At 46.4% G+C, this 115,343-nt stretch carries 112 protein-coding genes (1 of these 112 only partly in view); 110 read left to right on the forward strand and 2 right to left on the reverse strand.

Annotated features, from left to right (window positions below):
• The first annotated feature begins 154 nt into the window (after nucleotides 1-154).
• The 8 genes from rplS to AC3RCI_RS10990 all read left to right on the forward strand — a co-directional run bounded on the left by rplS (nucleotide 155) and on the right by AC3RCI_RS10990 (nucleotide 7,291).
• Complete coding sequence (gene rplS, locus AC3RCI_RS10955) at nucleotides 155-496, forward strand: 50S ribosomal protein L19 (RefSeq protein WP_018883527.1); 342 nt, start codon at nucleotides 155-157, stop codon at nucleotides 494-496.
• A gap of 299 nt (nucleotides 497-795) precedes the next feature.
• Complete coding sequence (gene lepB / locus AC3RCI_RS10960; protein WP_095358707.1) at nucleotides 796-1,413, forward strand: signal peptidase I; 618 nt, start codon at nucleotides 796-798, stop codon at nucleotides 1,411-1,413.
• A 162-nt stretch (nucleotides 1,414-1,575) separates the two neighbouring features.
• Entirely contained in the window at nucleotides 1,576-2,439 is an 864-nt protein-coding gene (gene ylqF / locus AC3RCI_RS10965; RefSeq protein WP_154893601.1) for a ribosome biogenesis GTPase YlqF, read from the forward strand.
• Between the two features lie 548 nt (nucleotides 2,440-2,987).
• Nucleotides 2,988-3,686: a ribonuclease HII gene (gene rnhB, locus AC3RCI_RS10970; protein ID WP_154893600.1), complete on the forward strand. Its 699-nt coding sequence runs from the start codon at nucleotides 2,988-2,990 to the stop codon at nucleotides 3,684-3,686.
• A gap of 30 nt (nucleotides 3,687-3,716) precedes the next feature.
• The gene (locus AC3RCI_RS10975) at nucleotides 3,717-5,768 is read left to right on the forward strand and encodes a TP0910 N-terminal domain-containing protein (protein ID WP_492528959.1); all 2,052 of its coding nucleotides are present in this window, start codon (nucleotides 3,717-3,719) and stop codon (nucleotides 5,766-5,768) included.
• Nucleotides 5,765-6,073 carry an EscU/YscU/HrcU family type III secretion system export apparatus switch protein gene (locus tag AC3RCI_RS10980; RefSeq protein ID WP_492528961.1) on the forward strand — a complete coding sequence of 103 codons (309 nt, stop codon included), beginning with the start codon at nucleotides 5,765-5,767 and terminating at the stop codon, nucleotides 6,071-6,073. The genes AC3RCI_RS10975 and AC3RCI_RS10980 overlap by 4 nt, the downstream gene beginning before the upstream one ends.
• Nucleotides 6,067-6,474 (forward strand): YraN family protein, encoded by a 408-nt coding sequence (locus AC3RCI_RS10985; protein ID WP_127536273.1) that lies wholly within the window; start codon nucleotides 6,067-6,069, stop codon nucleotides 6,472-6,474. The genes AC3RCI_RS10980 and AC3RCI_RS10985 overlap by 7 nt, the downstream gene beginning before the upstream one ends.
• Nucleotides 6,475-6,733: 259 nt before the next feature.
• Nucleotides 6,734-7,291: a nitroreductase family protein gene (locus AC3RCI_RS10990; RefSeq protein WP_127536272.1), complete on the forward strand. Its 558-nt coding sequence runs from the start codon at nucleotides 6,734-6,736 to the stop codon at nucleotides 7,289-7,291.
• Nucleotides 7,292-7,437: 146 nt separating this feature from the next.
• Here the strand turns inward: AC3RCI_RS10990 and AC3RCI_RS10995 are convergent, their stop codons facing one another.
• Nucleotides 7,438-9,042, reverse strand: a complete 1,605-nt coding sequence (locus AC3RCI_RS10995) for a YifB family Mg chelatase-like AAA ATPase (protein WP_492528963.1) — start codon at nucleotides 9,040-9,042, stop codon at nucleotides 7,438-7,440.
• A 275-nt stretch (nucleotides 9,043-9,317) separates the two neighbouring features.
• On the reverse strand, nucleotides 9,318-9,746 hold the full coding sequence (locus AC3RCI_RS11000; protein ID WP_492528965.1) for an organic hydroperoxide resistance protein: 429 nt from the start codon (nucleotides 9,744-9,746) through the stop codon (nucleotides 9,318-9,320).
• Nucleotides 9,747-9,974: 228 nt separating this feature from the next.
• Between AC3RCI_RS11000 and AC3RCI_RS11005 the strand changes: the two genes are divergently transcribed.
• The 102 genes from AC3RCI_RS11005 to AC3RCI_RS11510 all read left to right on the forward strand — a co-directional run.
• Nucleotides 9,975-10,430 carry a MarR family winged helix-turn-helix transcriptional regulator gene (locus tag AC3RCI_RS11005; protein ID WP_095287844.1) on the forward strand — a complete coding sequence of 152 codons (456 nt, stop codon included), beginning with the start codon at nucleotides 9,975-9,977 and terminating at the stop codon, nucleotides 10,428-10,430.
• 258 nt (nucleotides 10,431-10,688) lie between these two features.
• Complete coding sequence (gene sucC / locus AC3RCI_RS11010; protein ID WP_336779622.1) at nucleotides 10,689-11,849, forward strand: ADP-forming succinate--CoA ligase subunit beta; 1,161 nt, start codon at nucleotides 10,689-10,691, stop codon at nucleotides 11,847-11,849.
• 183 nt (nucleotides 11,850-12,032) lie between these two features.
• A complete protein-coding gene (gene sucD, locus AC3RCI_RS11015) occupies nucleotides 12,033-12,962 on the forward strand; it encodes a succinate--CoA ligase subunit alpha (protein ID WP_095287842.1) in 930 nt (309 codons plus the stop codon).
• A 243-nt stretch (nucleotides 12,963-13,205) separates the two neighbouring features.
• Nucleotides 13,206-14,336, forward strand: coding sequence for a DNA-processing protein DprA (gene dprA, locus AC3RCI_RS11020; RefSeq protein WP_492528967.1), 1,131 nt, complete (start codon nucleotides 13,206-13,208; stop codon nucleotides 14,334-14,336).
• 111 nt (nucleotides 14,337-14,447) lie between these two features.
• Nucleotides 14,448-16,547, forward strand: coding sequence for a type I DNA topoisomerase (topA, locus tag AC3RCI_RS11025; RefSeq protein ID WP_492528969.1), 2,100 nt, complete (start codon nucleotides 14,448-14,450; stop codon nucleotides 16,545-16,547).
• Nucleotides 16,548-16,562: 15 nt separating this feature from the next.
• Nucleotides 16,563-17,906 carry an FADH(2)-oxidizing methylenetetrahydrofolate--tRNA-(uracil(54)-C(5))-methyltransferase TrmFO gene (trmFO, locus tag AC3RCI_RS11030; protein WP_371859911.1) on the forward strand — a complete coding sequence of 448 codons (1,344 nt, stop codon included), beginning with the start codon at nucleotides 16,563-16,565 and terminating at the stop codon, nucleotides 17,904-17,906.
• 27 nt (nucleotides 17,907-17,933) lie between these two features.
• Nucleotides 17,934-18,476: an ATP-dependent protease subunit HslV gene (gene hslV / locus AC3RCI_RS11035; protein ID WP_095287838.1), complete on the forward strand. Its 543-nt coding sequence runs from the start codon at nucleotides 17,934-17,936 to the stop codon at nucleotides 18,474-18,476.
• Between the two features lie 129 nt (nucleotides 18,477-18,605).
• A complete protein-coding gene (gene hslU / locus AC3RCI_RS11040) occupies nucleotides 18,606-20,006 on the forward strand; it encodes an ATP-dependent protease ATPase subunit HslU (RefSeq protein WP_095287837.1) in 1,401 nt (466 codons plus the stop codon).
• Nucleotides 20,007-20,992: 986 nt separating this feature from the next.
• Nucleotides 20,993-21,400: a flagellar basal body rod protein FlgB gene (gene flgB / locus AC3RCI_RS11045; protein WP_127536268.1), complete on the forward strand. Its 408-nt coding sequence runs from the start codon at nucleotides 20,993-20,995 to the stop codon at nucleotides 21,398-21,400.
• Nucleotides 21,401-21,405: 5 nt separating this feature from the next.
• Nucleotides 21,406-21,855 (forward strand): flagellar basal body rod protein FlgC, encoded by a 450-nt coding sequence (gene flgC, locus AC3RCI_RS11050; RefSeq protein WP_127536267.1) that lies wholly within the window; start codon nucleotides 21,406-21,408, stop codon nucleotides 21,853-21,855.
• A gap of 57 nt (nucleotides 21,856-21,912) precedes the next feature.
• Nucleotides 21,913-22,224 carry a flagellar hook-basal body complex protein FliE gene (fliE, locus tag AC3RCI_RS11055; protein WP_127536266.1) on the forward strand — a complete coding sequence of 104 codons (312 nt, stop codon included), beginning with the start codon at nucleotides 21,913-21,915 and terminating at the stop codon, nucleotides 22,222-22,224.
• Nucleotides 22,225-22,370: 146 nt separating this feature from the next.
• Nucleotides 22,371-23,954, forward strand: coding sequence for a flagellar basal-body MS-ring/collar protein FliF (gene fliF, locus AC3RCI_RS11060; protein WP_492528971.1), 1,584 nt, complete (start codon nucleotides 22,371-22,373; stop codon nucleotides 23,952-23,954).
• Nucleotides 23,955-23,965: 11 nt separating this feature from the next.
• Nucleotides 23,966-24,982 (forward strand): flagellar motor switch protein FliG, encoded by a 1,017-nt coding sequence (fliG, locus tag AC3RCI_RS11065; protein WP_095287832.1) that lies wholly within the window; start codon nucleotides 23,966-23,968, stop codon nucleotides 24,980-24,982.
• Nucleotides 24,975-25,829, forward strand: coding sequence for a FliH/SctL family protein (locus AC3RCI_RS11070; RefSeq protein ID WP_336779627.1), 855 nt, complete (start codon nucleotides 24,975-24,977; stop codon nucleotides 25,827-25,829). Before fliG ends, AC3RCI_RS11070 begins: the two co-directional genes overlap by 8 nt.
• On the forward strand, nucleotides 25,816-27,135 hold the full coding sequence (gene fliI / locus AC3RCI_RS11075) for a flagellar protein export ATPase FliI (protein ID WP_095287830.1): 1,320 nt from the start codon (nucleotides 25,816-25,818) through the stop codon (nucleotides 27,133-27,135). Before AC3RCI_RS11070 ends, fliI begins: the two co-directional genes overlap by 14 nt.
• A gap of 11 nt (nucleotides 27,136-27,146) precedes the next feature.
• Nucleotides 27,147-27,599, forward strand: a complete 453-nt coding sequence (gene fliJ / locus AC3RCI_RS11080) for a flagellar export protein FliJ (RefSeq protein WP_127536262.1) — start codon at nucleotides 27,147-27,149, stop codon at nucleotides 27,597-27,599.
• A 44-nt stretch (nucleotides 27,600-27,643) separates the two neighbouring features.
• The gene (locus AC3RCI_RS11085) at nucleotides 27,644-28,582 is read left to right on the forward strand and encodes a MotE family protein (protein WP_492528973.1); all 939 of its coding nucleotides are present in this window, start codon (nucleotides 27,644-27,646) and stop codon (nucleotides 28,580-28,582) included.
• Nucleotides 28,583-28,617: 35 nt separating this feature from the next.
• Entirely contained in the window at nucleotides 28,618-29,988 is a 1,371-nt protein-coding gene (locus AC3RCI_RS11090) for a flagellar hook-length control protein FliK (RefSeq protein ID WP_492528975.1), read from the forward strand.
• A gap of 20 nt (nucleotides 29,989-30,008) precedes the next feature.
• On the forward strand, nucleotides 30,009-30,551 hold the full coding sequence (locus AC3RCI_RS11095) for a flagellar hook capping FlgD N-terminal domain-containing protein (protein ID WP_492528977.1): 543 nt from the start codon (nucleotides 30,009-30,011) through the stop codon (nucleotides 30,549-30,551).
• On the forward strand, nucleotides 30,548-30,931 hold the full coding sequence (locus AC3RCI_RS11100) for a TIGR02530 family flagellar biosynthesis protein (protein WP_154893590.1): 384 nt from the start codon (nucleotides 30,548-30,550) through the stop codon (nucleotides 30,929-30,931). Before AC3RCI_RS11095 ends, AC3RCI_RS11100 begins: the two co-directional genes overlap by 4 nt.
• 81 nt (nucleotides 30,932-31,012) lie before the next feature.
• The gene (gene flgG / locus AC3RCI_RS11105; protein WP_492528979.1) at nucleotides 31,013-31,831 is read left to right on the forward strand and encodes a flagellar basal body rod protein FlgG; all 819 of its coding nucleotides are present in this window, start codon (nucleotides 31,013-31,015) and stop codon (nucleotides 31,829-31,831) included.
• A 68-nt stretch (nucleotides 31,832-31,899) separates the two neighbouring features.
• The gene (locus AC3RCI_RS11110) at nucleotides 31,900-32,121 is read left to right on the forward strand and encodes a flagellar FlbD family protein (protein ID WP_024630220.1); all 222 of its coding nucleotides are present in this window, start codon (nucleotides 31,900-31,902) and stop codon (nucleotides 32,119-32,121) included.
• On the forward strand, nucleotides 32,121-32,582 hold the full coding sequence (locus tag AC3RCI_RS11115; RefSeq protein WP_492528981.1) for a flagellar basal body-associated FliL family protein: 462 nt from the start codon (nucleotides 32,121-32,123) through the stop codon (nucleotides 32,580-32,582). The genes AC3RCI_RS11110 and AC3RCI_RS11115 overlap by 1 nt, the downstream gene beginning before the upstream one ends.
• A gap of 35 nt (nucleotides 32,583-32,617) precedes the next feature.
• On the forward strand, nucleotides 32,618-33,616 hold the full coding sequence (gene fliM / locus AC3RCI_RS11120; protein WP_183520905.1) for a flagellar motor switch protein FliM: 999 nt from the start codon (nucleotides 32,618-32,620) through the stop codon (nucleotides 33,614-33,616).
• Nucleotides 33,606-34,874 (forward strand): flagellar motor switch phosphatase FliY, encoded by a 1,269-nt coding sequence (fliY, locus tag AC3RCI_RS11125; protein ID WP_492528983.1) that lies wholly within the window; start codon nucleotides 33,606-33,608, stop codon nucleotides 34,872-34,874. The genes fliM and fliY overlap by 11 nt, the downstream gene beginning before the upstream one ends.
• A gap of 28 nt (nucleotides 34,875-34,902) precedes the next feature.
• A complete protein-coding gene (locus AC3RCI_RS11130; RefSeq protein WP_095287820.1) occupies nucleotides 34,903-35,268 on the forward strand; it encodes a response regulator in 366 nt (121 codons plus the stop codon).
• Nucleotides 35,269-35,279: 11 nt separating this feature from the next.
• Nucleotides 35,280-35,816, forward strand: coding sequence for a flagellar biosynthetic protein FliO (locus tag AC3RCI_RS11135; RefSeq protein WP_236146800.1), 537 nt, complete (start codon nucleotides 35,280-35,282; stop codon nucleotides 35,814-35,816).
• On the forward strand, nucleotides 35,813-36,568 hold the full coding sequence (gene fliP / locus AC3RCI_RS11140; RefSeq protein WP_095358618.1) for a flagellar type III secretion system pore protein FliP: 756 nt from the start codon (nucleotides 35,813-35,815) through the stop codon (nucleotides 36,566-36,568). The genes AC3RCI_RS11135 and fliP overlap by 4 nt, the downstream gene beginning before the upstream one ends.
• 25 nt (nucleotides 36,569-36,593) lie before the next feature.
• A complete protein-coding gene (gene fliQ, locus AC3RCI_RS11145; protein ID WP_024630226.1) occupies nucleotides 36,594-36,863 on the forward strand; it encodes a flagellar biosynthesis protein FliQ in 270 nt (89 codons plus the stop codon).
• A gap of 10 nt (nucleotides 36,864-36,873) precedes the next feature.
• The gene (gene fliR, locus AC3RCI_RS11150) at nucleotides 36,874-37,662 is read left to right on the forward strand and encodes a flagellar biosynthetic protein FliR (RefSeq protein WP_492528985.1); all 789 of its coding nucleotides are present in this window, start codon (nucleotides 36,874-36,876) and stop codon (nucleotides 37,660-37,662) included.
• A gap of 23 nt (nucleotides 37,663-37,685) precedes the next feature.
• Complete coding sequence (gene flhB / locus AC3RCI_RS11155; RefSeq protein ID WP_492528987.1) at nucleotides 37,686-38,768, forward strand: flagellar biosynthesis protein FlhB; 1,083 nt, start codon at nucleotides 37,686-37,688, stop codon at nucleotides 38,766-38,768.
• Between the two features lie 24 nt (nucleotides 38,769-38,792).
• Nucleotides 38,793-40,826 (forward strand): flagellar biosynthesis protein FlhA, encoded by a 2,034-nt coding sequence (gene flhA / locus AC3RCI_RS11160; RefSeq protein ID WP_336779634.1) that lies wholly within the window; start codon nucleotides 38,793-38,795, stop codon nucleotides 40,824-40,826.
• A complete protein-coding gene (gene flhF / locus AC3RCI_RS11165) occupies nucleotides 40,823-42,178 on the forward strand; it encodes a flagellar biosynthesis GTPase FlhF (protein ID WP_492528989.1) in 1,356 nt (451 codons plus the stop codon). The genes flhA and flhF overlap by 4 nt, the downstream gene beginning before the upstream one ends.
• A complete protein-coding gene (locus tag AC3RCI_RS11170; RefSeq protein WP_492528991.1) occupies nucleotides 42,175-43,062 on the forward strand; it encodes a MinD/ParA family protein in 888 nt (295 codons plus the stop codon). Before flhF ends, AC3RCI_RS11170 begins: the two co-directional genes overlap by 4 nt.
• 33 nt (nucleotides 43,063-43,095) lie before the next feature.
• Nucleotides 43,096-44,508, forward strand: a complete 1,413-nt coding sequence (locus AC3RCI_RS11175) for a protein-glutamate methylesterase/protein-glutamine glutaminase (RefSeq protein WP_492528993.1) — start codon at nucleotides 43,096-43,098, stop codon at nucleotides 44,506-44,508.
• Between the two features lie 33 nt (nucleotides 44,509-44,541).
• A complete protein-coding gene (locus tag AC3RCI_RS11180) occupies nucleotides 44,542-46,608 on the forward strand; it encodes a chemotaxis protein CheW (RefSeq protein ID WP_354485394.1) in 2,067 nt (688 codons plus the stop codon).
• A gap of 36 nt (nucleotides 46,609-46,644) precedes the next feature.
• The gene (locus AC3RCI_RS11185; RefSeq protein WP_127536247.1) at nucleotides 46,645-47,103 is read left to right on the forward strand and encodes a chemotaxis protein CheW; all 459 of its coding nucleotides are present in this window, start codon (nucleotides 46,645-46,647) and stop codon (nucleotides 47,101-47,103) included.
• A 9-nt stretch (nucleotides 47,104-47,112) separates the two neighbouring features.
• Nucleotides 47,113-47,733, forward strand: a complete 621-nt coding sequence (locus tag AC3RCI_RS11190) for a chemotaxis protein CheC (RefSeq protein ID WP_095358695.1) — start codon at nucleotides 47,113-47,115, stop codon at nucleotides 47,731-47,733.
• A complete protein-coding gene (locus AC3RCI_RS11195; RefSeq protein WP_095287809.1) occupies nucleotides 47,726-48,223 on the forward strand; it encodes a chemotaxis protein CheD in 498 nt (165 codons plus the stop codon). Before AC3RCI_RS11190 ends, AC3RCI_RS11195 begins: the two co-directional genes overlap by 8 nt.
• 4 nt (nucleotides 48,224-48,227) lie before the next feature.
• Nucleotides 48,228-48,671, forward strand: a complete 444-nt coding sequence (locus AC3RCI_RS11200) for a hypothetical protein (RefSeq protein ID WP_110822604.1) — start codon at nucleotides 48,228-48,230, stop codon at nucleotides 48,669-48,671.
• A 15-nt stretch (nucleotides 48,672-48,686) separates the two neighbouring features.
• Complete coding sequence (locus AC3RCI_RS11205; RefSeq protein ID WP_095287807.1) at nucleotides 48,687-49,475, forward strand: FliA/WhiG family RNA polymerase sigma factor; 789 nt, start codon at nucleotides 48,687-48,689, stop codon at nucleotides 49,473-49,475.
• Between the two features lie 60 nt (nucleotides 49,476-49,535).
• Nucleotides 49,536-50,945 (forward strand): flagellar assembly protein A, encoded by a 1,410-nt coding sequence (locus AC3RCI_RS11210; RefSeq protein WP_336779639.1) that lies wholly within the window; start codon nucleotides 49,536-49,538, stop codon nucleotides 50,943-50,945.
• Nucleotides 50,946-50,996: 51 nt separating this feature from the next.
• The gene (locus AC3RCI_RS11215) at nucleotides 50,997-51,311 is read left to right on the forward strand and encodes a hypothetical protein (protein ID WP_127536244.1); all 315 of its coding nucleotides are present in this window, start codon (nucleotides 50,997-50,999) and stop codon (nucleotides 51,309-51,311) included.
• A 66-nt stretch (nucleotides 51,312-51,377) separates the two neighbouring features.
• Nucleotides 51,378-51,947, forward strand: coding sequence for a hypothetical protein (locus AC3RCI_RS11220; protein ID WP_492528995.1), 570 nt, complete (start codon nucleotides 51,378-51,380; stop codon nucleotides 51,945-51,947).
• A 3-nt stretch (nucleotides 51,948-51,950) separates the two neighbouring features.
• A complete protein-coding gene (locus AC3RCI_RS11225) occupies nucleotides 51,951-52,586 on the forward strand; it encodes an endolytic transglycosylase MltG (RefSeq protein WP_492472424.1) in 636 nt (211 codons plus the stop codon).
• Nucleotides 52,587-52,859: 273 nt separating this feature from the next.
• Nucleotides 52,860-53,558: a 30S ribosomal protein S2 gene (gene rpsB / locus AC3RCI_RS11230; protein WP_047842496.1), complete on the forward strand. Its 699-nt coding sequence runs from the start codon at nucleotides 52,860-52,862 to the stop codon at nucleotides 53,556-53,558.
• A gap of 120 nt (nucleotides 53,559-53,678) precedes the next feature.
• Nucleotides 53,679-54,329, forward strand: a complete 651-nt coding sequence (gene tsf, locus AC3RCI_RS11235; RefSeq protein WP_095287802.1) for a translation elongation factor Ts — start codon at nucleotides 53,679-53,681, stop codon at nucleotides 54,327-54,329.
• Between the two features lie 228 nt (nucleotides 54,330-54,557).
• The gene (pyrH, locus tag AC3RCI_RS11240; RefSeq protein ID WP_095287801.1) at nucleotides 54,558-55,286 is read left to right on the forward strand and encodes a UMP kinase; all 729 of its coding nucleotides are present in this window, start codon (nucleotides 54,558-54,560) and stop codon (nucleotides 55,284-55,286) included.
• Nucleotides 55,286-55,840 (forward strand): ribosome recycling factor, encoded by a 555-nt coding sequence (frr, locus tag AC3RCI_RS11245; RefSeq protein ID WP_095287800.1) that lies wholly within the window; start codon nucleotides 55,286-55,288, stop codon nucleotides 55,838-55,840. Before pyrH ends, frr begins: the two co-directional genes overlap by 1 nt.
• A gap of 89 nt (nucleotides 55,841-55,929) precedes the next feature.
• Nucleotides 55,930-56,697 (forward strand): undecaprenyl pyrophosphate synthase, encoded by a 768-nt coding sequence (gene uppS, locus AC3RCI_RS11250; protein WP_095358604.1) that lies wholly within the window; start codon nucleotides 55,930-55,932, stop codon nucleotides 56,695-56,697.
• Between the two features lie 16 nt (nucleotides 56,698-56,713).
• A complete protein-coding gene (locus AC3RCI_RS11255; RefSeq protein ID WP_492528997.1) occupies nucleotides 56,714-57,508 on the forward strand; it encodes a phosphatidate cytidylyltransferase in 795 nt (264 codons plus the stop codon).
• A gap of 77 nt (nucleotides 57,509-57,585) precedes the next feature.
• Entirely contained in the window at nucleotides 57,586-58,725 is a 1,140-nt protein-coding gene (locus tag AC3RCI_RS11260) for a 1-deoxy-D-xylulose-5-phosphate reductoisomerase (RefSeq protein ID WP_336779643.1), read from the forward strand.
• Nucleotides 58,726-58,838: 113 nt separating this feature from the next.
• On the forward strand, nucleotides 58,839-60,110 hold the full coding sequence (gene rseP, locus AC3RCI_RS11265; RefSeq protein ID WP_336779644.1) for an RIP metalloprotease RseP: 1,272 nt from the start codon (nucleotides 58,839-58,841) through the stop codon (nucleotides 60,108-60,110).
• A 62-nt stretch (nucleotides 60,111-60,172) separates the two neighbouring features.
• Complete coding sequence (proS, locus tag AC3RCI_RS11270; protein ID WP_492528999.1) at nucleotides 60,173-61,627, forward strand: proline--tRNA ligase; 1,455 nt, start codon at nucleotides 60,173-60,175, stop codon at nucleotides 61,625-61,627.
• Nucleotides 61,628-61,770: 143 nt separating this feature from the next.
• Nucleotides 61,771-66,093, forward strand: a complete 4,323-nt coding sequence (locus AC3RCI_RS11275; RefSeq protein ID WP_492529001.1) for a PolC-type DNA polymerase III — start codon at nucleotides 61,771-61,773, stop codon at nucleotides 66,091-66,093.
• 256 nt (nucleotides 66,094-66,349) lie between these two features.
• Nucleotides 66,350-66,811 carry a ribosome maturation factor RimP gene (gene rimP, locus AC3RCI_RS11280; protein WP_095287724.1) on the forward strand — a complete coding sequence of 154 codons (462 nt, stop codon included), beginning with the start codon at nucleotides 66,350-66,352 and terminating at the stop codon, nucleotides 66,809-66,811.
• A gap of 123 nt (nucleotides 66,812-66,934) precedes the next feature.
• Nucleotides 66,935-68,032 (forward strand): transcription termination factor NusA, encoded by a 1,098-nt coding sequence (nusA, locus tag AC3RCI_RS11285; protein ID WP_095287723.1) that lies wholly within the window; start codon nucleotides 66,935-66,937, stop codon nucleotides 68,030-68,032.
• A 25-nt stretch (nucleotides 68,033-68,057) separates the two neighbouring features.
• The gene (gene rnpM / locus AC3RCI_RS11290; RefSeq protein ID WP_095287722.1) at nucleotides 68,058-68,366 is read left to right on the forward strand and encodes an RNase P modulator RnpM; all 309 of its coding nucleotides are present in this window, start codon (nucleotides 68,058-68,060) and stop codon (nucleotides 68,364-68,366) included.
• On the forward strand, nucleotides 68,356-68,685 hold the full coding sequence (locus AC3RCI_RS11295; protein ID WP_170948040.1) for a L7Ae/L30e/S12e/Gadd45 family ribosomal protein: 330 nt from the start codon (nucleotides 68,356-68,358) through the stop codon (nucleotides 68,683-68,685). The genes rnpM and AC3RCI_RS11295 overlap by 11 nt, the downstream gene beginning before the upstream one ends.
• Nucleotides 68,678-71,278, forward strand: coding sequence for a translation initiation factor IF-2 (gene infB, locus AC3RCI_RS11300; protein WP_492529003.1), 2,601 nt, complete (start codon nucleotides 68,678-68,680; stop codon nucleotides 71,276-71,278). The genes AC3RCI_RS11295 and infB overlap by 8 nt, the downstream gene beginning before the upstream one ends.
• 25 nt (nucleotides 71,279-71,303) lie before the next feature.
• The gene (gene rbfA / locus AC3RCI_RS11305; protein WP_095358595.1) at nucleotides 71,304-71,663 is read left to right on the forward strand and encodes a 30S ribosome-binding factor RbfA; all 360 of its coding nucleotides are present in this window, start codon (nucleotides 71,304-71,306) and stop codon (nucleotides 71,661-71,663) included.
• A gap of 19 nt (nucleotides 71,664-71,682) precedes the next feature.
• The gene (locus AC3RCI_RS11310) at nucleotides 71,683-72,660 is read left to right on the forward strand and encodes a DHH family phosphoesterase (RefSeq protein WP_492472419.1); all 978 of its coding nucleotides are present in this window, start codon (nucleotides 71,683-71,685) and stop codon (nucleotides 72,658-72,660) included.
• Complete coding sequence (gene truB, locus AC3RCI_RS11315; RefSeq protein WP_127536234.1) at nucleotides 72,654-73,577, forward strand: tRNA pseudouridine(55) synthase TruB; 924 nt, start codon at nucleotides 72,654-72,656, stop codon at nucleotides 73,575-73,577. The genes AC3RCI_RS11310 and truB overlap by 7 nt, the downstream gene beginning before the upstream one ends.
• A 70-nt stretch (nucleotides 73,578-73,647) precedes the next feature.
• Entirely contained in the window at nucleotides 73,648-74,586 is a 939-nt protein-coding gene (locus AC3RCI_RS11320) for a bifunctional riboflavin kinase/FAD synthetase (RefSeq protein ID WP_492472417.1), read from the forward strand.
• Nucleotides 74,587-74,745: 159 nt separating this feature from the next.
• Nucleotides 74,746-75,015 carry a 30S ribosomal protein S15 gene (rpsO, locus tag AC3RCI_RS11325; RefSeq protein WP_056700672.1) on the forward strand — a complete coding sequence of 90 codons (270 nt, stop codon included), beginning with the start codon at nucleotides 74,746-74,748 and terminating at the stop codon, nucleotides 75,013-75,015.
• Between the two features lie 233 nt (nucleotides 75,016-75,248).
• The gene (gene pnp / locus AC3RCI_RS11330; protein ID WP_336779650.1) at nucleotides 75,249-77,351 is read left to right on the forward strand and encodes a polyribonucleotide nucleotidyltransferase; all 2,103 of its coding nucleotides are present in this window, start codon (nucleotides 75,249-75,251) and stop codon (nucleotides 77,349-77,351) included.
• Between the two features lie 176 nt (nucleotides 77,352-77,527).
• Nucleotides 77,528-78,523, forward strand: a complete 996-nt coding sequence (locus AC3RCI_RS11335; RefSeq protein ID WP_193721903.1) for a polysaccharide deacetylase family protein — start codon at nucleotides 77,528-77,530, stop codon at nucleotides 78,521-78,523.
• Between the two features lie 94 nt (nucleotides 78,524-78,617).
• Nucleotides 78,618-79,901, forward strand: a complete 1,284-nt coding sequence (locus tag AC3RCI_RS11340) for a M16 family metallopeptidase (protein WP_492529005.1) — start codon at nucleotides 78,618-78,620, stop codon at nucleotides 79,899-79,901.
• Complete coding sequence (dut, locus tag AC3RCI_RS11345; RefSeq protein WP_170948039.1) at nucleotides 79,861-80,307, forward strand: dUTP diphosphatase; 447 nt, start codon at nucleotides 79,861-79,863, stop codon at nucleotides 80,305-80,307. Before AC3RCI_RS11340 ends, dut begins: the two co-directional genes overlap by 41 nt.
• Nucleotides 80,308-80,446: 139 nt before the next feature.
• Nucleotides 80,447-81,346, forward strand: coding sequence for a dipicolinate synthase subunit DpsA (gene dpsA, locus AC3RCI_RS11350; RefSeq protein ID WP_492529007.1), 900 nt, complete (start codon nucleotides 80,447-80,449; stop codon nucleotides 81,344-81,346).
• Nucleotides 81,343-81,939, forward strand: coding sequence for a dipicolinate synthase subunit B (locus AC3RCI_RS11355; protein ID WP_127536229.1), 597 nt, complete (start codon nucleotides 81,343-81,345; stop codon nucleotides 81,937-81,939). The genes dpsA and AC3RCI_RS11355 overlap by 4 nt, the downstream gene beginning before the upstream one ends.
• A 417-nt stretch (nucleotides 81,940-82,356) precedes the next feature.
• Nucleotides 82,357-83,574, forward strand: a complete 1,218-nt coding sequence (dapG, locus tag AC3RCI_RS11360) for an aspartate kinase (protein WP_095358586.1) — start codon at nucleotides 82,357-82,359, stop codon at nucleotides 83,572-83,574.
• 45 nt (nucleotides 83,575-83,619) lie between these two features.
• Nucleotides 83,620-84,498 (forward strand): 4-hydroxy-tetrahydrodipicolinate synthase, encoded by an 879-nt coding sequence (gene dapA / locus AC3RCI_RS11365; RefSeq protein ID WP_127536227.1) that lies wholly within the window; start codon nucleotides 83,620-83,622, stop codon nucleotides 84,496-84,498.
• Nucleotides 84,499-84,971: 473 nt separating this feature from the next.
• Complete coding sequence (locus tag AC3RCI_RS11370) at nucleotides 84,972-86,651, forward strand: ribonuclease J (RefSeq protein ID WP_095287708.1); 1,680 nt, start codon at nucleotides 84,972-84,974, stop codon at nucleotides 86,649-86,651.
• A 283-nt stretch (nucleotides 86,652-86,934) separates the two neighbouring features.
• Nucleotides 86,935-87,642, forward strand: coding sequence for a ClpP family protease (locus AC3RCI_RS11375; protein WP_492529874.1), 708 nt, complete (start codon nucleotides 86,935-86,937; stop codon nucleotides 87,640-87,642).
• Nucleotides 87,639-87,869 (forward strand): YlzJ-like family protein, encoded by a 231-nt coding sequence (locus tag AC3RCI_RS11380; protein ID WP_095287706.1) that lies wholly within the window; start codon nucleotides 87,639-87,641, stop codon nucleotides 87,867-87,869. The genes AC3RCI_RS11375 and AC3RCI_RS11380 overlap by 4 nt, the downstream gene beginning before the upstream one ends.
• Before the next feature lie 90 nt (nucleotides 87,870-87,959).
• Nucleotides 87,960-90,689, forward strand: coding sequence for an FtsK/SpoIIIE family DNA translocase (locus AC3RCI_RS11385; RefSeq protein WP_492529010.1), 2,730 nt, complete (start codon nucleotides 87,960-87,962; stop codon nucleotides 90,687-90,689).
• 189 nt (nucleotides 90,690-90,878) lie between these two features.
• Nucleotides 90,879-91,706 (forward strand): spore cortex-lytic enzyme, encoded by an 828-nt coding sequence (gene sleB / locus AC3RCI_RS11390; RefSeq protein WP_154893568.1) that lies wholly within the window; start codon nucleotides 90,879-90,881, stop codon nucleotides 91,704-91,706.
• 130 nt (nucleotides 91,707-91,836) lie between these two features.
• On the forward strand, nucleotides 91,837-93,117 hold the full coding sequence (yfmF, locus tag AC3RCI_RS11395) for an EF-P 5-aminopentanol modification-associated protein YfmF (RefSeq protein WP_492472416.1): 1,281 nt from the start codon (nucleotides 91,837-91,839) through the stop codon (nucleotides 93,115-93,117).
• Between the two features lie 3 nt (nucleotides 93,118-93,120).
• Nucleotides 93,121-94,401: an EF-P 5-aminopentanol modification-associated protein YfmH gene (yfmH, locus tag AC3RCI_RS11400; protein WP_492472415.1), complete on the forward strand. Its 1,281-nt coding sequence runs from the start codon at nucleotides 93,121-93,123 to the stop codon at nucleotides 94,399-94,401.
• A gap of 22 nt (nucleotides 94,402-94,423) precedes the next feature.
• A complete protein-coding gene (gene ymfI / locus AC3RCI_RS11405) occupies nucleotides 94,424-95,173 on the forward strand; it encodes an elongation factor P 5-aminopentanone reductase (RefSeq protein ID WP_397332215.1) in 750 nt (249 codons plus the stop codon).
• Between the two features lie 121 nt (nucleotides 95,174-95,294).
• Nucleotides 95,295-95,558 (forward strand): DUF3243 domain-containing protein, encoded by a 264-nt coding sequence (locus tag AC3RCI_RS11410; protein ID WP_095287701.1) that lies wholly within the window; start codon nucleotides 95,295-95,297, stop codon nucleotides 95,556-95,558.
• A 187-nt stretch (nucleotides 95,559-95,745) separates the two neighbouring features.
• Nucleotides 95,746-96,513 (forward strand): DUF3388 domain-containing protein, encoded by a 768-nt coding sequence (locus AC3RCI_RS11415; RefSeq protein WP_095287700.1) that lies wholly within the window; start codon nucleotides 95,746-95,748, stop codon nucleotides 96,511-96,513.
• A gap of 71 nt (nucleotides 96,514-96,584) precedes the next feature.
• Nucleotides 96,585-97,640 carry a RodZ domain-containing protein gene (locus AC3RCI_RS11420; RefSeq protein WP_492529012.1) on the forward strand — a complete coding sequence of 352 codons (1,056 nt, stop codon included), beginning with the start codon at nucleotides 96,585-96,587 and terminating at the stop codon, nucleotides 97,638-97,640.
• A 73-nt stretch (nucleotides 97,641-97,713) separates the two neighbouring features.
• Complete coding sequence (locus AC3RCI_RS11425; protein ID WP_336779659.1) at nucleotides 97,714-97,878, forward strand: hypothetical protein; 165 nt, start codon at nucleotides 97,714-97,716, stop codon at nucleotides 97,876-97,878.
• Nucleotides 97,879-98,029: 151 nt separating this feature from the next.
• On the forward strand, nucleotides 98,030-98,521 hold the full coding sequence (locus AC3RCI_RS11430) for a YajQ family cyclic di-GMP-binding protein (protein WP_153978042.1): 492 nt from the start codon (nucleotides 98,030-98,032) through the stop codon (nucleotides 98,519-98,521).
• Between the two features lie 322 nt (nucleotides 98,522-98,843).
• Nucleotides 98,844-99,431, forward strand: a complete 588-nt coding sequence (pgsA, locus tag AC3RCI_RS11435) for a CDP-diacylglycerol--glycerol-3-phosphate 3-phosphatidyltransferase (RefSeq protein ID WP_336779660.1) — start codon at nucleotides 98,844-98,846, stop codon at nucleotides 99,429-99,431.
• A 108-nt stretch (nucleotides 99,432-99,539) separates the two neighbouring features.
• Nucleotides 99,540-100,796 carry a competence/damage-inducible protein A gene (locus tag AC3RCI_RS11440; protein ID WP_492529014.1) on the forward strand — a complete coding sequence of 419 codons (1,257 nt, stop codon included), beginning with the start codon at nucleotides 99,540-99,542 and terminating at the stop codon, nucleotides 100,794-100,796.
• A 236-nt stretch (nucleotides 100,797-101,032) separates the two neighbouring features.
• Nucleotides 101,033-102,097, forward strand: coding sequence for a recombinase RecA (gene recA / locus AC3RCI_RS11445; RefSeq protein WP_095287695.1), 1,065 nt, complete (start codon nucleotides 101,033-101,035; stop codon nucleotides 102,095-102,097).
• 289 nt (nucleotides 102,098-102,386) lie between these two features.
• Nucleotides 102,387-103,124, forward strand: a complete 738-nt coding sequence (locus AC3RCI_RS11450) for a regulatory protein RecX (protein ID WP_492529017.1) — start codon at nucleotides 102,387-102,389, stop codon at nucleotides 103,122-103,124.
• 306 nt (nucleotides 103,125-103,430) lie between these two features.
• Entirely contained in the window at nucleotides 103,431-104,972 is a 1,542-nt protein-coding gene (gene rny, locus AC3RCI_RS11455; protein WP_127536218.1) for a ribonuclease Y, read from the forward strand.
• 156 nt (nucleotides 104,973-105,128) lie between these two features.
• Nucleotides 105,129-105,923 carry a TIGR00282 family metallophosphoesterase gene (locus AC3RCI_RS11460; protein ID WP_492472412.1) on the forward strand — a complete coding sequence of 265 codons (795 nt, stop codon included), beginning with the start codon at nucleotides 105,129-105,131 and terminating at the stop codon, nucleotides 105,921-105,923.
• 117 nt (nucleotides 105,924-106,040) lie between these two features.
• The gene (locus tag AC3RCI_RS11465) at nucleotides 106,041-106,301 is read left to right on the forward strand and encodes a stage V sporulation protein S (RefSeq protein ID WP_019005392.1); all 261 of its coding nucleotides are present in this window, start codon (nucleotides 106,041-106,043) and stop codon (nucleotides 106,299-106,301) included.
• Nucleotides 106,302-106,401: 100 nt separating this feature from the next.
• On the forward strand, nucleotides 106,402-107,367 hold the full coding sequence (locus tag AC3RCI_RS11470) for a dipeptidase (RefSeq protein WP_492529019.1): 966 nt from the start codon (nucleotides 106,402-106,404) through the stop codon (nucleotides 107,365-107,367).
• Between the two features lie 200 nt (nucleotides 107,368-107,567).
• A complete protein-coding gene (gene pduL / locus AC3RCI_RS11475) occupies nucleotides 107,568-108,140 on the forward strand; it encodes a phosphate propanoyltransferase (RefSeq protein WP_017689107.1) in 573 nt (190 codons plus the stop codon).
• Between the two features lie 409 nt (nucleotides 108,141-108,549).
• On the forward strand, nucleotides 108,550-110,106 hold the full coding sequence (miaB, locus tag AC3RCI_RS11480; RefSeq protein ID WP_154893560.1) for a tRNA (N6-isopentenyl adenosine(37)-C2)-methylthiotransferase MiaB: 1,557 nt from the start codon (nucleotides 108,550-108,552) through the stop codon (nucleotides 110,104-110,106).
• A gap of 315 nt (nucleotides 110,107-110,421) precedes the next feature.
• Nucleotides 110,422-110,835, forward strand: a complete 414-nt coding sequence (locus AC3RCI_RS11485) for a YlbF/YmcA family competence regulator (protein ID WP_095287792.1) — start codon at nucleotides 110,422-110,424, stop codon at nucleotides 110,833-110,835.
• 299 nt (nucleotides 110,836-111,134) lie between these two features.
• Complete coding sequence (locus AC3RCI_RS11490; protein WP_336779664.1) at nucleotides 111,135-111,560, forward strand: PaaI family thioesterase; 426 nt, start codon at nucleotides 111,135-111,137, stop codon at nucleotides 111,558-111,560.
• A 58-nt stretch (nucleotides 111,561-111,618) separates the two neighbouring features.
• Nucleotides 111,619-112,422, forward strand: coding sequence for an NUDIX hydrolase (locus AC3RCI_RS11495; RefSeq protein ID WP_095287688.1), 804 nt, complete (start codon nucleotides 111,619-111,621; stop codon nucleotides 112,420-112,422).
• Nucleotides 112,423-112,491: 69 nt separating this feature from the next.
• Entirely contained in the window at nucleotides 112,492-113,055 is a 564-nt protein-coding gene (locus AC3RCI_RS11500) for a cysteine hydrolase family protein (RefSeq protein WP_127536215.1), read from the forward strand.
• 163 nt (nucleotides 113,056-113,218) lie between these two features.
• Nucleotides 113,219-114,673: a nicotinate phosphoribosyltransferase gene (locus AC3RCI_RS11505; RefSeq protein ID WP_127536214.1), complete on the forward strand. Its 1,455-nt coding sequence runs from the start codon at nucleotides 113,219-113,221 to the stop codon at nucleotides 114,671-114,673.
• 382 nt (nucleotides 114,674-115,055) lie between these two features.
• Nucleotides 115,056-115,343, forward strand: the start of a protein-coding gene (locus AC3RCI_RS11510) for a hypothetical protein (RefSeq protein ID WP_492472410.1). Its footprint extends 366 nt past the window's final position; only the first 288 of its 654 coding nucleotides appear in the window; the start codon lies at nucleotides 115,056-115,058; the stop codon falls past the right edge of the window.

The raw sequence follows: 115,343 nt of genomic DNA on the forward strand, positions 1-115,343 counted from the left end.
TGTGTTATTATGTTTATTTCTCCTTGTGTTTTAATATATGGCATGGTACAATAATTCTGTTGTGTGGAATACGGCGGTCCTCTATGGATAATGAAGGAGACAGGGTGTTCTCCGGAAGAAGTATGAACGCCTGTACGGAAGGAGGGAGTCATAGATGAATATCGTTCAAGCGATTACTCAAGAACAACTTCGCAAAGATATTCCGAGTTTTCGTCCTGGTGACACTTTGAAAGTGCACGTTAAGGTTATCGAGGGAACTCGTGAGCGTATCCAATTGTTCGAAGGTGTTGTGATCAAGCGCCGTGGTGGTGGAATCAGTGAGACTTTTACAGTTCGTAAAATTTCTTACGGTGTAGGTGTGGAAAGAACTTTCCCGCTTCATTCCCCTAAAATCGATAAAATCGATGTGGCTCGCCGTGGTAAAGTGCGTCGTGCGAAGCTTTATTATCTTCGTGAACTACGCGGTAAAGCAGCGAGAATTAAAGAAATTCGTTAATATAACGGATACCGGAGAGGGCTTGGAGACAAGCCCTTTTCGTTTTTGTCCGGGAAAAGTTGAACCGGAGGTACACTTCCGAGTAAAATGGTATGGCGGCACACGCGTGAGAGTCCGGGAGGCTTGTGTAATCAGTTAGAGCATATGTAATATGCGGATCATTTGTACTAAAATGAAATGCTCGTGTAGAAGTACATAACTGATATGAGAATTTTGCATGAATTCAATGAAATGAATGATGTGAAAAGCTGGATGTGTAAACTGCTATAACATGTACCGTGAAGAGAGGAAGATCAATAATGGAACAGGAAGTTCAACACCAGGACAATTCTGCCGAAGAGAAGGGCAGTCGATCCAAAAAAGCCAAAAATGAGATTGTCGAATGGCTCAAAGCGATTGTGATCGCATTGGTGCTCGTTATTTTAATTCGATGGTTATTATTCAAACCGTTTGTCGTGGACGGACCTTCCATGCAGCCGAATTTCCATACAGGTGAACGTGTCATCGTGAATGAAATCCTGTACGATATCCGGGAACCACAGCGCGGAGAGGTTATCGTATTCCATGTTCCTTCTGAGGGACGTGATTTCATCAAACGTGTCATTGCTGTAGCGGGTGATACTGTGCAGGTGAGTGGGGATACGGTTATGGTAAACGGGGAGAAAGTGAATGAGACATACATTCAGGGAGCGATTGACGCAGCCGAAGCGAATGGCGGAACCTATAATGTGAAGGACTTCCCGAATGAGCAATTCCCGGATGGCAAGGTACCGGAAGGCCATGTATTTGTAATGGGTGATAATCGTCCGAACAGTACGGATAGCCGAATGATTGGATACGTGTCTCTAGAAGATATCGTAGGACGTGCAGATGTTATTTTCTGGCCGATCGGTGATATCAAGTGGATTAACCACTAATCAAGTTCAGGATATATAAGCTAAATATATCGTTTACTCCATACCAGAGAGGGCAAAATAAGAATGGGGATACCCGTGACCGGAAACGTGTTTTGCCAATGAAGGGACCAAGTGAATTGTAGCTTTAGCTTATATATCATTAAATAATGAGGTGAAGACAAGGTGACGATACAATGGTTTCCAGGTCACATGACCCGGGCCAGACGCCAGATTCAGGATAAGTTAAAGCTGATTGACGTGGTCATCGAACTGCTGGATGCCCGTCTGCCTGTCTCCAGCCGAAATCCGATGATTGATGAAATTTTACAGGGTAAGCCTCGCATGATTTTGTTAAACAAGTCTGATCTTGCGGATGCCAAGGTGACACAGGAATGGATTGCCCATTTCAAAAATGAAGGAATTACTGCGTTCCCTGTGGATGCATCCACAGGTACCAATGTAAAAGACATTCCGGCACAGGCCCGGTTGCTGCTCAAAGAGAAAATTGACCGTCAGCTGGCAAAGGGTATTAACCCGCGTGCCGTTCGTGCACTCATTGTAGGTATTCCCAACGTTGGGAAATCCACATTGATTAACCGGCTTGCTGGACGAAATATTGCAGCGACGGGAGATCGTCCTGGTGTAACGAAGGGTCAGCAATGGATTAAAGTAGGCAAAGAGATGGAACTGCTCGATACGCCAGGTATTTTGTGGCCCAAATTCGAGGACCAGAACGTAGGTTATCGTCTTGCGGTCACAGGAGCCATCAAGGAGGAAATCCTCAATGCCGAGGATATCGCCTTCTTTGCAATTAGCTACCTGATGCGTTACTACTGGGATGCTCTGGAGGAACGATACGAGCTTCATGAGTTCTCCAAGGATGCAGATGATTCGGATAGCGTTATAGCCATCATGGAACAGGTTGGTCGTAAACGGGGCTGTATTGTTAGCGGTGGACGTGTGGACCTGGAAAAAGCATCGCGTGCTTTTCTGCGTGAATTGCGTGCAGGCAAGATGGGACGCTTCTCTATGGAAGCTCCATATTAAAACGGATTTGCATATTGCAATAGTGAGCCGAAAGAAGCGGCCGTTACCGGATTACCGGGAGCGGTCGCTTTTTCATTTTAGAAAAAAATAAGGAGCTTATGATAGAGCAATGAATATAAAAGCAGGGATGAAAGATGACCACAAATAGGAAAGGATGAGATTGTCTCGTGTATATATCTGAGGTGTAAAAATCGTGCTATGATGAGAGTTCAAGCAATTGGCCTGGTTGATCACAGGATATCTTCAATTTAAATCTTCAGATACCGATAAATGAAGAAACCAACTCTTATTATCATATGTGCATATCAGGGTGCTAATGAAGACGAAGTAATTTTTGCTAATCTGAAAAACAAAGAGCTAGAATCTGCGTCTATAACAGAGTACCACGTTCAGGGTGTGATCAAGAGATTAAGTGATTTACTTGGACTGAACATATTAGGGTGTCAAAAAAATGTAGGGCTTCCCCAAACGTACTCAGGGAAAAGAGACATTGATGACTTATAGAGAGAAACATGTTAAAGCTTGCGTGGGTAGAGGAGATGAAAGCAATGACTGAACATAATGAAATGAATGAACTGATACCAATGGAACCTTCTGAATCCAAGAAGAAAAAAGCAGAGATTGAACCTCGTGATCTGCTGATTCATGAGAGGGAGTATTGGGAGAGTGGTTTTGAGCGAATTGCAGGAATTGATGAGGTGGGCAGGGGATGTCTATTCGGAGATGTAGTGGCAGCTGCTGTCATATTGCCTCGTGATCTGATACTGGAAGGTGTTAATGATTCCAAAAAACTAACAGAGAAGAAGCGTGAAGCGCTGTATGACGTTATTATGGAAAAGGCTTTGTCCGTAGGTGTTGGTTTTGCGGATGCAGAAACGATTGATCGTCTCAATATTAAACAGGCAACCAGACTTGCAATGAAGCGTGCCGTGGAGGCCTTGGGCGGTCTACCTGACTATCTATTGGTTGATGCCGAAAAAGTGGACGTAAATGTACCTCAGATCTCCATTATCAAAGGCGATGCCAACAGCCAGTCCATCGCAGCAGCATCCATCATTGCGAAGGTAACCCGCGATCGGCTCTGCAAGGAGGAATGGGAGACGTTATATCCAGAGTATGGTCTGTCGATACATAAGGGATATGCAACAAAGTTTCATCGCGAACAGATCATGGCTCTTGGAGCCACGCCGATGCACAGGCGGAGCTTTCTCGGCAATCTGCTCGGCGAGCAGCATACTTTATTTTAACCAAGACGTAAAGGAAGGAGGGAGAGAACTGTGAATATTAGCTCCATGATTCGTGGTCTCCTGGGAGACAGCAAGCCGGGGAATGCCAAGCCGCTTGAGCTTAAGGAGGGTCAGGTTGTACGTGGATCTGTCGTAAGTGTCTCAGAGGATGGTGGAGAGGCTGTTCTGCAAATTCAGGGCGTACAGGTACGTGCCAAGCTCGAGACACCGCTTCGCCCAGGGGAAACCACACTACTTCAAGTGCAGCCGCCTGGAGAGAATGGCGTGACCGTCATGAAGCCGCTGGCTGGCACGTTGTCTGAATTGCCGCAAGCATCCTTAAACAATCTGCTTCAAGAGGTAGGTTTGCCGGATACCAAGGGAAATCGGGAACTGTTGCTCGCTATGCAGCGCAGCGGGTTACCGCTTACCAAGGATAATGTGGCCATGGTTCAAAGTATGATGACTGTTAAACCAGCTAAGGTACCTGTGGAAGAGTGGGTGCAGGCAACGGGTATTGCATTTCAGCGTGGTCTGCCGATTACGGCGGAAACGGTAAAAGGATTACATCAGACGGTATTTGGTCCACCCCTTCATCAGCTGCTAAATGGGTTAACGGAGCAGCTGGAAACGTTTCTTACTCAGAATGCGGGCAAAACCCCGGTGACGGGTGAACAGGCAGGTACATCCAAGCTACCAGCGACGGGTGGTTTGCCTATAACAGCAGCCGGAGGGCAGCAAACGGATGATTCGGGAATGTCTCCGGCTGGAGGACGTCAGGCGGGAACCTCGGGCCAAACGGCACCATTGCCACAGGGTTCTACAACAACGCCGGCAGGAGTCGGAACAGGACCAGTTCCAATGTCAAACAGCGGCGCAGCGGCAGATGTGCGCGGTGGTGTGCAAACCAGCTCAGGCCCAGGGCTGCCTGAGGCTGGGACAAAATCTGGAAACGGACAAGCGGAAACGGCCGGAAAAGCTGGGCAAGGCATTCAGGCAGGGACGGGAATCCCTGGAGAGAGCCAGCGTGCCACGGAATTGGGCCGCCCGGGTATACCTGGGGCGGCAGCGGATATGGCAGCTGGACGAGGGATTGCCGGCCAGCAGGAAGGAAGCGCGGCTGGGCGACCAGATGGCCGCACAGAGACGCCTGCAGCTGCGAGTGCTTCGCCCGCTGCAGCGCAGACCGGGGCAGCAGCACCAACGGCGGCGCAACTGGCGCCGAAGCTGCTGGCCCTGCTGGACGCGCTGCGCAGCGCGTCCACTGCCGCACCGGCACAGCCTGGTGCGGCAGCACAGGCCGCCCCTGCACCTGCGGGCGGCCAGGCGGCTGCGGCTGCCGGAGGCGTGACGCAGCCTGTACCAGCCGGCGCTGATGCGCAGCCGGCTGGGGGGAATGCGGCAGCACCTGCGGGCGCTGCCGCACAGCACGCGCCTGTCACCCACGAGGGGGACCCGTGGGTGGGGCGCGTGCTGAAGCTGCTCGGTGCAGAGCACGAGCAGCAGGCAGTGCACGGCGCGGCTGCGCAGGCGCGCGTGGGTGAAGCGGCGAGTCCGGGCACCGCGGACTCGCTGAAGGGCCTGCTGCTGCAGCTTGCCAGCAGCGATAGTGCCCCGGCGGCCCTAAAGGAAGCCGCCGGGCAGGCTGTGCAATATCTGACGGGTCAGCAGTTGCTGCTGACAACGGACCGGGGCTCTACCTTTGCCCAGATGCACTGGTTCATCCCGATTACCGGACCCAATGGAGAAGAAACGGCTTCTGTACAGATCCAATCCCGGCGGGGCCCGCGCGGAGAATTGGATGCATCCAATTGCCGATTATGGTTCGATCTGGACATGAGAAGTCTGGGGCCAACACTGGTAGATGTGCATGTCGTCAACAATATTGTCAGCCTGCGGGTGCTTAACGATCGGGAAGGAATGGGTCCGCTTTTGGATAGTGGACGGGAAGTTATCCAAGAGGCACTGGATAAGCTGGGATACCAATTATTGACCTTCAAGACTGAGCCTTGGCCAGTCGGCCAGGAGCCGGGTGCCGAGCGGAAAATCAGTGCATCCGATTATAGCCCTGATCGCTACAAAGGGGTGGATATGCGAGTATGAAAGATGAGCCGCAGCCAGATCTTCTTTCCAAAAAGGCTGTTGCCTTAAAATATGTACCCGGCGAAAGTGAAGCACCGGTCGTCGTGGCCAAAGGCCGCGGTAAAGTGGCAGAGGCAATTCTGGATAAAGCAAAGGAAAACGGGGTTCCTGTTCAGGAGGATGCTGCACTGGTGGAAGTTTTGTCCAAGCTTGACTTGGATGAGCAAATTCCGGCAGAGCTCTATCAACTGGTCGCTGAGGTGTTAACCTATATTTACCGAGCAGACCAGCTGGCTTCCGGACGTGAGGGAGAGGATACATGGTGAGCCATCTACCTGGACCTCCTGGACATAACTCTACTCCCAAACTTACGCGTCAGCAAAAAGGCAAGTTGGGTGAAGAGGCGGCTTGCAGGTGGCTGCGTGAGCAAGATTATCATATTATTGAGCAAAACTGGCGTTGCCGCCGTGGTGAGATTGATATTATCGCTTCACATGGTGATTTGCTTGTCTTTGTTGAGGTACGAAGCCGTAGTGGAGCCGGAAAGTATGGTACACCGCAGGAATCGGTAGATCTCCGTAAGATGCAGCAGGTTCGTTCCACGGCAGCCGTATACCTTCAACAATCAAGAGGGAAAGAATTACAAATTCGTTTTGATGTGGTTGCTGTGATGCTTGATCCGGCAGGTCAGATTGTAACTGTTGAGCACATTGAAAATGCGTTCTGAATTAATAAACTGAATCAGTTAAACATGGTGTTTTCTAAAATGAATGGATTCTCTCGTGAATTCAAATTTTAGAAACACCTTTTTTTGTGTGAAACATAGCCAATACTTATTCCATGGGCGTTCTTTGAATCTGAAGAATGGTTCGTTGTATAATCAAGAATGCAACCAAGCGTATTGCATTTTATTTATTATAAAAGTCCGTTAGCAGCGCAATTGGAAATTGCTGTGATGGAGAATTTTCAATAGGGAGGTAAGTTCAGTGACCAAATCTACAAATATTGATACAGTCAATGATGTAAGAAGTGCCATTCAAAACCGGCGCACCGTCAAAAAGTTTAAGAAAGATGCTGTGCCTACAGAACAGATTATCGAGTTGTTGGATACCGCTGTCTGGGCACCAAACCATAAATTGCGTGAGCCGTGGAGATTTTTGTTATTTACCGGAGACGGGCGGAAAAAGCTTGCAGATGCGATTGAGGCAGAGATGGGCGAAGATAACAAATTTTCAGCCAATGTTTTGCAGGTACCGTCGATCATGCTTGTGGTTCTGGAAGAGGATCCAAGACAAAATATATGGGATGAGGACTTTGCTGCAGTAAGTGCACTGGTACAGAACTTTATGCTGGCCGCATGGAGTGAAGATATTGGAACCTTTTGGGTAACAAAGCCTTTCCTGTATGCACCGAAATTCCGCAAACCACTGGGGATTCAGGCTGGTGAGAAAATTGTCGGTATGGTCTACATGGGTTATCCGGAGGTCATCCCTTCTGCGAAAGAACGCACACCGGCCAAAGACAAACTTACCCTTTTTGATTAAATAAAATAGAATGCCCTGTCCGTGTCTTAACCAATAAACCGTTCAAGGTCTCCTTTTCAATGAAACGAAGGAGATAACCTGAACGGTTTTTTTTAGTGTCGTCATTAAAGTGAATTTATATATTATGAGCTGGGGCTGTTGAGGGTCTAAAACAAATTCAAATCCAACTGCCGATACTGAATCGCCTCAGCCACATGAGCAGTTAAAATTTCGCCGTCATGATCCAGATCGGCAATCGTCTGTGCCATCTTGATAATGCGATCGTGAGCACGCATGCTTAAGTTAAGGGCCTGCAGTGTGTGCTGGAGCAGATGGTCTGCTTCCGAGGGAAGACGTGCAGTTCGGCGGAGCAGTCTTCCGGATAACTGACTATTCCAACGCACAGAGCTGTTGGCATAGCGCTTAGCCTGAATATGATGAGCATGGACAACTTTGGCTTGCATCTCGGCAGATGTAGGGGAAGGTGCTGCCTTCCGCCATTCGCCAGGTGGGGGAACCTCGACTTGCAGATCTATCCGATCCAGCAAAGGGCCCGAGATTTTGGCCCGATAAGCTGCAACGCGGGAAGGGCTGCATATACAGCGCTGATCCTCGGATTGAGCGGACAAATACCCGCACGGGCAGGGATTCATGGAGCATGCAAGCATAAACTGTGCAGGAAACGTAAAAGCAGCTCTTGCCCGGCTTATGGTGACTGTATGATCCTCCAGCGGCTGACGTAAAACTTCGAGCACTTGACGATGAAACTCAGGAAGCTCATCAAGGAACAGAATACCGCGGTGTGCAAGGCTGACTTCACCCGGCTTCGGAATACCGCTCCCACCGATGAGGCCGGAGGTGGATATCGTATGATGTGGTGACCGGAAAGGGCGATCCGTAACCAAACCGTTTGACGTTTCTTTCAGTTTCCCTGCAGCACTTAGCACTTTGGTAACTTCCAGTGATTCTTCCTCTGATAACGGAGGGAGAATCGTGGGCAGACGTTTGATCAGCATCGTTTTGCCAGTCCCTGGTGGTCCCACGAGCAGTATATTATGCATCCCGGCTGCGGCAATCATCAGCGCACGCTTCACATGATGCTGGCCGAGAACGTCACTGTAGTCATCGCTTAACGAAGCCGGAATCTGTGTCTTGGCGTTGGTGTTGGAGAGACCCTGTTCATATACAGCAGGATGAATAAGGTGAGCAAAGTTATTCAAAACGACCGTTCCCGCTTTGGACAAGACCCCATCTTTCGTCTGGGAATCAGGCTTATCTGGCGCGATATCTCTTAAATGGCCGATTCCATATACGTTAATACCGCTAATTAACGAAGCTTCTGCCAGATTATCAACGGGGAGGAGAACGGAAGTGAAGCCTTGACGCTTGGCCAGATCCACCATGGCTAGTACACCTGGTACGGATCGAACCGAGCCATCCAATGCGAGTTCGCCGAGTAAAAGTGTTCTTTCCTGGGACGGCAGCACGAGCTGCCCACTTGTCATTAGCAAAGCTACGGCAATGGCAAGATCAAATGAAGAGCCTTCTTTACGCAGATCAGCAGGGGCAAGATTAATCGTAATCCGTTGTAATGGATATTGATAACCGCAATTTTTGACAGCAGCACGAACACGCTCTACCGCTTCACGAATTGCCGAGTCCGGCAAGCCGATAATGGAAGTCTGGGGCAATCCATTGGACAAATCCGTTTCCACTTCGATTAATACCCCGTCAATTCCATATAAACATGCACTATATAATTTTCCATACATAATAAAAAGAAACACCTCACTTCGTACTTGGCTGCGCATAATGCGGGCCAGTGTGCGAATTAAGGTGCTTCCTCAGCTTCTAATAAGCATTGTATATAAAAGAAATCAGGGCGTCAACCTGTCTTCATCATCGCTGTAATTCTAACCCTGAATTCTGAATTTTAATCAATCCGCTCTCGTGGAAATCATCAGAAAATCATTGTTTGAATAGGGTATATCGTTAATCATACAAACCATCTCAAAGTAGAGGAAATGAAACTGTTTTACGAATTTAATTAAAGTACGTTTAGTTCAACATCAATATTGTCGCGTGTTGCACGGGAGTATGGGCAGGCTTGATGAGCTGCTTCTACCAGCTTCTCAGCTGTAGCCTTGTCTACGCCTTTTGCAAGAACGTCAAGTGTTGCCGCAATGCCGAAGCCACCGTCTTCCACTTTTCCGAAATGAACTGTAGCTGTGACTTCAGTACCTTCTAGCTTGATTTTTTGCATGCGAGCAACCATATTTAGTGCACTATCAAAACAAGCCGCATAACCTGCTGCAAACAATTGCTCTGGGTTGGTACCTTCTCCACCTGCACCCCCCATTTCTTTCGGTGTGCGTACATCTAAACGAAGTTCGGGACTGGAGGATTCTACATAACCGTTACGTCCGCCAACTGCTTTTACCGTAGTTTCATACATTTTTTGTTGAATAGTCATCATGTAAATTCGCTCCTTTGTGTTTACAATTATATTTTATACAATTTAATTTAACACAATAAAATAGAAAAGTAAAATCCCTTGTGCTCAATTATTCTGTTTTTTTTCTAATTTGTGATAATATATATAGAGAGAGTTTTTAGTATGTGCAGATAAGCATGCAAAAGGCAGGCTTAACACAGCGCTTTCTATAAGCAATTAAATGTAAAATAGGCAGGTGGGATTAATATTATGCAAACGGATGCTTTGAAGTTGGATAACCAATTATGCTTTGCCATATATGCTTGTTCACGTGAAATCACGAAGATGTACCAGCCATATCTCGAGGTACTGGGTGTCACCTACTCGCAGTATTTGGTCATGATGGTATTGTGGGAGCGAGAGGAATGCACGGTTAAAGAAATCGGAGAGGCACTCTACTTGGATTCGGGTACGTTGACACCGCTATTAAAACGCCTGCAGTCTGCCGGACTCATTCATCGTGAACGTTCAGCACAGGATGAGCGCAAAGTGCTTATTACGTTAACTGATTCAGGTAAAGAGCTTCGCAATAAGGCTCTGTCCATTCCGGATTCTATTCAGGGGGATGCTTGCCTAAGTAGTACGGAATTTGAATCGTTGCTTGGTCAGTTTAAAGGGCTTCTTCAGAAGGTACATGAGACGAATATGAAAGAAGCTAGAAAATAACCTGGAAATAATCTTGATATAACGAAAAGGAGAAACCTTAGACATATTAGTCTGAGGTTTTTTCCATTAATATCCAAGCATTCACAATATGGGATGATATCCATATCAAAAAGCTGTCTATTAACCATTACTTTTTTAAGGAAAGCGTTTTAAAAACGTGTTACAATGAATTGGGTTTAAGTGAAAATAGTCAACAATTGTCTTTTGGTAGTCAACCAACCCGCCTTGTTGCAGTCATGTTGATAGGAGGATTCGAGAATGAATATCCATGAATATCAAGGAAAAGAAGTACTGAAACAGTATGGAGTTGCCGTTCCTAATGGGAAGGTTGCTTATACAGTCGATGAAGCGGTTGCGGCCGCAGAGGCACTGGGCAGTCCGGTGACTGTAGTCAAAGCGCAAATTCACGCAGGTGGCCGGGGAAAAGCCGGCGGCGTAAAGGTAGCGAAGAGCGCAGACGAAGTTAGAGCGTATGCTTCCGAAATTTTGGGAAAAGTACTGGTGACACACCAGACCGGACCGGAAGGCAAGGAAGTAAAACGTCTTTTGATCGAAGAGGGCTGCGATATCCGCAAAGAGTACTACGTGGGTGTTGTTGTTGACCGTGCAACGGGCCGAGTCGTGATGATGGCATCCGAAGAAGGCGGTACGGAGATCGAAGAAGTGGCTGAAAGTACTCCTGAGAAAATCTTCAAAGAAGTTATTGACCCTGCTATTGGATTACAAGTGTTCCAGGCACGTAAATTGGCCTACAGCATTAATATTCCGAATGAATTGGTGAACAAAGCAGTCAAATTCATGCTTGCATTGTACACTGCATTTGTGGAAAAAGATTGCTCCATTGCTGAGATCAACCCTCTTGTTGTTACTGGAGATGGAAACGTTATCGCGCTGGATGCGAAATTGAATTTTGATTCCAACGCATTGTTCCGTCATAAGGATATTTTGGAACTGCGCGACTTGGATGAAGAAGACGAAAAAGAAATCGAGGCTTCCAAATACGACCTCAGCTACATAGCACTTGATGGCAACATCGGCTGTATGGTTAACGGTGCGGGACTTGCGATGGCTACGATGGATATCATCAAATACTACGGCGGAGACCCGGCCAACTTCCTTGATGTTGGGGGCGGTGCAACAACGGAGAAAGTAACAGAAGCTTTTAAAATCATTCTGTCTGACGCCAAAGTGGCGGGCATCTTCGTTAACATTTTCGGCGGGATCATGCGCTGTGATGTCATTGCAAACGGTGTCGTTGAAGCAGCGAAGCAGCTTGGCCTCACGAAACCGCTGGTTGTTCGTCTTGAAGGAACGAATGTGGAGCTTGGCAAACAGATTTTGGGTGAATCCGGCCTGAATATCGTACCTGCTGATTCCATGGCCGACGGTGCACAAAAAATCGTTGCCCTCGTAAAATAAGTTCATTCCTGGGCCATTTATATCAATCCAAAGAGCGGTTCGCAATCTTTATGAATTGGATCGGAATGCTTCAATTCGTCTAATTCATGTTCCCGCTAGCGATGGAATCGAATGATATAAATTGCTTTCTTAGTGCCGGAGCTGTCCGGAACTTGAAAAATAACCGTAAGGATGTGAAGCAACGTGAGTATTTTGATCGATAAAAATACAAAAGTCATTACGCAAGGCATTACGGGTTCAACGGGAATGTTCCACACGAAGGGCGCATTGGATTACGGAACCCAGATGGTAGGCGGTGTTACACCAGGCAAAGGCGGGACCAATGTTGATATCACGCTGGAAGATGGCAAAGTCGTTAGTCTTCCGGTATTCAATACGGTACAAGAAGCGAAGGAAGCTACAGGTGCAACAGCGAGCGTTATCTATGTGCCACCAGCATTCGCAGCGGATTCCATCATGGAAGCTGTTGACGCAGAGCTTGATCTTGTAATCTGTATTACAGAAGGTATCCCTGTCCTTGATATGGTGAAGGTAGACCGTTTCATGGAAGGCAAAAAGACTGTATTGATCGGACCGAACTGTCCTGGTGTTATTACACCGGGTGAATGTAAAATCGGGATCATGCCTGGCTATATCCATATGGCTGGACATGTTGGCGTCGTTTCCCGTAGTGGAACGCTCACCTATGAAGCTGTTCATCAATTGACTACACGTGGAATTGGACAGTCTTCAGCGGTAGGAATCGGGGGAGACCCGGTTAAAGGTTCCGAATTCATTGATATCCTCAAACGTTTCAATGAAGATCCTCAGACTCATGCTGTCATCATGATCGGGGAGATCGGTGGTACAGCAGAGGAAGACGCTGCAGAGTGGGTACGCGACAATATGACCAAACCGGTTGTTGGATTTATCGGTGGCGTTACTGCGCCTCCAGGCAAGCGGATGGGTCATGCTGGTGCCATTATCTCAGGAGGTAAAGGTACAGCCAAAGAAAAAATCGCGAAGCTTGAATCCTGCGGTATCAAAGTTGCGCCTACGCCTGCCGAGATGGGCTCCACTCTGGTAAGCGTACTGGAAGAGCGTGGTATTTTAAATTTGTGCACGACACATTAATTCTTTTCCATTATAATAGTAGAAACGGTGCGGAGATGTTATTACTCTCGTAACCGACTATTGTGATACGGAAAAGGTAAGCAACCTTTTGCCCATAAACTGGGTGAAGGGTTGCTTTTTTGCGTTGAATTACTTACCAAATGAGAGAGCTGAATTGCTCTCTGTAAAGTAAACGCTTGCATTCTGTCGTCACAACCTACACAATATGAGGGAAGTGTTCTTCCCGCTCGGGAGGCTTATAGAATGGAGAAAAGCTTGATTCTGTTTGGTTTGCATGAAATGGATGGTGTTGGGAAGAAAACGATCTCGAAAATAATGACAGGGGGGCATAACCTTCCGGATTTGCTTCATTATGACGAAGGAGATTGGATTCAAGCCGGGTTGCGTAAAGATCAGGCCGCCAGGCTTGTAAATACTTTCGATGCAGACTGGATTGAGCATAGGCGTGAAGCGGTTTATAAACAAGGAATTCAGGTTATTACCTATCTGGATGAACAATACCCCATATTAATGAAGGAAACCGTTCAGGCACCTTGGGTTATGTACGGCCGTGGGGACATGAATTTGTTACATACAAAGGCAATTGCCATGGTAGGAACTCGAATGCCAACAGTATATGGTCGCAAAGTAGGCGAGAAACTGACGACAGAATTTTGTCATGCAGGGTTGACCATAGTAAGCGGTCTTGCCCGTGGTATTGATAGCACTTGTCATGAGGCCGCTCTTCGCGCAAAAGGTAAAACCATTGCCGTTTTTGGCACAGGAATTGATAAGATCTACCCGCCTGAGAACAAAAAACTAGCTGAGCAAATTGCTGAAACAGGTCTGTTGCTGTCGGAATATCCACCAGGCACACGTGCTCATCAAGGACTATTTCCGGAGCGTAATCGAATTATTGCCGGTTTGACACTTGGAACGCTGGTTGTAGAAGCGGATATTCGAAGCGGCTCTCTTATTACTGCAGATGCTGCGCTGGAGGCAGGGAGAGATGTGTTTGCTGTTCCGGGCCCCATTACATCACCCAAGAGTCGGGGGTCACATAATCTGATTCGTCAGGGGGCAAAATTGGTCACTTGCGCGGATGATCTGCTTGAAGAGTACCGAATGGACTTGCCAAATCCCGAACAACTTCCTTACAATAGAGGACGTTCCCCAGAAAAGGGAGAAGGTAATCATCCGGATATGTTTCCTGAGGTGAGTCTCTCATCTGATGAGAGAAGGATCATCTCCCTGCTGGAGCAGGACGAAAGATCTTTGGATCAACTTGTAGAGCAGCTCGGTTGGGATTTTGGACATTTGCATTCAGTTCTGTTATCTTTAATCATAAAAAAACAGATTAGCCAATTACCTGGAACCAAATATGCAAGGGTATGACAATGCTGTGACCACGCGGCATGTGAAAATAGATTATTAACGGAAGTTATTTAATTGCTGACAAGGATGAAAAGGAACAAGCAGTTTCATGACTGAGAGGAGGATGAACCTATGGCGGATTCACTCGTAATCGTGGAGTCGCCCTCAAAGGCGAAGACAATCGGCAAATATTTAGGCAGCAAGTTCATCGTGAAGGCTTCGATGGGACATGTGCGCGATTTGCCGAAAAGTCAGATCGGCGTTGAGGTGGAGAATGATTTTAATCCGAAATATATTACGATCCGCGGCAAAGGTTCGATTTTGAAAGAACTGAAGGATGCACGAAAGAAAGTGAAAAAAGTGTACCTCGCAGCTGACCCGGATCGCGAAGGCGAGGCTATTGCATGGCACCTGGCTCATGCACTTGAACTGGATGACACGGAGGATTGCCGTGTTGTCTTCAACGAAATTACGAAGCAGGCAGTCAAGGATGCGTTCAAAACACCACGCAAGATTAACATGGACTTGGTTAATGCACAGCAGGCCAGACGAATTCTGGATCGGCTTGTCGGATATAAAATCAGTCCTTTATTATGGAAGAAAGTCAAAAAAGGATTGTCCGCTGGACGTGTACAGTCGGTGGCAGTCAAAATCATTTTGGATCGCGAAAATGAAATCAATGACTTTATTCCAGAAGAATACTGGAGCATTACGGCGAAGCTGACTGCAGACGGTAATCCGTTTGAAGCGAAGTTCCATCAATTGAACGGTGCAAAAACCGAACTGGGAAGTGAAGCCGAAGTACAAGCTATTTTGAAACAAATTGAGAACGCGGATTTTACCGTCAAAGAAGTGAAAGAGAAAGAACGCAGCCGGAATCCATCCGCTCCGTTTACGACAAGTTCTTTGCAGCAGGAGGCTGCACGGAAATTGAATTTCAGGGCTTCCAAAACGATGTCGGTTGCTCAACAGCTCTATGAGGGCGTAGACCTCGGAAAAGAAGGCACAGTGGGTCTCATCACGTATATGCGTACAGACTCCACCCGGATTGCGGCATCAGCTCAGGAAGAAGCCAAAGAATATATTGTTGGCAAGTACGGTGAAGCTTTTGCACCTGAGACGCCAAGAAACTATTCCAAGAAGGCAGCCAATGCGCAGGATGCTCACGAAGCTATTCGTCCTACATCCATTTTGCGTGATCCGGATTCCATCAAATCATTTATGAGCCGTGATCAGTTCAGACTGTATAAACTGGTATGGGAGCGCTTCGTGGCTAGCCAGATGTCTTCTGCTGTCCTCGATACACTCTCTGTGGATATCGCAGCTGGAGATACCATTTTCCGTGCAGCAGGCTCCAAGGTTCGCTTTCAAGGCTTCATGAAGGTCTATGTGGAAGGAAACGATGATGGTACTACGGAAGAAGATCGTTTGCTGCCTCCACTAAAAAATGGTGATCGGTTAGAGAAGCAGGAGATTGAACCGAAACAGCACTTCACTCAACCGCCGCCCCGATATACGGAAGCAAGACTTGTACGTACGCTGGAAGAGCTGGGCATAGGGCGTCCAAGTACATATGCACCAACCCTGGAAACCATTCAGAAGCGTGGATATGTGGCAATCGAAGAGAAAAAATTCATGCCGACCGAGCTTGGAGAACTGGTCATCGAACAGATGGAGGAGTTTTTCCCTGAAATTCTGAATGTAGAGTTCACTGCCAATATGGAAGGTGATCTTGACCATGTGGAGGAAGGCTCGGAAGACTGGGTCAAGGTACTTGCTGAATTTTATGAATCATTTGAGAAAAGACTCGAATTCGCAGAAGAAGAAATGAAAGAGATTGAGATTGAAGATGAGGTCTCGGACGAAATCTGCGAAAAATGCGGCAAGCCGCTTGTGTATAAACTGGGTCGGTTCGGCAAGTTTCTTGCGTGCTCCGGATTTCCGGACTGCCGGAACACCAAACCGATTATTAAGGATATTGGCGTAACTTGTCCGAAATGTAAGGAAGGACATGTGGTTGAACGTCGTAGTAAAAAAGGACGTATCTTCTATGGCTGCGACAAGTATCCAGAGTGTGATTTCGTATCGTGGGATAAACCGTCGGCCAAACCTTGTCCAAGTTGTGGTTCTCTCATGGTTGAGAAACGAAACAAGCAGGGGACGCGTTTGCAATGTACATCCTGTGATCATCAGGAACCGGTAGAGGAACCGGAAGAAGAAACAGCGGATTAGCATATATGGGGGTAAATGATTTTGACGAATGAACAAGTAGTAACAGTAATAGGTGCCGGGCTGGCAGGAACTGAAGCAGCTTGGCAAATTGCAAGTCGCGGTGTACGTGTGAAGCTATATGAGATGAGACCGGTTGTAAAAACACCGGCTCATCATACTGATAAATTTGCAGAACTGGTGTGCAGCAATTCGCTGCGTGCCAACGGTTTGACTAATGCAGTTGGTGTGCTGAAAGAAGAAATGAGAATGCTGAACTCCCTGGTACTGGGTGCAGCCGATCGAAATGCAGTTCCAGCGGGAGGAGCACTGGCTGTTGACCGCGATGGATTCTCGGGAGAGATTACTTCCACGCTTCATCAGCATCCACTCATCGAGGTGGTCAACGAAGAACTGACCTCCTTACCAGAGGATGGTATCGTTGTTGTTGCTACCGGTCCACTGACTTCGCCAGCATTATCCGAACAAATCAAGGCACTGATGGGCGAGGAATACTTCTATTTCTACGACGCGGCTGCTCCGATTATTGAAAAAGACTCCATTGACATGAACAAGGTGTACCTTGCTTCCCGTTATGATAAAGGGGAGGCAGCCTACCTAAACTGTCCGATGACAGAAGAAGAGTTTGATATCTTCTATGATGCTCTGATTACGGCAGAGGTTGCCCAATTAAAAGAGTTTGAAAAGGAAATTTACTTCGAAGGCTGCATGCCGATTGAAGTCATGATGAAGCGAGGAAAACAAACGGCTCTGTTTGGTCCGATGAAGCCTGTTGGTCTCATTAACCCGCATACAGGGGAGCTGCCACACGCAGTAGTACAGCTCAGACAGGATAACGCAGCAGGAACGCTGTATAACCTGGTTGGATTCCAGACACATCTGAAATGGGGAGAGCAGAAACGTGTATTCTCGCTAATCCCTGGCCTGGAAAATGCGGAGTTTGTACGTTATGGTGTTATGCACCGCAATACGTTCATTAATTCTCCCAAATTGCTGCGTCCGACGTATCAATTCAAGGAACGTCCAAATCTGTTCTTTGCAGGACAAATGACAGGTGTTGAAGGGTATGTTGAATCAGCCGCTTCAGGTCTGATTGCGGGTATGAATGCAGCCAAAGCGGCACTTGGACAGGAACTTGTAGTGTTGCCTGTAGAGACAACGCTGGGCAGTATGGCACAGTACATTACTACGGCTGACTTCAAACACTTCCAACCGATGAATGCAAACTTTGGCTTGCTGCCGAAACTGGAAACGAAGATCCGTAACAAAAAAGAAAAAAATGAAGCTCTTGCACAGCGCGCATTGGATGGTATTGCCCGTTTTGCAGCTGCAGAAGGTCTAACCGTTCCGGGACGCGTATAAATTAGTTTCGTGGGAGGAGGCTGAATCATGGATATGTCATTTCATGCTACAACGATCTGTGCAGTTCGTCATAATGGCAAGGCAGCGATTGCCGGAGATGGTCAGGTGACTATGGGGCAAAGCGTTGTGATGAAAAATACGGCCAAAAAAGTAAGACGTCTATACCGCGGACAGGTTGTAGCTGGTTTTGCCGGTTCAGTAGCGGATGCCATTACACTATTCGAAAAGTTTGAGGGTAAGCTGGAAGAGCATCATGGCAATCTGCAGCGTGCCGCGGTGGAGCTTGCCAAGGACTGGCGGCAGGATCGCATTTTGCGCAAGCTTGAAGCACTTCTTATCGTTATGGATAAGACGGGGATGCTGCTCATCTCTGGTGGAGGCGAAATCATTGAGCCGGATGACGATGTCATTGCGATCGGTTCTGGTGGGAACTTTGCGCTGTCTGCTGCACGTGCATTGAAACGTCATGCAACAAACCTGGAAGCCAAGGACATTGCCCGTGAGTCATTGCAGGTGGCAGCAGAGTTATGTGTGTATACCAACAATAATATCATTGTAGAAGAACTGTAAGATAACCCCGCAAACTGAAACATAGAGCATGGCCGTTAGGGCTATTCCTATCAATTTGCGGGGTTATCCCTAATTTTGATAACATATTTCTATGCAGGATTTTAAGTAGACTGGTAGGAGGGAAGCGAAATGCAAACACAAGCGTTAACACCAAGACAAATCGTTGCAGAGCTTGATAAGTATATTGTGGGTCAGAAACAGGCCAAAAAATCGGTGGCTGTTGCCTTGCGCAATCGATATCGCCGCAGCCTTTTGCCAGAGCATACGCAGGATGATATTGTACCTAAAAACATATTAATGATTGGACCGACAGGTGTTGGTAAAACGGAAATTGCCCGCCGCCTGGCTAAACTGGTGGGAGCCCCTTTTGTAAAGGTGGAGGCAACGAAATTCACGGAAGTGGGTTATGTTGGTCGTGATGTTGAATCCATGATCCGTGACCTGATTGAAACGTCCATGCGGATGGTTAAGCTGGAACGGACCGAAAAGGTAAAAGACAAGGCTGAAGAAGCTGCCAATGAACGCATCGTACATATTCTGGCTCCTTCTCAATCCAAGTCCAAAAATCAACGTAACCCGTTTGAAATGATATTTGGCAATAACGGAAACAATACGCCCGAGCAGGAAGAACCAGAGCCGGACACCAATGTCGCAGAGCGGCGTCGCAAGATCAAATTCGACTTGTTATCCGGTAAGCTGGAAGAAGACATTATCGAGATTGATGTTGAGGATACAGCTCCGAATATGATGGATATGTTTGCAGGGCAGGGAAATGACCAGATGGGCATGAATATGCAGGAGATGTTTGGGAGCCTGCTGCCGCGACGCACCAAAAAACGCAAGCTGGCGATCAAAGAAGCTCGTAAAGTGCTGATCCAGGAAGAAGCAAGCAAGCTGATCGACATGGATGACGTTACACAAGAGTCCATTCGCAGAGCTGAACAGACGGGTATCATTTTTATTGACGAAATCGACAAGGTGGCCAGCCAGGGACGCGGCAGCGGCCCGGATGTATCTCGTGAAGGGGTACAGCGGGATATTTTGCCTATCGTGGAAGGTTCTACTGTGATGACCAAGTACGGACCTGTCAAAACCGATTATATTCTGTTTATGGCGGCTGGAGCATTCCATGTGGCCAAACCTTCGGATCTGATCCCAGAGCTTCAAGGTCGTTTCCCAATTCGGGTTGAGTTGAATAGCTTATCTCTGGAGGAGTTCGTATCTATCTTGACAGAACCTCAAAATGCGTTGACTAAACAATATGTCGACTTGCTGCGGACCGAAAATATTGAAATCGAATTCTCGGATGAGGCCATTCGTGAGATTGCCAAGCTTGCTGAATCCGTAAACCAAAATACGGAGAATATTGGCGCTAGGCGTCTGCATACTATTCTTGAGAAACTCCTTGAGGATTTGTCATATGAGGCACCTGAGCTCACGCTCGAGCGAATGGTCATTACTCCGGAGTATGTACGTGAGAAACTGAACGATATTGCACAGGATCGTGACCTGAGTCAATATATTCTGTAATAAGACTTTCTTAATAAACAGAAGCAATATATAATATTGAAGTTTAATGGTGGTATTCACTGTTTAATAGAAATAAGATGAACTACTGTTGAAGGAATAATCCTGATCGGTTGGTGATTGCTTATCTTTATGGCAGATGGATGCTGCCTTTTTTTGTTCCCGACTAATGGATTTCCAGAGAAAAGCCGATAAAAAGATTGAAGTTACATTTAGAGTAGTAAAAAATAGGACTTGTGCCGCAGTTGTCTGGATCCGGTGGCGTAAGAATCTGAAAAATATCATGTTTGTGGGTGGAATAGCTTCCAATATAAGGTTGTCTGTTTTATCCAAGTCTGTTTATCGGTTTAATTACATTGCCGACAAAACTTGCGCAAATGCGCAAAAAGTCGATCGGAGTAATACGCTGATGTAGTAAAATATTTTCGTTGACTACCTGGTGTAACCGGATTTTTAATTGTTAAGAAAGTGTTGTGTTATATCAGGGTAAACAAGTAAAGCAAGAAGGCTAGCTTGTCCATTATTTAATGTATTGAATGTTTCCTTCTAAAGTTATGATGAATAAAAACCTTGTTGCAACGGCAAATATTGCTAACACAATTAAGAGAAATTTTCCCAATTGTAGATGAAGTCGATGAAGTGACGGCAGGAATAAGATGGAAGAGCCTGTTATAAATTTTAAGAATGTTTAAGTGTGTGTTTTGTAGATGTGAACTCCAATTTGTTTTGGGCCTCAACATTTGCGAAAAAATTCATAATTTGCAGAAAATACACAAAAAGCCCTCTCTTTCAGAAAAGATAGGGCTTTTTTCTTATTGTAATAAATGCCAATCTCGAAGAAACTTATGTTATACGACAACATCAGAGTTAATTCTACTTAAGTCCTAGAAAAACGTGAAAAGGCGAATGTTTTTGTCGAAAAACATAAGCGAATTTAAGGGAAAAAGATTGAATCTTTTTCCATAATTTCTAAGGAGAGGAGGGAAATAGTGAATCTTTTGAATGATATTAGCTTTAAAAGATTACAAGGTGCACTCGATGCGTCCAACACTAGACAACAAACAATTGCAGACAACATTGCGAATGCGGACACCCCGTACTACAAGCGTTCTGACGTATCTTTTGAAGAGATTTTAAGGCAGCAAACGGATGGAGATATGCCAGTTCTTAAGGGGAAAGTAACGGACTCAAGGCATTTTGTCATAGGACCTTCCTCTTCCGTTCCTACACCTGTAGTAACAATGGATCATTCGACATCCATGAATAATAACCAGAATAATGTCGATATCGACAAAGAAATGAGTCTTCTGGCGGAGAACCAGTTGCGTTACAACGCTTATATTCAACAAGTGAATGAACAGATTAAAATGATGCGTGTTGGAGTGGAAGGGAGATAACTTAGGTGAATATCAGTAACAGTTTTAACATTAGCTCCTCGGCCCTGACAGCCCAACGTTTGAGGATGGACGTAATATCTTCAAACATCGCTAATGCTGAGACGACTCGCGCCAGTGTATCGAATGGTGAAGCCGTTCCCTACAAAAGAAAAATGGTAGTTCTCGAACCAAACAAAGCTTCGTTTAGCAGTATCCTGCAAAATCAGATGGGGGGTAAGTCCTCGGGTGAGGGAGTTAGAGTATCAGAGATTCGTGAAGATCAGTCTCCTCTGAAACCTGTATATGATCCTTCTCATCCTGATGCCAACGCTGAAGGGTATGTGTATATGCCAAATGTGGATATTGCGAAAGAGATGGTTGACATGATATCAGCTTCTCGGTCCTACGAGGCAAACGTAACAGCGCTAAATTCAACCAAAGCAATGATAACCAAAGCTTTAGAGATCGGAAGATAGATTACGGTAATGTCAATGAGGTTTTAACATGAATAATGGGATAAAGGGGAGACATTGATGATTCAGAACAACATGTTTAACACACAGGTAGTTCAACCGTTGCAGATGCAAAATGCTTCCGTTAGCAAAACATCAACACCAGCCGAAACCATTCAGAGCTTCGGTACATACTTACAAGAGGCATTAGGGTCCGTGGCAACGCAGGAGACTCAGGCACATGAAATGTCCAATCAATTTCTATTGGGGAATGTGAACGTGGATCAGGTAATGATCGCTTCAGAACAGGCCCTGTTGAGTCTGCAACTCACGTCGCAAGTCCGAAACAAAGTAGTCGAAGCGTATCAAGAGATTATGCGTACGCAAATGTAAAAAGAGCATGATTGCGCTTCGATAACAGCGCTGATCATTACAACAAGCAGCTGCGATGCTGCTCCTGAGGCAGATCTCGTACTTTAGTCATGAAGTACTTTAATGGCTCGGGACAGACTAAGCAAAGTTTCGGATGGGGTGACAGAGTGAATGAGAGAATCGCCCAGTACAGGGATAAAGTAACCCAGTATTGGAATAGCTTCAGCAAAAAACAGAAAGTTTTACTGGTTTCCACCTTTTTATTTTTAATTCTGGCAGCGGTTGTACTAACTATGCAGCTGTCCAAAACAGAATATGAAGTGGCATTTACTGATTTGAATTCCAGTGACTCAGCAGGAGTCATTAACTATCTGGATTCATCCAATATCCCCTACAAATTAAGCGCAGACGGGAAAACCATATCGGTACCAAGCACGGATGTTGCACTTGCAAAAGTCAACATAGGATCACAAGGGATTATTCAGAATGGTTCATTGGGGTATAAATCATTCGAGGAGTCTTCATCGCCAATCGGGATGACAGACAAAGAATTCGATGTTAAATATAACAATGCCATTAATGGAGAGGTCGAACAGTTACTCCAGCGCATGCAGGGTATTCAAGATGCAAAAGTCTTGGTCAATATGCCAAAAGATAATATCTTTGCCGGCCTGGAAGAGCAAGACAAAGCATCCGCTTCCGTAGCATTGCAGTTTAAACCAGGATACCACCCGAATCAGGCAGCAGTGGATGGATATTTTAACTTGGTGAAAACCGCTATTCCCAACCTGCCGATTGAAAATATTACGATCACCAACACGGATGAAGCCGAGTTGATTCCAACTGCCCGTGGAGGCAGTGGTGGATTATCTTCCGAAGTCCAGGAAAACATGGCTTTGCAGAAGAAGTTCGAAAATGATGTACGCAACAATGTAAAACAGTTTCTGTCTCAAATCGTAGGCGAAGACAAAGTAAATGTACTCGTTGCTTCCAAGCTTAACTTCGATAAAGTGACAAGCAAAGAGAATCTGGTTACACCTGTTGATGAAGAGAACATGAAGGGCATAGAGATCAGTGTTCAGGAGATTCAAAAGAGTTATACAGGTGCGAGTACTCCAACAGGCGGTGTCGCAGGTACCGGTCAAGAAGAAGTTCCTGGGTATCCTTCAGCGGATGCAACGGGGAATTCAACTTCTGAGGAATCATCAAGCACTGTAAACTACGAAGTCAATCGAATTGCCAAAGATATCATTTCTAGTCCTTATACTGTAAAAGATTTAACCATTAACGTAGCCGTTGAACCACCTGAAGGACAAACAGAATTACAACAACCTGTCCAGGATGCAATTGAGAATATTTTGGTGAACATCGTTCGAGCTTCACTTGCAGATTCAGGTGATGTAATTACAGACGCTGATCTGACCAAGAAAGTTTCGGTTATATCACAAGGTTTCCAGACTGCAACTGCTGCAGAAACAGGATTCCAGCTATCAACAGGTATGATGTGGGGCGCAGGAGCATTGGTGGCCGCGTTAATCGCAGCAATCGTTATCCTCCTGGTACGCCGTCGACGCAAACAAAACGAAGAGGAAGAAGAAGATATTCCTCTCCCAGTAGCAACAGAGTTCCCGTCCATTACGTTGGACAGTGTAACGAACGAAAGTCAAGTGCGCAAACAATTGGAGAGTTTGGCGAAGAAAAAGCCAGACGAATTCGTCAATCTGCTGCGTACGTGGCTGGCTGACGAATAGAGGTGAACGCATTGGCAAAGGCAAGCAGTCAAGGTTTGACTGGAAGACAAAAAGCAGCAATTTTGTTGATTACACTAGGTCCGGAAGTGTCGGCACAAATCTTCAAACATCTGCGTGATGAGGAGATTGAACAATTGACATTGGAGATTGCCAATGTTCGCAAAGTTGATGCTTCCGAAAAAGATATGATTATGGCGGAGTTTCACCAGATCTGTCTGGCTCAGGAATACATCTCTCAAGGCGGTATTACTTACGCGAGAGAAATATTGGAAAAGGCACTTGGATCGCAAAAAGCACTTGAAGTTATTAATCGTTTGACAGCTACGCTGCAGGTTAGACCATTTGACTTTGCACGCAAAGCCGATCCAAACCAAATATTAAACTTTATTCAAAACGAAAGTCCACAGACGATTGCCTTGGTACTATCCTACCTGCAATTCGAGCAGGCAGCAGCAATTCTATCCTCATTGCCTCAGGAGAAGCAGGCTGATGTTGCACGAAGAGTCGCTGTCATGGACAGCACCTCCCCTGAGGTTATCTCTCAGGTGGAACGTGTATTGGAACAAAAGTTGTCGTCAACGGTTACACAGGATTATACAAACGCGGGCGGCATCGAGTCGATCGTACAGATTTTGAATGGGGTCGACCGGGGTACGGAACGTACCATTTTGGATTCTCTGGAAATTCAGGATCCGGAACTTGCCGAAGAAATCAAAAAACGCATGTTTGTATTCGAAGATATTGTCAACGTGGACGATCGGTCAATTCAACGTATCATCCGCGATATCGACAACGCAGACTTGCAGCTTGCACTCAAAGTGGCGAGCGAAGAGGTTCGCGATGCAGTGTTCCGCAACATGTCCAAACGGATGTCCGAGACATTCAAGGAAGAAATGGAATTCATGGGACCTGTTCGGTTGCGTGATGTGGAAGAAGCCCAGACTCGTATCGTAGGAACGATCCGCAGACTGGAAGAAGCTGGTGAGATCATTATCGCTCGCGGCGGAGGAGATGATATCATTGTCTAATTTGATTAAATCTTTCCAGTATGTGCCGGTTGATGACCGCAAACGTCTTGAAAATCATCATCATTATGGTGGTCCTGAAACTGAAGGAACAGATAGTGAAATAGAAGGTGCAGAGACAGAGGCGTTACAGGCTCGTGTAGACGAAGAAACTAAACGTCTGACTGCGGAGATGCTGGAGGATGCCAAGGAGTTTGCAGAAAAGCAGGTACGCGAAGCTTCCGAGGAAGCGGAACGCATGCTTAAAGAAGCCCGTGAGCAGATCGATACCTGGTGGCAGGAACAGCGTCAGCAGGATGAACATTTAATTGAAGCGATGCGCTCACAAGGTTTTCAGCAGGGTTTTGATGAAGGCAAAGTACAAGCTGAACTGGATCTCCAAGTGCAGATCGAACAGATGATGAAAGAAGCCCAGGAAGTACTGCAAGAGGCTTATGTAGCAAAAGATCAAATTATCCAGGAAGCAGAGCCTTTCCTTGTAGATCTGGCATGCGGAATTGCAGAGAAGGTTATTGATAAGCAGCTTACTGTTGAACCAGAGCATACTCTCGAATTGATCCGTCAGAATCTGTCACGGAAACGTGAACAAGGAATGATTGCCTTGTGTGTAGCACCAGAGCAGTTTGCGTTTGTACAAGCTGCGCGTGAGGAGTTGTCCTTATCGATCGACTCACAGGCCGAACTTCAAATATTGCCTGATGCAACGGTGAAAGACAAAGGGTGTGTCATTCGCTCATCGTTTGGCAGCGTCGATGCCCGTATTGATACACAGCTTTCTGAAATAAAAAAAGAACTGATCCGCATAGCACTTGAGGATGAGGGGCGAAAAAATCAACATGAAGGTTCTTAGTTCACAGCGTTACATGGAGCACTTACGCCAATTTGATCCTGTTCGGGTTAATGGTAAGGTCACACAGGTTATCGGGCTTATGGTTGAATCCGAAGGTCCTGACGCAAGCATCGGTGACGTATGCTACATCTACCCGGGTAAATCAGAGAAGCCGATTCAAGCAGAAGTCGTTGGTTTCCGGGATAACAAAGTGCTGCTGATGCCTTTGGGTGAATTGCAATCGATTGGTCCGGGGTGTGATGTCGTAGGTACCGGGAAGCCGCTTGGAGTTCAGGTTGGTTCAGAGCTGTTGGGCAAAGTGCTTGATGGACTTGGTCAACCTCTGGATGGATCGTTACTGCCTTCAAGAATGCCGATGTTCTCCACATCGAATAAACCTGTGAATCCAATGGAACGGCCGCGTGTACTGGAAACCATGGGTGTAGGCGTTAGAGCGATTGACGGTCTGTTAACCGTTGGTAAAGGTCAGCGGGTTGGTATTTTTGCCGGATCGGGTGTTGGTAAGAGTACATTGATGGGCATGATTGCTCGCAATACGGCAGCTGATGTAAATGTTATTGCACTCGTAGGTGAACGGGGACGCGAGGTTCGTGATTTTATTGAGCGAGATCTGGGGCCGGAAGGGCTGGAACGCTCGGTGGTCATCGTTGCTACTTCAGACCAACCTGCATTGATTCGAATTAAGGGGGCAGTCATTGCCACCACGATAGCGGAATATTTCAGGGACAGAGGCATGAATGTCATGTTGATGATGGATTCCGTTACTCGTTATGCCATGGCTCAAAGGGAAGTTGGACTTGCTGTAGGTGAACCTCCAGCGATGAGAGGTTACACACCTTCTGTATTTGCGAGTTTGCCTAAATTGCTGGAACGTGCAGGAACGGGGCCAACCGGCTCCATAACAGCATTTTACACGGTGCTCGTCGATGGTGACGATATGAATGAACCGATAGCGGATGCCGTTAGGGGGATTCTGGACGGTCACATTGTGCTGAATCGGTCCATTGCGAACAAAGGGCATTTTCCGGCAATCGATGTGCTCGCAAGCATTAGTCGTGTCATGAAAGATATTGCGCCTGAAGAGCAGCTGGAAGCCGTTAATAATATGAAGCGATTGATGGCCGTCTATAAAGAATCCGAGGATTTGATCAACATTGGGGCTTATCAAAGAGGGTCGAATGCAGCTATTGATGAAGCGATGGATCAGATCGAAAGCATATGGAACTTTACCAAGCAAAAAGTGGACGAAAAAGTAACGCTGAGTGAAGTGCAGGAACGTTTGATTCTTGAATTTGCAAGGAGATGAAAGGTTAAGCGATGAAATTTCGATATCATTTCCAGAAGGTAGTTGACCTGAAAAGCAATGAAAAAACACAAGCGGAGTGGATGTTATCCACAGCAATCGGCAAACTTCAAACAGAAGAAGAACACCTTCTACAACTTATGAATGATAAAAACGAACTGATTAGTGTCATTCAATCCGCAACGGAGAGCACAGCTTCTGTATCCAGTCTGCAAGAAATGCAGCGATACGTGTATCACCTGGATGAGTGCATCTCCAAAAAGAATACGGATGTTAAACACGCTCAGGTCAATGTGCAGCGGAATCAGACGTTCTTAAACGGTAAGATGGTTGATGAAAAAGTGTGGCTTGAAGCGAGAGACAAAGCCAAGATCAAATTTCAGCAGGAGATGCTCCTCCGGGAACAGAACGATCTGGACGAGATGGCTACTGTACGCTTCGCTGCAAAGGCCGGACGCGCAATCTGATGGGCTTCGCAAGCGAAGTTGTCTCGTGAAGGAGGAATGAACTAATGGCTGTTAAAGACACAGATATCGAGAAAGAGTCAGGTGGCGGTTGGGAAAAGTTTCTGATGATTTCAATCCCGATTGTTTTCACCGTAGTGTTGCTCGGTGTACTGCTGACCTTATTTAATGTAGATATTCGCAATAACATGCTTGAGCTAGCTAACAAAATTCCGGTAGTCAAGAATTGGGTGCCTGATCCTGTTCTGGATCCTGAAAAAGAAAAGCTGAACGAAAGCGAAAAGCAAGTTGAGAGTGCTGAAGCAACAATCGAAAAGTTGAAGTCTCAAGTAGCAGCTAAAGAAACAGAGCTACAGGCAGCAAAAGAGGCTACATCGGCAGAAGCAAAAAAAGCAAGCGATCTTCAAGCGAAATTGGATGAAGCAGAAAAAGCGGCGGAAACGGCGGCTGCCGAAGTTCCGGAGACCGAATCTGATTATCAGAAGCAGATCAAGGATTTGGCCAAAATGTACGCAGACATGAGTCCAAGCAAAGCGGCACCGATTTTACAGAACATGACCAATGAAGAAATGGTGCTTCTTCTGAGTGCGATGCAGTCGACTGCCCGTACGAAAGTGTTGGAGAAAATGGATCCGAAAACGGCGGCAGATGTCACGATGATGATGAAGGATGCAAAACCTTCCGGAGATCTGGCACTGGATGCGCTGCAATCCAGATTGAAGAAAGAAACGGCAGCAACTACAACAACATCAACTACCAATTCGAAAAACCTGGACAAAACCCAGCTCAGCCAAACGTTCTCTTCGATGTCAGCCTCAAGCGGAGCAAAATTGCTGCTAGAGACGTATAAACTCAGTCCAGATAAAACATTGACCATTTTAAACTCGGTAGACGATGCTACACGCTCACAATTACTTGAGAATATGTCTACAGAGAATTCAGCTGAAACAGCGAAAATCTTAAACCGGTTAATGGGAAATAAGTAGGTAGAACGCTCTTAATTCGAAAGGAGGTGAAACAAATGTCAATCGTATACCAAATGACCTCAGTATCCACTTCAAAGGCAACAGGAGCAGCACAAACTTCTGCTGGAACGCAATCTAAAGGTGGGGTTACAGGGGCCGATGGTGGTTTTTTGCAAACACTGGCACAGTCATTGAATAGTACCACTTCGGAAGAAAACAACTCGGCTACTGTTGGGGGTTTAACTGTAAATCCGTTAGCTATAGCCCTTGCAACTAGTGAAGAAGGGGAAGAAACGTCTCTTACAGCTGTTCTGGACTCCTTGTTTGGTGACTTGGATTCGATAGATGAAGTTTTGGAAAATGACCCAACATTACTGGCAGACTTGCAAAATCTGATTCAACAGCTGTATGCCCAATTAAACGGTGCTTCCGTTGAAACGGAAAAAGCGGATGGAACAGTAAATGCGCCAACAACTGTTAACGCTACTGCGGTGATGGATCTTACTGAACACCCAGCTGCAGTTCGCTTTGTGCTGCAGGATGTGCTTACTCAGTTGGTTGCAAGCATGACTGAACCAGATAGTCCTATAGCCAAAAATACAGCTGAGTTTAAGCAGTTGCTTCAAACCCTCCAGAATCAGCTGCAGGAGGCTGGAGTTGATCTGAGCAGCAATAAAGGATGGACAGAACTTAAAACTATCGTTGATTCCATGGATTCATTAAAAGATCAAGGTGTACAAACCAAAGCTAATCCATCTACGGAGAAAGAATTGACTGTAATTTCGTCTTCTAGCAAAGAGCTTAAAGTGACAGGTGAAACAGATGTGAACACTTCGTCGACTGCAAGTGTAGGTGGAGAAATGGATCATTCAAAAGTGATTACAGCCGGTGAGTTATCCATGCGTACTTCGGGCACAGCGGTAGTTAAGCCAGCTGAACCTGTAATGCAGGCATCACAGTTTGCAAAGGAAATGACGCAATTTGTGGTGAATAAGCTGGATATCGTGCAACAAAAAGGCTTTTCAGAAGCTACAATCTCACTTCGTCCCGAACATCTGGGTAAGCTGGATGTACAGATTACCTTGCAGAACGGACAATTGGTTGCACGCTTCATGACTGAACATGCGATGGCGAAGGATATGCTTGAACAGCAAATGACTCAGCTTCGTACCTCGCTTCAATCCCAAGGTATTCAAGTGGAGAGAATCGAAGTCACTCAGAGCAGCTCCCTAGGTTCTGAGATGTATCATGATGACGGACGTCAGCAAGGAAATAACTCGCAGGATCAGCGCCGTTCACGGGAACGTGAAGAGCAAACAGAGGATGCAATAACTACGGCAACCCTTCAGGAAGAACTGCGGAATTGGCGCAGTGAAAATGAGGAAGGAAACGACTTCCAGGGAGGCTCGTTTACTGCTAAAGCTTAACTAGAAATGAGGTGAAAATATTGGCTACTGAAATTGTTTCTACCAATAATACATGGCCGAACTACTCGGCTTCGAACACGGCCACAACCAGTGCAGCTACCAAGGAGTTAGGGAAGGATCAGTTTCTTAAGATACTAATCACCCAACTTCAAAATCAGGATCCGATGCAGCCTATGGAGGATAAGGAATTTATTGCTCAAATGGCACAGTTCAGTTCGGTTGAACAGCTGGTTAACATTTCGTCCCAGCTCAAAACGCTGAATCAGTCTCTTGGTGCGGTTTCAAGCATGATCGGACGGGAAATCAGCTGGCTTTCTTCTAATAAAGAAGACAGCGGAACGCTTCGTCAGGGAATTGTTGATTCGATCATCGTACGGGATGGTGTACAGTACGCTAAAGTGGGCGAAGACGAAATCGAGCTGAATGAAATTATCCAGGTTTCGAATCCCGCTCCAGTCGAGGAAGAAGCGTCCCAAGATCAGAGTACTGTTGATGGTTCAACACCAGTGAGCGAAAGCGAGGAAGCTAAAACATCAGGTCAAGATAGTGGGAACACGTTATGAGTGAACGAATAACGGTAGGACAACTATATACAGGCCCAGTAACACCGAACTTGCTTAATCGCACTAAACAGAGTGAAACAGCAATCACTCCTGAAAGACCTTTTGCCCAAGTGCTAGAGGATAATCTCCTTAAGCTAAGCAACCATGCAGCCAAAAGATTGGAACAGCGGGGAATTGAGCTGAAAAGTGAGCAGATGCAGCAGATTGGAACGGCACTGGACAAGGCTGCGGCCAAAGGTGCTAAAGAATCTCTGATCCTGATGCAGGATATGGCTTTTATCGTCAATGTCAAGAATCGCACTGTAGTTACAGCTATGGATAGCGAAAGCATGAAGGATAACGTATTTACTCAAATCGATAGTGCAGTAATCATATCTTAACCGGCTGGCCCTTCTCGGGAGCCGGAACACCGCTGACCGACTGATGCGGTAACCAAATTAAGACTGGGAGGATTTATAATCATGTTGAAATCGATGTACTCTGGTGTTTCCGGGATGCGGGGTTTTCAAACCAAACTAGATGTCATTGGTAATAATATCGCGAACGTAAACACTGTTGGCTTCAAGGGTAGCCGTGTAATGTTCAAAGATATTATGAGCCAGACTACTGCAGGAGTAACTGCACCGACAGATACTCCAACCGGTGGTGTGAATGCTAAACAAATTGGTTTGGGTGTGTCTGTAGGTTCTATTGATACATTGCATCTTGCAGGAAGCCCGATGACAACTAACAACCCAACTGATTTACGTATTAATGGAGATGGCTTTTTCTTGGTCCGTTTGAGCGAAGATCAAGAAATCCCCTACCTTACTCGCGCTGGTGATTTCCATGTTGATGCGGCACGGAATCTAGTGACTTCAGATGGTCTCTTTGTGGTGGATAGCGGTGGTGGTAACATTACAATTCCTGACGATGTAGTTTCATTTACAATCGGACAGGATGGTACGATTAACCAAACAATGGCTGACGGCACTATCGAGCCAGGTCCACAGATTGGGATTGGTAAAGTAGTTAATCCAGAGGGACTTGAAAAAATTGGTGGTAACTTGTACCGAATGACTGCAAACGCCAACCCGGATGGTGCGCTTGAACCTTTGACAGCTAATAGTGCTGAAGACGGGACTGGTTCAATCATTGCAGGCCAACTGGAAATGTCCAATGTAGATTTGACGGGTGAGTTTACAGAGATGATCGTCGCTCAACGTGGTTTCCAGGCGAACTCACGGATCATCACAACATCCGATGAAGTGCTTCAGGAAGTTGTTAACCTGAAACGTTAATAACTGATTAGAAAGTTTTAATGCGTGGGGGAGCTAGCTCCCCCACATTGATCGAGAGGGGGCTTAGCATGATTTCGGTAACGCGGTTAAATGGTTCTCCCATGTGGTTAAATGCGCTGATGGTAGAGATTGTAGAAGAAACGCCGGATACGTATATTACTCTGGTAACTGGTAAGAGACTGATTGTCCTTGAAAAGGCAGATGAAGTCATTTCCAAAATCAAAGATTACAACCGTGAAATCGGGGTTCAGGCAGCCACTATCAAAGTGCAGCAAACGGAGGAATCCTGATGAAGAAGATGATGCCTTGGGTGGCAACGATTTTGCTTGCCATTACACTCATTGTGGTGGTTGTGTTTGTATTTATGCAAGGACAACCGGGAAACAAAGCTGATCAAGATGTAGCATTGGCTGCTGAAGCCAAAAAGATGACGGCAGACGAAATTGTCGAAGTTACTTCTGAAATAACAGACATTAAGACCAATTTGGCAGACACTAATCACATTGTACAAGTAAATTTGGCTTTCAAAATGACTGATGCCAAAGCCAAAGAAGACTTTGAGAAAATAAAAGAGATTACTGTGAAACCAATCATTGTTCAGACTTTTGCGGATGCGCAGCCAGAAGAACTGAAGACAGCTAAGGGGCGGTCTCAGTTTAATGAAAAGCTTACAAAACTGATCAATGAGGCTTTGCCAGAACCTAAGCTAAGCGGTACGAACTTTACTTATTTTTTAATGGCATCAATGTAATAGAGCGCGCTGTACAATGGTAAGGGGGTGAGAACATGGTGGATGTATTATCACAAAATGAGATAGATGCCCTATTAGCAGCACTTTCCTCAGGTGAGATGGATGCTGAAGAACTAAAAAAGGAAGAAACTCAGAAGAAAATTAGATCATATGATTTTAAAAGGGCAGTCAGATTTTCTAAGGATCATATTCGGAGCTTGACCCGAATTCACGAAAACTTTGCTCGTTTTCTCACCACTTATTTTTCAGCCCAATTGCGGACCTTTGTTCAAATTAATGTCGTTCAAGTCGAACAGCTGCCTTATGATGAATTTATCCGTTCAATCCCTAAAATGACGATATTAAACATATTTGAGGCAGAACCGTTGCAAGGTCGAATGGTCATGGAAGTTCACCCCAATGTTGGTTATGCGATGTTGGATCGATTGCTGGGTGGTACGGGAAGTGCGCCGACTAAAATAGCTTCAATGACTGAAATAGAAACGACAATTATGGAGCGGATCTTTAGCCGAGCGTTCGAAAGTTTGCAGGAAGCTTGGAAAACAGTGCTCGACATATCGCCGAGAATGGAAGCACTGGAGACGAATCCACAGTTTATGCAGATCGTATCACCGAACGAAACAATTGCCTTGATCTCGCTGAGCACCAAAATCGGTGACACTACGGGCATGATCAATTTGTGTATCCCACATGTCGTTCTTGAACCTATTATGTCAAGGCTGTCGACACATCAGTGGTTTGTTTCAGAGAAGAAAACAAGGGCGCCGGAGGAATACGATGCCCTTAGAGAACGTGTGAACAAAGCCAAATTGCCAGTTGTTGCGGAACTGGGTGAATCCAGAATTTCAATCTCGGAATTCCTTGGCCTTTCGGTCGGCGATGTCATTACGTTGAACAAACCGGTTGATGAGGGATTATCCATCAAAGTGGGCGACAGGTTGAAGTATATGGGCAGTCCGGGAACGATAAAAGACCGTGTGGCTGTACAAATAGATAAGATTGTCACCGAAGGAGTTGAAGAATTTGACGAGTAAGGATTATTTGTCCCAGGAAGAAATCGATGCTTTGCTCCGGCAATCCGAATCGATGGGTAGCACGGAACCTGCTGAAAAAACAGTTGATGATTTTCTGACTGAGCTGGAACAAGATGCATTGGGGGAGATCGGTAATATTACGTTTGGTAGCGCAGCGACAGCACTGTCCACGCTATTGGGGTTAAAAGTAGATATTACAACACCGAAGGTATCCATTATCAGCCGTTCACAATTCGAAGAAGCGTTTCCCAAGCCACATGTTGCAGTACATGTCAATTATGTGGATGGATTTGAAGGGATCAATTCACTAGTTATCAAAAAGCGTGATGCTCAAGTAATTGCTGATCTGATGCTTGGAGGCGAAGGCAATCCTGCGGATGAAGAGTTGAATGAGATCCATATTAGTGCAGTGCAGGAAGCAATGAACCAAATGATGGGTTCATCAGCAACCTCCATGTCTACGATTTTCAACCGATTTGTGAATATCTCTCCGCCAGGCATTGATATTCTCAATATGGAAAGTGGCGAGGGTGTAAGCAGTCTGCCGCATGACGAAACGTTAATTCAAGTGTCGTTTCGCCTCCTGATTGGTGATCTGATTGACTCCAATCTGATGCAGCTTTTGCCTGTTGATTTCGCCAAACACATGGTGGATATGTTGATTGGCGGAGCACAAGAATCAACGGCTAATGCACCTGTGACAACACCATCGCATGCAGCACCAGCAGCGGCAGCTCCACCTGTGGCGCCGGAGCAACCACCGGTTCAACAACAAATGCCTCCACAGGCGCCTCACCAGCCTGCTCAAGACTATAATGGATATGGACAGGCACCGATGGGTATGCCGCAAGGAATGCCGCCACAACAGCCTTACGGGATGCCGCCACAGCAACCGTATGGTGCACCACAACACTACGGCGGTATGCCCAACAGGAATGTGAATGTACAACCCGTCCAATTCGCCAATTTGCAAAATGGGGCTTACGGTCAGGTGGACGAAAATAATTTGAATTTATTGATGGACATTCCCCTTAAAGTCACCGTAGAATTAGGAAGGACCCAGAAGCAAATTAAGGATATATTGGAACTCTCACAAGGTTCAATTGTCGAGCTGGATAAACTGGCCGGCGAACCTGTCGATATTTTGGTCAATAACAAACTGATCGCCAAGGGAGAAGTCGTCGTTATCGATGAAAATTTTGGTGTTCGTGTTATAGATATCGTAAGCCAATGGGACCGAATTCAGAAATTACAATAAGCACAATTTAGGGAGGACTTGAATCAAGATGGCAAACCGAATTTTAGTCGTGGACGACGCTGCGTTTATGAGAATGATGATCCGGGACATTTTGTCCAAAAACGGATATGAGGTCGTTGGCGAGGCTCAGGATGGAGCACAAGCAATTGAGAAATTTAAGGAACTTCGTCCTGATCTGATCACGATGGATATTACCATGCCTGAGATGGATGGTATTGCAGCACTGAAAGAAATCAAAAAAATCGATGCGAACGCTAAAGTCATTATGTGTTCAGCTATGGGACAACAAGCGATGGTAATTGATGCTATTCAGGCTGGTGCCAAAGATTTCATCGTTAAGCCATTCCAGTCTGACCGGGTCATCGAAGCGATCAGCAAAACGCTGGGAGTTTAAGACACATGATGATGGCGCAGGGTGATACTCCTGGAGGAGCTGACATTGGGACCAACTATTATTTTCAGCTTGTATGGGTGATTGTCGTCCTGGCCGTCATCCTGGTCCTTATCGTCTACCTGCTCCGCTTTTTGAACAAACGGAATCAGCAGTGGTTCCGAAGTGGTACAGTCCGCATTTTGGGTGGTGTGGGGCTGGGGCCGAACAAGTCACTTCAGATCATAGAAATTGGTGGCAATGTTTATCTGGTCGGTGTTGGCGAAAATATACAATTGCTAGACAAAATTTCAGATTTGGAAGAGGCACAGAGAATTGTTGATTCATTTGAGAGAGAAGCTTCTTCACAACAGGGAAGCCTTTCACCATTAATCAACAAGCTGGCATCCCGCTTGCGTAAGAAAGAACCACCAAGGGAAATGGAACTTGAGGATACAGCCTCTTTTCACGAGCTATTCGAGTCGAAGCTGCGGCAGATGCCTAACCGAAAAGAAAAGATGGACAAGCTCCTGGAAGAAGACAATACTACAGATCGGTCGAGGGATTCATGAAGAAAAAGATTTGGCTAGCATGTTGTTTGATGGGGCTTATCAGCCTGGCATCTGTGACGGTTGCCTTTGCCGAACCAATACCGAACATCGATATCCAAATCGGAAGCGGAGATGGGGGAACACCAAGTACGAGTTCTCTGTCCATAATACTATTAATTACGGTGTTAAGTATAGCGCCTGCAATATTGGTATTAATGACCAGCTTCACCCGAATTGTTATCGTTCTCGGTTTTATACGGACATCCTTGGGGACGCAACAAATGCCACCCAATCAGGTGCTTGTCGGTTTAGCGCTCTTCCTGACACTGTTTATCATGTCACCGACGCTGTCTTCCATTAATCAGGTAGCTCTTCAGCCTTATCTCAAAGGAGACATTACGCAAACGGAAGCGCTTGAAAAGGCACAAGATCCCATTAAGAAGTTTATGTTCTCCCACACAAGGGAGAAAGATTTACTGCTTTTTATGAAATATAATCAGACCGAAAAACCAGAAACATATCAAGATATACCGATCACTGTCATGGTGCCAGCGTATGCAATCAGTGAATTAAAGACAGCATTCCAGATGGGATTCATGATTTTCATTCCGTTTCTAGTCATAGACATCGTGGTTGCAAGTACACTCATGGCTATGGGGATGATGATGCTACCACCGGTCATGATCTCATTACCTTTTAAGATATTGCTATTTGTCCTTGTGGACGGTTGGTATCTTGTAGTGAAGTCACTGCTGCTGAGCTTTAACACATGAGCAGGAAAGTTGAAGGAGGACGGTCATGACTTCAGAATTTATTATAGGTCTGGCCGGGAAAGCAGTATATACGTCGCTGCTGGCTAGCGCACCCATGCTTATACTTGCTCTAGTTGTGGGTCTCATTATCAGTGTATTTCAAGCAACGACCCAAATTCAGGAGCAGACATTAGCCTTTGTACCGAAAATTATTGCCGTTCTTCTGGCAGTGCTCTTATTCGGACCTTGGATCTTAAATATTTTGGTAGATTTTACGTATAACATTCTCGATAATTTATACAGATATATAGGGTAGGCTTTCGCACATGGAGACATTGTTGCAAAGTTTTCCTGTCGCTCTGCTTATGTTTTGTCGAATTGCATCATTTTTTGTAACTGCTCCAGTATTCTCAGCTCGAAATGTGCCGAATTCCATTAAGGTTGGTCTTTCGGCATTTGTAACATTAACGGTTTATGTAGTATATGGCATGAATCAGGAAGTGCCTACCGATCTGAGTTACATTCTGTTGATTATCCGGGAGATATTAATAGGGTTGCTGCTAGGTTTCGTAGCCTATTTGATCATGACAGCCGTGCAAACGGCGGGAACATTCATTGATCTTCAGATTGGCTTTGGTATGGCGAATGTATTTGATCCGATGACGGGTGCTTCTGCACCGCTGACAGGTAACTTCAAATATGCTTTTGCTATGCTGCTTTTCCTGACGATGAATGGGCACCACTACCTTCTGGACGCCATAGTGTACAGCTATCGCTGGATACCTTTATCCAATACCTTTTTCATACGATTGGCTGACGGTAGTATTACTGAGTTTCTCGTTCGTACGTTAGGTGAGGCCTTTATGCTTGCCTTCCAAATGTCGGCACCCATTGTAGTGGCTTTGTTTTTGACGGATGTGGGATTGGGTTTCTTGGCTAAAACTGCTCCTCAATTCAATGTGTTTGCTGTCGGTATGCCGTTAAAGGTCCTGGTGGGAATCGCCATATTGCTTTTGATGGTTCCGAGCTTCGCCTTTGTATTTAGCCAATTGTTCGAAGCGATGTTTAGATCTATGGAAAAGTTGCTTGGAACGATCGGACAGAGGCCGGGCTAAAGGAAACGGAGGACAGGATTTAAATGAAATTTCAACTTGACCTTCAGTTATTCGCAGGGGAGAAGACGGAGAAAGCCACCCCGAAAAAAAGGCAGGATACCCGCAAAAAGGGACAGGTTGTTAAAAGTATGGAGATCTCCGGAGCATCCATTCTCCTGTTCACCATTTTAATCATGATGGTTTTCAGTGATTTTTACAAAGAACGCATTGTTCGGTTATTTACAGATATCTTTATGAATCGGCTGAGCTTGGAGATTACCGGCGAAAATGTAATGGCGCTTATGATGCGCTACGGCATTGAAGTTATGTTGCTGCTAGCACCCGTACTGATAGGTGCGGCGGTTGTTGCCTTGATCGTCAATTATATGCAGGTTGGTTTTCTGCTTGTAGGAGAAGGGTTGAAGCCAAAGCTTGAGAAGCTTGATCCAATCAAAGGTTTCAAAAACATTTTCTCTCTTCGTTCATTAGTGGAGTTTGCAAAATCCATTTTGAAAATGTCGATTATCGGTTATCTAGTCTACAGTACGATTACAAGTTATCAATCGGATATTGCTTCACTTTCTCATTTTTCTTTAGATGCCATATTACATTTTTCGGCTTCAATCACCCTAAATCTGGGTGTCAAAATTGCTGTGGCCTTAATGGTACTCGCAGTGTTCGACTATATGTATCAGAAATATGATTACGAGAAAAACATTCGGATGTCCAAACAGGACATCAAGGACGAGTACAAAAAAATGGAAGGTGACCCGCTGATCAAGGGTAAAATCAGGGAACGTCAGCGTCGCATGGCTGTACAGCGCATGATGCAGGAGGTTCCAAATGCAGATGTGATCATCACAAACCCGACGCACTTCGCAGTAGCGCTGAAGTATGAAGGGTCTGAGATGGAAGCACCTCAGATTATTGCCAAAGGTCAGGATTACGTCGCCTTGCGCATCAGGGAGATTGCCAAAGAGCACGGTGTCATTACAATGGAAAACAAGCCGCTGGCACGGGCATTGTTCCAGAGGGCCGAGATTGGCGACGCCATACCGGCTGATTTGTTTCAAGCGGTAGCCGAAGTGCTGGCTTATGTATATAAATTAAAGGGCAGAACGAAATAAAAGGGATCGGAGGCCGTACATTCATTGAAAACAAAAGATATTGCTGTCCTTGCGGGTATCATTGGCATTGTGTTGATGATGATTCTCCCGATCCCAACCTGGTTGTTGGACATGCTGCTTGTTGTCAACATTTCACTTGCATTGATGATATTGCTCGTAGCGATGAACAGCAAGGAAGCGTTGCAATTCTCCATCTTTCCGGCATTATTGTTGATTACTACACTGTTTCGCCTAGCATTAAATATTTCAACAACTAAGCTGATCCTTGGAGAAGGAGACGCCGGGTCTGTCGTAGCCACCTTTGGTAGCTGGATCGCAGGCGGTCAAATTGCTATTGGTTTCATCGTCTTCCTCATACTGGTCGTTGTTCAGTTTATCGTTATCACCAAGGGTTCGGAACGTGTAGCTGAAGTAGCAGCACGGTTTACACTCGATGCGATGCCTGGTAAACAGATGAGTATTGATGCGGACTTAAATGCAGGCTTGATCAATGAACAACAGGCCCGTGAGCGACGTTCCAAAATTGAGAGAGAGGCTGACTTCTACGGTGCAATGGACGGTGCGAGTAAATTCGTAAAAGGAGACGCGATCGCGAGTATTATCATCTTGCTAATCAATCTCATTGGTGGATTTATTATCGGTATGACCGTACATGGTTTCTCATTTGCAGATGCGTTGTCCACCTACTCTGTATTAACAATCGGGGATGGATTGGTCAGTCAGATTCCTGCACTTCTGATTTCTACAGCAGCGGGTCTTATCGTCACTAGAGCGTCATCCGAAGGTAACTTGGCAGATGATATTACGGGGCAGTTGTTTACATACCCGACGCTCATATATATTGTAGCTTTTGTAATAGCAATGCTTGGTTTCTTCACTCCAATTCACGCCATTACGACCATACCTTTGGCAGGTATACTGGCTTTTGCCGCATGGAGGATGCAAAATACGCTGAAATCCAAACAAGAGGCAGAAGAACAGATGGAGGAGGAACAACAGATCGAAGAGGTTAGAAGTCCAGAAAGTGTAATTAACTTGCTTCAGGTTGATCCAATCGAGTTCGAGTTTGGTTACGGTTTGATTCCTCTGGCCGATAACCAGCAGGGCGGAGATCTACTGGATCGGATTATTATGATACGTAGGCAATGTGCGCTTGAATTAGGGCTCGTTGTCCCTGTCATTCGGATTCGAGACAATATTCAATTGAGACCTAATGAGTATGTTATTAAGATCAAGGGTAATGTGGTGGGTGGCGGTGAATTGCTGCTTAATCATTATCTGGCTATGAGCCCTGGGTACGAAGAAGAATCTGTGACAGGAATTGAAACTACGGAACCGGCTTTTGGCCTTCCTGCTCTATGGATCGACGAAGTGACCAAAGACCGAGCTGAGCTTGCTGGTTACACCGTTGTGGATCCGCCATCCGTGGTGGCTACCCATCTGACGGAACTGATTAAGAAACACGCACATGAGCTTCTCGGCCGACAAGAGACGAAGGCGCTTGTGGACAATCTCAGAGAGAACTATGCTGCACTTGTCGATGAACTGATTCCATCGGTTTTGGGCATTGGGGATGTACAGAAAGTGCTGGCAAAACTTCTGCGCGAGAAAATCTCCATCCGGGATATGGTTACAATCTTCGAGACACTGGCTGACTACGGGACGTATACCAAAGACCCTGATGTTCTGACAGAGTACGTAAGACAATCGCTTTCCCGTCAAATTACCCAACAGTTCTCCCAAAAAGGTGAAACTCTTAGAGTGATTACCGTTGGGCCTGGATTGGAAAAGAAAATTGCCGAAAGTGTACAACAATCCGATCAAGGAAGTTACCTTGCACTGGATCCTGCTTCTACACAAAGTGTGTATCAAAAATTGACCGAGCAGGTCAATCGATTAATCCAATCAGGTCAACAACCTGTTGTATTAACTTCTCCAACTATTCGTATGTACCTGCGTCAAGTCATTGAACGTACCATGCAGGACATACCGGTGCTTTCCTATAGTGAGTTGGAACCGAATGTTGAAATCCAAAGTGTCGGAGTGGTGAACTTATGAGAGTAAAACAATATATTGTTGAGACCATGCCCGAAGCTATGCTTCAAATTCGGAAAGACCTGGGAAGTAACGCTGTCATTCTGTCCACCAAAGAAATTAAGGTGGGCGGAATGATGGGAATGTTTCGCAAAAAGAGAATTGAAGTTGTAGCTGCGGTTGAAGAGGAAGATAAAAAAGAAGCCAAGAAACAGATGCAGAACCAAGTTGCGTCAGTGCCTCGTTCGTATGTTCCTGAAGCGTACAGGCAGACGGCTCGTTCATTTGTGAACGAAGCGAGTGAATCGGAATCGGCTGCCCAGGTTGTTGAGCAACACGCCGATGAAAAACGTAAGGAAACCGCTGCTCATGCTGAATCGATGAACATTGATTCAAATAGAGCGCGCGGTAAATTTGAGTCAAGCACGGATTATAAACCGCGACCGGAAGGGGCGGATTTTTCGGGTTCATCGTCTCCTGCCGTGCAAGAACCAAACAAACAGGGCCAACAAGAACTGATGTCTGAACTGAAAGAACTCAAAAAGATGATGACTCAATTATCTAGACAGAATGAATTGGCTGACCCTGTACCTGAAGCGTTTCTTTTTCTTAGAGAGCGGCTGAGTAATCAAGAGGTGCGGACGGAAGTTTTTGAGTCATGGTTTGAAACGGTTCAGACGCAGTTGAATGCTAAAGAGCTGGACGAAACTGAGATTGTTCAAACCGTTCAGAAACAGATTTTAATGTTTCTGGAGGAACGTATCGATGCGGGGATATTGCCTGGCACTCGTATTGTTTATGTTGCTGGACCTACAGGTGTGGGGAAAACAACAACCATTGCCAAACTGGCGGCTGAGCAGATGTTTAAGCATCATCGGAAAGTTGGATTCATTACATCGGATACGTACCGTATATCAGCAGTAGAACAACTTAGAACGTACGCTTCCATTTTGAATGTTCCACTTGAGGTTGTACAGTCTCCAGGAGATACACAACGAGCCATATCTCGTTTGCAGGATTGTGACCTGATCTTCATGGATACTGCAGGAAGAAATTATAGAAACGAATTGCTCGTTTCTGAGTTGCAAAGCCTGCTTGCACCAGTAGAGAACAGTGAAACCTTTCTCGTCATGAGCATGACATCCAAAAGCGCGGACATGTTTGAAATTACCGAACATTTCAGCAAGTATGGGTTGGATAAAATCATTTTCACCAAGATGGACGAAACGGGCACTTGTGGTCCAATGATTAATCTGCTGCATCACTTCCCGTTGAAACTTGCCTATGTGACCAATGGACAGAATGTTCCGGATGACTTGCTCAAACCAGATCCGATTTCATTGACTAAACAATTGCTGGGAGAACTCGCAAAATGAAGGACCAGGCAGCCTCTCTTCGAAGTTTGGTGTCAGCACCGAGCGGATTGGACAAAACCCAGCCCAGTGGCCGCTCCTCAAAAATCTTAACGATTGCCAGCGGCAAAGGTGGGGTAGGGAAATCCAATTTCACGTTGAACTTTGCCCTTGCGCTGCAAACGCTGGGCAGGAAGGTACTCGTATTTGACGCAGATATCGGTATGGCCAATATTGATGTCCTTATGGGGACTTCATCTCCCTATAATCTGTATCATTTATTGTATCGGCAGAAGTCCATACAGGAAATCATTCAGCTTGGTGCGAACGGACTACCTTACATTGCCGGTGGATCTGGCATGAAAGAGTTATTTTCGTTGTCGGACCGTGATTTGGAATTCTTTGCAGAGCAAGTGGAAATGGTTGCGCAGGAAATGGATTATGTCATATTTGATACTGGAGCAGGGCTCTCCCGCGAGAATATGAAGTTTATTGGTGTAGCTGACGAATGTATGATTGTAACTACACCTGAACCCACTTCCATAACAGATGCATATGCACTGGTTAAAGTGATGCATGGTCAGGAAAATGCTACACCTTTTCGGATGATCGTTAACCGTGTTGAAAATGAACAGGAGTCGGAACAGGTGGCGGACAAAATAGCAGGAGTAGCCAAGCGTTTTTTGCAAACGGATATCCCCCTGCTTGGGTATGTTTCAGAAGATCCGAATGTTGTTAAAGCGGTGAAGAGACAAGTGCCCTACAGCTTGGCTTATCCCCATTCAAAGGCTTCCAGAGACATACAGCGACTCGCCCTTCGCTATTTGGCTGAACCTGGGGTTAACGAAGCCGGAACCTTGACAGGAATCAGGGGATTTATGAAAAAGTGGCTCAGGAAGACAACATGATTCTTGAAAAAAGGAAACAGAGGTGGACAAAACATGGCGGTGTATCAAGTATTGGTTGTCGATGATTCCGCTTTTATGCGCAAAATTGTCACGGATTTAATTGAAGCTGACCCGGAATTCAAAGTTGCGGCCACAGCTTCAACCGGCAGGGAAGCAATTGAAAAAGCAGTGGATTTAAAGCCTGATGTAATTACGATGGATGTAGAAATGCCTGAGATGAACGGGCTGGATGCACTGAAGTCGATCATGCAGAAGTCAACGGTGCCTGTAATTATGCTATCAGGTATCAATGAACAAGGTATGAAGGAAACCATCATGGCGCTTGAGGCAGGAGCCTTTGATTTTATACGCAAGCCTTCCATTTCACATGATCAGGATATTGCTCAAGTAGGCAAGGCCCTCGTCGAGCGGATGCGGGCGGCCATGAACGAAATCAAGCGAAAAGCAGAGCGTGAGGAATCCTTGAAACAGACGAAAGAGATCCAGGAACATCTCTTGCGTCAATCTCAGCGAGTAAAGCGTGATGCTCCTGCACAAGTTCGCAGAGAACCCGCTCACAAAAAGATTGATCCTGTTCAGCCAGTTACAAGGCCAAATAGTGAACCAAGTGAGCGACCCCAGTCCAAAGTGCTGCAGCGAAACATGCCGATGGCGGATCAGAAAAAAGAGCGGCCAGACAAAAAACTGGAAGCTGCAAAGAGCCCAGATCGTGTTCCTAATACAAGAGAAGCTAAGGTGTCTAAACCTATTAAGCCCCTTCATACTCCAAAGGAGTTGCGGAATGCTGAGCCAATACGGGCAGCAATGGAGCAAACGGCTGCAACCTCAAGTCAACCACTAACAAAAGCAGTAACGGGGACTGATAGTGCATTCAACAAAATTGTCGCAATTGGCTGCTCTACGGGAGGTCCAAGGGCCCTTAAAACTTTGCTTGAGGAACTGCCTGCTGATTTGCCTGCACCTGTCATCATTGTGCAGCACATGCCGCCCAATTTTACAAGGTCTCTGGCACAACGGCTGAATACCTTCAGTCCGTTGCATGTCGTTGAGGCTGAAGAAGGTATGGTTCTCAAGAAAGGTTCTGCTTATATCGCTCCTGGTGGATATCACATCGTCGTAAGTAAAGCAACCGATGGAAAGTATATTCTGAAGCTTACGGAGCAACATCCGGTGAATGGCCATCGGCCTTCAGTGGATACGATGTTTGAGTCCTTATTGCCTTTTACGTCGCTTCAGCGGCATTTGGTTTTGCTGACCGGTATGGGCAGTGATGGAGCGAGAATGATGAAGAAGCTGTATGAAGCGGGTGTAACGTCTACCTTTGCGGAAAATGAAGAGACCTGTGTGGTGTATGGAATGCCGCGTTCTGCTGTAGAGCTGCAATGCGTACGTCATCTTCTGCCTTTGCAGGAGATCGCCCCAAAACTTGTTCAAGCAGTGAAATAAACGGAGTGTAACTCATGGAGGAGGTGCCTCACAATGGACATGAACCAATACTTATCCATGTTTATTGATGAGTCTAATGATCATCTGCAATCCCTTAACGACAACATGCTTCAACTCGAAGGCAATCCGGAGGATCTGGGTATAGTCCAAGTCATCTTCCGCTCTGCTCATACTTTGAAAGGTATGGCCGCAACAATGGGCTTTGAGGATTTGGCATCATTGACACACAAAATGGAGAATGTGTTAGATCTTGTGCGTAATGAGAAATTGAAAATGCAGGACTATATTTTTGATACTCTGTTTAAGAGTTTGGACGCGCTTGAATCCATGGTTCAGGATATTACCAGTGGTGGAGAAGGTAAAGCCGATGTTTCCGCAATTGTCGCTTCCCTTCAAGCTATTGAAAGTGGTGAATGGACAGGTGGTGAAACTCCAGCTGCTACAACAACGGCTAAGCCGGTAGAAACCATTTCATCGGCTGTTGATCTGGACGAATTCCAATATTCTGTTCTGGACCAGTCTATCGCGGAAGGGCATCGAGTTTTCTACATTGATGTGCTTGTTAGTGAGGATAGCCAGCTGAAAGGTGTACGTGCCTACATGGTCTTTGATCTCTTGGAGCGTTCGGGTGAAGTTGTGAAGTCTTTCCCTACGGTTCAGGATATTGAGCAGGAGAAGTTTGAGCGCAGTTTCTCGTTGTATTACATAACAACCAAAGAAGCGCAGGAACTGGAAAAAAGCATATTAAGCATTTCAGAGATAGAAAGTGCCAAAGTCATTCAGCTGGATCAAGAAACTCTTCAGCAGATGACCAATCAGGCTGCGGCAGCAGTTGAAGCTGAAACAGTCGCCATAGCAACAGCTGTATCACAAGAGATCGCAACTGCGGTTAAAACAGAAGAAAAACCAGCAGCCAAACCTGCTGCACCAACGAAACAGGCAGCCGCACCTTCGCGTACGATCCGAGTGGATATTGAGCGATTGGATGTACTGATGAATTTATTCAGCGAATTGCTGATTGATCGGTCGCGTCTGGAGCAGTTAGCAAGTGAAACGGGTAATAATGATCTATCCGATACCGTGGCTCATCTCAGCAGAGTCAGCTCAGACCTGCAAAATATCGTTCTCAAGCTGCGCATGGTACCTGTAGATACCGTATTTAACCGGTTCCCACGAATGATTCGTGACCTAGCCAAAACTTTGGATAAAAAAATTGACCTCGTCATTACCGGTGCTGAAACGGAATTGGATCGTACTGTCATTGACGAGATCGGTGACCCATTGGTGCATTTGCTGCGTAACGCTGTGGACCACGGTGTCGAATCAATCGCAGAACGTGTTGCTGCCGGAAAACCGGAAATGGGCACAGTTAACCTTCGAGCTTTCCACAGTGGCAACCATGTTTTCATTGAAATTGAAGATGACGGCAAAGGAATTTATCGTGAGAAGCTTTTACAAACAGCCATTAAACGCGGTGTCGTGACGGAAGAACAGGGTGCGAAGATGAGCGACGATGAAGTTAATCAGCTTTTATTCGCTCCTGGTTTCAGTACAGCTGACAAAATCTCGGATATCTCTGGTCGCGGAGTAGGTTTGGACGTTGTAAAATCCAAAATCACTTCACTTGGCGGTAATGTAACCATTCATTCCACACCAGGCAAAGGCACTAATTTCTCGGTTCAACTGCCATTGACGTTGTCAATTATCGCTGCAATGCTTGTACGAGTTGGTTCCGAGAAATATGCAATTCCGTTGTCCTCCATCGTGGAGACGGCCATTGTGCAGCGTGAACAAGTTCGTAATATTCATGGTAATAAAATGATTACGTTCCGTGAGTCCCTCATTCCGTACTTGTCGCTAAACGAAGTGTTTGGCGTACCTGATTTCAATGATGAGGATGAGTCGGAAACAGAAATCGTTGTCATCCGCAAAGGAGATCGTCTAGCAGCGGTTTCTGTGGAAGAGTTTATCGGACAGAGCGAAATTGTTCTCAAATCAATGGGAACCTATCTTCCTTCCATTGAAGGAATCTCCGGAGCAACCATCCTGGGAGATGGACAAGTAGCTCTCATCGTTGACCCTAACGCATTTATTAAATAAGCAATTAAGCCTTACACTTATAGGGAGGTTTTATTCATGGAAGAATTGAAAGTCATCGTCTTTAAACTAGGATCTGAAGAATACGGTATTGAGGTTGATAAAGTTCAGACGATTGAACGCATGATGCCGATTACTCGTGTCCCTAAGACATTTTCCTTCGTAAAAGGGGTTATTAATCTTCGCGGGGTTGTTATCCCTGTTATCGACTTGCGTGGTCGTTTCTCTCTGCCAGAAACAGAATATACGGATCAAACTCGAATTGTCATTGTAGCTGTAGGTGACATGCAGGTTGGATTCATCGTTGACGCAGCCAATGACGTAATTGACATTAAGAGCAGCGCAATTGATAGTCCGCCGGAAGTAGTGGGTGGAGTCAAAGCGAGATATCTGCGCGGAGTGGCTAAATTGGAAAATGAGCGTTTGTTGATCATGCTTAATCTGCATGAAGTATTGAATAAAAGCGAAGTTGTACAGCTGGAAAGTGTCGAGGGCTAACACGTGGAGATGTTCAACCGATTTGAGGGATTCCAAATGGATGTGCTCAAAGAGGTCGGTAACATTGGAGCAGGCAACGCCGCAACGGCGTTGTCTCAACTTCTAAATAGACCGATTGACATGGGCGTGCCGACAGTACAGATGCTCCCTTTTGAAGAAGTAGCTGAAAAAGTGGGCGGGGACGAACGAATCGTGGTGACTGTCTTTTTACGTGTTGAAGGCGAGGCGCCAGGTAATCTGTTCTTCATGATGACCCCGGAAGCCGCCAAAATGCTGCTAAACCGGCTTGCTGGTTTTGATCTGAAAGACGGCCTCATGTTTACGGATATGGAACAGTCTGCGTTATCGGAAATCGGTAATATTCTGGCTGGATCATATCTTTCATCACTTGCAGATTTCACCAAACTGTCGATGTATCCAACGGTTCCCGGACTTGCCATTGACATGGCAGGGGCAATACTCAGCTATGGGCTGCTGCAATTTGGCGAAATGGGAGACGATGCACTTTTGATTGACACATCGTTCTTCGAAGGAGAAGATCAGGTGGAAGGTCAATTTTTCCTGATTCCCGATCCATTGTCATTTGCCAAGATATTTGAATCTTTAGGGGTGCCTCTGGATCATGATTGAAGAAAAAAGCGTCGTTAAAGTCGGTATGGCGGATTTGAACATTGCTCACCTTCCTGGCATAATCCGCACGACAGGGCTTGGTTCTTGTGTGGGGTTAACGATGTATGATCCGCATTTGAAGCTGGCTGGAATGGCGCATGTGATGCTTCCTTCTTCAGAGATTGCAAGAGAAGGAAAATTGAACACAGCTAAATATGCCGATACGGCGTTGCCTGAGTTATTAGAAAAGATGTTAAAACTCGGTGCATCTCGTTCACGTATCGTGTCCAAAATGGCAGGTGGTGCTCAGATGTTTGCTTTTTCAGGAGCTGGAGATACCATGCGTATTGGGCCGAGGAATGCGGAATCTTGCCGGGAATGGTTGCAAAAGCTTAATATTCCTCTTCTAGCTGAAGACACTGGTGGAAATTATGGCCGGACCATTGAAATGGACTGTGAAACAGGGATTTTAAATATTAGAAGTGTACAAATGGGTGTAAAGGAATTATAAAACTATGATAGGAAACTACCGCATTAATCTTGGAGCAGGCATAGTCGGATTTATTCTGACTTTTTTTGTAGCATACAGCAGCAATTTGTTGATGACCAGTTTAATTCGCGGGTTAATTGGATTCGTAGCCTGGTACGCCCTTGCTTTTGGTTTGCGCTGGGGGCTGGGGTTGCTGCTGACCCCGTCCGCAGGAAGTAAGGGTTTCGATTATGATCCCCAAATTGGTCCAGAAATGAGAGGTTCGCAGGTTGACATTAAACTCGAAGACGATGGACAAGAGCTAAACGACTTGCTCAAGAATGGACAGAACGCCTCCTCTGGGGAAGAGATTCCGCCATCCGAGACGAAAGCTCCAACGGGTTTCGCCCCATTGGATCCGCCTAAACTGGTCCGGACCAAGGATCCGGAAGAATTGGCGCAGGCCGTTCGTCACCTGACAGACAAATAAGGAGGGTGAAAGCAATTGGACGAGCGTAAAGCTTCACATTTGAACCATGCAGATCTGTGGGAAAAGTGGAAAGAACACGGAGATCTTGAAGCCAAAAAAGCTTTAATTGAGAAATATCTTCACATTGTGAATTATGTATCCGGTCGTTTGGCTGTCGGATTACCCAAAAATGTCCCAAAAGATGATCTGGAGAGCAACGGCGTCATGGGACTAATCGATGCTCTTGAGAAATTCGACTATGAACGAGGTCTTCAATTTGAGACGTACGCCTCATGGCGAGTTCGTGGAGCGATCCTGGATGGTTTGCGTCAAGGAGACTGGGTTCCCCGTTCCGTGCGAGAAAAGGCTAAACGAATCGAAGATGCTTATCAGCAGCTGGAGCAAACCTATCTACGGTCAGTAAGTGATGAAGAAATGAGTCAGTATCTTGACGTGTCGACTAAGGACTTCCAACATATGCTCCAGGAAGTGGCGGTAATGTCACTGTGCTCTCTTGAAGACCCGATTCGGGAAGAAGAGTCAGAGACTCGTCTTTCTTTAATGGTCGATGAAAAGGCCAAAAATCCAGATTACAAAGTGAACGAGTTTTATTTGAAGGATGCTTTGGTTCAGGGACTCGATAAGCTGACAGTTAAAGAGAGAACGGTAGTTTCCCTCTTGTATTATGAAGACTTATCGCTTAGTGAAATCGCTGAAGTGATGTCTCTTTCACCATCGCGTATATCGCAGCTGCATTCCAAAGCCATTTTGAGACTCCGTGGTACGCTCGAAAAACAGAAGGATCTGTTAATGCGCAAAGATTAATAGAAAGCTTGATTACACGGATTTCGGGGAGTGGAAAGTCGAAAAGGAGGAAGAACTGCATTGACACAGCGAATTGCTTTGGAACAATGCCTTAGCGTTGTTTTATCGGAAGATAAAAGTACGGCCTACCTTGAGTTTTCCAAGCAGGAAGAAGGTTTCAACTGCACGCTGGATGACCTGGAACAGTTTATTGCGGGTCAGGGCATTAAGTATGGTGTGCTGCGTGAGGCACTTGTCGTGTTTGTGAATCAACCTGAAACATATATGAATACGCAGTTGAAGATCGCCGAAGGCATCGCGGCTGTTCCTGGAACAGACGGGTACATCAAGGTATTGGTTGGCATGGACGATGCGAGTGAACGGCGGCCTCTGGAAGCGGAAGATGGCAAGGTGGATTACAAAGAAGTAACTCGGTTGAATAATGTAAAATCAGGTCAAATCATTGCCGAGCGCATTCCTCCAGTGGATGGCTCAGTAGGCCAGGCCGTTACTGGTGAGGAAATTCCTTTTCGACCAGGGAAAGACGCACGATTTAAAGTGGGGAAAAATGTTGTTATTAATCCGGATGGATCTGCAATGTATGCCGCCTTGGATGGACTCGTGACCAAAACGGAAGGGAACAAACTGAATGTATTCCCGGTATACGAAATTAATGGCGATGTAGATTACAATATAGGTAATATTGATTTTGTAGGTACGGTGGTCATACGCGGCAATGTACTGACTGGTTTTAAAATAAAAGCAGCGGGTGACATTCGCGTTGTCGGCGGTGTCGAAGGCGCAGAGCTAGAAGCAGGGGGCTCTGTTGAGATCACTGGTGGTATTATCGGATATAACAAAGGGCTTGTTCAGGCGGGTCACAATGTCAAATGCACCTTTATTCAGGAAGGTAACGTAGATGCAGGTGAAGATGTTCTCGTCTCTCAAAGCATTATGCATTCCAATATCCGTGCAGGCAGGAGCGTGATCTGTGCCGGCACCAAAGGCCTTATTGTTGGTGGATCCATTCAAGCCGGTGAGAATGTTTCAGCTCGAATTGTGGGGAACAGCATGTCGACAGTAACTTCGATTGAAGTTGGTGTTCTACCCAAATTGCGTAACGAACTGAGTGAATTGCGTAAAGGGCTCAGGGAACAGATGGATTCATTAGACAAAACGAAAAAAGCATTGGTACTGCTGGATCAATTAGCTGCTGCTGGACAACTGAGTCCTGACAAAATGGCTATGCGAGTTAAGCTTACGGCTACACAAAAGTCGGCACTTCGTCTTAATGAGGAAACCAAGTCACGTATATTCGAAATTGAAAAAGTATTGGAAGATACGAGCAGAGCCCGGGTGGATATTCTCAAGATGATTTACGGAGGCTCTAAGATAGTTATCGGCAGATACACCAAATTTATTAAAGATCCTGTGAGTAGAATTTCATTTTATTATTATGACGGGGACATTACGATGACTCCATTCGTTTAAGTACAGCATCAGGCACAGGTAAAAAACCATTCGAAACCGTGAGGTGAGCGTATGAGTTTTAAGGCAGTAGAGTTGCAGATTGCAGTACCACGAACAAGTGAAGCCGGTCGGTATCAGAGCGAATATCAGCAGCGGCCGGTCACGGACCAGAATTTACTGGCAGTGCAAACGGCCAAGGAAGCAGAAGAGGCAAGACAGCGCAGTGAAGCGATGGAAGAAACAACACATACAGGTGTACGAGACGGTCAATCTAGTAATGGAGAGCACGAAGGGGGTTCCCGGGAGCAGGAGACGATCCAGATGTCGGAGCAAGTCAAACCTGCGGAGCATCCGTACAAAGGAAAACATGTGGATCTGTCATTGTAACCCTTTCCGTATTACAAAAATGAAGACTTGAGCTTTGAAGGCGATATCCAAAGGAGAGGAACCAATTTGTCACCATGGGTTATTATTGTCATATTAGGTGCCTGTGCCATTGCATATGCATTCATCATGCCCAAGAAAAATAAGACGCCAGAACCGAGCCAACAATTAGTGCAAGAGATGGAATCCACACTTGAACATTATATGGCTGAGATCGAAAGCGATAATGATGCCCTTATTCAGCGTGTTGCTGAAATGAAGGGAGAGGCGGCAGCTGCAGATCAACGCATGCAAATGCAGCTTGAAGAATTGCAGAAGCGTCTCAATGAACTTGAAAAAAGCAAAGAGTCCGAAACCCATCATGTTTCAGATATTTCAAAGGATGAATTCGATGCGCTGCAGGCTCAGGCTCTTGTGGTCAGTATGAGAGATGACGCCACAAAGCAGATTTCAGAAACTGAGCCAACACAAAGTGGCCAAGAGCCTGTCAATGAGCGAGAGTCAATCAAAGATCGGTATTCAGAAGTGTTTCATTTGTATGATGAAGGCAAGTCAGTGGATGCGATCGCAAAACAGACCGGCATACAACGTGGAGAAGTACAGCTGATTCTTCAGCTGGCAGAACGGGAGGAAGGCTAAGAGATGGACAAGCGCTCCCTATGGATTGGAATTGGAACGGGCATGATCATTGGAGCAGTGCTGCTTCAGCTTGCCACAGTGGGACAAAACGCCCTATCTGACAGCAGTTTGGAAACGGATCCGGCTGCAACTGCAGCCAATCTGACGAAGGAAGAGCTGGAGTTGGCTGCCAAAAGCATGGATTTGAAGCTTGTCGGTACAGAGGACGAACTATATACGGAAGCCGAATGGGTACAAAAGAAAAAGCAGGAGAGCAGTGAAATGCAGGGAGAAACGGCTGCTGCTCCGAAGAAAGCAGAGGATACTAGTGATCCGGCAGCTCCCACGGAGCCTCAGCAGCCAGCTTCAAGTGGCAATGAGAGTCCGAATAATGCGAGCGAGCCAAAAGCAGCAGAGCCATCGTCACCGAATACGCCTCAAAAGACAACAGTCACATTTAGAGTGCGTTCTGGTAACAGTTTGGCGATTGTCGCTGGAAATCTCGAGAAAGCTGGCATAGTAGATGATGCCCAGGCCTTCATTAAGGCGGGAAAGGCAGAGCGAATCAACACCAAGATTCAGGTGGGAACGTACGCACTTGAAAAAGGGGAAAGCTTCGAATCCATCATCGCCAAAATTACTCAAGAACCGTCAAGCTGAGTACACTCAGGCAAGACGGTTCTTTTATTTTATAGTCTAATTGGGCAATAATTATAGTCGGAGATTCCACATAACATACAAACGTTGTGCGACTAGGTATGTTTGCTTTCAAAGACTGTTGCATCAGCCAGGCAGTTATGCTATATTAGATAACGGTGTTAAAACACACGCATGTGCTAATTTTGTTGAGGGTGCTTTCCTGATGGAGAGTCTTGGCGAAAAATGATGCCGGCGGAGGACACAATAAAAAACCATATTAGGAGGTGTGTGAAGATGGCAGTAATCTCCATGAAGCAGCTTCTCGAAGCTGGGGTACACTTCGGTCACCAAACTCGTCGTTGGAACCCAAAAATGGATCGTTATATCTTCACTGAAAGAAACGGAATTTACATCATCGATTTGCAAAAAACGGTGAAAAAAGTCGAAGAGGCTTACAACTTCGTTAAAGGAATCGCAGGAGAGAATGGTACAATTCTTTTCGTGGGTACTAAGAAACAAGCTCAAGATTCTGTTAAAGAAGAAGCTGAACGCGCTGGTCAATTCTACATTAACCAACGTTGGTTGGGCGGCACTCTGACTAACTTCCAAACGATTCAAAAACGTATTGATCGTTTGAAACAACTGGAAGCTTGGGAAGAAGACGGCACATTCGCTGTATTGCCTAAAAAAGAAGTTATCTTGCTTCGCAAAGAAAAAGATCGTCTGGAGAAATTCCTCGGCGGTATTAAAAATATGAAAGGCCTGCCAAGCGCCCTGTTCATCATCGATCCACGCAAAGAGCGTATCGCTGTTGCAGAAGCTCGCAAATTGGGTATCCCAATTGTAGGTATCGTTGATACAAACTGCGATCCGGACGAAATCGATTATGTTATCCCAGGTAACGACGATGCAATCCGCGCTGTTAAGCTGTTGACAGGTAAAATGGCTGATGCCGTGATCGAAGCTAACCAAGGCGAAGAAACTTCCGCTTAATAGATTCGAACATAACGAATGAACTAAATGAAAAGGGTGGTTGGTAGGTGGATAACCTCTCACTGCCCTTTTTTTAGAGTGTACGTGTACGTACAATACTTATTTTGGAGGGAATTAATAATGGCAGTTAACGCGAGTGCAGTAAAAGAACTTCGTGAAAAAACGGGCGCTGGTATGCTCGATTGCAAAAAAGCACTGGAAGAAGCAAATGGTGATATCACAAAAGCGGCTGAAATTCTGCGTGAAAAAGGTCTTTCCGCAGCTGCAAACAAAGCAGGACGTGCAGCTACTGAAGGTACTGTAGAATCTTATATCCACGCTGGTGGCCGTATCGGTGTCCTGGTAGAAGTTAACTGCGAAACTGACTTCGTAGGTAAAACAGACCAATTCAAAGATTTCGTTAAAGACATCGCTATGCAAATCGCTGCAGCTAGTCCGAAATTCGTAACTCGTGAAGAAGTTCCTGCAGAAGAGCTGGAAAAAGAAAAAGAAATCTTGAAAGCTCAAGCGCTGAACGAAGGCAAACCAGAAAAAATCGTTGAGAAAATGGTTGAAGGCCGTATCGGTAAATACTACGAAGAGTACTGCCTGATGGAACAAACTTTCGTTAAAGATCCAGACAAAACAATCTCCCAATTGCTGAATGAAAAAATCAGCCAAATCGGTGAGAATATCTCCATCCGTCGTTTCGTTCGTTACGAACTAGGTGAAGGTTTGGAGAAAAAAGTAGATAACTTCGTAGAAGAAGTTATGTCCCAAGTGAACAAATAAGACGGTTTTATACCGGCAAGCAGAAATTGGTTTTCGAAGATATAAGAATGATAAAACTTCGAAGCAGAGCTCCCTTATATCTCAGGAAAACAGTGCCTAACCGGTTAATCGTTTTTCTAAAAGAGTGGAACACAGTCGTGTTCCTTTCTTTTTAAGCAGGAGGCCATGCGCGAGAAGTTTTTTGATTGAACACCGAAGGTGCTCAAGTTTAAAGTGGAGGGTGAACAATTGGAACAGCCAGTATTCAAACGCGTTGTCTTAAAGGTTAGTGGGGAGTCCCTTTCCGGTCAAAACGGCTATGGTATTGATGCAGAGACGATCTCGTCGATTGCTCAGCAGGTAAAAGAAGTTGTTGAACTTGGTGTGCAGGTTGCCATCGTATGTGGTGGGGGAAACATCTGGCGTGGAATCGCCGGTAGCGAAAACGGCATCGATCGAGCAACAGCCGACTATATGGGAATGTTAGCTACAGTAATGAACTCGCTAGCACTGCAAGATGCATTGGAACAGATTGAAGTGCCTACACGTGTACAGACTTCAATTGCCATGCAGCAAATTGCAGAGCCATATATCCGTCGCAGAGCTATTCGTCATCTGGAGAAAGGCCGTGTCGTTATTTTTGCAGCAGGTACAGGTAACCCGTTCTTCTCCACGGATACAACAGCAGCACTGCGCGCAGCGGAGATCGAAGCAGAGGTCATCCTGATGGCTAAAAACAAAGTTGATGGCGTATACTCGGCCGATCCGTTCAAGGATAGTACAGCTGAGAAATATGAGCAATTGACTTACCTCGATGTACTTAACAAAAATCTTGGTGTAATGGATTCGACGGCGTCCTCGCTCTGCATGGACAACAACATTCCGTTGATTGTATTTGCCATTACAGAACAAGGTAACATCAAACGTGTAGTTCTTGGTGAACGCATCGGAACAATCGTTAAAGGGAGTGTAGATTAATGCCAGAAGCGGTTAAAAAACATGCCGAAGAACGTATGGATAAAGCAATTCAAGCGTTACGTCGTGATCTTGCCACTTTGCGTGCAGGACGTGCTACTCCGGCTCTTCTGGACCGGGTTCAGGTAGAGTACTATGGAGCAATGACACCACTTAATCAACTCGCGAATATTAGCACACCAGATTCCCGTACGCTAATGATTCAGCCATGGGACAAATCTTCTATGGGCGAAATCGAACGTGCGATCATGAAGTCGGATCTGGGATTAACACCGGCTAACGATGGTAATATGATTCGTTTGTCCATTCCTCCACTTACAGAGGAGCGCAGAACAGAACTCGTAAAACTGACGAAAAAGTTCGGCGAGGAAGGAAAAGTTGCGATTCGTAACATTCGTCGTGATGCGAATGATGATATTAAAAAAATGGAGAAGTCAGAGATTTCCGAGGACGAGTCCCGGAGACATCAGGACGATATCCAAAAATCGACCGACAAGTTTATTGCTGAAGTCGATAAGGTACTCGCTGCCAAAGAAAAAGAAATTATGGAAGTGTAAGACAAGCGCAGCCCCTCCAATACGGTGGGGTTTTGTCTCTTTTTCTAGTCTTCAGGTGAAGAAACTTCAGGGATTTTGGAGGAACAGGAATGATCAAACGGGTTCGGTCGTGGTGGAATGGGGCTGAAAAACAGGAAACGCTGACTATATCCGAGGATAATATCCCGCAGCACGTTGCCATTATTATGGACGGGAATGGTCGATGGGCCAAACGTCTGGGGCTGCCGCGCATAGCTGGGCACCAGAATGGCATGAAGGCAGTGAAACGTGCAACCATCGCGGCGGATGAACTGGGCATCAAATATCTGACGATGTATGCTTTTTCGACAGAAAACTGGACACGTCCAAAAGAAGAAGTGGATTTTCTAATGAGACTTCCACAAGAATTTCTGGCGATTGAGTTAGATGAACTTATAGAAAAGAATGTCCGCATACGCATGATGGGGCAGGAAGAGAAGTTACCTTCACATACCGTTAATGCCCTACGTGAAGCAATTCGTCTCACGGAACACAATACGGGGCTTGTATTGAACTTCGCAATGAATTATGGAAGTCGTCGAGAAATGACGGACTGTGTGAAGCAGATTGCGCTGCAGGTCCAGTCGGGGGAACTCTCGGCAGAAGACATTACACCTGAGCTCATAGACAAACATATGTTGACTGTGGATATGCCTGATCCGGATCTGTTAATCCGGACAAGTGGAGAATTAAGGCTCAGTAATTTTATGCTTTGGCAGCTTGCATATAGCGAGCTATGGTTTACGGATATATACTGGCCCGAATTTGGCAAACAGCACTTGCTTGAAGCAGTAGCCGAATATCAGCGCAGAACAAGGCGTTACGGCGGTTTGAAATAGATGGAGGATGAAGCCGTTGAAACAGCGATTAACGACAGGGATAGTAGCAGGTGTGTTGTTTTTGGGTTTTTGCATGCTGGGTGGACCTTGGTATCATGGCCTGGTACTGCTTATGGCTCTCATCGGTTATTATGAATTTGTGAAAATGACGGGGGTACAACCTTTTTCAGGTGTAGCCCTGATTGGATATGCAGGTGTTTTTGCGCTTGTCTTTCCATGGGAAATGGTGTGGGAAGGCAGACCTCTAACGCTGTTCCAGATCAGTTGGCTGGTTATGCTTGTTTTAATGACGGCCTCGGTGATAACCAAGAACAGGATTCCTGTGAATACAATAGGCATGCTCTTTTTGGGTGTGCTGTATATAGGCATCGGTTTTTATTATATTGCTGAGTCCAGACATCTTCATCACGGGCTCTTTTGGACGTTCCTATTATTAGGCTCGATCTGGGCCAGTGACGCTGGTGCCTACTTTGTTGGGAAGCTTATGGGGAAAAACAAATTATGGCCATCAATAAGTCCTAACAAAACGGTGGAGGGCGCGTTGGGCGGTATTGTGATTGCCGTTGTAACATCTGTTGTGTTTGCGATGTTATCAGATGGCTTGTTATCTTGGCAGAGAGCAATATTGATTGGGCTCGCATGTGCTGTAGTCGGCCAAATGGGAGACTTAATCCAATCCGCTTACAAACGTGTGTACAATATTAAGGATTCCGGCAACCTTCTTCCGGGGCATGGAGGTATTCTGGATCGGTGCGACAGCTGGATTGTTGTGTTTCCATTTGTACATATACTAATGCTTCTGCCTTACTAATGTTTTGAACATAAGACGTGTATAACAGATGGATTCGAAATTATGCACGCAATGGATAAATAAAGATGAGGTGCAGCATGAAGAAAATAGCAATTCTCGGATCCACCGGTTCGATTGGAACTCAAACATTGGATGTCGTTGACATGCATCCTGAGCTTTTTCAGGTGGAGGGCCTGGCTGCCGGAGGGAATACTGAACTTTTAATCAAACAAGCCAATCACTATCGGCCAAAAAAGGTATCGGTAGGTACCAAAGAGTTAGCTGAGACGGTCGCCCCGCACTTACCTGCGGGAACGCAGCTCTTCTATGGAAAAGAGGGCTTGGTGGAAGTAGCAGCCGGGACAGACGCAGATACTGTGGTGACAGCTGTCATGGGGAGCGTAGGGCTCGAATCAACACTGGCTGCCATTGAAGCTGGCAAACAAATAGGGCTTGCCAATAAGGAAACACTGGTGACGGCAGGACATATTGTGACAGCGCGAGCTGTGGAAAAAGGTGTCTCTCTGCTGCCGATCGATAGTGAGCACTCTGCGATATTTCAATGTTTGAACGGAGAAAACCGTAACCGGGTAGCAGGGATTACCCTTACGGCCTCAGGGGGCTCTTTCCGCGATTTCTCACGTGAACAGCTGCGGGATGTTACAGTTGAAGATGCCCTGAAGCATCCCAATTGGTCGATGGGCTCCAAAATCACGATTGATTCCGCAACGATGGTGAATAAAGGCTTGGAAGTGATAGAGGCTCATTGGCTGTTCGGGTTGACCTATGACCAGATTGACGTGCTGCTTCACCCAGAGAGTATCATACATTCCTATGTTGAATTTGAGGATACGAGCATCATTGCTCAACTTGGCAATCCGGACATGCGTGTTCCGATACAGTACGCGTTAACTTATCCGGATCGGCTGCCTTCACCAGCACAGCGACTATCTTTGGCCCAAGCAGGCAAGCTGCAATTCCGTGAGATGGATATGGAACGGTTCCCTTGTTTAAGACTGGCTTATGAGTGTGGTAAAATGGGAGGGACTGCAACTACGGCATTTAATGCCGCAAATGAGGTTGCTGTAGCACGCTTCTTGCGCAAAGAGATTTCGTTCCTTAAAATAGAGGATATTATTGCTTCCGTGCTGGATGCACACCGCAATGTGGACAATCCTGATCTCGAAGAAATTGCAAGATGTGACCAGGAAAGTCGTAAACATGCTTTTAGTCTGTAATCCTTTTTTCATCACAAATATGGAAGAAGTGATTCTCTTGTGCGGCACCTTGGAATAATGATAATCTAAAGGGACAGACTTCGGTTCGTGCCGTGAAGGAGGATGGATAGGGATTGGAAACCATACAAGTTGTATTTCTAACGGTGCTCATGTTCTTTGTCATCGTGACGGTTCATGAATGGGGGCATTATTATTTTGCCAAACGCGCCGGTATTCTTGTAAGGGAATTTGCGATCGGTTTTGGTCCCAAATTGTTCTCATATAAAAGAAACGAGACCCAGTTTACATTGCGTTTGCTTCCATTTGGCGGATATGCACGTATGGCTGGTGAAGACCCCGAGCTTGTAGAAATCCAAGAGGGTCAGACCATTGCGGTTAGACCGATGGATGATCAAGTGAAAATGATTTATCTGGACCAATTGGATAATCGTAAAAATGTAATACGTGGTGAAGTGATCTCCATTGATATGGAGAATGCGTTGAAACTGCAATTGGATGTTGATGGAGAGGTACAACACTACCGCATACATCCACAAGCAATGCTCGTTAGTCGCGGTAAACAAACACAAATTGCTCCGAAAGACCGGCAGTTTGGCAGCAAGACGGTTGGACAGCGGGCGATGGCGATTTTTGCTGGACCATTGATGAACTTCATTCTGGCTTTTGTCTTGTTTGCCGTGTATGCACAAATGGCGGGAGTTCCTGTGGAAAACCCTAAAAATCTGCAAATCGGTGAAGTACTTGAGGGCGGCGCTGCCGACCAGGCCAACCTGCAAGAAGGAGATATCATTGAGACCATCAATGGTACGGCTATAGGTATTGATTCGCAAAAAATGGTGGCTATGATTGCTGAGTCGAAAGACAAGCCGATGGAATGGACCCTGCGTCGGGGAGATGAAACGTTCAATATAACGATTACGCCCCGTACTGTAGAGGGACAAGAGGGTGGTAAGGTAGGAATCGTGCCAACACTGCCAACCCGATCTGTTGGATTTGCAGAAACGTTCAAAGTATCAGGCTTAGCCATGGTGGATACCACAAAAGTCATCTTTGAAGGTTTCAAACATCTGATTAATCAGTTTAACATGGACGACATTGGTGGACCGGTACGTACATTTGAAGTAACAGGTCAGATTGCCAAACAGGGCATTGAACAGCTAACAAGATGGGCTGCTATTTTGAGCTTGTACCTTGGAATCTTCAACCTGTTGCCAATACCTGCGCTGGATGGCAGTCGATTGGTATTCCTTGGAATTGAAGCGCTGAGAGGACGTCCTGTTGATCCTAACCGTGAAGGCATGGTTCACTTTATAGGCTTTGCCATGCTGTTTGTACTGATGCTGGCTGTAACATATAATGATATACTACGTTTAATTAACGGATAATTATGGTTTGACTACACTCTGAATTTGCAGAGAGGGTCGTTATGGGAGGACGCTGGAGTCTTATGTCAAAGGAAAATGATAAACAATTCGTGACTGAAATCACACCACAGGGCGAGGATTTCTCCCGTTGGTACATTGATGTTATTAAAAAGGCCGATCTGATGGATTATTCGCCTGTTCGCGGATGTATTGTGTTCAAGCCGGACGGCTTTGAGATCTGGGAACATATCAAGGATGAACTTGATCGTCGTTTCCGCGAAACGGGCCATCGCAATGCGTATTTCCCGATGTTCATTCCAGAGAGCTTTTTCCAAAAAGAAAAAGAGCATGTTGAAGGATTTAACCCGGAATTGCCTTGGGTTACCGAAGCTGGTGGTGAAAAGCTGGAAGAACGTCTGGCCATTCGTCCGACTTCCGAAACCATCATTGGTCACATGTATTCCAAATGGATTCAATCCTATCGTGATCTGCCTGTTCTGATCAACCAGTGGGCTAACGTTGTTCGTTGGGAGAAAAGAACATTGCCTTTCCTACGGACAAGTGAATTCCTCTGGCAGGAAGGTCATACGGCTCACGAGACGGAAGAAGAAGCACGTGAAGAAACGATGCGCATGCTTGAAATCTATCGCGAAGTCGTGGAAGAGTATTTGGCTATCCCGGTTATCAGTGGTCAAAAAACGCCTTCAGAGAAATTTGCAGGTGCGGTGGATACATACTCCATCGAAGCGATGATGAAAGATGGACGTGCCGTACAGGCCGGAACTTCTCACTTCATGGGTACTAACTTTGCCAAAGCATTTGAGATTCAGTATCTCAGCCGTGAAAATGTACTTGAGCATGCTTATACGACATCGTGGGGCGTAAGTACACGCTTGATCGGTGCGCTGATCATGGTACACGGTGATGATCGTGGTCTGGCACTTCCTCCAAAAGTGGCACCAACCCAAGTCGTGATGATTCCGATTGGACCGCCAAAAACGCGTGATGCCGTTGTGGGTCGTGCGGACGAATTGTTCGCTGAACTGAAAAAAGCAGGTATTCGTGTTAAAATGGATGACCGCAGCGACGTTCGTCCAGGCTGGAAATTCAATGAATACGAGATGCGCGGAGTTCCAGTTCGTCTCGAGATTGGTCCTCGCGATATGGAAAATGGTGTATGTGTACTTGTGTCTCGGATCACAGGTGAGAAAAAAGTAGTAGAGCAGGCGAATCTGGTGGAAGAAATTCAGAATATGCTGAATCAGGTTCAATCTGATATGCTGGAACGTGCACGCACATTTATGTCGGATAACTTCTACTCTGTAGATACGCTCGATGAGATGAAGGAATTGATGGAAAACAAACGCGGCTTTACGCTGGCCGGCTGGTGCGGCTCCGAAGCTTGCGAAGATAAAGTAAGAGAAGTAACAGGTGCAACAAGCCGGAACATTCCGTTCCAGTCTGCGGAAGAAAAGCATACGTGCCTGGCTTGTGGTGAAAAGGCGAAGAACACAGTAGTGTTTGCAAGAGCCTACTAGGTCATCATTAACAGGAATATTCACCGTATGAGTAAGTAATGGAAGGCTTCTGTCGGATAAAATGAGTCGGTGCGGGTTCGGATCGGGGACATTTTTGATTGCAGAAGCTTTTCATGTTTTAAGGGGGTACAAGGAGGAACACGATGAGTGGATTCGAGGAGAAACGAAAACGGTTTGAATTGTTGATGAAACAGGCAGAGCTACCTGCAGGACTGACCGATCCCTATTTTCTGGACGGATGGATTGAACAGGTAGAGACGAATCGCAGCAACAGGGAATGGCATATCCTGATCTGTAAGGATACGTTGGTCCCTGCACCGATCTATCGTACTTTTAGCCTGCATATTCAGGAAAAAATGAATCATATCGCCAAAATTACATTTGGTTTTAAGTATACAGATCAAGTGCAGCCAAGTGATATTGTCAGTGAATATTGGAATCTGTTTCTGGAATGGGTCACTCGCGAGATTCCATCCGTAAATGGATGGATGAACCGGACTACCTTTGAATGTGAAGCAGATTTGCTGCAATTGACCATGAGTGATTCTACATCGATGGAGCTGGCGCGTAAGAAACAGATTGATCAAGCGATTTCAACCTTCTATGAAAAGTATTTTCATCTCCCGCTCCGCATTAAACTACAAGTTGGTGAAGTGGGAAGCAATAAGGAAGCAATGGAGCAGTTCCAGGCGCAGAAGAAGGTTGAGGAGCGACAGGTCATCGAACAGATGATGAGCGAAGTGACCGAAATGGAAGCTCCGGAAGACGAAGATCAGGGCGATGTACGCTTGCAGATGGGCTATGAGATCAAGGAGCCAGCTGTACCGATGCAGGAAGTTCAGGATGAAGAGAAGAAAATCACGCTTCAGGGCTCGATCTTTGGTCTGGACCGCAAGGAGCTGCGGAACGGAAATACGCTGTTTACGTTCTATCTGACCGACTTTACAGATTCGATGCAGATGAAGATGTTTGCGAAGACAAAAGAGGATGTTAAAATCTTGAGCCTTCTGGCCAATGGGAAATGGGTCAAGGTTCGCGGACGCGTAGAGTACGACCGGTTTATGCAAATTCCTGAACTGGCCATGATCCCTTCGGATCTGACCGAAATTAAAGCACCTCCATCACGAAAAGATACCGCGCAGGAGAAACGGGTGGAATTCCATCTGCACTCAACCATGAGTACCATGGATGCTGTAACCTCCATCGATAAATATGTGAAAACTGCTGCGGAGTGGGGACACACGGCAATTGCCGTCACCGATCACGGTGGAGTACAGGTCTATCCTGAGGCAGCCAAAGCAGCGAAGAAAAACGGCATCAAAATGATATACGGCCTAGAGGCCAATGTAGTGAATGATTCCGTTGCCGTTGTCTTGGCACCACAGCCAATTGATCTGAAAACAGCGACCTACATCGTATTCGATATCGAGACGACGGGTCTATCCGTTACACAGAACAAGATTATTGAGATTGCTGCAGTCAAAGTACAAGAGGGCAAAGAGATCGACCGGTTTGCCACCTTTGTAAACCCACATGAACGAATTCCGTACAACATTCAGCAATTGACCAACATTACGGATGAGATGGTCAAAGATGCACCGGAGCTTGAACCGGTCATTCGTGACTTTGTTGCGTTTGCGGGTGATGGCGTGCTGGTCGCGCACAATGCACGATTCGATATGGGCTTTATCCAGGCGTCCCTTAAAAATTTGGGTATGCCTGAGCTGCCCAACCCTGTGCTGGATACGTTGGAATTGGCACGGCTTTTGTATCCAAAGATGAAAAACCACCGACTGAACACACTGGCTGACAAATACAAAGTCGCTCTGGAAAGCCATCACCGGGCGATTGATGATACGATTGCACTTGCTGGAATCCTGAATGGACTTGTGAATGATGCAGCCCAGTTAAAAGGCTTAACCATGCTGGACCGGTTGAACGATTACGTTGGGGTTGATCTGTCGAATACACGTCCATTCCACTGCGGGATTTACGCATTGAATGATGTCGGCAAGAAGAATTTGTACAAGCTGGTGTCCTTGTCTCATACGGAATACTTCAAGCGTGTTCCATGTATTCCGAAGTCAAAACTGGTCGGCTTGCGCGAAGGACTGGTTATTATATCCGGATGTGAAAAAGGAGAGTTCTTCGAGGCTGTTCTGAATAAATCACTGGAAGAGGCCGAAGAAATCGCCGAGTTTTACGACATTTTGGAGATTCAACCCCTCACGATGTATATGCATCTAGTGGACAAGGGACTTGTGGCCACACCGGAGGAACTGAAACTTGCGGTTCGTAAAGTAGTTGATATCGGAGCGAAATTGAACAAGCCGGTTATTGCTACAGGCAATGTGCATTATTTGGAGCCGAGGGACAAAATCTATCGGGATATTACCATCCACGGAATTACCGGTTTCAGTCCGCTGAAAGACCAGCGCAAACCGGATGCCCATTTTAGAACCACTGCAGAAATGCTGGAGGAATTCCAGTTCCTGGGTCAGGACAAAGCCTACGAGGTTGTCGTCACGAATACGATAGAACTTGCTGATCGCTTTGAGGAAATCAAGCTGTTCCCGGACAAACTGTTTACGCCAATACTGGAAGGTGCGGATGAAGAAATTCGGAACACCTGCTACAATACGGCAAAGTCGATATATGGTGAAGACCTGCCTGAAGTCATAGTGGCACGCCTAGAGAAAGAGCTCCAGCCGATCATCAAATACGGTTTCTCCGCCAACTATCTGATCTCGGAGCGTCTGGTGAAAAAATCGAATCAGGATGGTTATCTGGTAGGCTCCCGGGGATCTGTAGGATCATCGGTTGTTGCAACCTTCCTAGGCATCTCCGAGGTTAATCCGCTTCCGGCTCACTATATCTGTGTAAACTCTGAATGTAAGCACAGCGAATGGTTTCTGGACGGAAGTGTACCAAGTGGATTCGACCTTCCAGAGAAGGAATGCCCCGACTGCGGAGGCAGACTGAAGGGAGAAGGGCAAGATATACCGTTTGAGACGTTCCTTGGCTTTAAGGGGGACAAGGTTCCCGATATCGACTTGAACTTTTCGGGTGATTACCAGCCACATGCTCACAACTACACGAAAGTACTCTTTAGTGAAAAAAGCGTGTTTCGGGCTGGCACCATCGGTACAGTTGCCGAGAAGACAGCCTTTGGTTTCGCCAAGAAATATGAGGAAGAGCATCATAAGAAATGGCGCGGAGCTGAATTGAATCGACTGGCTTCAGGTTGTACAGGGGTCAAGCGGAGCACGGGACAGCATCCCGGGGGCATTGTCGTTGTGCCGGATTATATTGAAGTGGAAGATGTCACTCCTGTTCAATATCCTGCGGATGACGTTACTGCAGAGTGGAAAACAACGCACTTTGATTATCACGCCTTTGAAGAGAACTTGTTGAAACTGGATATCCTAGGACACGATGATCCGACCATGATGCGGATGCTGCAGGATCTGACCGGGGTCGATCCAACCACCATTCCGATGAATGATCCAAAAGTCATGAGCATGTTCAACTCTACGGAAGCACTGGGAGTAACTCCTGAACAGATCCGTTCACCTGTTGCAACCTTTGGTGTGCCGGAGATGGGGACGAAGTTTGTGCGTCAAATGCTTGTCGAATCCCAGCCGTCGTCTTTTGCCGATTTATTGCAGATTTCGGGATTGTCCCACGGAACAGGGGTATGGCTTGGAAACGCACAAGAATTGATCAAGAACGGTACATGTAACATTAAAACGGTAATTGGTTGCCGGGATGATATCATGTTATTCCTCATCTATAAGGCGGGGATGGATGCAAGTCTGGCCTTTAAGATTACAGAGAGTGTTCGTAAAGGGCGGGGGTTGCCTCAGGAGTGGATTGATGAGATGAAAAACTGCAAAGTGCCACAATGGTACATTGACTCTTGTCTCAAAATCCAGTACATGTTCCCGAAGGCCCACGCGGCCGCTTATGTCATTTCGGCAGTTCGTACTGCATTCTTCAAGCTGTATCATCCTATTGAATTCTACGCAACCTATTTTACAGTTCGTGCAGATGAGTTTGACATCGAGCTGGTGTGTCAGGGGTACGATGCGATCTATCGGAAAATTGTTGAAATTGAACAATTGGGTTTCCAGGCACCGCCAAAAGAAAAAAACATGCTTCCTGTGCTTGAGATGGCTCTAGAAATGGCCGCTCGTGGTTTCTCACTCAAGCCGATTGATTTGTATCGTTCTGAAGCTACGAAATTTATCGTAGACGGAAATGCACTGGTTCCTCCATTTTCTGCACTGGCAGGAATCGGTGATAATGCAGCACGTAATATTGCGGCGGCAAGAGATCATGGCGAGTTTCTGTCGATTGAAGATTTTCAGCAAAAATCCAAGGCAAGTAAAACGATTGTCGAACTATTGTCTGGCATGGGCTGTTTCCGGGGGCTTCCGGAAAGCAATCAATTATCCCTGTTTTAATGGAAGCTTAAGCCGTCAAAAAAACGCCTGTCAGAAGGTTGCGTAATTTTTTCTTCATTAGTACGCAATTGACCTGAAAGATCGCTTACTTGTCACTATTACCAGACTATGTTATAATTTCTGAAGTGAACGAGATAGTACGAATTTCTGAAGAGTGGGGAAACCCACTCTTTAGTCTTTGGTATACAAGAATCTTGGGTATTACGAAATTGTCGGCTTAACATGTCGGCGTAACCTAAGTTGGAGGTTATCGGTTTTGAGCACAACGAAGATTAAATCTACCGTGGAAGAAATGATCCAACCCTACTTGAATGAACAAGGCTTCGAGCTGGTTGACATCGATTACGTCAAAGAAGGCAGCAACTGGTTTTTACGGGTGTATGTCGACAAAGAGGGTGGCATCGACATCGATGATTGTGTCTTGATCAGCGAACAGCTGAGCGCCAAGCTGGATGAGAACGATCCGATTCCAACCGTCTATTTCCTTGAAGTGTCTTCTCCGGGAGCTGAACGTCCACTGAAAAAAGCGGAGGATGTTGCAAAATCCGTAGGGAAAAACGTATTTGTTACTACCTACGAAGCAGTGAATGGAATGAAGGAGTTTGAAGGTAAACTGCTTTCCTTTGATAACGGGGAACTTGTGATCGAAGCAGGCAAGAAGCAGTACACGGTACCTTATGATAAGGTAGCCAGTGCGCGCTTGGCCATTCTGTTTTAAGTGCCTTGTTCACTTTATTAATGAAAAAGACACATCTCACGATAACGGCAAGGTGCTCATGAGTTTTGAGCCTTTCGCCGTTTTACGTATGAGATGCCATGTTTGAAAGGGGGATCAACATTCATGAGTATGGATTTTATTGAAGCAATGAATGAATTGGAGCGGGAAAAAGGGATCAGCAAGGATGTGCTGTTTGAAGCGATTGAGGCGGCATTAATCTCCAGCTACAAACGTAATTTCAACACCGCTCAAAACGTGCGTGTTGATATGAACCGCAACACTGGAGTTATTCGTGTATATGCACGCAAATTGATCGTGGAGGAAGTCCTCGATTCACGCACCGAAATTTCGTTGCCTGCTGCACGTGAAATTAACCCACACTTCCAGCTGGAAGATATTGCGGAGATTGAGGTTACGCCGCGCGATTTCGGACGTATCGCCGCACAGACTGCCAAACAGGTAGTGACCCAGCGGATTCGTGAAGCCGAACGCGGCCTGATCTACAACGCTTTCGTAGACAAGGAAGAGGATATCGTTACGGGAGTGGTGCAGCGTCAGGATTTGCGCAATATCTACATCGATCTGGGCAAAATCGAAGCGGCATTGCCGTTAACCGAATTGATGCCGAATGAAAAATTTGTTCATGGTGACCGTATTAAGGCTTACATCACCAAGGTCGAGAACACGACCAAAGGGCCGCAAATCATTTTGTCCCGCACACATCCGGGTCTTTTGAAACGTCTCTTTGAACTGGAAGTTCCTGAAATCTTTGACGGGGTCGTTGAGATTCGCTCCGTTGCACGTGAAGCGGGCTTCCGCTCCAAAATTGCCGTACATTCACGCAATGAGGAAGTTGACCCGGTTGGATCATGTGTAGGCCCTAAAGGCATGCGCGTGCAGACCATTGTGGGTGAGCTGCGCGGTGAAAAGATTGACATCGTTCGTTACTCCGAACAGGTAGACGAATATGTGGCTAATGCATTGAGTCCTTCCAAAGTGTTGGAAGTTCAAGTGTTTGAAGAAGAGAAGATGGCCCGTGTCATCGTACCGGACTATCAACTGTCCCTCGCTATCGGCATCAAGGGCCAAAATGCCCGCCTGGCAGCGAAGCTGACCGGCTGGAAAATCGATATCAAGAGCGAGAGCCAGGCGGAACAGGAATTCGGCAGAGAAAAAGATTCTTCTTCAGAAATGCACCAAGATTCCGTCTCCGTCGATTAAAGTAAAGCACGGGGGGCGCTAACGTATGAAGCAGAAAAAAGTACCGCTGCGCAAATGTGTGGCGTGTCAAGAAATGATGCCCAAAAAGCAACTGATCCGTATCGTTAAAACGCCAGAGGATGAAGTGCTGATCGATTTGACTGGCAAAAAGTCCGGACGTGGCGCTTATTTATGCGGCAAGGAATCCTGTTTTAAACTTGCACTCAAAAACCGGTCTTTGGATCGGGCGTTGAAGGGCAAGGTTTCACCTGAAATTTACGAGCAATTGGCTGCTGATTTCGCTTCAGTTGAAGATGATTTCATCGCAGCGCAGGAGCGTGATCATGATGAATAACAAAGCGTTGTCTTATCTGGGACTCTCCATGCGTGCAGGCAAACTGGTGACAGGTGAAGAAATCGTGCTCAAGGCGATCCGTTCTTCCGAAGCTAAGATGGTTATTGTTGCGGGTGACGCCTCGGCCAATACACAGAAGAAATTTCGCGACAAATGCGGAACCTACAAAGTTCCGCTGGTGATCGGATTTGACCGGGATAGTCTGGGTTCAAGTATCGGTAAAGAAACGCGGGTTGTTCTTGCGGTAACGGACCGTGGGTTTGCAAAAATGATCTCCAAGCAAGTCGGTATAATGTCGGAGGTGGAGTATATTGAGTAAACAGGAAAACAAGGATAAATTGCGAGTTTATGAATATGCGAAGTCCATTAATATGAGCAGCAAAGAAATTATAACCATTCTTAAAAAACTGGATATTCCCGTAAACAATCATATGAGTGTCATGGAGAATGGTTCAGTGGGTAAGGTGGAACAATTTTTTAAAGATATAAAATCCACTGCAGCATCCAAACAGAGCAGCGAGGCAAAATCAGTCGCTACTTCCTCCGTGCGCAGTGAAAAAACAGTGGACAGCAACAAGCCGGCCGGCGGAGCGAACACGCCGAACAACAGTAATTCATCCGGTAGTCCCGTACAAACAAAAATACAACAGGAAAAGCAGGTAGGTATGAACAATAGACCAAATTCAAACAATAACAACGGCTCCCAAAGACCCAGCGGCCAAGATAGCCGCAACAGAACGAACTCTTCCCAAGGCTCCAGCCAGGGCGGACAAGCAGGTAATCGTTCCAGACCTTCGCAAGGCGGACAAAGCAGTACGGCTTCACGTCCACAAGGCGGAACAAGCAGCACAGCTTCACGTCCACAAGGTTCAGGACAACGTACGAACAACAGTGGTGGCGGTCAAGTGAGAAGTGCTGGACCAAGCAACACTGGTAATAGCGGCAACCGCAGCGGTGGCCAAGGACAGAACCAAGGTCAAGGTCAGCGCAGAGGCGGTCAAGGAAATTCCGGTAATAACAACGGCAATCGTTCAAACAGTGGCGGTGGCGGACGTCGTTACGATGACAACCGTGGCGGCAACTTCCGCGGTAACCGTGGTGGCAAGAACAACCGTAACAGAAACCAGCAGCAGTACCAACAACGCGAGAAAATTGATAACACACCTAAGAAAATCATCGTACGTGGTGATATGACTGTGGGTGAAACAGCGAAGCTGCTTCACAAAGATGCTTCCGAAGTTATCAAGAAACTCATTGGTATGGGTGTTATGGCTACAATTAACCAAGAGCTCGATATCGATACCATTCTTCTGCTCGCAGGTGAATTCGGTGTTGAGGTTGAAGTGAAAATTGTACTTGAAGACGATCGTTTCGAAACTGTGGAAGAGAACGATGATCCTGCGGATCTGCAATCCCGTCCTCCAGTTGTAACGATTATGGGTCACGTTGACCATGGTAAAACAACACTACTTGATGCCATTCGTTCCACGAATGTAACGGGCGGCGAAGCTGGCGGAATCACCCAGCATATCGGTGCCTATCAAGTAGAAATCAACAACAAAAAAATCACGTTCCTGGATACACCGGGTCACGAAGCGTTTACAGCAATGCGTGCTCGTGGTGCACAAGTAACGGATATTACCATCATCGTTGTTGCTGCGGATGACGGCGTTATGCCACAGACTGTTGAAGCTATTAACCACGCAAAAGCAGCGGGTCTGCCTATTATCGTTGCGGTTAACAAAATCGATAAGCCTGGTGCAGATCCGGACAAAGTAAAACAAGAACTGACCAACTATGAACTCGTTCCGGAAGAATGGGGCGGTGACACCATCTTTGTTAACGTTTCGGCGAAACAAAGAATGGGTCTGGAAGGTCTGCTTGAAATGATCCTGCTCGTTGCTGAAGTGAACGAGTACAAAGCGAACCCGGACAAACGTGCCCGTGGTACAGTGATCGAAGCCGAGCTGGATAAAGGACGCGGCCCAGTTGCCCGTATTTTGGTACAGCATGGTACGTTGAAAGTTGGAGATGCCTTTGTAGCAGGTAACTGCTTCGGTCGCGTACGTGCGATGGTGAATGATAAAGGTCGCCGTCTGAAAGAAGCTGGACCTTCTACTCCTGTAGAGATCACAGGGTTGACTGAAGTTCCAGGTGCGGGAGATCCATTCATGGTATTTGAGGATGAGCGTAAAGCTCGTTCAATCGCTGATAAACGTGCGATCACGCAACGTGAATCCGATTTGGGTACCAACACACGTGTAACACTGGACGATCTGTTCCAACACATCAAAGATGGTGAAATCAAAGATCTGAATGTCATTATTAAAGGTGACGTTCAAGGTTCTGTTGAAGCATTGAAGGGTTCACTTGCAAAAATCGAGGTTGAAGGCGTGCGCGTGAAGATCATTCATAGCGGTGCTGGTGCAATTACCGAATCCGACATCATCTTGGCAGCGGCATCCAATGCCATCGTGATCGGTTTCAACGTTCGTCCTGATAATCAGGCGAAAGTAACTGCAGATCAAGAGCAAGTAGACATTCGTCTTCACCGTGTCATCTATAGCGTAATCGAAGAGATTGAACAGGCGATGAAAGGAATGCTTGATCCGATCTACAAAGAAAATGTAATCGGTCATGCTGAAGTTCGCAGCACGTTCAAAATCAGTAAAGTGGGTACCATTGCAGGATGTATGGTTACCTCCGGCAAAATTACGCGCTCAGCGGAAGCACGCTTGATTCGTGATGGCATTGTTCTTTACGAAGGTAAGCTTGATTCACTGAAACGTTACAAAGATGATGCCAAAGAAGTAGCTCAAGGCTACGAATGTGGTATCACTCTTGATAACTATAACGATCTCAAAGAAGGCGACGTTATCGAAGCCTTTGTTATGGAGACGGTACAACGATAAGCAAGGAAGCATGAGGTGAACAACTATGGCCAAGATTCGTACAGGTAGAGTGGGCGAGCAGATCAAGAAAGAATTGAGCGTGCTCATCCAGTCCGAACTGAAAGATCCACGTATCGGCTTCATTACCGTAACAGGTGTCGACGTGACTAACGACTTGTCGCAAGCCAAAGTTTATCTGAGTGTCTTCGGTGAACAGGAGCAAAAGGATAACTCGCTTAAAGCACTCGATAAAGCAAATGGATTTTTGCGTTCCGAGCTGGGCAAGCGAATTAGACTTCGCCATGTACCTGAATTGATATTCAAGATCGACGAATCGATCGCTTATGGTAGCCGTATTGAGAAGCTGCTTGGCGACATCGGTACCGACAAGAACGAATCCCAGTAACAGCATAAAGGAGACGGCAATGCACACTTATGAACAGGCGCTTCAGGCAGGAAAGCAATTTCTGCTGGAGCATGATGATTACCTGGTCGTGTCGCATGTACAGCCGGACGGTGACGCAGTCAGCTCGACGGTAACAGTGGGCTGGCTGCTGTCATGTCTGGGGAAGACATTCACGATGATTAATGAAGGTGAGATTCCGCAGCGGATGCGTTTTTTGTGGGGCGCAGACGAAATCGTGAACATGACCGAACAACCACCGCAGCGTAAATATAAAGCAGTGATTTGTGTAGACTGTGCAGACTTTGCAAGAGTGGGCCTAACTCGCCATTATTTCGAAGAAGATGCTGTTATTCTAAATATTGATCACCACCCCACCAATGATGCTTATGGAACGGTTAATATCATTAAGCCGGATGCGGCAGCTACTGCAGAGATCCTGTTTGATTTTGTAAACTTGTTCCCGGTGACGTTGAATCAAGATGCTGCAACGGCTATATATACAGGGTTGCTTACGGATACAGGCGGATTCCGGTACGCGAATACCAGTCCAAATGTAATGTCAACCGCATCCAAATTGCTTGAGCATGGTGTAAATGGACCGTACCTTGCACAAATTTTGCTTGAACAGGTTACGCTTCCCCAAGTTCGGATATTGAATCAGGCACTTTCAAGTCTGCAGATGACAGAGGATGGAAAAATTGCCTGGGTGGTTATTACGCCCGAAGATATGATTGCATGTGGAGCGGCCAATGAGGATCTCGAAGGCGTTGTAAACTATCCACGTAATATTCAAGGTGTAGAAGTGGGGATTTTTTTCAAAGTCATCAACAATAACGCAGTAAAAGTGTCTCTGCGGTCGGCAGGTAAAGTCGATGTTGCTGCGCTTGCACAGACATTTGGCGGAGGAGGCCACGTACTGGCTGCCGGGTGTCGTGTGGAAGGTGAGTTGGAAGAAATTGTAGCTAAAGTGCTGAAGCAGGTGAATGCGCAATGGTAAAACCACTTGAAGGAATTTTGCCTGTATACAAGCCGGCAGGATTCACCTCGCATGATGTTGTAGCGAAAATGCGACGCATTCTGAAAATGAAACGTATTGGACACACCGGAACGTTGGACCCACAAGTTACAGGTGTACTTCCGCTGTGCCTTGGACGGGCCACACGGGTAGTCGAATACATGCAGGAACTTCCGAAAGAGTACTTGGCAACACTACGATTGGGTCTGTCTACGGACACGGAGGATCTGACAGGTGAGGTTATTGAACGTTCGGAAGAACCAGTCCAAGTTACCGAAGAACAGGTGCTTGAGGTCCTGAATCAGTTCAAGGGTACGATTTCGCAGGTTCCACCCATGTATTCAGCAGTAAAAGTTGACGGTAAACGTCTGTATGAGCTTGCACGTGAAGGCAAAACAGTGGAGCGAAAGAGCCGTGAGGTTACGATTTACGAGATTGAACTGACCGGAATCGAAACGCATGGCGACACAACAGATATTTCCTTCCGGGCATTATGTTCCAAAGGGACATATATTCGAACATTGTGCGTAGATATCGGCCGAGAACTGGGATACCCATCTACCATGGTACAGCTTGAGCGTACCATTTCTGCGGGAATTACAGCGGATCGGTGCTTGCGATTTGAGGATGTGGAACAGCATATGGCTGCTGGTACGCTGGCTGAAGTTCTGATTTCGGTAGATGATGCCGTTGACTACATGCCTGCCCATAAAGTTCCAGAGGATAACACCAAAGGCGCTCTCCAAGGTCAGAAATTGTCTGCACGTTTATTGGAGCCGCCCGTGGAGCAGCCAGGACTTTTGCGGTTATATGCTCAGGATGGTACATTTCTCGGTATTTTCGAACGGGATGAACATAAACCAACAGTTCGAGCGGTTAAGGTATTTTTACCGGAATAAAGAGGCCTTGAGTTTAGGTTCATGTGATGTTAAGCTCGGTCTATCAAGTGAAATGCAGGTGAATGATTGTATGAAAACCGTAATGCTAACGTATCCGCAGACATTAACTTCCGATGAATTGCGTAGACAACCCCAGGTGCTGGCCATTGGCCAATTTGACGGAATGCATCTCGGACATGCAAGCGTCATTCTGTCAGCTGTCCGCATTGCTCGTGAAAAGGGCATGCAGTCAGCGGTAATGACCTTCCATCCGCATCCGAAGGAAGTCATGCGCAAAGGAGATTATGAAGGTTACTTGACGCCTCTGAGAGATAAGGAAGATATCTTGGCAGAGATGGGCGTTGATGTGTTATATGTTGTGGAGTTTAATGAAGAATTTTCACATTTAGCACCAGAGCAGTTTGTACATGATCTGCTCTTTCCGCTTCAGACACGAACGGCGGTCGTTGGTTTTGACTTCCGTTTTGGTCACAAGGGAGCCGGTGATGAACAGATGCTTCGTTCGCTGGGCAGCAATGAGATGGCTGTGGAAACTGTACCTCCTTTCCTGCTTAATGGCGAGAAGGTTAGCAGTTCTTTAATTCGTGGTTTGCTTAAACGTGGAGAAATGGATGAAGCGAGTCAGTGGCTTGGACGTCCATACAGTATCAGAGGAACCGTTATCCATGGAGAGAAACGCGGCCGGACCATTGGTTTCCCTACTGCCAATCTCGAATTGACAGATCATTATGTGGCACCAGCAAAAGGTGTGTATGCTGTACGCGTATATCATGGGGAACAGTCGTTGCGAGGGGTAATGAACCTCGGTGTGAAGCCTACGTTCCACGATAGTGGGATGAAGCCTACATTTGAAGTACATGTGCTTGATTTTGATGGGCATCTCTATGATGAGGAACTGAAGGTCGAACTGGTTCACTATATTCGGGAAGAACGCAAGTTTGACTCCATCGACGCTTTGATCAACCAGATTCGGGAAGATGCCTTGACTGCTGCAAGACTCTTAGGTTGAAATTCTAAGTAAAATGTATGTTTACATTTACTTTAGTTAGGCAACTATGATATAATGTACTACGTTGTCGTTTTGGACAACAGACAACCTTAGCTTGGTTGCACGCTCTCACCGGCGGTAACGAGGCTAATGGCGATTATAATGAAGGAGGTGAATAGGATGGCATTGACTCAAGAACGTAAACAACAACTGATCGACGAGCACAAAACTCATGAGTCCGATACTGGATCACCTGAGGTGCAAGTTGCTATCCTTACGGAAAACATCAGAAGTTTGACAGACCACTTGCGTACGCATAAGAAAGACCACCACTCACGTCGTGGACTTTTGAAAATGGTAGGTCAACGTCGTAAGCTTTTGGCTTACGTGAAAAACAAAGATGTTAAACGTTACAGCGCATTGATCGAGAAACTCGGATTGCGTCGTTAATTATCGTACATGTTTTCAAAACCAACCTGGCTGTTTTCCGTCGTTCCTCTGTATGGAGGGTGAAGCGGAGTTTACAGCCGGGTTGTTTTGTAGATGAACATGTTGCCATATATTTGTAGATGACAGCTCCGCAAGGAGCTTTTGTTTTGCAAGTTAATGAATGCAGGACAAGCAGGAAATACTGAGAAAATGCAGAATCCATTGTGTTAGGAACGATTAGAAGGAGGGATTTCATGGAAAAGCGTGTTGAAATGCAGCTTGGTGGAAGAACGCTTGTGCTTGAAACAGGACGTTTGGCTAAACAGGCAAATGCTGCTGTTAAAGTAACATACGGAGATACGGTTGTTTTGTGTACCGTTACCGCATCAAGCGAACCGAAAGATCTGGACTTTTTCCCGCTCACGGTGAACTACGAGGAAAGATTGTATGCTGTAGGTAAAATTCCAGGCGGATTCATTAAACGGGAAGGAAGACCAAGCGAGAAAGCCATTCTTGCTAGCCGTCTGACAGACCGTCCAATTCGTCCATTGTTCCCTGAAGGTTTCCGTAATGATGTACAAGTTCTTAACATCGTTATGAGTGTTGATCAGGACTGTGAACCACAGATTGCTGCCATGATCGGTACATCGGCTGCACTGAGCATTTCGGACGTACCATTCAACGGGCCAATTGGTGGCGTAAAAGTTGGACGTATTGATGGGGAATTCATTATCAACCCAACCATTGCACAGCTTGAAGTCAGTGAAATTGAACTCGTTGTTGCTGGAACCAAAGATGCCATCATGATGGTAGAGGCAGAAGCAAACGAAGTTCCGGAAGAAGTCATGCTTGAAGCCATCATGTTCGGACATGATGAAATCAAGAACATTGTGGCTGTCATTGAAGAACTGGTTCAAGTGGCCGGCAAAGAAAAAATGGCTGTAAAACTGCACGCTGTAAATGCTGAAGTGAACAGTGCTGTACGTGAATATGCGAGTGCTCGCTTGGTAGAAGCAGTTAAAATCGCTGAGAAGCATGCTCGTCAAGATGCGATTGATGCAGTGAATGACGAAACTGTTGCTCATTTTGAAGAGCAATACATCGAGAACCCTGAACTGCTCAAAGACGTGAAAGAAGTGCTGCACGACATCGTCAAAGAAGAAGTGCGCCGCTTGATCACACATGATAAGGTTCGTCCGGACGGACGTGGACTTGCTGAGATTCGTCCAATTGAGTGTGATACATCATTGCTGCCGCGTACACATGGTTCCGGTTTGTTCACACGTGGTCAAACACAAGCACTTAGCATTTGTACGTTGGGTGCATTGGGTGATGTTCAGATTTTGGACGGAATCAGCTTGGAAGAAACCAAACGCTTCATGCATCATTACAACTTCCCGCCATTCAGCGTGGGTGAAGCTCGTCCATTGCGTGCTCCAGGCCGTCGTGAGATTGGACATGGTGCATTGGGTGAACGTGCTCTTGCTAAAGTTATTCCTTCGGAGACGGACTTCCCGTACACAATTCGTCTGGTATCAGAAGTATTGGAATCAAACGGATCAACTTCACAAGCAAGTATCTGCGCAAGTACGCTTGCCATGATGGATGCTGGTGTACCAATTAAAGCTCCGGTTGCAGGGGTAGCTATGGGTCTGATTAAAGATGGAGAGCATGTGTCCATTCTTAGTGATATTCAAGGTATGGAAGATCACCTGGGTGACATGGACTTCAAAGTGGCAGGAACACCTGAAGGTGTAACAGCGATCCAGATGGATATTAAAATTGATGGTATTGATCGTCAAATTTTGTCCGAAGCTTTGGCTCAAGCCAAAGAAGGCCGCATGCATATCCTTGGCAAAATGACCGAAGTAATGAAAACACCACGTGAGCAGCTCTCTCAATATGCGCCTAAAATTACGACTATGCATATTAATCCGGATAAAATCCGTGATGTTATCGGTGCTGGTGGTAAAATTATCAATAAAATCATCGAGGAAACTGGTGTTAAAATTGATATTGAACAGGATGGACGCGTATTTATCGCTTCTTCCAACCAGGACATGAACGATAAGGCAAAATCGATTATCGAAGGAATCGTACGTGAAGTGCTGGTCGGCGAGATTTATGTCGGCAAAGTAAAACGTGTTGAGAAATTCGGTGCATTTGTCGAAGTTCTGCCGAACAAAGAGGGTCTGGTTCACATCTCACAACTGTCAACAGAGCGTGTTGCCAAAGTAGAAGATGTTGTAGCCGTAGGTGATTCCATTACCGTTAAAGTAACGGAAATTGACCAACAAGGTCGCATCAACTTGTCCCGCAAAGCAGTATTGACGGCTGAAGCTCCGGCGCAGTCCTAAGCTCTGCCTTAATTTTTACAGATCCATTGAATGAAGAGACAGAATGTGATTTCTGGCTCTTTTTTTAACGCCTAAAATCGGAAACGTTAATGGGTTTCAATAGACTGCCTGAATTTGTTCATATTCTTGCCCTTGTCCTCATATGATGGGGACAAAGACGGCGGGAGGATGGAACTGTGAAAAACCAATCCAAAAAGCTGGTTGCAGTTCTGGCGGGTGTGGCGGCTGTCATACTGGTCGGACAAGTAGGCAGTGTACGTACATACATTACGGAGATTCGGGATGGCCCGGGGACACAGAATGCATTTGATATGTTTCAAGAGGCGACTGGAGAGGATGCCCTGTTGTCGGCGATCCGTGATAAAGCGGCCGAAACAAAAGTAGCCCCGGTCAACGCCAAAGTGGACAGGGTATGGAAGGCAATACCGGGATATAACGGCTTGGAGATTGATGTGGAAGCCACGTATCGCAAGGCACTGGGTGGTAACCTCAATACCAAAATTGCTTATGTTTATCGTCAGGTTGAACCAGAAATCCAGCTCAAGGATCTTGGGGCTCACCCGGTATACCGGGGAAATCCGGCAAAGCCGATGGTCTCGTTTATGATTAATGTGGCTTGGGGGAATGAGTATATTATCCCGATGCTTGACACGCTCGATGCTGAGAAGGTGAAGGCGACCTTTTTTCTGGATGGAAGCTGGTTAAAGAAAAATGCCGAGCTCGCCAAAGAGATTCAGAAACGGGGTCATGAACTGTCCAACCATGCGTACTCTCATCCGAACATGAGTCGATTGAGCGCAGAACGGGCCAGACTTGAGATAAGCAAGACAGAGGATCTACTCAAGGAGACGCTAGGGGTGGAAAACCGCTGGTTTGCTCCCCCGTCAGGTGACTTTAATCAGAAAACCGTAGACATTGCCTCAAGCATGGGGTTGCAAACGGTCCTCTGGACACTGGACACCGTCGATTGGAGAAAGCCAAGTTCAGCTTCCATTGTAAATAAAATTGGGGCAAAAGTGGAAGCGGGTACGTTAATTTTGATGCATCCCACTGCATCCTCTTCAGGAGCGCTGAAAGGCATGATTGAGTCGATTCGTGCGAAAGGCCTCGTTCTTGGTACAGTGAGTGAGACGTTATCTTCGGAACGCATAAAAGCTCCAGCGGTTGAGTGAGCGGCGTTTTTTTGTTAATATCAAACAGTTGGAACCAAATGTCGATTTCGTTTTTGGAGATCAGGGCAATTATAGAGATGTAGGAGGGCCAACCGTGAAAAAAATTCAGCTGGGCAATGGCCTCAGGGTAGTCATGGAACAGATTCCGACCTGTCGTTCCGTGTCTTTTGGTATATGGGTCAAGACAGGATCGCGCAACGAGCAGCCTGTTAACAATGGAGTATCACATTTTATTGAGCACATGTTGTTCAAGGGAACGGATCGTTTCGATGCCAAGGCAATTGCGGAACAGTTTGATGCTATCGGCGGTAACGTGAACGCGTTCACTTCAAAAGAATACACATGTTATTATGCTAAAGTATTGGATGAGCATCTGCCTATCGCTGTAGATGTATTGTCTGACATGTTTTTCCGTTCCAAAATGGATGATGGCGAGCTCATCAAGGAGAAAAATGTCATCCTGGAAGAGATTTCAATGTACGAGGATACCCCGGATGATATGGTACATGATCTGATGGCTACGGCTGCTTATGGAGAGCATCCACTGGCTTACCCGATTTTGGGTACGGAGGAACGACTCAAAGCGATGGGTTCGAACGATCTGCGTGCTTATATGAAAGAGCACTACACCATTGAGAACACAGTGATTAGTATCGCAGGTAATGTTGATGACAGTGTGATTGAGTTGATGGAAAAACACTTTGGATCATTTGACGTTCATGGTGCGGCAGAACAGATCACCGTTCCCAAATTCCAGAGCGGGCAGCTCTTTCACAAGAAGAAAACCGAACAGAATCACATCTGTATTTCGTTCCCGGGCTGCAAAATTGGAGACCCACTGCAGTTCGCCATGGTTGTATTGAACAATGCTATTGGTGGCGGCATGAGCTCCAGACTCTTCCAGGAAATTCGTGAAAAACGCGGACTGGCATACTCCGTATATTCCTATCACAGTTCTCATGCGGACAGTGGTCTGTTCACGATATATGCTGGTACTGCACCAAAACAAACGAAAGAAGTGTTGGACTTGACTAAAGAGGTTCTGCAGGATCTTGCAGTTAACGGTCTGACGGAAGATGAGCTGCGCAAAGGAAAAGAACAGCTGAAGGGAAGTCTGATTCTCAGTTTGGAAAGCACGGGAAGCCGGATGAATCGTTTGGGTAAAAACGAACTGATGCTGGGCAGACACCATACGCTGGATGAAATGATCGCCAAAATTGAACAAGTAACGATGGAAGATATCGATGCTGTACTTGACCTGATGTTCGCGGAGCCGTTTGCGCTTGCTATGGTCGGTGCCTCTGATCGCACCATTGCTGGATTAAGAAGGGATGATTTTGTTGCATTACGTTCAAATTCAAAAGTTACCGGGCAATGAAGATATTAAACTGCCACAAAAAATGTCGGAGCTTGCATCAGGTTTTGATGTAGTTGCTGCGCTTCAGGAGGACGTGGTACTTCAGCCGGGACAGCGCACGCTGATTCCGACAGGTCTGGCTATGGCTATGCCTGCGGGCCTTGAAGCACAGATTCGCCCACGCAGTGGCCTGGCGTTCAAACACGGCATTACCTGTTTAAACACACCGGGTACCATTGATGCGGATTACCGGGGTGAGGTTAAAGTGCTCTTGATTAATCTGGGTCAGGAGCCATTCACGATTGTACGGGGTGAACGCATTGCCCAGATCGTGTTTCAGACTGTGCCTGCTGTTGAACTAACCGAAGTGAGCGAGCTTTCGGAAACGGTTCGCGGCGAAGGTGGATTCGGTCATACCGGAAAATAATAAACGGCTACGAATGATGAAGGGCCTTCCCATGCGGGAAGGCCTTTTTTGTTTGGTGAAGAGATAGGAAATGTTTTCACCCCCCTGTGGGCCCCTGCATACGATAAGGCATACATGTGGTGAAAGGAGTGACGTCCCGATGCTGACCGGAGTCCGGATAGTAGTCCTGGGCGGAGATGCGCGGCAGCTTGAAGTCATTCAAAAATGCGCAGAGCTGGATGCCACAGTGAGTGTGGTCGGTTTCGACAAGCTGGAGCGTTCTATACCGGGGATCGAACATCATGAGCTGGAGGATGAGGTGTTGGCATCTGCGGATGTGCTGGTGCTGCCCGTGGTTGGATGTGATGATCAGGGGAAAGTGAGCACCTCATTCAGTGACTTGCCGATTTTCCTCAAAAAAGAACAGATAGCGGCATTGCCAGAGCATTGTATTGTTTTCACAGGAATGGCAAAGCCATTTTTGCGTGAGTTGTGCGTGGATAACGGCTTGCGGCTTATTGAGGTATTGGATCGTGACGATATTGCGCTCTACAACTCGATACCGACAGCTGAGGGAGCGGTCGCTATGGCGATTCGGGAGACGGACTTCACGATCCACGGGTCGGAATGTATTGTGCTTGGGCTCGGCCGAACAGGATTCACAATGGCGAAAACGCTCCAGGGTCTAGGGGCAAATGTACGGGTGGGAATCAGGCGGGAAGAAGATGCAGCTCGTGCTAACATCATGGGCTGGAAGCCTTTCATGACAACGGATTTGGCCGCTCAAACCGGGGCAATTGACTTGCTTTTTAATACGATACCGACTATGATAATCACAGCACAAATCCTGTCCAGAATGCCGCAAAAAGCAGTCATTATTGACCTCGCATCCGCTCCTGGCGGCTGCGATTTCAGATATGCTGAAAAACGCGGCATTAAGGCGCTTCTAGCGCCAGGCCTCCCCGGCATTGTTGCTCCCAAAACGGCTGGCGGCATTATTGCCGACGTGTTGATCCGTTTGCTTTTGGAAGAACAAAACGCACGGGAGGTTGAACTATGAACTGGAAGGGTAAAACGGTAGGTTATGCGATTACAGGTTCTCATTGTACGTTTGAAGAGGTTATGCCGGTAATTAGCCGGTTTGTGACTGAGGGCGCAAATGTTATTCCGATTATTTCCAATTCGGTATTAACAACGGATACACGCTTTGGTACGGCTCAGAACTGGCAAAAACAGTTGAAAGATATAACCGGTAATGATATCATTTCTACAATTGTTGAGGCGGAACCGCTCGGGCCAGCCAAATTGCTTGATGTGCTCGTGATTGCTCCCTGCACAGGGAACACCACCAGTAAGCTGGCTAATGCGATGACCGATAGCCCTGTGCTGATGGCAGCCAAAGCCCAGATGCGGAATCAGCGTCCGGTAGTGCTTGCCATCTCCACAAATGATGGTCTGGGACTGAATGCCGCGAACATCGCCAAACTGCTTGTGGCAAAATATATGTACTTTGTACCGTTCGGGCAGGATGATCCGGTGAAGAAACCAAACTCGTTAGTAGCAAAAATGGAACTTATTCCGGAGGCATGCTGGAGTGCACTGGAAGGTAAACAGTTACAGCCAATGATTGTGGAACGTTCTGCACAGGCGTAATCGTTTATTAACCAAGTTTAACGAATGCTTACGGGTTTGATTTCACAGTGGAGAAGTTCCAGGATAACGGTTATACGCATGAAGAATTGAACTTGGTTAGGGTAGACAAAGAAAATCATGGGGGACGATATGTCGGAAGTTTAACAGCTTTCTGTGTACGCGTTCCTGTCGTTGAAGGGCATTCCTGCTTGCAGTGAAATGATCGCAAGCGGGATGCGTTCATGAAGATATGCATGTCGTGATCGGTGTACAACCGAGCTTCAGTTTGTGAATTGCTTTGAGCAATCTACAGAGGAAAAACGGCATATAATGTCGTAATCATTGCTGAATTTATTGCATCGGAACGCTCCCTGGGTTGATCCATTTGTTGATTTGACCGTGTCCAGTCTTCTTGCGTACACAAATGGAGGAATTAAGATGCGTATCATGGTACAGAAATTTGGAGGCACGTCACTCTCTACAGTTCAGGCGAGAGAGCACGTGCTCCGTCATATTAAACGTGAACTTGAGGCAGGACTTAGTCTTGTCATTGTTGTGTCCGCTATGGGCCGCCGGGGTGAACCTTATGCTACAGATACACTGCTCGACTGGGCTGCACAAAATGGTAATTCGCTGTCTGCACGTGAAAAGGATTTATTGTTGTGCTGCGGTGAAATCATATCAGCTACAACGCTCAGCAGTCTTCTGGAACATGAAAACATTCCCACAACTGTACTGACTGGTGCGCAGGCAGGCTTTGTGACGGACGACAATTTCGGGAATGCCCGGATTTTGGATGTCCGTCCTGTTCGTGTGCTGGAGGAGCTTCAAAAAAATCGTGTTGTTATTGTTACTGGTTTCCAAGGGCAGACAGAGAGCGGGGACTTTACCACTTTAGGCCGTGGGGGTAGTGATACATCAGCGACGGCACTTGGGGCTGCTCTTCATGCAGAGATGGTGGATATCTATACGGATGTAAACGGCATTCTGACTGCCGATCCGCGAATTGTAGAGGATGCACGTCCGTTAACTGTGGTGAGTTATGCGGAGATCTGTAATATGGCGCATCATGGGGCCAAGGTTATTCACCCCCGAGCAGTTGAAATTGCAATGCAATCGCAAATTCCTGTACGTGTGCGTTCCACTTTTGCAGACAGCGAAGGAACCCTTGTTACCCATCCGGAAGGCTTCCAGGATGTGCAGACAGGCATAGTAGATCGTTATGTGACGGGGATTGCTTACGTTAGCAATGTTACCCAAATCACAGTAGATGTACCTGGAGGCGCAGATCGGCTGCAGCTGAAAGTCTTCAAAACCATGGCTGAAAATTCGATTAGTGTTGATTTTATTAATGTTACCCCTTCAGGAGTCGTCTATACGGTATTTGACAGTGACTCTGAAAAAGCAATTCAAGTATTGCAAGAGATTGGTCTTAAACCTCAAAGTCTGTCCGGCTGTGCCAAAGTTTCGGTGATCGGCGGTGGAATTAACGGTGTGCCTGGCATCATGGCAAGAATCGTTGAATCGTTAACACTGGCTGACATTCAGATTTTGCAATCGGCAGATTCGAACACAACCATCTGGGTACTTGTAAAAAAAGAAGATATGGTTCAGGCCCTGAGGGCGCTTCATACCTCATTCGAACTTCATCTGTAAATAGAAGCGATCGGAGCCAGACCTGTTTTGAAGGAGGAAATCGAATTGGACTTTGGAAGATTGATTACAGCAATGGTCACTCCGTTCAACGAACAGGGGGAGATTCATTGGGAGGAAACTGCAAGGCTTATAGACTATTTAATTGCAGATCAAAAATCTGAAGCACTTGTGGTGTCCGGTACGACCGGTGAATCTCCTACACTTAGCGACAGTGAGAAGGTGCAGCTTTTTGAGTTTGCAGTAAAGCATGCTGCAGGAAGATGCAAAATCATTGCCGGAACAGGGTCTAACAATACTGCCCATTCGATCCATCTGACTCAAGAAGCTGAACGTGTCGGCGTGGATGGGGTCCTTTTGGTCGTTCCTTATTACAACAAACCAAGCCAGGAAGGCATGTTCCAACATTTTGAAGCCATCGCGAGCTCAACCAAACTGCCTGTGATGCTATATAACGTACCAGGGCGTACCTCGGCCTGCTTGTCTGCGGCCACAACGCTTCGCCTGGCTCAGATACCGAATATCGTGGCTACAAAAGAATGTGCTTCTTTGGAGCATGTGACTCTCGTCGCTGCAGGTGCACCCGATCACTTTAAAGTATATACGGGAGACGATGCCTCAGGCTTACCAGCGATCACGGTAGGCGCATACGGCATTGTTAGCGTCGCGAGCCATGTGGTTGGTTCAGAGATGAAGCAGATGATTGATTCCTTTGTCGCCGGAGACACTCAAAAGGCAACGAAGTTGCATCAGCAGCTTTTCCCGGTGTTCAAAGGTTTGTTTGAGTGTCCTCAGCCTTTGCCGAACCCGGTTGCAGTGAAATATGCACTGACGTTACGTGGGATGAATGTGGGTTCTGTACGTCTACCGCTCATTGCTCCAACCGAAGACGAGCAGGGCTTTATCCGTGCCTTGTTTAATGAATAGCAGGCACATGTCTTGAATTTATTAATTGTGGTAACCTGTTTTAAACAGACAAGAACCGCTCTTCTGCGAAAGAAGAAGCGGTTCTTTTTTCGCTTTTTTGGGTTGTTTCAACCTTGCTGATAAAGGGAAACCTAGGGCTCAACGACAGAGTGACTTGTTTTTTTTGTTTTTAATCATGTATAATGATGTCAAGTGACTGGGTGCGGTATTTTTTTGAAATTGAAAGCGACATCGTTTCGAGATGTGGCTTTGCGGTGAAAAGGGAAGGAACGGCTAAGAAGGAATCATTTCAAATCCAACTTGTTGGTGAAGGGGAATTACTTCGAAGAACTTCTTCCAAATATCGTGAATAAAGGTGTTCTTTTGCATACATGCCTATCTATTGGTTTGTCATGTGAAGATTACTTTTTTAACTTACAATAAATAAAATAATAAGGTACGACGTCCAACTACCATAGGAGGTTCAGATTCATTTGTCTAAGAAAAATAATAACGATAAACTGATGATTTTTGCACTGGGCGGCGTAGGCGAGATTGGTAAAAATATGTATGTCATCCAATACGCTAACGACATTGTAGTCGTAGATGCTGGCCTTAAATTCCCTGAAGAAGATATGCTTGGAATTGACATTGTCATTCCTGACATTTCGTACTTGACTGAGAACCGTGACAAAGTAAGAGGTATCATTTTGACTCACGGTCACGAAGATCATATCGGTGGATTGCCGTATGTTCTGAAACACCTTAACGTTCCTGTATACGGAACCAAGCTGACACTCGGACTGGTGGAAAACAAGCTGAAAGAAGCCAATTTGCTGGGTGAAACAAAACGCATTCTGATTGATGCTGATTCCGAGATCCAACTTGGATCGGTATTGAAAGCAACTTTCTTTGCTACTAACCATAGTATTCCGGATTCCGTTGGTGTATGTGTTGAAACACCAGAAGGTGCTGTAGTTCACACAGGTGACTTCAAATTCGACCACACACCAGTCAATGGTCAATATGCGGATCTTCAACGTATGGCACAGATCGGTACAAATGGCGTGCTTGCGCTTTTGTCTGACAGTACCAATGCCGAGAAACCAGGCTTTACGCCTTCCGAGAAAAATGTTGGTATCGTTCTGGAAGATATCTTCCGTAAAGCGAGCCAGCGCGTTGTTGTGGCTACCTTTGCTTCCAACGTACACCGGATTCAACAGGTCATTAATGCAGCAGAAGTGACTGGCCGCAAAGTGGCTGTCATTGGACGCAGCATGGTGAATGTTGTAGGTATTGCTTCGGATTTGGGCTATCTGGATATTCCGGACGGCATGATCATTGAACCTGAAGAAGTTGGTAAAATGGCTGCTGACCGTGTTGTTATTCTCTGCACAGGAAGTCAAGGCGAGCCAATGTCTGCATTGACTCGGATGGCTCGTTCTACTCATCGTAAAGTAGACATTCTTCCTGGAGACACAGTTATTATCGCAGCAACACCGGTACCAGGTAATGAGAAGTATGTGGGCCGTACCATTGATGAACTGTTCCGTCTCGGAGCTAATGTGCATTATAGTGGTGCGAACAGCGGTGTACACGTATCCGGACACGGTAGCCAGGAAGAGCTCAAACTGATGCTTAACCTGATGAAGCCTAAATTCTTCCTGCCAATTCACGGGGAGTTCCGTATGCAGCGCCGCCACGCCGTTCTTGCTGAATCTGTAGGTATCGACCCTGATAACATCTTCATCACAGATATTGGTGAAGTGGTTGAGATTCAAGGCGGAGCAGCACGCAAGGCGGGTAAAGTTACTGCAGGCAACGTACTGATCGACGGATTGGGTGTAGGCGATGTAGGTAACATCGTATTGCGTGATCGCAAACTGTTATCCCAAGATGGTATTCTTGTCGTTGTAGTTACTCTGAGCAAACAGGATGGTAAAATTGTATCCGGTCCGGATATCATCTCCCGTGGATTTGTATACGTACGGGAATCCGAAGGATTGCTTGATGAAGCCAACCGTATTGTCAGCAGCACTCTGCAAAAGTTGATGAGTGAGAACGTAAACGAATGGGCTTCACTCAAAACGAATGTAAAAGACGCACTGGGACGCTTCCTGTATGAGCAAACTCGTCGCAGACCGATGATTTTGCCAATTATCATGGAAGTTTAAAATACATTAAAATCATATATTCAGGCACACAGTCGCCCCTGATCTACGAGTAATATTGGACGGTTCCTCGTAGATCAGGGGCTTTTTTTGTTTTTTTACAGATTGGATTCATGGAGGGTGTGAGGGATTTTTGGTAACTCATTGGGTATAAGTAGACTGGGAAATTCCCCATACTAAGGAATACATTAAAATGGTTATGGGGAAGGGGATTAATCTAATGAGTGAGTATATAAATGGCAAACAGACATCCAAGTCGAATCAACCCGAGACAGAGACACGAGGCATGCCTGCACAAGAGGACAAAGGATTGGCTCCCGTTACAGAGGCCATCCAGCAGTTCGGACAGACTCAGTCACCTGCAGGAGAGTCCAATATTTTCTGTATGACGATTATTGGACAGGTCGAAGGTCACTTGATTCTGCCTCCGCAAAACAAAACCACGAAGTACGAGCATATTATCCCTCAATTGGTTGCTGCTGAACAGAATCCCCGGATTGAAGGCATCCTGATCATTCTGAACACCGTGGGAGGAGACGTGGAGGCAGGGCTCGCCATTGCCGAGATGATTGCTTCTCTGAGCAAGCCTACCGTTACCGTTGTTATAGGGGGTGGACACAGCATAGGGGTTCCTATCGCAGTAGCTTCCACTTATTCATTGATTGCCGGAAGTGCAACAATGACGATCCATCCCATCCGGATGAACGGACTAGTCATTGGTGTTCCTCAAACATTTGAATATATGGAGAAAATGCAGGAACGAGTTGTTCGCTTTGTCACCACGCATTCAAATATTTCGGAGGACATGTTCAAAGAACTTATGTTTAAGACAGGGGAATTAAACCGGGATATCGGTACTGCCGTTGGGAGTGCTGATGCAGTCAAATACGGATTAATGGATGCGGTTGGTGGTATTGGACAAGCCATTGCCCAGCTGAACAAACTTATGGGAGACAAGAGACAGACCCTACAGGCAGGAGGGCTTACACAATGACCATGTATACTGTAATGCCGCCGGAGCATCTCTGGTCGGGGATGTGGAATGAAGGGGAGGATACGCGTGAAGTCAAAATCAACGGTTTATTGATGCAGATCAGACCGGTTAGTGAGAGCGAAGCTGTTATCGTGCGTCTGCTTGACTGCCCGCTAGAAGCGTACCTTGATCCCGCCAATATGCCTGGCTCCAAAGTTCCTCTTTCAGGTAACCCGGGACCAACATAACATGACGAAAAAAGACAAATAGGGCAAGAAAAGAACATATGTACGGATTATATTTGTATGGTATAATATTCTTCTGGGGGTGACCTGATTTTGGCCAGAAGAAAAAAGAAGAAGAAAAAAGGCGCTGCGTTCAGCGGCGTTTTAAAATATGAAATCTATGGTATTGTGCTCATTACTCTGGCGGTTATCGCCCTATCCGGAGAAGCAACGGTAGGACGTTCACTATCCAAAATGTTCGGATTAATGCTAGGGAAGTTCTATTTTGCCATTCCGCTGGTCGGGATCTACTACGGTTTGATGGTTATGATTCATCGAAAGTGGCCAAGCGGTTGGACTACTCGCAAGACCGGACTTGTTCTTCTGGTTTTTGCGTTAACGTTAATGAGTACCGTATCTGCAATGCATCAGAAGCTTATCCCTGTGGGTGCTCTCGAGCCTGGAGCGGTTATTACACAAGTACATAATGATATGCAGACCGAACTGCTTCAGCCTGCCCCAGGTGAACGTGATTCCATGTTGAATAAGGACATAAGTGGCGGCTACATTGGGGCTGCTCAGTTTGCTCTGTTCCTGTGGTTGTTCGGCAGTCTTGGCGCACGTTTGATCATGATCGTGATGTTTATTATCAGTTTCATGCTGATTACGAATCTGTCCTATGTCGATCTGGTGCGTATATTCAGAACCAAGGTATGGGATGCCGGCAGTTCGATCTACAAAAAGCTGGAGTCCAGACCATCAGCACGGTCTGCTGCAACTTCCTCGGGAAAAAAAGGTGGGGCAGCACGTAAAGTGGTTCCTATTCCGGCGGATATCGAAGAGGATGAAGAGGATGATTTGGAAGAGATGCATCTTCCCAAGCGGAAAGCACCCATTTTCTTTCAATTGTTTGGTAAGTGGGGTGCGGATCGGGAAACCAAATCAGACCGAGAGATGGAGCAGGAGCAGCCAACGGCAGCAGAGCAAGTGTTATATCGCGCTGAGCCGGATCATTTCGAAGAATCATGGAATGAAGAGCCATCATTTGTCTCAGATGTTCCAGCCTCTGCTGGAAGGACGGCTGCACCGAAAACCAGTTCAGCTCCGATTATTCGTGATTTCTTCGAACACGTCAGATCAGAGGATCATGTAAAGGATGACGATTTGGACGATGCGTATCCGTTTCCTGAGGACATTTCAGATTCCCGCCAGGAAGACGACATTCCGATTAAAATTAGTGATGAACTGGTAGATGGAGCAGATTGGCCTGTAAACGAGGCGGGTGCTGATGACCTGAGTGAGATGGAGAACAGCACGGAAGGACAAGCTGTTGGGTTAAATGATTCATCTTCGGTGATAGGCGGTCAAGGTGTTGAGGGGCAGGAGATGGAGCCTGTTAAACCGCCTCCACCACCTCCGAAGCCATATAAACTCCCTTCGTTCCGCCTGCTTGCTAAGCCTAATAACGGCGGTAAGGGTGGGGATCAAAAAGATTATATGCAAACTGCCCGGAAGCTTGAAGCCACATTGGAAAGCTTCGGTGTGCGGGCGAAAGTGCTTGAAGTTGTTAGAGGACCAGCAGTTACGCGTTATGAGATTCAGCCGGATATAGGTGTAAAAGTTAGCCGAATTGTAAGTTTGACAGATGATATTGCACTGGCATTAGCGGCCAAGGATATTCGGATGGAAGCACCAATTCCGGGTAAATCAGCAATCGGTATTGAAGTGCCTAACGGTGAAGTTTCCGTTGTAACGATGCGTGAGGTTATGGAAACATCCACGTTTCAGGATGCAGAATCCAAAGTGACTATTGCATTTGGACGGGATATTTCCGGTCAGACCATCATCGGCAACCTTGCTCGTATGCCCCATTTGCTTGTTGCAGGTGCTACGGGTTCTGGTAAATCGGTATGTATTAACGGGATTATCACAAGTATTCTGTACAAAGCGAAACCGGATGAAGTTAAATTTTTGATGGTCGACCCGAAAATGGTTGAGCTTAATGTATACAATGGCATTCCTCATCTGATGGCTCCGGTAGTTACGGATCCCAAGAGAGCCTCGCTGGCCCTCAAAAAGATTGTGGTCGAGATGGAGAAAAGGTATGAGCTGTTCTCCAAATCGGGTACACGGAACGTCGAAGGTTACAACAACCTGATGAAGGATAACCCGGCAGCCGTGTTGCCATACATCGTTGTTATTGTGGACGAGCTTGCGGATCTGATGATGGTTGCAGCCGGGGATGTGGAAGATGCCATTGCCCGTCTTGCGCAAATGGCGCGTGCAGCCGGAATCCATCTCATAATCGCCACGCAGCGGCCTTCCGTAGATGTCATTACAGGTGTCATCAAAGCCAATATCCCTTCCCGGATCGCATTCGGTGTGTCTTCACAGGTGGACTCCCGGACGATCTTAGATATGGGTGGAGCCGAGAAATTGCTGGGTCGCGGCGATATGCTGTTCATGCCAATGGGGGCTTCCAAGCCTGTACGGGTGCAGGGAGCTTTCATGAGTGATGAAGAAGTTGAAAATATTGTTAATTATGTGCGTGGACAAGGCGAAGCCCAGTACGATGAATCAATTGTTCCTGAAGTCGATGACTCCGTTCAAGCGGCAGATGAAGTACAGGATGAACTGTACGAGCAGGCTGTGCAAATTATATTGGAAGCGAAGCAAGCTTCCGTATCCTTGCTTCAGCGGCGCATGCGTGTAGGTTATACTCGCGCTGCACGTCTGATCGACTCAATGGAGGCTCGTGGCGTTATTGGCCCGTATGAGGGCAGTAAGCCTAGGGAGGTTCTAATTTCGCTGGAACAATATCAACAAAACAAAATAAGTTCTTAAGTACCATGAAGAAAAGTATCTATGCATGCCCCTGACAATAAGTTGGGGGCTTTTTTGTTGTTGAGGATCGTTGAGGTTTTGCCATGTTGTCCAATGATCGGATGATTTGGTGCATAGGAAGCAAGCAGGCTTGTCATAATAACGTTAGCGATTCTGTTAATCCCACAAGAGAAAGGTAGAGCACAGTCGATGCGAAAAATGAACATATGGCTTTTCACTGCGATCTTGCTGATGTCTGCATTGGGAATTCGTTATTTGCTCCCTGACCATTCGGCAACCCAAGAATCCAAACCAAATCCTTCCCAGGTGGAAGAGAAATCGCTGCCCACCTTCAGCAGCAACACCGTGCAATATGGAAGTTATGGGCAGGATGTATACGAGCTACAAGGCAGACTGAAGTACTTAGGTTTTTACAATGGTAAAATCGATAGTAACTTTGGCAGCAGCACGCTAAAATCCGTAAAGTGGTTTCAATCTGAATTCGGTATGAAAGCGGATGGTGTGGTTGGCGCTAAAACTAAACTGAGATTGTACAATGCAACTAAACAATGGTCCCCGACCGAGCCTCCACTGCACAAGGAATCGTCAGGCCAGGGTACGGACAAAACTGATAATGCAAACAAAGAGCAGGACAATATGGGTTCCGCCAATTCCATGGGCTTATCTGAGAATGAAATTAAGATCATGGCCAATGCAGTATATGGCGAATCCCGGGGAGAACCCTTTGAAGGTCAGGTTGCTGTAGCAGCAGTCATATTGAACCGCGTTAAATCACCGAGTTTTCCAAATACACCATCCGGCGTCATTTTCCAGCCCGGTGCATTTACCGCTGTAGCTGACGGGCAGATCTATCTGGAACCCAATGCTCAGGCCCGTAAAGCGGTTGAGCAGGCAATGAATGGCTGGGACCCATCCGGCGGCTGCCTGTATTACTTCAATCCCAAGACGGCTACTTCCAAGTGGATCTGGACCCGTCCTCAGGTGAAAACAATCGGGCAGCATATCTTTTGTATGTGATGATGTTGGAAGCAACCAGAAGACGCGTCTTCGGTTGCTTCTTGCCTTTTGCATGGGTTAAAATGGTTGTTGCACTTGAGAGTTACTGAAATATTGCCTAACAAATGACGCCGTAAAGGGGTTTTGACATTTGAATACATCAGGATTTGAACGGGGCAGTCAAAAGGAGTTTCGTATCCATGTATTGCCCACTAAACGTTTCAAAACTTTTGCCATTTCGTTGTATGCAGGAGTCCCGCTGCAGGAAGAAACGGTCACCAAAGTAGCGCTTACGCCATTTGTGCTTCGTCGTGGAACCCAGTCTTATCCTGAAACAACGGAGTTTCGTGAACAGTTGGAGCATTTGTATGGAGCTGGTTTTGGTTTTGACGTATACAAGCGTGGAGACTATCAAATTGTACAGTTCCGGATGGACACGATTAATGATTCCTTTGTAGGCGGGGATGAGCAGCTTTTGGACCGTTCCTTTGCATTTTTGGGGGAGGTACTTACTCGCCCGGCCATGGAAGATGGGCATTTCAGAAAGGCCTATGTGCATTCAGAACGTGAGACCGTCCGCAAACAGCTGGAGTCGGTTGTTAATGATAAAATGCGTTATGCGGCAGAGCGAAGTATCGAGGAAATGTGTAAAAATGAGCCTTACCGCTTGCATCCGTTAGGGAAACGTCAGGATCTTCCGGGAATCGAACCCGATGTGTTAACGACCGCTTATCAGACGTGGCTGCAGCAGGCCAGCATGGATCTGTATGTCGTAGGCGACACGACGCTCGAAGAAGTGGAGAGTCTAGTTCAAAAACACTTCGATGTAAATCGTGCCCATTCCTCTAACTATGTGACAAACCAGGCTGTCCGCGGTGACAAAGAAGTGGAGACGGTCGTTGAACGACTAAATGTTAACCAAGGTAAACTGAATATGGGACTTCGCACGTCCATTACGTATGGCGACCCGCAGTATGCAGCAGCATTAATGTACAACGGCATTCTTGGAGGATATCCGCATTCCAAATTGTTCGTTAATGTTCGTGAAAAGGAGAGTCTGGCCTACTATGCTTCCTCCCGGTATGACGGACACAAAGGCATTGCAACGATTCAATCCGGGATTGAAATACCGAATTATGAAAAAGCCGTTAGTATCATCAAGCAGCAGTTAGATGAAATGAAAAATGGAAATATTAGTGATCTGGAAATGTCCCAGACCAAAGCAATGATTCGCAATCTGCTCAAAGAAATGCAGGATTCGGCTTTTGAGATGATTGCGTATGACTTTAATCGTCAGTTATCGGGTAAGGAGCGGACCGCTGACGAGCTGCTCGCTCAGGTTGAGCAAATCAGCAAAGAAAACGTTCGTGAGGCGGCAGAGCAATTCCGTCTGGACACGATCTACTTCTTGCGGGATGAGAAGGGAGAATAACTGGTGGAGAGCATACATTACGAACATTTGCAGGAAACGCTGTATTACGAAGTCATGGATAATGGGCTTCATGTCTATGTATTGCCTAAACCCGGATTCCAAAAAACGTTTGCCACGTTTGCAACCAAATACGGCTCTGTGGACAATCATTTTCAGGTGAAAGGTCAGGAAGAAGTTCAGGTTCCCGACGGTATCGCTCATTTTCTGGAACATAAAATGTTTGAGGAGCCGACAGGTGATATTTTTGCAACTTTTGCATCCAATGGGGCATCTGCCAATGCATTTACGAGTTTCGACCAAACTGTATATTTGTTTTCTGCGACAGAACATGTGAATGAAAATATACAAACATTAGTCAACTTTGTGCAAAATCCTTATTTTACGGACCAGAATGTGGACAAGGAAAAAGGCATTATTGCACAAGAAATTAATATGTATGCCGATAATCCGGACTGGCGTGTGTATTTTGGATTGATTGAAGCAATGTACCAAAAACACCCAGTCCATATCGATATTGCGGGAACGGTGGAATCGATCGGCACGATAACCAAAGAAACGCTGTATACGTGTTACAATACGTTTTATCATCCAAGCAATATGCTTTTATTTGTTGTGGGTGGAGTAGAACCTCAAGAAGTCATGGATATGGTTCGTTCGAACCAGGCGGAGAAAAACTACGAACCTCAAGGTGAAATCAAACGGATATTTGAACAGGAGCCTGCTGGGGTTGTGGAGGCCAGGAGGGAAGCACGGCTCGCGGTTTCATTGCCCAAGTGTTTATTTGGCTTTAAGGAAACGGATGTTGGATTCTCGGGGGAAGACCTGCTCCGGCGTGATATGACGACCAAATTGATGCTGGATCTTCTGTTTGGCGCTAGCACGGCCCTATTTCAAAAACTGTATGATGAAGATCTCATCTCGGATAGCTTCGGACATGAATACATTAGTTCACCGCAGTATGCATTCTCTGTTGTTGGTGGTGATACTAAAGACCCGGATCTATTGCTGGCCCGCATACGGGAAGAGGTTGATGCTATTGTTAAAAAGGGATTCGAAGCTTCGGACTTTGAGCGTGCACGCAAAAAGAAAATCGGGGGATATTTGCGCATGCTTAATTCACCAGAGAATATTGCACATGAATTTACGCGTGAGCAGTTCCGTGGCGGTGATTTTTTCAACATGATTCCCATATATGAATCAATCACATTGGAAGAAGTAAATCGCAGACTGGAAGAGCATATTCGCTGGGAACAACTGGCTGTATCGCTTGTCGTGAGTCCGTAATATGGAGAGGGGAACCGGACAAATGAAGCCGATTGGAGACATGACAGTACTGGTTACTGGAGCAAGCGGAGGTATAGGAGCAGCTATTGCAGAACGGTTTGCAATGGTGGGTATGAACGTGGTTATTCACTACATGAAATCCCATGAGGCAGCCAACGAAGCGGCGAGAAGGTGCATGGAAAAGGGCAGCGGCAAAGTCATGACGGTGTCCGCAGATCTTCGCAGCCGGGAACAAATTGAGCGTATGCGTGAAAAATTGGAGTCTCATGGATTATTGCCTGACATTCTGGTAAATAACGCAGGCATATCGCATTATGGGTTGTTGTCCGACGTGACTGATGAAATATGGGATGAAGTGATGGCCATTAATTTGAAAGGCACATTTTTGTGTACTCAGATCATGATGCCTCACATGATTTCACAGCGATACGGACGAATCATTAACGTATCCTCCATCTGGGGGTTATCAGGTGCATCTTGTGAGGTCCTGTACTCCACCACGAAAGGGGGCGTAAATGCCTTTACAAAAGCTCTTGCGAAAGAGCTTGCACCTTCCGGTGTTACTGTAAATGCAGTTGCCCCAGGAGCCGTTCAGACCTCCATGCTGAATCATCTGGATCAGGATGAACTGAAAATGCTGGAGGAGGAAATTCCAGCCGGGAGACTTGCGCAGCCTGATGAAATTTCCTCTCTTGTTTATTTTCTCGCGCTGCCGGAATCCGGATATATCAATGGCCAGATCATTAGCCCGAATGGCGGCTGGCTTACCTGAAGAATGGCAGTTTGGTGGGTTAAGGCTCGGTGGATAATTTATCCTGAATATTAATTGCTCGATAGGCACATATTACAACTGTTGATTTTAAATCTCATGCGACAGCTAAGGAGGATTTATCATGTCAACAGAAAAAACGGTGCTCAGCAGTTTTGACACATGGAAAAAGTTCTTGGGTGATCGCGTACAGCAAGCAGAGAAGATGGGGATGAGTGAAGATACCATCAACAAACTTGCGTATGAGATTGGTGACTTTCTGGATGAGAAAGTGGATCCAGCGAACCATTCCAACCGGGCATTGAAGGAAATATGGGATGTCGGCGATGCCGAAGAGCGTCGTACGATTGCGCGCCTGATGGTCAAATTGGCCAAACAAAACGCATAAGATCCACCGATGGAAAGCTCCCGCAAGGGGGCTTTTCTCTAATGATTACAGACCTGTTCTTGTAATTCATTTTCTTTTTATATATCATTAACGTGACCCATTTTTAGAAGATGTCTCAGTTCGGTGTCCTTCGGGCACGATCTGTTGCTGTCGAACAATGTGGAATATTGCATTACGGGGTGTTTAAATGGAATCTAAACAATGGTATATGGAATATAAAATACATAAGAACAGACCCGGTTTGTTGGGGGACATTGCCTCCATGCTGGGGATGCTTGAAGTAAATATATTGACCATTAATGGCGTTGAAGGCAAAACAAGAGGAATGCTGCTTGAATCCGACGACGATGAGAAGATTCGTTTGCTGGGTGAAATGCTTGCAAAGGTGAACAGCATTACGGTTTCCGCTCTGCGCCAACCCAAATTGGTCGACATCTTGGCTGTGCGTCATGGCCGTTACATTGACCGCGACTCGGACGATCGCAAAACTTTTCGTTTCACACGCGACGAACTTGGGTTACTCGTGGACTTTTTGGGTGAAGTATTTAAAAGGGAAGGCAATCAGGTGATTGGCCTTCGGGGCATGCCTCGTGTCGGAAAAACGGAATCCATTATCGCCGGTAGCGTGTGCGCGATGAAACGATGGACGTTTGTTTCGTCTACTTTGCTTCGTCAAACGATAAGAAGCCAACTCTCCGAGGACGAAATGAACCCAAACAATGTCTTCATCATTGATGGTATTGTAAGTACGATTCGTTCCAGTGAACGGCATTATAATCTGTTGCAGGACATTATGACGATGCCGAGTACCAAGGTCATTGAGCATCCTGATATTTTTGTGCAGGAATCAGAATATGACTATAACGATTTTGATATCATTATTGAACTTCGCAACAATCCGAATGAGGAAATTATTTATGATACGTTTACGGCTAGTTACACCGACGAACTGTAATGCTCCGTACGGAATCATGGAATAGATAGCAACAACCAAAGAGAAAAAGATAAACATAAGGAGGAGATAGCATGTCTGAACTGGGTCAGCAGTTAAGAGAGGCCCGGCTGCAAAAAGGGATGAGTCTCGACGATGTACAGGAAATGACTAAAATTCGCAAGAGGTATTTGGAAGCAATAGAGGCTGGGGACTATAAAGTGCTTCCTGGCAGCTTCTACGTGCGAGCTTTCATTAAAACCTATGCGGAGACGGTGGGACTAAACCCTGATGAGCTGCTGGAGGGACACAAGAAAGATGTACCGGCAGAGGAAACGGAAGCAACCATGGAGCCCGTGATTCAAAAACGGTCGAGTCGACCTGTGGAACGCAGCAATCGGTGGATGTCTGTAGCGTTAATGTGGACATTTCCGATTCTGATTGTTGCCTTGCTGTACGTGTATGTGGTCATGAACAGGGATGACGCGGATACACAAGGCGTGGATCAAACCAAAATTACAGATAGTGAGCAAACGCCGAATGACCAACCGGATGAGACGACGGATAACGGTCAAGCGTCCACTCCACCGGATAACGAATCTGGAGCACAAGAAACCGGTCAGCCAGAAGGAGAAGCAGGCGGCAATGGTGGGGGGACCGACGTGACCGGTGAGGGTACCGAAGGTCAGACGGACGAACAAACCCCGGATGACACCGAAGATCAAGAGCCTGCAGATAATGCTGGGACTGTAACGGTTGCTGAAGATGGTAAATCCGGTAATATTACAAATTTCAAAGTAAACGGAAGTGCAGGTCAACCGGTCAAGGTTACCATTAATGCTTCAGGTCAGAGCTGGCTGGAAGTGTATAAAGGTGAAAATTCAAGCGGAGAAAAACTACAATTTGGTATGACAGCCGATGGAGACAGTATGTCGTTTGATCTGGATAGTACCGGCTTGTACATTAAATCTGGATATGCTGCGGCTACGACCATTGAAGTTGGTGGTCAAGTCGTAACGGATGGTAAGGCCACCAACCGGATTCGTCTCCAATTGGGAGACGAAAGTACAGGTGCGTCTACCGGAACGAATGCGAGCTCTGTCGAAGGCTCCGATGCAGGAACCGAAGGCTCTGCCACAGGCGGCGAATAAGGGCATTAATTGCGGGGGACAATAAGTTTGTCTTCACTAGCAGTTAACTTTCGGTAAAGCGAGGTGGATGGCTATGACAGTCAGCTGGATCGTCACAGGTTTAGGAATCATTGTCAGCCTCCTGGGTTATTATTTGACTCCAAGCGCTTGGGGTTACGGAATTCTGGGCTTTGGACTTGCGCATATCGTTTTGGGTGTGCTCGACATGTTCAGACAGCCCAACCGCAGCCGATATTAGACTGCTGCGCGTTAAAGCATTTTTGGCTACTGCAAAAAGCGGTGGCTAAAAATGCTTTTTCGTTTATTTTTCCCTTCAAAATTAGACTTTTCCGGGGCGAATCCTCTATAATGTTACACAGAACCAATGATTAATTGAAAGGGTGACCAGATTGAGCTCAGAAAATTCGTTCGATATCGTGTCCAAAATGGACTTGCAGGAATTAACAAATGCCGTTACACAGACGGAAAAGGAAATCAGCACACGATACGATTTTAAAGGCAGCAAAAGCAGCTTGAAACTGGACAAGGATGCGTTGACAATAGTATCCGACGATGAGACCAAGCTTAAGGCTGTCATTGATGTACTTCAATCCAAAATGGCGAAGCGGAATCTGCCCCTCAAGAACATTGACTATGGCAAAGTGGAGCCAGCTTCATCCGGGACCGTGCGCCAGCGTCTGAGTTTTAAACAGGGGATTGACCAGGATGTCGCGAAAAAGATCAATATTCTGATTCGTGATTCCAAAATGAAAGTGAAGAGCCAGATTCAAGGGGATCAGCTCCGGGTAACTGGTAAGAGTAAAAATGATTTGCAAGCCGTAATGCAGCTTTTGAATGGTGCCAATTTGCCTCTTGATTTGCAATATACCAATTTCAAATAAGTTTGTTACGCCCATTTTGTTGCGTGAAACGTGTTTTGACACTGCAATTGGCGTATATTATACTAAGTGTGCATTGCTAGCAATCAAGCATACAAGCCCAGTCATCACCGTTTTGCTGACTTTGTGAAAAGCAGTACATCTTATGAAGGTCGCCGGAACGTTTTAGACGATTTTGCGTTTGAACGGTTGACTTTATTTTTTGCGTTTTTACATATGAGAGCAGTGATGTACTCAGTGAATTTTACAGTGTTCACATCCGGATGATGGATACGGGATTAAGATGATTGTTTGGAGTATTGGAGGATAAGAGGGAGGGCGTCTTGTGAATTTACCCAACCGGATTACGCTTGCACGAATTTGCTTAATCCCTTTTTTAATGGTGTTTCTGCTTGTGGACTTTCCATTTTATCCGGAGCCTTTGCAGATTGGAAGTTTCTCACTTCCGTATAATCAGCTGATCGCTGCCATTATTTTCATTATTGCAGCCAGTACGGATGGCATTGACGGTTACCTGGCGCGGAAAAACAATATGGTCACTAATTTAGGCAAATTGCTCGACCCGCTGGCAGACAAGCTGCTGGTGACTGCCGTGCTCATTTCACTTGTTGAAATGGGTAAACTGGACTCTTGGATTGCTGTCGTCATTATCAGCAGGGAGTTTGCAGTTACCGGGCTTCGCCAAATTGCTTTGCTGGATGGGTCAGTTGTGGCGGCCAGCAACTGGGGCAAGCTGAAAACAGTGGTGCAAATTGTAGCCATCGTCTTGCTTCTGCTTAACAACTTCCCGTTCTCATATACAGGGATTCATGTTGATGTTATAGCCGTTTGGGCCGCAGCGATCATAACGATTTGGTCTGGCATTGATTATTTCATCAAAAACAAAAATTTGCTTAATTTATCAAAAGCGTAAAAGTTTAAGGTAAAACGGGTAATTTATGAAGAACAGCTTGCGCAAAGGGCAATAGGAAAACATCCTATTGCCCTTTGATCACTCACATTGTGTACAGGAGGATGCTGTATGAAGGCAGAAATTATTGCAGTCGGAACAGAGTTGCTGCTCGGACAGATCGTTAATACGAATGCCAGATATTTATCCCGTGAATTGGCTGCTATCGGGATTGATGTTTATTTTCAAACTGTGGTAGGGGACAATCTGAATCGTCTCAGCGAAGCGATTCGAATTGCCCAAGGGCGAGCTGATGTCATTTTGTTCTCAGGCGGTATCGGGCCTACACAGGATGATCTAACCAAGGATGCCATAGCAGCAGTGTTGGGACGCGGCCTACATATTGATCGGATGGCAATCGATAAAATCGAAAGCTTCTTCAGGGATCGCAATGTGGAGATGACGGAGAATAACCGACGTCAAGCCATCGTGGTTGAAGGAGGGACCCCGCTCGCTAATGAAACAGGCCTTGCCGCAGGTAATGCCATCTCGGATAACGGGAAGCATTATATTGTCATGCCTGGCCCCCCGAAAGAACTGATCCCCATGTTTGAGCAGGAGGTCAAACCTTGGTTGTTCCAACATGTTCTTACGAAAGAAATGCCAATTTATTCGAAAATGCTGAAATTTGCCGGGATCGGTGAGTCGGCATTGGAAGACCGTCTGCTCGACCTGATTGATAGCCAAACCGACCCTACGATTGCACCTTATGCAAGTGAGGGAGAAGTAACGGTACGGGTGTCCACCAAGGCGCCGAGTGAGAATGAGGCCAAGCAGAAGCTGGATGCCATGGAGGTACTCATTCGGGAACGGTTGCCTGAACACCTCTACGCGAACGAGGATGTGCCTATAGAGTACACAATTGTAACGATGATGGCTGATATGGGTCTGACCTTGAGCGCCGCTGAGAGCTGTACAGGAGGGCTTGTCATGCAGAGTCTGACTTCGGTTCCTGGCAGTGCTTCCATGCTCAAAGGCGGAATTGTATGTTATTCCAACGAGATAAAGGAAAAGCTGCTGAATGTTCCTCATGACTATCTGGAGGGTGAAGATGCTCCCGGGGCTGTGAGCCCTGAAGTTGCTAAAGTATTGGCCGAGCAGGTACGCATGATCGGTGATTCGGATTTTGGTCTGGCGGTTACAGGAGTAGCAGGTCCAGGTTACTCTGAGCGTAAGCCACCAGGTCTGGTTTTTATCGCTCTTGCTGAGCGGGGAAAAGAGACGGAGATTCACGAATTGCGTATCAACGGTAATCGGGAGACAGTCCGCATCCGTTCGACCAAGGCTATTTTATACCGTTTATGGCGCAAACTTGTCGCGATGGACTAGGTATACCTTGAATTGCTTTTACAGGGATAATCAAGTATAATCAAAGCAGACGGAAGAACCGTAGAATTAGGCATTTTGCCTTGTTTGCGGTTCTTTTTTCTGTTTCATTGCAAGTTTTGCCCAGGAAGAGGCGCCTCGGCCTTACAAAAAAAACGAATGTATGTTCGAAAAAAAGCTTGGCAAACGTGTTAAAACAAGGTATCATTATCTTATAAACAGTAAAGGGTGTGAGCATATTGTCAGACCGTCGTGCCGCGCTTGATATGGCGCTCCGTCAAATAGAGAAGCAATTTGGTAAAGGATCTATCATGAAACTGGGTGAGTCAACTCACATGCAAGTGGAAATCATACCCAGCGGATCTTTGGCTCTGGATATAGCACTTGGAACAGGCGGCTTGCCTAAAGGCCGGATTGTTGAAATATATGGACCTGAATCTTCAGGTAAAACAACTGTAGCATTGCATGCGATTGCTGAAGTGCAAAAAGTCGGTGGACAAGCTGCATTTATCGATGCCGAGCATGCTCTTGATCCAACGTATGCTAGTAAACTGGGTGTTAACATTGATGAATTGCTTTTGTCCCAGCCGGATACGGGTGAACAAGCATTGGAAATTGCTGAAGCACTTGTGCGCAGTGGTGCTGTTGACATTATCGTTGTTGACTCTGTTGCTGCCTTGGTACCAAAAGCTGAGATCGAAGGCGAAATGGGGGATTCCCACGTTGGTTTGCAAGCACGTCTAATGTCTCAAGCGTTGCGTAAATTGTCTGGTGCAATCAGCAAATCCAAAACCATTGCCATCTTTATCAACCAGCTTCGTGAAAAAGTTGGCGTAATGTTTGGTAACCCTGAGACAACGCCTGGTGGACGTGCCCTGAAATTCTACTCTACAGTTCGTTTGGATGTTCGCCGTATTGAGAGTATTAAATCAGGTAATGACATCATCGGGAACCGTACCCGTGTGAAGGTTGTCAAAAATAAAGTTGCACCACCGTTCAAACAAGCAGAAGTAGATATCATGTATGGTGAAGGTATCTCCAGAGAGGGCAGTATCATTGATATTGGTACAGAACTCGATATCGTTAATAAAAGTGGTGCTTGGTATTCTTACGAAGGCGAACGTCTAGGCCAAGGTCGTGAAAATGCGAAGCAGTTCATGAAAGAACATAAAGAGATCGCTCAAGTGATCGAGCAAAAAATTCGTGAAGCGAGCAATCTGACGACGGTAGTTCCAGCTCCAACGAGCGAAGATCAACAAAAAGAAGAAGCAGAAGAACAAGAATTGTTTGAGATTAACGAGTAATTCTTCCTTGCCGGGAGGCTCCAGAAGGTGTTTGCTTACTGGACTTCCCGGATTGGGGTGAATGAATTTAATCCGATCCTGCTAGGGGAGACGGCGCGTGTTCTCGCGCTGTCTAACAGCTCCTGTCCATTGGACAGGGGCTGTTAGCACATTTATTTATGGAGTGAGCTGGTGCCGGGTTGGAATCCCGGCTTTTTGCATTTTGATCTGCCGTTTTCTTTAAGTAGATGGGTATTTCATAATTAGAAAGATAAGAGTTGAACAAAACAAAAAGGAGGGAGAGACCTGAATGGATCAACATGATGAAGATTTGTACGAAACAACGGAACTGGAGGGGATCTCCCAATTCCCGGATAACGAAGAACTTATCATTACACGGGTAGAGCGAACAAAAAGCAGGCAGGCCCGGTACCGGATCACGTTCGGTATGTACTCGATTACGGTTCTGGAAGATGTAATGATCAAATATCGAATGACCCGGGGCAACACATTTGTGAAGAAAGATCTCGAAGAGATCATAGTAGCGGATGAGCGGCAGCAAACCTATGTTCAGGCATTGCGCTACTTAGAGCACAAACAGCGTACAAGGCATGAATTAAGCCAGCGACTTCGTCAGAAAGAGTTCGCCGCACCATTAATTGAAGAAGTGCTGGATCGGCTTGAGCAGGAGAAGCTTGTGGACGATGAAGGGTTTGCGAAGGAATGGACAAGGCAGCGTATGACAGGCCAGAGGAAGGGAAAACTGTGGATAAGGCAAGAGCTGCGCCAAAAGGGCATTGCCAATGAGCTCATCGTTGAAGCGCTTGAAGAAGTGGATGCGGATGTGGAGTTTGAGACAGCTTTGACCGCAGGGCGAAAGAAGTGGAACCAAGTCAAAGGGGACGTTGCAGAGAAGAAACGCAAAACGCTTCCCTTCTTGATGAGACGCGGTTTTCCTATGGATATGGTACGTAAAGTTGTGAATTGTTTAATTGAAGAAGATGAAGTCGAAGATTCTGAAGATGACGAGTTGTTACCATGGGATTAGCAGAGACTACACAGTGTACTGCATTCTCTTGACAATTTCTTTCGTCAAATACTAAAATGGACATGAGTCTGTAAGAAATGGACAACCCTTTTTCCTTCCAAAAAAGCGGTTTCGGTTTCTTAGGATTTACCCTTCATGATTATGGATTCGCTGAAGGCAGCGAATAGTACATGGTAACATGTACACTTGAAATGAAAATCGGCGGGGGATCGCCGTAGGTATCGTTATTCCCAAACATATGTAAGTTTGAAAACAGCAAATTGACCCAAGGAGTGCCTTGGAGGAACCAACGAGGAGGTGAACAGTATGGACATTGCAATCACGATCGTTCTCGTTGTGGCCGCGCTCGTTATTGGGTTCGGAGTCGGATATTTTATTCGCAAATCTCTTGCAGAGGCTAAAATCTCCAGTGCGGAACAAGCTGCCGTACAGATCGTTGAGAACGCGAAGAAAGAGGCAGAAGCACAGAAGAAAGAGACGGTGCTGGAAGCAAAGGATGAGATTCATCGCATTCGGGCCGAAGCTGAAAAAGACACTCGTGAACGTCGGAACGAAATTCAACGACAAGAAAGACGATTGTTGCAAAAAGAAGAGTCGCTGGATAAAAAGATGGAATCACTCGAACGTAAAGAAGAGCAAGTGGCCAACAAAGAGAAACGTATTGATGAGACACAGCAGCAGATCGAAATGATCTACAAAAATCAGGTGACGGAGCTGGAGCGTATATCCAACCTCACCATGGAAGATGCACGCAGTATCATACTGTCCAACGTAGAACAGGAAGTTCGTCATGAGACGGCTCAAATGATCAAGGACATTGAACAGCAGGCGAAGGAAGAAGCGGACAAGAAATCCCGCGAAATTATTACCCTTGCCATTCAGCGTTGTGCGGCTGACCATGTGGCAGAGACAACGGTATCTGTTGTCACTTTGCCTAACGAAGAAATGAAAGGCCGGATTATCGGTCGTGAAGGACGTAACATCCGTGCACTTGAAACCCTTACGGGGATTGACCTTATTATCGATGATACGCCAGAAGCAGTTATTCTGTCGGGCTTTGACCCGATCCGTCGTGAGATTGCCCGTACTGCCCTCGAGAAATTGGTGGCTGACGGACGCATTCACCCGGCACGCATTGAAGAGATGGTGGAGAAATCCCGCAAAGAAGTGGACGAGCGCATCCGTGAATATGGTGAGCAAGCTACCTTTGAAGTGGGTGTACATGGTCTGCATCCGGATCTGATCAAAATACTGGGCCGGTTGAAGTTCCGTACAAGTTACGGTCAAAACGTCTTGAAGCATTCGATGGAGGTCGCTTATCTGGCTGGACTGATGGCTGGCGAACTCGGAGAAGATATTACACTTGCAAGACGTGCAGGTCTACTGCATGACATTGGTAAAGCGCTGGATCACGAAGTGGAAGGATCACACGTTGAAATCGGCGTGGAGCTGGCGAAGAAATACAAAGAACATCCGGTAGTAATCAACAGTATCGCGTCCCATCACGGGGATTGCGAAGCAACTTCGGTCATTGCCATGCTGGTTGGCGCAGCAGATGCACTGTCTGCAGCAAGACCGGGTGCACGCCGCGAAACACTGGAGACGTATATCAAACGACTGGAGAAACTGGAAGAGATTTCGGAATCGTTCGAAGGTGTCGAGAAATCGTATGCCATTCAAGCTGGACGCGAAGTTCGCGTTATGGTGCAGCCTGAAAAAATCGACGATGCGGAAGCATTCCGTCTCGCACGTGACATTACGAAGATGATCGAGAATGAGCTCGATTATCCGGGTCATATCAAAGTCACCGTCATCCGGGAAACCCGGGCGGTTGAATACGCTAAATAGAGCTTTAAGGAAAAGTGGCCGCTGTAGTGGGCCACTTTTCCTGTTGAAAGCCCGGCAATGGGCTTGGTAGAACGAACTAATGGGTTAGGGATGCCCGCAAAGATGTGATGCTGGTTATACCAAGCTAAGCTTGCGGGGAATTAAGGAGGCAATGCAATGAAAGTGCTGTTTATCGGTGATATTGTGGGTAATGTAGGACGTAAGGCTTTGAAGGAGAACTTGCCATATCTGAAGACAAAATATAAACCACATCTGGTTATTGTAAATGGAGAAAATGCAGCAGCTGGCCGTGGAATCACGGGGGCTATTGCCAACGAATTTTTCAACTGGGGTGTGCACGGGATTACGCTTGGCAACCATACCTGGGACAATAAGGACATTTTTGATTTTATAGATGACGAACCACGCATGATCCGACCTGCCAACTTTCCACCAGGAACACCAGGCAGAGGATACACGGTGGTCAAAGGTGAAGGCAAGGAGCTAGCGATCGTAAATTTGCAGGGTCGTACCTTTTTGCCCGCACTTGATTGCCCATTCCGCGTTGCGGATGAGATTGTGGACGAGCTGCGCCGGGATCATAAATGCATTCTGGTCGATATGCATGCCGAGGCGACTTCCGAGAAGATTGCCATGGGCTGGCATCTGGATGGGCGTGCGTCACTGGTCGTAGGTACACATACACATGTACAAAGCAATGATGACCGGATTCTACCTGGTGGGACAGCATACTTGACGGATGCGGGCATGGTGGGGCCGCGAGATGGAATTCTCGGTATGGAGCGTGAGGCAGTACTGCGAAAATTTTACACTCAGCTGCCGGTACGCTTTGTCGTTGATGACGGCAAGTGGCATTTCCACGGTGTATTCGTTGAAATTGACGAGTCCACAGGTGCAGCAACTAAAATTGAAAAAATCCGCCTGATGGAAGACGAGTGGCGCATGGAATAGGGGTATTGTCCCATTTTGCAAGGAAACCCGTCTAAAAAGAAGGAATTTTTTTACCTCCCGCGAATAACATCTAGTAAGTGGAAACAAACATTCAACATTCCCAGGGAGGTACTTACCATGGAAGTATTAAAAGTTTCAGCAAAGTCCAATCCCAATTCCGTAGCCGGCGCACTTGCAGGAGTTCTTCGTGAACGTGGAAATGCTGAACTGCAGGCCATTGGAGCGGGAGCACTGAACCAAGCCATTAAAGCGGTAGCGATAGCCCGGGGATTTGTAGCACCAAGCGGAGTTGACTTGATTTGTATTCCAGCTTTTACAGACATTGTGATAGACGGTGAGGATCGAACGGCCATTAAGCTGATTGTGGAGCCCAGATAATACATGTGATCATGCATTGAACCTGTTTACAGAGTAGACAGGTTTTTTTGCATTCGTCTATAGGCTTAATAAGAATAGGGTTTACATAGGAGGGTTAGTCATGAGCAAGTGGCAAGTAGCCGATTTTCACTGTGACGCGCTCAGCAAAATGTTAATGGAATCTAAACTGTCCTTCGAAGATGGTTTAACACTGGATGTCAATCTGGAGCGGATGAAGCAAGGGAATGTGGGTCTGCAGGCATTTGCCATTTACTTGCCTGAAGTGCTCGGCAGGGGCAAGTTTGAACATGTGGTTGGTCAGCTGGAAGTATACCGCACACGTGTGGAGAAAAGCCCTGAACGGCTTGGGGGCGTAAACAAATTATTATGGCGGGAACAGGTTGGTGAGGTCGGTCAAACGGCTAATCCTTGGGGTCTGCTGACGCTGGAAGGTGTAGACGGACTCGAGGGGAACCTGTTTTATCTAGAGCTATGTTACCAAATGGGAGTAAGGATAGTAGGGCTCACCTGGAATTATGCCAACTGGGCAGCTGATGGTGTGTTGGAGAAGCGCGGAGCCGGATTGACCGAGAGGGGCAGGGAGCTGGTCCGCCTTTGTAACCGGATTGGCATGCTGCTGGATGTGTCACATCTCACGGAGAAGGGATTCTGGGAGCTGGCTGAGATGAGTGAGCGCCCGTTTATTGCTTCGCATTCCAACAGCTATACGGTTTGTCCAAATGTCCGTAATCTGAAGGATGACCAGATCCGGGCTATCATTGCACGGGAAGGGCGAATTGGGCTAACGTTTGTTCCCTGGTTTGTGAAGCAGGAGGGAGAAGTTAGAATCGAACATTTGCTGCCTCATATTGAACAGATCTGTTCGCTTGGCGGGGAGAAGCACCTGATGATGGGCTCAGATTTTGATGGAATACCTACATACATTCAAGATCTTGAACACACAGGCCAATATCCGAGGCTGATCGAAACCCTTCTCCAACATTACGACGAGAAGCTGGTACGCGGCTGGCTGTGGGATAATGCTATGAGTTATCTTGGTAAACATCTGCCTGAAGGGAATTTGTAATAAACACCAATTAAACCAGCGATAGTACTGCATTCAATACAGATTGTTTTACAGAATAAGGATATTATTGATTGTGAAATAAGTGTATTTCATGAATTTTCAGCAGTTCGTTTTCATTTCACGTCAAAAAGGGGTATAATACCATTGGATTGTTAAGAGCCTAATCGTAGGCCACAGATAAACAAGGAGTGAAATTCACGATGAGTAAAACAGTACCAGTGGGCGTATCTGCCCGTCACATTCATGTATCCCAAGAGCACGTTGAAATTTTGTTTGGTAAAGGCTACGAATTGACTGAGTTTAAACCTCTGTCCCAACCTGGTCAATATGCTGCGAACGAAACAGTAGCAGTCATCGGTTCCAAAGGACAGTTTGATAAAGTGCGTATCCTTGGACCTGTGCGTCCTGAGACACAACTGGAAATCTCGATGACAGACTCTTTCGCCATTGGCGTTAAGGCACCTGTTCGCGAGTCCGGAAGCATTGAAGGTACACCTGGCATCACGATCAAAGGACCAGCTGGTGAAGTTACGATTGATAAAGGTGTTATCGTTGCTGCCCGTCATATCCACTTCCATACTTCCGATGCTGCTAAATGGGGCATCGAAGACAAACAAATGCTGAAAGTTCGCCTCGGCGGAGATCGTGGTCTGGTACTTGAAAATGTACTGGCTCGTGTATCTGACTCTTTCGCATTGGACATGCATATTGACACAGATGAAGCTAATGCTGCTGGCGCTCGTAACGGCGACACTGCTGAAATCATCGACTAATCAAATGAACCGACATTCAACTGAGTTTTCTTCGGTTGGAGCAACTTAAAAAAACCTGAGTACATCCTGGTAAGCTGTTTTACACAGTGAAGGGGTTTGTGCTCGGGTTTTTGTGTATTTTCGTCACGTATGAGGCAGAGTTTGTATGGTAGGATTGTTAAATCAATAGCGGCTTGGAATGTGGAATTACAGCCCAGTTCATGTTATAATTTGATGTAATGCTCTTTTGGTGCAGATTGCATAAAATCGATAAGAATCCAAGAGAGACAACGAAGTTAGAAATATGAGATGGTGACTTTTTGTAGAGCTGCTGCTCATATCGAACGTATATACAACTGCCTGATGCAGCGTGTTGTCTTAAGAACTTGAAACTTTTATTAATAGAGGCTGTAAGGAGTGACCGAAGGAAATGGCTAAAGACTCAAAAAAGGATTACTCCCAGTATTTTGATTTCTCCGATGCCAAAGTAATTTCGCAAGATGAATTCAGCAAAAAGATTCGAATTCGGGGCCGTGAGATCAACATCAAGTCGGAGCCTAATCATCGTCAGGAGAAACAACGGGGCAAGGAAGACGTTCAGGTGCTCTATGAGAATGCAGTACCGGACGAACTGAAAACGATTGGTAAAGGCAAACACTATATCGTATACACCTACGGCTGTCAGATGAACGAGCATGATTCCGAGACCATTAAGGGACTCCTGGAATCCATGGGTTATCAGGCAACCGAGGACCGTAAAGAGGCGGACATTATATTGCTGAACACATGTGCCATCCGTGAAAATGCGGAAGATAAGGTGTTTGGTGAGCTGGGTCACCTCAAAACGTTGAAGACGGAGCGTCCAGGACTGCTGCTCGGCGTATGCGGGTGCATGTCCCAGGAAGAAGGTGTCGTGAACCGGATCATGCAAAAGCATGGCTTTGTGGATATGATCTTTGGTACGCATAACGTTCACCGATTGCCGCATCTGATTCAGGAAGCACTCTTCAGCAAGGAAATGGTTGTTGAGGTTTGGTCCAAGGAAGGCGACATTATTGAGAACCTGCCGAAGAAACGTGAAGGCATGCGCGGCTGGGTGAATATCATGTATGGCTGTGACAAATTCTGTACATATTGCATCGTTCCATTTACACGGGGCAAAGAGCGCAGTCGCAGACCGGAAGATGTAATCGCCGAGGTTCGTGAGCTGGCAAGACAGGGATTCAAGGAAATCACATTGCTTGGACAGAATGTGAATGCTTATGGCAAGGATTTTACGGATCTGAAATACAGCTTCGGTGACCTGATGGACGATATTCGCAAAATCGACATTCCGCGTGTACGGTTTACAACCAGTCACCCACGGGATTTCGATGATCGACTGATTGAGGTGCTTGCCAAGGGTGGAAACCTGGTGGAACATATCCACCTCCCAGTACAGTCTGGCAGCACAGAAGTGCTGAAGCGAATGAGTCGTAAGTACAGCCGTGAACACTATCTCCAGCTGGCGGATAAGATTAAGACGGCCATCCCTAATGTCGTTCTGACCACGGACATTATCGTTGGTTTCCCAGGTGAGACAGATGAGCAGTTCGAAGACACGTTGTCACTGGTGCGTGAAGTAGGGTATGACTTTGCTTATACCTTTATCTATTCTCCTCGCGAAGGTACGCCTGCTGCGGTGATGGAGGATAACGTGCCGATGGAAGTGAAGAAGGAACGCTTGAAACGCCTGAATGAAACCATCAATGAATACAGCCACAGAAGCAATGAACAGCAGCGCGGCAAGATCGTTGAAGTACTCGTCGAGGGTGAGAGCAAGCGAAATTCCAACGTCCTTGCAGGACGTACACGCAGTAATAAGCTGGTACATTTCGAAGGACCCAAAGAATTGATCGGTACATTTGTGAACGTGGAAATTACCGATCCGATGACTTTTTATATCCGTGGCAACCTGCTCACCGAGCCGGTAGCCGCTAATCAGTAATACACAACACAACCGAATAAGATGAGTTAGTGTGGCTTGATATTGGGTTTTGGACGTTACAGCGAAAGTAGCGCAGGGGACGGAATCGATTCTGTAGAAGCGGCAGCGTTCGCCTTTGTCTCGTAGTTTTAACATTTGATAAATTTAATCAGGGAAACTTGGGGACAACAGCGATCGGAAGAACGATCCGTAACCGTAGCGGTAATTAGCAGTCGTATAGAGCTAATATTGCCAGGAATTCATCTTATAATATCTCATAGAAATGGAGCGATTTCAGTGGCGCAGGAAGAAGAAGTGCAGTACAACCATTATGGAATGCCTACCTACGATACGCGCAATCTGGTCATACGCGACGACATTATGGGAAAAGCCAAAGAATTGGCTGATATGCTCGGCACAAGCGAGGAAGTAAGACATTTCCAACAGGCTGAGTCCAAAATTCGCGATCATGAGCGTATCCAGCAATTGATTGCAACAATTAAGAAGAAACAGAAGGAGATCGTTGCCTTCGAAAGCTTCAAAAATGCAGAGATGGTCAGCAAAATAGAACAGGAAATTGAAGAATTGCAGGATGAACTGGACAGCATCCCATTGGTTACCGAGTTCCAGCAGAGCCAAAGCGATATCAACTACCTGCTTCAACTTGTCATCTCTGTCATTCGGGATACCGTGTCCGAAAAAGTGAATGTGGAGGCAGGCACGGATTCACCTCCGACCAGCTGCGGTTAATGGACAAGAAGGGTGCGGACGCGGTCCGTGCCTTTTTTGACTTATAGGAACAGGGAGCTAACACAATCGATCTTGAAATACATTTCGAAGAGCTCCACGCTGTGGGGTTCTTTTGTGCGTGTACGGTTGACGAACGCCTTTACAGGAATAAGACCAGGCTGGCAAGAGCAGGCTTATTAGTAATGAACAACCGTATAAAGGAGATAGCATCCGAGAGTCCATAGCAGAATTACAGGTACAATGAAAAATATAGACAACTTAGTCGATAACATTAATGTGCAACAAAGGGGAAATGGAAAATGGATATTTTGGATAAAATGGTCGAAGAGGGCAATGAACGATTCTGGGGGTTCCTGGGTTGTCGTTATATCAAAGGGAATGAAAAGGAAGTACAGATCGCATTAACGGCTGGCGAACATCATACGAATTCGATGGGGATTATTCACGGCGGAGTGCTTACTTCCCTGATGGATCAAGCGATGGGGATGGTAGCCACAGCAGCAATGGCCGTGGACAGCTGTGTGACGACCAATCTGAATGTACATTTTCTGGCACCGATGAAACAGGGTGAGTTAATGGTGACAGCAACGGTGCTGCACCAAGCCGGACGGAGTCTCACCGCCCAAGCGGAAATTCGTGATACATCAGGTACATTAGGATGTATGGCAACAGCCACGTTCCGTGTGGCACGATCAAAAACGCCAAGTACAGAATCCAAAGGTTGACAAACGATATTATTATGTCATAATGAGATTATCAAAATGAAAGTAGTCGGTGGTGCCCATGAGCGAAAACTACGAACACGTCAATGAAGAGAACGATGAACAGGCAGCACTTGCCTATAGTTCCAAGAAATATCGTACCCCCGATGGCGTTCCTGCGGATATCGTGATGTTCACCTTAACCAAGAGAGAACGCAAGACGGTAACCAAGACACTTCCTATTCGTGAACTGAAAGTGATGTTGATCAAGCGCAAAGGCTGGCCTTTTGCAGGTCGCTGGGCTTTGCCCGGTGGATTCTGTCAGGAAAATGAGTCCATCTATGATGCTGCCAAGCGGGAGCTAATGGAGGAGACCGGTGTCGACGGCGGACATCTGGAATATTTAAATGTATATAGTCAACCCGGACGGGATCCGAGAGGATGGATTATCTCCCACGCCTTTTTCGCGCTTGTAGAAGAATGGATGCTGGAACATCGCCAGGCGGCGGATGATGCTGAAGATGTGGGCCTGTTTACCATACAGGAAGCATTGCAGGAGCTGGAGCTTGCCTTTGATCACCGGACAATCATTGAGGATGCATATCGCCGCATACAGCAGCAGATGCTGGAAACGACGATTGCACGACAGTTTCTGCCGCGTGATTTTACGTTAAGCGAACTGTACCAGGTCATTCAGAGTGTGGTTCCTGATTTTGAAGAACCAAACTTCATTCGAAAAATCACTTCCACTCGCAGTCGAAAAGGGATTGTGGAAGAGGTACGAGACGAAGAGGGGAACCTCCTAAGTTCCAACCAGTACTCACAGCGTCCGGCACAGCTTTATCGTTTCACGGAACTTGTACCCCGTCTGTCGATCTATACTTAATTTCGGAAGTTTATCATTAAGGAGTGTATCTGGATCAACCCAACCTATTCTCAAAAGGGAGTGTGGACGATGAAAGCACTAATTGTGATTGATTTTACCCGTGATTTCGTGGACGGATCCTTGCCTGTAGGTCAGCCCGCGGTTGACATTGAGGAGACGGTTGCCGCGATAACGGAAGCATATTGTAATAATAAGCATGAAGTTATCATGGCAGTTGATCTGCATGAAGAGAGTGATCCGTACCATCCGGAAACGGCTCTTTTCCCACCGCATAATGTTAGAGGAACTGAAGGAAGGCAGCTATATGGCCGTCTGGCACAGGTGATGCAGGAACGTCATGAAGATATTCGGTGGATGGACAAAACAAGATACAGCGCATTTTCTGGTACGGACCTGGAACTCAGGCTGCGTGAACGCGGGATTACAGACATCGCACTGATCGGGGTATGTACGGATATTTGCGTTCTGCATACGGCAGTGGATGCGTACAACAAAGGTTTTCACATTACGGTGTATGAAGATGCCGTTGCCAGCTTCAACCCGGCGGGACATGAATGGGCACTCGGACATTTTCAGTCAAGCCTTGGAGCTCAGGTCATTAAGGCCAGTGAGACTGTACTTGCAAGGGCTTAGCCTGGCGTTCAGTGATGGTGTTAATAAAATGATGAGCAGGAAATAATCCGGAGACTCGTATCCTAACACATGTTCTGATACAAAAGTAAGGAGTCTCCATATGTTGACCCGAGTGCACAGGATACACTTGTGTAACGAGCGGAAGTCAGAGAGGATGAGACAAATGCAGACGACTAGCCTGGCTTTACATACGGATAAATATCAAATTAATATGATGTATGCACACTGGGTGAATGGAACTCACAAACGAAAAGCGGTGTTTGAAGCTTATTTCCGCAAGCTTCCTTTTGGTAACGGTTATGCCGTATTCGCCGGATTGGAACGGATTGTGAACTATATCAGCCAACTTCGCTTCACCATGGAAGACATCAAGTATTTATCCAAACAAGAGGAAAATTACGATCCGGTCTTTCTGGAAGAGTTGCTCCAGTTTTCATTTCAGGGGACAATTCATTCCATGAAGGAAGGAGCGCTCGTTTTCCCTGATGAACCGCTCATTCGGGTAGAAGGCTCCATTATGGAGACCCAACTGGTGGAGACGGCAATACTTAACTTCATGAACTATCAGACCTTGATTGCAACGAAGGCGTCACGGATCAAACAGGTGGCGAGTCAGGACACCCTGCTTGAATTCGGAACCAGACGGGCTCAGGAAGCCGATGCAGCCATATGGGGTGCACGTGCATCATATGTCGCTGGGTTCCACGCAACGTCCAACATGCTGGCAGGAGAACGTTTTGGCATTCCGACAGCTGGAACACATGCCCACTCTTGGGTACAGAGCTTCATGAGTGAACAGGAGGCGTTTGACGTCTATGCCAAAGTGCTGCCTGATCAGGTGACCCTGCTCGTAGATACCTTTGATACGCTGAACAGTGGAGTACCTCATGCGATCAAAACGGCCAAAATGCTCGAAAGCCAGGGCAAGAAAATGAATGCCATCCGGCTGGATAGCGGTGACCTTGCCTACCTGTCCATTCAGGCACGTCAAATGCTGGATGAGGCAGGACTGGATTACGTTAAAATTGTGGCGTCGAATGACCTGGATGAGAACACGATCTTCAACCTGAAAGCTCAGGGCGCTCGCATCGATACATGGGGCGTGGGTACACAGCTGATTACAGCATCCGACCAGCCATCCCTCGGCGGGGTTTACAAGCTGGTCGAACGTGAAGTGGATGGTGCCATGCTGCCGACGATCAAAATATCGGCGAATCCCGAGAAGGTATCCACCCCAGGCAAAAAAGAAGTATTCCGGATCATTGATCCGAAGCATGGTAAGGCCATTGCAGATTATATCTGCTATCCTGGAGAAGAACAGCCGCTTCAGGGCGGGCCGCTCAAGCTGTTCAACCCGCTACACCCGTATCTCAAAAAGACCGTAACGCGCTATGAAGCGGTAAATATGCTTGAACCAATCTTTGTGAATGGGTTGAAAGTATACGAGCTGCCTACCCTGGATGAAATTCGTAGCTACCACCGTGAACAGATGGATCTGTTCTGGCCAGAGTATTTGCGTAAACTCAATCCGGAGATTTACCGTGTGAACATCAGCCCAGCAGCATGGAATATGAAGCAGAAGCTGATTGCTGAACACGTACAATTCACAGAGGAATGAGAACGGAAGAAGGCATAATCGGTATATTTACCGGGTTATGCCTTTTTGGTTTCGGATTTGTTTTGGTAACCGTTCATCGGCTTCAGGCTTGGTTTTACGAATTCATGCGGCTGTGTCCAACGTCACGACAGATGGGCTAGGAGCCACAGTATACTAAGGGTTGAAGACGGAATGTAGTTGGACATGGGCATAATTATTTCTCGGGAAATGGAAAAATCCTCCAAAATTCTGCGTTGTTCACAAGTTATGGATCCGCATAGTCTTAGGAAGTTGCAGGTGGACTGCACGGCCAGGATCCAATTCGCTAGCAATTCTAGAATCTTACGTTTTCTGTTTCAAGCATGCAGCCTCGGGGGATGAAACAGTGAGGGAGGTGTACATCGTGAAATGGATCTTGGGAATGATCTGGCTTGCCTTCTTGGCATATGCATGGATTTGGGCGCCTGGAAAGCCAGTGGGGAGCGATCCTGTGTTCAAAGAGCTGATTACGCTGCAGAGCAAGGAAGCATGGTTGATGACCGTGTTCTCATGGCTGGGCATTTTTCCAGCGATCTTCGCATGTCTTCTGTTAAAAACACCTGTAAACGAGCGTGGAAGCCGTGTGCCTGTTTGGCCGTTCGTGCTCTTGTCTTTTGGCTTGGGAGCCTTTGCACTGCTTCCTTATTTCGCA

This window comes from Paenibacillus sp. MT124, from assembly GCF_058792755.1.

Coding starts and splice junctions, on each gene's coding strand:
- rplS (WP_018883527.1), top strand. CDS start 155: ATGAATATCGTTCAAGCGATTACTCAAGAACAACTTCGCAAAGATATT.
- lepB (WP_095358707.1), top strand. CDS start 796: ATGGAACAGGAAGTTCAACACCAGGACAATTCTGCCGAAGAGAAGGGC.
- rnhB (WP_154893600.1), top strand. CDS start 2,988: ATGACTGAACATAATGAAATGAATGAACTGATACCAATGGAACCTTCT.
- AC3RCI_RS10980 (WP_492528961.1), top strand. CDS start 5,765: ATGAAAGATGAGCCGCAGCCAGATCTTCTTTCCAAAAAGGCTGTTGCC.
- AC3RCI_RS10985 (WP_127536273.1), top strand. CDS start 6,067: ATGGTGAGCCATCTACCTGGACCTCCTGGACATAACTCTACTCCCAAA.
- AC3RCI_RS10995 (WP_492528963.1), bottom strand. CDS start 9,042: ATGTATGGAAAATTATATAGTGCATGTTTATATGGAATTGACGGGGTA.
- AC3RCI_RS11000 (WP_492528965.1), bottom strand. CDS start 9,746: ATGATGACTATTCAACAAAAAATGTATGAAACTACGGTAAAAGCAGTT.
- AC3RCI_RS11005 (WP_095287844.1), top strand. CDS start 9,975: ATGCAAACGGATGCTTTGAAGTTGGATAACCAATTATGCTTTGCCATA.
- sucC (WP_336779622.1), top strand. CDS start 10,689: ATGAATATCCATGAATATCAAGGAAAAGAAGTACTGAAACAGTATGGA.
- dprA (WP_492528967.1), top strand. CDS start 13,206: ATGGAGAAAAGCTTGATTCTGTTTGGTTTGCATGAAATGGATGGTGTT.
- topA (WP_492528969.1), top strand. CDS start 14,448: ATGGCGGATTCACTCGTAATCGTGGAGTCGCCCTCAAAGGCGAAGACA.
- trmFO (WP_371859911.1), top strand. CDS start 16,563: ATGATTTTGACGAATGAACAAGTAGTAACAGTAATAGGTGCCGGGCTG.
- hslV (WP_095287838.1), top strand. CDS start 17,934: ATGGATATGTCATTTCATGCTACAACGATCTGTGCAGTTCGTCATAAT.
- hslU (WP_095287837.1), top strand. CDS start 18,606: ATGCAAACACAAGCGTTAACACCAAGACAAATCGTTGCAGAGCTTGAT.
- fliE (WP_127536266.1), top strand. CDS start 21,913: ATGATTCAGAACAACATGTTTAACACACAGGTAGTTCAACCGTTGCAG.
- fliI (WP_095287830.1), top strand. CDS start 25,816: ATGAAGGTTCTTAGTTCACAGCGTTACATGGAGCACTTACGCCAATTT.
- fliJ (WP_127536262.1), top strand. CDS start 27,147: ATGAAATTTCGATATCATTTCCAGAAGGTAGTTGACCTGAAAAGCAAT.
- AC3RCI_RS11085 (WP_492528973.1), top strand. CDS start 27,644: ATGGCTGTTAAAGACACAGATATCGAGAAAGAGTCAGGTGGCGGTTGG.
- AC3RCI_RS11090 (WP_492528975.1), top strand. CDS start 28,618: ATGTCAATCGTATACCAAATGACCTCAGTATCCACTTCAAAGGCAACA.
- AC3RCI_RS11100 (WP_154893590.1), top strand. CDS start 30,548: ATGAGTGAACGAATAACGGTAGGACAACTATATACAGGCCCAGTAACA.
- flgG (WP_492528979.1), top strand. CDS start 31,013: ATGTTGAAATCGATGTACTCTGGTGTTTCCGGGATGCGGGGTTTTCAA.
- AC3RCI_RS11110 (WP_024630220.1), top strand. CDS start 31,900: ATGATTTCGGTAACGCGGTTAAATGGTTCTCCCATGTGGTTAAATGCG.
- AC3RCI_RS11115 (WP_492528981.1), top strand. CDS start 32,121: ATGAAGAAGATGATGCCTTGGGTGGCAACGATTTTGCTTGCCATTACA.
- fliM (WP_183520905.1), top strand. CDS start 32,618: ATGGTGGATGTATTATCACAAAATGAGATAGATGCCCTATTAGCAGCA.
- AC3RCI_RS11130 (WP_095287820.1), top strand. CDS start 34,903: ATGGCAAACCGAATTTTAGTCGTGGACGACGCTGCGTTTATGAGAATG.
- AC3RCI_RS11135 (WP_236146800.1), top strand. CDS start 35,280: ATGGCGCAGGGTGATACTCCTGGAGGAGCTGACATTGGGACCAACTAT.
- fliP (WP_095358618.1), top strand. CDS start 35,813: ATGAAGAAAAAGATTTGGCTAGCATGTTGTTTGATGGGGCTTATCAGC.
- fliQ (WP_024630226.1), top strand. CDS start 36,594: ATGACTTCAGAATTTATTATAGGTCTGGCCGGGAAAGCAGTATATACG.
- fliR (WP_492528985.1), top strand. CDS start 36,874: ATGGAGACATTGTTGCAAAGTTTTCCTGTCGCTCTGCTTATGTTTTGT.
- flhB (WP_492528987.1), top strand. CDS start 37,686: ATGAAATTTCAACTTGACCTTCAGTTATTCGCAGGGGAGAAGACGGAG.
- flhF (WP_492528989.1), top strand. CDS start 40,823: ATGAGAGTAAAACAATATATTGTTGAGACCATGCCCGAAGCTATGCTT.
- AC3RCI_RS11170 (WP_492528991.1), top strand. CDS start 42,175: ATGAAGGACCAGGCAGCCTCTCTTCGAAGTTTGGTGTCAGCACCGAGC.
- AC3RCI_RS11175 (WP_492528993.1), top strand. CDS start 43,096: ATGGCGGTGTATCAAGTATTGGTTGTCGATGATTCCGCTTTTATGCGC.
- AC3RCI_RS11180 (WP_354485394.1), top strand. CDS start 44,542: ATGGACATGAACCAATACTTATCCATGTTTATTGATGAGTCTAATGAT.
- AC3RCI_RS11185 (WP_127536247.1), top strand. CDS start 46,645: ATGGAAGAATTGAAAGTCATCGTCTTTAAACTAGGATCTGAAGAATAC.
- AC3RCI_RS11190 (WP_095358695.1), top strand. CDS start 47,113: ATGTTCAACCGATTTGAGGGATTCCAAATGGATGTGCTCAAAGAGGTC.
- AC3RCI_RS11195 (WP_095287809.1), top strand. CDS start 47,726: ATGATTGAAGAAAAAAGCGTCGTTAAAGTCGGTATGGCGGATTTGAAC.
- AC3RCI_RS11200 (WP_110822604.1), top strand. CDS start 48,228: ATGATAGGAAACTACCGCATTAATCTTGGAGCAGGCATAGTCGGATTT.
- AC3RCI_RS11215 (WP_127536244.1), top strand. CDS start 50,997: ATGAGTTTTAAGGCAGTAGAGTTGCAGATTGCAGTACCACGAACAAGT.
- AC3RCI_RS11225 (WP_492472424.1), top strand. CDS start 51,951: ATGGACAAGCGCTCCCTATGGATTGGAATTGGAACGGGCATGATCATT.
- rpsB (WP_047842496.1), top strand. CDS start 52,860: ATGGCAGTAATCTCCATGAAGCAGCTTCTCGAAGCTGGGGTACACTTC.
- tsf (WP_095287802.1), top strand. CDS start 53,679: ATGGCAGTTAACGCGAGTGCAGTAAAAGAACTTCGTGAAAAAACGGGC.
- frr (WP_095287800.1), top strand. CDS start 55,286: ATGCCAGAAGCGGTTAAAAAACATGCCGAAGAACGTATGGATAAAGCA.
- uppS (WP_095358604.1), top strand. CDS start 55,930: ATGATCAAACGGGTTCGGTCGTGGTGGAATGGGGCTGAAAAACAGGAA.
- AC3RCI_RS11260 (WP_336779643.1), top strand. CDS start 57,586: ATGAAGAAAATAGCAATTCTCGGATCCACCGGTTCGATTGGAACTCAA.
- proS (WP_492528999.1), top strand. CDS start 60,173: ATGTCAAAGGAAAATGATAAACAATTCGTGACTGAAATCACACCACAG.
- AC3RCI_RS11275 (WP_492529001.1), top strand. CDS start 61,771: ATGAGTGGATTCGAGGAGAAACGAAAACGGTTTGAATTGTTGATGAAA.
- nusA (WP_095287723.1), top strand. CDS start 66,935: ATGAGTATGGATTTTATTGAAGCAATGAATGAATTGGAGCGGGAAAAA.
- rnpM (WP_095287722.1), top strand. CDS start 68,058: ATGAAGCAGAAAAAAGTACCGCTGCGCAAATGTGTGGCGTGTCAAGAA.
- AC3RCI_RS11295 (WP_170948040.1), top strand. CDS start 68,356: ATGATGAATAACAAAGCGTTGTCTTATCTGGGACTCTCCATGCGTGCA.
- rbfA (WP_095358595.1), top strand. CDS start 71,304: ATGGCCAAGATTCGTACAGGTAGAGTGGGCGAGCAGATCAAGAAAGAA.
- AC3RCI_RS11310 (WP_492472419.1), top strand. CDS start 71,683: ATGCACACTTATGAACAGGCGCTTCAGGCAGGAAAGCAATTTCTGCTG.
- truB (WP_127536234.1), top strand. CDS start 72,654: ATGGTAAAACCACTTGAAGGAATTTTGCCTGTATACAAGCCGGCAGGA.
- AC3RCI_RS11320 (WP_492472417.1), top strand. CDS start 73,648: ATGAAAACCGTAATGCTAACGTATCCGCAGACATTAACTTCCGATGAA.
- rpsO (WP_056700672.1), top strand. CDS start 74,746: ATGGCATTGACTCAAGAACGTAAACAACAACTGATCGACGAGCACAAA.
- pnp (WP_336779650.1), top strand. CDS start 75,249: ATGGAAAAGCGTGTTGAAATGCAGCTTGGTGGAAGAACGCTTGTGCTT.
- dpsA (WP_492529007.1), top strand. CDS start 80,447: ATGCTGACCGGAGTCCGGATAGTAGTCCTGGGCGGAGATGCGCGGCAG.
- AC3RCI_RS11355 (WP_127536229.1), top strand. CDS start 81,343: ATGAACTGGAAGGGTAAAACGGTAGGTTATGCGATTACAGGTTCTCAT.
- dapG (WP_095358586.1), top strand. CDS start 82,357: ATGCGTATCATGGTACAGAAATTTGGAGGCACGTCACTCTCTACAGTT.
- AC3RCI_RS11375 (WP_492529874.1), top strand. CDS start 86,935: ATGCCTGCACAAGAGGACAAAGGATTGGCTCCCGTTACAGAGGCCATC.
- AC3RCI_RS11380 (WP_095287706.1), top strand. CDS start 87,639: ATGACCATGTATACTGTAATGCCGCCGGAGCATCTCTGGTCGGGGATG.
- sleB (WP_154893568.1), top strand. CDS start 90,879: ATGCGAAAAATGAACATATGGCTTTTCACTGCGATCTTGCTGATGTCT.
- ymfI (WP_397332215.1), top strand. CDS start 94,424: ATGAAGCCGATTGGAGACATGACAGTACTGGTTACTGGAGCAAGCGGA.
- AC3RCI_RS11410 (WP_095287701.1), top strand. CDS start 95,295: ATGTCAACAGAAAAAACGGTGCTCAGCAGTTTTGACACATGGAAAAAG.
- AC3RCI_RS11415 (WP_095287700.1), top strand. CDS start 95,746: ATGGAATCTAAACAATGGTATATGGAATATAAAATACATAAGAACAGA.
- AC3RCI_RS11420 (WP_492529012.1), top strand. CDS start 96,585: ATGTCTGAACTGGGTCAGCAGTTAAGAGAGGCCCGGCTGCAAAAAGGG.
- AC3RCI_RS11425 (WP_336779659.1), top strand. CDS start 97,714: ATGACAGTCAGCTGGATCGTCACAGGTTTAGGAATCATTGTCAGCCTC.
- AC3RCI_RS11440 (WP_492529014.1), top strand. CDS start 99,540: ATGAAGGCAGAAATTATTGCAGTCGGAACAGAGTTGCTGCTCGGACAG.
- AC3RCI_RS11450 (WP_492529017.1), top strand. CDS start 102,387: ATGGATCAACATGATGAAGATTTGTACGAAACAACGGAACTGGAGGGG.
- rny (WP_127536218.1), top strand. CDS start 103,431: ATGGACATTGCAATCACGATCGTTCTCGTTGTGGCCGCGCTCGTTATT.
- AC3RCI_RS11460 (WP_492472412.1), top strand. CDS start 105,129: ATGAAAGTGCTGTTTATCGGTGATATTGTGGGTAATGTAGGACGTAAG.
- AC3RCI_RS11465 (WP_019005392.1), top strand. CDS start 106,041: ATGGAAGTATTAAAAGTTTCAGCAAAGTCCAATCCCAATTCCGTAGCC.
- AC3RCI_RS11470 (WP_492529019.1), top strand. CDS start 106,402: ATGAGCAAGTGGCAAGTAGCCGATTTTCACTGTGACGCGCTCAGCAAA.
- pduL (WP_017689107.1), top strand. CDS start 107,568: ATGAGTAAAACAGTACCAGTGGGCGTATCTGCCCGTCACATTCATGTA.
- miaB (WP_154893560.1), top strand. CDS start 108,550: ATGGCTAAAGACTCAAAAAAGGATTACTCCCAGTATTTTGATTTCTCC.
- AC3RCI_RS11485 (WP_095287792.1), top strand. CDS start 110,422: ATGCCTACCTACGATACGCGCAATCTGGTCATACGCGACGACATTATG.
- AC3RCI_RS11490 (WP_336779664.1), top strand. CDS start 111,135: ATGGATATTTTGGATAAAATGGTCGAAGAGGGCAATGAACGATTCTGG.
- AC3RCI_RS11495 (WP_095287688.1), top strand. CDS start 111,619: ATGAGCGAAAACTACGAACACGTCAATGAAGAGAACGATGAACAGGCA.
- AC3RCI_RS11500 (WP_127536215.1), top strand. CDS start 112,492: ATGAAAGCACTAATTGTGATTGATTTTACCCGTGATTTCGTGGACGGA.
- AC3RCI_RS11505 (WP_127536214.1), top strand. CDS start 113,219: ATGCAGACGACTAGCCTGGCTTTACATACGGATAAATATCAAATTAAT.